This is a genomic window from Paraburkholderia sp. SSBN10T (assembly GCF_056619545.1).
Window position 1 is genome coordinate 1 of the sequence record NZ_JBWQQI010000019.1, and the last position, 115343, is coordinate 115343.

Genomic DNA, 115343 nt, shown 5'->3' on the forward strand with positions numbered 1-115343 from the left:
TCCGGCTAACCTGTCCGCAGACAGGCAACCTTCCTTTCATTACTGTGTGAGACTTGATACTTTCGCTTGTTCAGCAGACCCCAAAGGGTCCACCCTCGCGTCGCCATCAAGCGCCCACACTTATCGGCTGTTAGTTTTTAAAGAACTCTCGCTCGGAAGCTCTGCTTTCTTCGCGTCCGTCATCAAACGGGAGGCGAATTATGCGATGCCACTCCAGACACGTCAAGCGCATTCGTGAAATTATTTTTTGTGCCGCTTGATTGAATGCTTAGAGGGTGTCGCCGAGTTTTTGTCAAGGGCTTAAGCACAAAATTCATTGGAGCAAGAAATGCCTTCGTAGTCCTACTAATAAATTCTTTAAGCACGTGGAGCCTTTCCATCCCGCATAAGAAAAAACGGCCGATCTTACGATCGGCCGTTTTGTTTCAGCATAAAACCGCTAAGACCTGACCTCTGCGGTCACGCAAGGTCGTAGCGATCGAGGTTCATCACCTTGTTCCATGCCGCGACAAAGTCATGGACAAACTTCGCCTGCGCATCCGCACTCCCATAGACCTCGGAGAAGGCCCGGAGCTGCGAGTGTGAACCGAAGATCAGATCGACACGCGTGCCGGTCCACTTGAGCTCGCCGGTTGCGCGGTCGCGACCTTCGAACACGTCGTTCGCGCCCGATACCGGTTTCCACTCCGTGTCCATGTCGAGCAGGTTCACGAAGAAGTCGTTGGTCAACGCTTCCGGACGCTTGGTGAAGACACCGTGCTGCGCCTGACCGAAGTTGGTGTTCAGGACGCGCATGCCGCCCACGAGCGCCGTCATCTCGGGCGCGGTCAACTTCAGCAATTGCGCCTTATCCACCAGCAACGACTCGGCCGATACCGTGTATTTGCCCTTGAGGTAGTTACGGAAACCGTCTGCGATAGGTTCGAGCACGGCAAAGGCTTCTACGTCGGTTTGCGCTTGCGAAGCGTCCGTGCGTCCTGGTGCAAAGGGAACCGTCACATCATGGCCCGCATTCTTCGCCGCTTTTTCGACGCCTGCGCAACCTGCGAGCACGATCAGGTCCGCGAGCGAGACCTGCTTGCCGCCGGACTGCGCGCCGTTGAACTCACGCTGGATACCCTCGAGCGCCTCCAGCACCTGCGCCAGTTGAGCCGGCTGGTTGACTTCCCAATCTTTCTGCGGAGCAAGGCGAATGCGTGCGCCGTTTGCACCGCCACGCTTGTCGGAGCCGCGGAACGTGGACGCCGACGCCCAGGCGGTCGACACCAGTTTCGACACCGGCAACCCCGAAGCCAGGATCTTGGCTTTGAGGGCGGCGACGTCCTGCTCATCGATCAATTTATGATTGACTGCAGGGATCGGGTCTTGCCAGAGCAACTCTTCAGCCGGAACTTCCGCGCCCAGATAGCGGGCACGCGGGCCCATGTCGCGGTGCGTCAACTTGAACCACGCCCGGGCAAACGCGTCGGCGAGCTGATCCGGATTTTCGTAGAAACGCCGCGAAATTTTTTCGTAAGCCGGATCGAAACGCAGCGAGAGGTCCGTGGTCAGCATGGAGGGTGCGCGCGGCTTTGACGGATCCTGCGGATCGGGCACCGTGCCGGCGCCTGCGTCGCCCTTCGGCTTCCATTGATGCGCACCAGCCGGGCTCTTCGTCAGTTCCCATTCGTAGCCGAACAGGTGCGTGAAGAAATCGTTGCTCCACTTCGTCGGCGTGGTGGTCCAGGTGACTTCCAGGCCGCTCGTGATGGCGTCGCGGCCCTTGCCGGTGCCATAGCCGCTCTTCCAGCCGAGGCCTTGCTGCTCGATCGGCGCCGCTTCCGGCTCGGGGCCCACGAGGGAGGCATCGCCGGCGCCGTGGGTCTTACCGAACGTGTGGCCGCCGGCGATGAGCGCAACCGTTTCTTCGTCGTTCATCGCCATGCGCGCGAACGTCTCGCGAATATCCCGGGCTGCCTTGAGCGGATCCGGGTTGCCGTTCGGCCCTTCCGGATTGACGTAAATCAGGCCCATCTGCACGGCCCCGAGCGGGTTTTCGAGGTCACGATCGCCGGTGTAGCGCTTGTCGTCGAGCCACTTGGTTTCGGCGCCCCAGTACACGTCTTCGTCCGGCTCCCAGGAATCCTCACGCCCGCCGCCGAAGCCGAAGGTCTTGAATCCCATCGACTCGAGCGCAACGTTGCCGGTCAGGATGATGAGGTCGGCCCAGGAAATCTTGTTGCCGTATTTCTGCTTGACCGGCCAGATCAGCCTGCGCGCCTTGTCGAGACTTACGTTGTCGGGCCAGCTATTGAGGGGCGCGAAGCGCTGCTGACCGGACCCGGCGCCGCCACGGCCGTCGCCGGTGCGGTACGTGCCGGCGCTATGCCACGCCATGCGAATAAACAGAGGACCGTAGTGGCCGAAGTCCGCGGGCCACCAGTCCTTCGAATCGGTCATTACCGCCAGGAGATCCTTCTTTACGGCCGCCAGGTCGAGACTCTTGAACGCTTCAGCGTAGTTGAAGCCCTTGTCCATGGGGTCGGACAGGGACGAGTGTTGATGCAGGATTTTCAGGCTTAGCTGATTCGGCCACCAGTCTCGGTTCGACGTGCCGCCACCCGCGGTGTGGTTGAACGGACACTTCGTTTCAGTCGACATGCGCTTTCTCCTTGAGATCGTTTTCACTCAACTGCTCAGTTGAGTTTCAACTACTTAGACCAGTTTAGCGTCCAGGAAGCGCTGATGAGTATGAATTCTTCTAAACGCACCGATAGCGAAAACAGGTGGCCGTTTCATGCTGCAGGTGCAGCAAAAAATCTAAGGCCTGAGCGTTTCCAGCCCGGTCCATTCATTGCGCTGCCGGTTCGTAGCCATCGGTCAGCGTATTCAGGAACGCCACGACATCCTTGATTTCAGCCTCGTCGAGCGCCGGCTTCTCGCCGGGCTTGCGATCGAAAGGTGGATCGGTATTCAGGTTGGTCCAGTAACGCTGCGGCAGATCATCGAATTTCTGCACCTTCCCTTTCACGACCGGATAGAACTTCTCCGGATTCGTATCGCGCTCGGCATAAAAGCGCACCACCTCATCCAGCGAATGATAGATGCCGTTGTGGAAGAAACTCTTCTTCAACGCGACGTTACGCAGCGTCGGCGTGCGGAAGATGCCGCAGAACTCGTCGCGCCCCTTCAGATCGGTACGCTCCGGCCCGCAAGCGCCGAGGTCGTAAAAGTGCGGATCGCGATTCACCGGCAACGCGCGGTTGCGCGGCACGCCGATCGCGATCAGGCCGAAATCGCTGAACTGCGGCGGAGCGCCGCTCAGCGTGCGCTGGCTGATATGACAGCTCGCGCAATTGCCCTTCTTTTCGTCGTTGAAGACTTGCAGGCCATGTAGTTCGGCTGGGGTCAGTTGCGCTTTACCTGCCAGATATGCGTCGTATTTGCTCGTGTACGGATAGAAGACTTCAGGCGTCTGCTCGAAGGTCTCGAGTGCTTGCAGCACGGCCTTGAAGGTGGCGTCGTCGCTTTCGAAAACGTGCTCTCCGAAAGCCGTCCGGAAAGCATCGGCGTAAGGCGCGGCCTTCACCGCCGCCGTGATCCTGGCCGGCGTGCTGCCCATTTCAAACGACGATAGAAGCGGAATCCGCGCCTGGTCCGAGCCGCGGTCGACCCGCCCGTCCCACGTCAAACCGCCGGTCGGCCCGGCATCGACGCTTTCGTCGCCGTCGTCATCCGACTCGTGATAGTGCTCGCTGAACGCCGGCACCGATTGCAGATATTTGAGCGTCGGCGCAGCACGATGGCCGCTGCGGCGCATGTCGCTGCCGCCCAATTGCACGGAGAGCGAATTGGCGGGCGAGAAGCCGTGCTCGGGACTGTGGCACGACGCGCAGGCGAGCTTGCCCGAACCGGAGAGCGACGCGTCGAAGAACATCTGCCTGCCAAGCCCCGCCATCTGACGAACCGATTCGTAAACCTGCGCGCGGGTCTGACCGCCGTCATGTGTGACCGCTTGCGCGACAGAGCTCGCGGCAGGCGTCGCCGCGACCGGAAGCGCCGCTGCAGACGACGCGCCCGCGACGCTCGCGGTCGGCGCCCCGGCATCGCACGCAGCCAGCGCCATCGTCAGTGCGATTGCGAGTGCCACTTGAAATCCGCCCGCCAAGCCGCGACGCCGCATTGTCGAGCGGACAAAAGTTTTCCGAATCCCCGTGATGCCTGGCCGCATAGAAGTGGTGTGAGGTTGCCATGTTGAAGTCCGCGATCATATTTCGTATACGTTACTTATATATGACGTTTTCCATACTCACTGACCAATAAAGAATGTAATTTGTAATAAATTACATTTTCCTGTCAAAAACCCTCGCCAGAATCTCGCACGCGGCTGTTCGAGCAGGCACTGCACGCGGCCCGTCCCCAACGCGAGAGAGAACACACACGATGAACAAGAGATTGATCTGCGCGATGCCTATCGCGATCGCAGCTTTAGTGAGCCTGTATGCGTGCGGAGGCAGCGGCATTACCCAACCGGACATCACCTCGATCAAGACGGTCGTGGTGATTTACGCCGAAAACCGCAGCTTCGACAATCTGTATGGCAACTTCCCGGGCGCCAACGGCCTGGCGAACGTAACGGCGGCCAGCGCAAAACAGGTCGATCGCGACGGCTCCACCCTCGCGACGCTGCCGACCATATGGAACGGTCTGACGCAAACCGGCGTAACACCCGTCGTGACGCAAGCCATGACTGCCAACTTGCCGAACAGTCCGTTCGCCATTGACGATCCGAACGGCTTCAACACACCGATCAGCGCTACGACGCGCGACCTGTATCACCGATTCTATGAGAACCAGATGCAGATCAACGGCGGCAAGAACGACAAATTCGCCGCATGGGCCGACTCCGGCGGCCTCGTCATGGGCCACTACACGCTCAACGCCGACAAGCTGCCACTGTGGAAAATTGCCCAGCAATACACGCTGGCCGACAACTTCTTCATGGGCGCGTTTGGCGGCTCGTTCCTGAACCACCAATGGCTGGTCTGTGCGTGCACGCCGACTTATCCGAACGCAGACAAGAGCCCGGCATCCGGCTCGATCTCGGCAGTGGAGAGCGACGGCGTCACGCTCAAGGTCGCGACCAACTCGCCGGCCTCCGCGCTGAGCGGGCCGCCCAAATACGTGCTCTCGGGCAATCTGACGCCGGACTTCTACGCGATCAACACAATGCAGCCGCCGTATCAACCGAGCGGCAACAAGGCGGCGGCGGGCGGCGATGCGAACCTGGCCGACCCGACCGCTGCCACTACGCTGCCACCGCAGATCCAGCAACACATCGGCGATCTGCTCAACAATGCCAATGTTTCCTGGGCCTGGTACGGCGGCGCCTGGAGCGCCGCGGCCTCGGCAGCGCAAAGCGGTACGTCGGGCGTGATCTACGGGTCGAATCTGACGGCGCCGAACTTCCAGCCGCACCACCAGCCGTTCAACTACTTCGCCGACCTCGCACCGGGCACCGCAAATCGCACGCAGCACTTGCTCGATGGAGGCCTCGCCGGCTCCGAGTTCATCAAGGCGATCGATGCCGGAACGCTGCCGCAGGTATCGTTCTATAAGCCACAGGGCAACCTGAACGAACACGCGGGTTACACCGATGTCGCTTCGGGCGACCAGCATATCGCGGATGTCATCTCGCATCTGCAGAAGAGCCCGCAGTGGAACAACATGCTCGTGGTGGTGACCTACGATGAGAACGGCGGTTTCTGGGACCACGTCGCGCCGCCGAAGGGCGACCGCTGGGGCCCCGGCACGCGAATCCCGGCGCTGATCATCTCGCCGTATGCGAAGAAAGGTTACGTCGATCACACGCAATACGACACGACGTCGATCCTGCGCTTCATCACGCACCGCTTCTCTCTGCCGACGCTGCCGGGCCTTGCGGCGCGTGACGCCGCGCTGGCCGGCAACGGTGCTGCGCCGATGGGCGACCTGACGGCTGCGCTGGAGATCAGGCAGTAAGCGGTTCGCGACAGGCGCCTACGCGGGCACTGCGACGGGAACCGTCGCAGTGCCGGAGTCAAGCATACGCACAGCAAAACCGTAGCACCGCTCGATCAACTCAGGCCGCATCATTTCGTGCGGCGTGCCTTGCGCGATTATCGTACCTTGCGCAAGCAGAGCGATCGTGTCGGCATGCCGCGCCGCGAGATTCGGGTCATGCACGATTGCCAGCACACCGATGTTCCAGCGGCGCACCACGTCCCGGACCGTTGCGAGGAGACCATGCTGGTGCGCAATATCAAGGGCAGCGGTCGGCTCGTCCAGCAGGAGATAGCGAGGCATCGCCCCGCGTTGCTCTGGACAGATCCCGGCAACCGGCCAGAGCTGGGCAAGGACTCTGGCGAACTGGACGCGCGCCAGTTCGCCCCCGGACAGCGTGGTGATGTCGCGGCCGGCGAGTCCCCCGGCCTCTGCCAGCGCCAGCGCCTCACCGACAATCTCCCGATCACGCCTTGAAGGCGCGCCGCCGCGCACATGAGGGTAACGCCCAAGCAGCACGATTTCTTCGACACTGAACGGAAACACCGGGTGGGACGATTGGGGCAACACGGCGCGCAACAGAGCGAGGCGCTGAGGCGGAATCGCATGCAGCGGTTCGTCGTTGAGCGTCAGGTTCCCGCTAATGCGGCAAGCCCGCATTGCGCCTGCGCTGTCGAACTCTCCGGCCAGCGCCTTGAGCAGCGTGCTTTTACCGACGCCGTTGCGCCCGAGGAGCGCCGTCAAAGCGCCAGGCTTCACGGTTAGCGAAAGGCTCCGCAATACTGCGGTTTCGCCTCGCGTCACGCTCAGATTGTTCGCGATCAACATCCTATGTCTGCTCCGTCCTAGTCATTGAGGCGCCCGCTCACAAGCCAAGCTGACCGCGGCTGCGCCACAACAGCACGAGGAAGAACGGCGCCCCGAGCAACGCGGTGAGGATGCCGAGCGGGACTTCTGCCGGCGCCGCCACCGTACGTGCGGCCAGGTCGGCCAGCACCGTCAAGGTCGCGCCGAGGAGCATGGCGCCGGGCATCACCACGCGCTGGTTTGGGCCGCACGCGAGCCGCACGCAATGTGGCGCCACCAGCCCGATAAAACCAATCACCCCGGTGCATGAGACCAATGCCCCCACGCTCAACGCAGAAGCGGCCAATACCGTGCGCTTGACGCGTTGAGTCGGCACGCCCAGATGCTGCGCCTCCGTCTCGCCAAGTTGCAGCGCATTGAGTGCGTGGCCGTTGCGGGCGATCAAGACGATGCCTAGCAGAACGAAAGGAATCACCGCGACTAGCATCGGCCATTGTGCGCCGCCGAGGCTGCCCAGGCTCCAGAACGTCAGGGAGCGGAGCTGGGTATCGTCGGCAATGTAGGTGAGCAAACCGATCGCAGCGCCCACCAGTGCATTAATTGCGATGCCTGCCAACAGCAATAACGGCAACGCAAGCCGCCCACGAGCGGCAGCGAGTCGATACACCAGCGCCGAAACCGCCAGCGCGCCGACAAACGCCGCAACCGGCAGAACATACAGGCCAGCTACCGCAAAAGGCGCTCCCAGAAGCGGCCCGAGCACAATCAGCGTGGACGCGCCTAGGGCCGCGCCGCTCGAAATACCAATCAGTCCCGGGTCAGCCAGCGGATTGCGAAAGAGGGCCTGCAAGGCGCTACCGGCAGCACCGAAGCCGGCACCGACCAGCAGGGCGAGTACGACACGCGGCAACCGGATGCTGAACAGCACGGCCTGGGCTTGCTGAACCGCAGCGTCATTCGCCACGGCATCGGAGTGCACGGTTAGCGCGGACCAGACCACCCGCGGCGTCATACCGTAAGCGCCCATGCAGACCGCTGCCAGCGTCGCTCCGCACAACGCTACGACAAGCGCGCACAGCAGCACAGTCGCTGCCCGGCGACGTTGATCGGCGAGTGTGGGCCATTCCACATGAGAAGCACGGTTCGCCGGCATACCGGGACGCGCTGCGCTGGGTGTGTTCATCGGATCTGGTGGGAAACATTATTCGTCAAACCTGCCTCAAGCGCTGGTTGAGCGCCACCACGGCAGCGGGCAAGCGAGGGCCAAAGCCGAGCATGAACAGGGTGTTGAGCGACGCAACCCGTTTCGCCCGGCCAGCAGGCGTCGCACCAAAGCCAGGACTCGCGAGCAATTTGTCGGCACCGCCAATCGCGCTCAGCGCTTCATCAGTGGTAAGCACGATGTCGGGTGCCGCACTGACCAGCGCTTCGGCAGACAATGGCCGGTAGCCGTTGAACCCCTGCATCGCATTGCGCGCGCCGGCATAAGCGAGCATGGCATCGGCGGCAGTGTTCTGTCCCGCGACAAACGCCTGATTGCCGGTGTGGTTCAGTACGAACAGCACACGCGGAGGCTGGGCTCGCGTACCCAGCGGTGATGTGTCGACTGTCTGGCGGGCCGCCCGCCATTGCTCGTCAAAGCGAGCTTCAAGCGCCCGGCCCGCTTTGCCCGCGTCGAGCGTACGGGCAATGCCGGCGATCTTCTCGCGTACAGAGTCGACGTCATGACGCTCGGCAAACGTCACCAGCTCCACGCCCGCCTGCTTCACCTGGCTCAAAACGTTTGGCGGCCCCGCTTCCGAGGACGCCAGAACCAGGTCGGGCCGCAACGACAGCAGGCCCTCCGCCGATAGCGCTCGCTGATACCCCACCTTCGGTAAGGCCGCCGCAGCAGCGGGGAACGTGCAGGTTGTATCGGTTGCGACCAGCACGCCACGCGCATTCGCTTGCGCGTCAAGCGCATAGACGATCTCGGCCAGCGCACCACCCACCACGATTACCCTTCGCTGCCCCGGTTGTGCATTCGCGGGCAGAGACGCTCCCGCGAACAACAGTGCGCCGCCACCAACAACGAGCGCGCGACGCCGCCCATTCACGCGCCCTGTATTCATACAGGAGCCTCGTCGTGCAGGGGTTCGAGCCCTGCGATCAGTTCACGCCACCCTGCGAGCTCCGGCGCTCCGGGTTTGCGTGCTCCGAACAGCATGGCAATGTTCTCACCCTGCGAGTCGAACAGTTCCAGAGACGTGACAATGCCATCGGACGTCGGCTTGCGAACGGTCCAGGCATTTGCAATCAGATCCGTGCGCAGATGCAGGTTGAAACCCGGGTCCAGTACATTGAGCCACGGGCCCATGGTACGGATAGTCTTAACCGGGCCGCTGTGAATCTGGATCATGCCGCGATTGCCCACAAACACCATGATAGGTACAGCGACCTCAGACGCGCGGACCAACAGATCCTGCAACGCCCCGGTTGAAACGGGTTGCGCATAACGAGGTTCCGCCAGGCGCAGCGCCTGCGTGCGAGCGAGCCCGAATTTACGCAGCATTCCAAAGAACTGATGCGTGTCGTTCATGGCGTCCCACGCCGCATGAAAGGCAGGCACGTCGATTTCGCTATCGTCTTTCACGACCGGAGCGGATGCGTGTTCGCCCACCGTTAGCCCCGGGGTCTGTTCCGCCATTTTCCAGCGCTCGACAAAAGCGTCGAATGCCGCGTGATTGCTATGTTCACGCAGGAAAACCTTGTGCACCGCGTGACCTTGCGCATCGAAGAATTGCAGGCTCTTCTGCTCGCCGTGCGCAGTTTTCTCGCGCACGGCGAAGCCCGACGCCCAGTGCTCGTAGAAAACACGCAGATCGATAGCGCCGTTCAGCACAAGGCCGACACTTCCATCGTGACTCATGTTCGCATACTGCCCGTCCTTCTCATGAACGGCCGCTTCATTGCGTGTGAGCGCCATGACCGCGCCGAGTTGTGGCACTTCTTCGAACAGCTCGATAAAGCGCGGCGTCAGGCGCACGACATGCTCGCCGGTAAAGGCAGCAAGGGCTTCACCTTCGCTGACGCCAAGCGCGTGCGCAGCCTCGCGATTACGCAGCTTCTGTTCGGTCTTGAGCGTGACGAAGGCATGACGCCACTGTTGCAATGAAGTCGCGTCGAAGCGAGCGGTGTTTAGCATGGCAAACTCCTAAGGTTAAGTTCAGCGAAGGCACAATCAAAAATGACAAAGATCGAAGGGTTCGGTATTACATGTCGATCTTCATGCTGACGGAAACGTTGCGCCCAGGTGCGGTGTACGCGTCCTTGATCGACGACGTATCCGCAATGCCCCGCACGTCCGACCAGTTCCAGTACTTCCGGTCAAACAGGTTAAAGACGCCGAGATAGGCGGTCACGTGCTTGCTGAAGCGGTATCCGCCGCGCAGATCGACCACGAACGACGACGGCGGTGCGAAGCACGTCGCCGAATTGCAGCTTTTAGTCGCGATGTCGCTGGACTTCTTCGCCGCCTGAAACAGCAGGTCTGTCTGCGCGAACCAGCGCTCGCTCGGCTCGTAACGCACGCCGAACACGGCGGAGAACGGGTTGATGGTGTTGAGCGGCTGATTGGCGGCGCCCGTGTTCTCGACGCTGCCCTTGGTGAAAGCCATCGCGGTTTTCACCGACAACCCTTTCGGCAGGAACCATTCAGCCCGTCCTTCGAGGCCGTGAATACGAGCCTTCCCGAAGTTGACGTACTGGAATACGAGCGGGTCGGTCGGCCTGCCGGTGCCGCCAACCGTCTGCTGCGAGATGAAATTCCGATAGCGCCCGGCGAACGCCGCCGCGCTATAGCTCAAGGGTCCGAGACCGGTGGCGAGTTTCCCGCGCAGACCGGCTTCAATTGTGTCGCTGGTTTCCGGTTTGAGATTCGGGTTACCGATTGACGTGTAGCCGTAGATCGGATTGGCAAAGCTGTTGTTCACCTGATCCGGCGACGGCGCACGAAAACCATGCGCGTATTGCGCGTACGGAATTAGCGCCGGCGATACCTGGTAAAGCACGGCAAGCCGCGGCGACAGTGCGTTGTCGCTCGATGAAACCGGCGTACCCGTGTACTGCGGATCACCTGTCTTTGCGCTGAGCCGGTAACTGTCGAAGCGCAGACCCGGCGTTACCGTCAACGCGCCGAGACTGATCTGGTCCTGCAGGAATGCGCCGAGCAGCGTGTAGTCGGTATCCGGGAACGCCTTGTTGGGAAACGGCGCTTCGCCAGTACCCGGCACCGTGCCGTTGCGCAGGTTGGTCACCCGGTCGACACTGCCGTCGCCGCCGTATAGCAGCTTGTGCGTGAGGACTCCAGTGTGGAAGATGCTCTCCGCAAACAAGGAACCGCCTACGATGCGTTCGCTGTAATTGTTCTGACGGGTTCGCGACGGTTGCGAGCCGCGCGCCTCGTAAGAGTTCTGGTCCTGCGAGGCGTCCTGATAATAGAACTGCGCATGGGCGGTCTGGAAGAATCGCGCAGCTTCATTGCTGAAGTCGTAGTCGAGGCTGTAACGGTTGCGTTCGAGGCGATCGTTTGCCGTTAGCGCAAGCGTGGTCGGCGGATTGACCGCTGAGAGCACATTGGTGTCGATACGCTGCTTGACGGTTTCGGCGGTGAACCTGAAAGTGTCGTGCGCCGTGGGTTTGACCACCAGCTTGCCGAGCAGCGATTCGGAGTACGTATCTTGCGGATTTGCCGTGGTCCGGTTGGGTCCCGATGAATTGTTCGAGCCCTTGGTATCCAGCTCGTGGCCTCGCCGACCATCGGCTATCACCATGGCCTGGATCATGTCGTTACCGCCGGCGGCCTGAACGGTCGCGCCGAAGCTGCGGTCGGCCGACTCGTAGTTTGGCCGCAACGAAAAATAGGTTTTCTTGCCGTAGATGTTGAGCAGGTCTTCCGGGTCTTTGGTAATGAAGTTGACCGCGCCGGTCAGTCCATCACTTCCATAAAGCGCAGAGGCCGGGCCTCGCAGAATTTCGATGCGCTTCAATGTGGCGATGTCCGCATAGTCGCCGCGGCCAGCTTCCAGCGGACCGAAGGTGAAGGAATTCGGCAGGCGGATGCCGTCTTCCATCAAGAGGATGCGATTGCCTTCGAGACCGCGGATATTGATGCTGGAGTCGCCATCGCGCCCGCCGGCTGTGGCTGCCGAGGTCGGTCGATAAGGCGTGCGCCGCACCGTGACACCCGGTTCGTAGCGCAGCGCGTCCTTGATGTTCTCAGCCTGCTGTTGTTCCAGGTCTTCTGCCGTAATGACAGAGACGCTGGCTGCGGTACGACTGGATTTCGATGCGGTCCGCGTTGCCGTAACCGTTACCGGATCGAGCAGGTCGGAACTGCTGCGCGACTCGGCATACTGCGCAGCGCCTTGACCGGTAGCGGCAGCAGACGAATCAGTCGACGCCTGTGCATGGGACCAAAAGCCGATGACGCCATAGACGCCGGCAAGCATGGCGGATAGCGGACGTCGCGCCAGACGAAAATGATGCACGTGAAAATCCCCGGTGAAGAGACCCGAAACGCTGGCTCGGTGATTCACGGCACCTGGCTGGCAGCCCAATGAAAATTGGGCTGGGCGTGGTTAACAAGTAAAGCTCAATTAACGGAAATGTCAGGTTTATGAAAGCTTCACTGTATGCATAATGAGAATCATTGTCAATAGGAGTCGGTGCTCCACCGGGTGGCTGATTTCCTACGGTTCATACGATGCAGGCTCCAGTGCTCCTGATCAAGTCACATTTATTATGCATTCCTCTTCATTTTAACTGCATTGAGAACGTGATTTTCTGTCTGCGGCTCGACCATCTCTCGACTGCATGACACCAAGGTCTCTACTGCCCCGGGCTTCCTGGCGGAACCTATGCTGTCCTCAACTGCCTGGAAAAATGCAGGTTCCTCAGCCCGTAGAAGTCATCTCCATGGTTGGCAGCAGCGTTCCGCAAAGAGCAATGCGAGGGTCCTCGGACTCCTGTGCCTTTTTCGCATGCAGGATTTCGCGGGCAAATTCGACGATTTCGAGCGAGATCGCCTCGCAGATCGGCGGTGCGGCACGCCAGCGATGCCAGTAGAGTGTCACTGGAAATGGCAGGTTGCGCCGCACGTCAACCAGTTGACCGCTCTCCAGCAACGGTAGCACCATCTGCTCCGGAAGCATTCCGTAGCCCAGATCGGCGATGATCGTATCGAGTTGAAAACCGACCGAAGGCAACAGATTCTTCCGGTATCGGCCAACGGTCACGCCGAACGCCGCGTCGAAATAGCGCTCGAGAAGCATGTTGCGCCGGCCCACCGAAACCGCAGGTGCAGAAGCAATGGCATGCAGGCTAAACCCTTTCGCGAAATAGCGTTCCATGAATGCAGGGCTCGCCACGCATCGGTAGATCATATCTCCGATCGGTTCGGCAACGCAGCCGTGCACGGGGCGCGGCACGGTCGACACACTGCCGATGATCTCGCCGCGCGTAAGGGCTGGAAACGCCGGATTCGCGTCGTCGACGACAACTTCGAGTTCGATCACATTGCGCTTGATGATCTGCTGCGCCACCGAGCTAAACCATGAATCAACGGAATAAACATCCACGCCCACAGCGAGCGGCATGCTCCGGCGACTTCCTTGCGGATCGATCTGGTTAAAGGTATCGGCCTCCAGCAACCTTACGGCAGCCACATGCTTGAATAGCACTTCGCCAGCCAGGGTCAGCGTTAGCGGCTTGCCGCGCACTAGCACAGCGGCCGACAGGGCGTCCTCGAGCGACTTGATGCGTTGCGAAATAGCCGCACGCGTTACGTTGAGCCGTTCTGCCGCACGCTCGAAACTCATCGTTTCGACGACTGAGGCGAAGGCTTCCAGTTGATGTCGATCTAGCAATTAGGTTTCCTGCTCTATACAAACGTTGAGCGTCGACCCAGGCGAAGGCCCGCGGGCAACACAACACCCTCCCGCGCCTGCTCGGCCGAGGAGGGACCGTGTACAGCTTGAATACCCATCTGGACGAAGTGCGCCGCGCTCAAGCCGGTCATGAAAGCCACTCGCACGGAGCGCTTTACCTCGCCACTCTACTGAGGAATCCTTGCCTCTTACCCCGTCCCATTCCCCAACTTTATGCAGGAAATGAAGCTATTTCCTAAAACCAGATATATTCTGACATCGACCCATGAATCAATCGAGAAATTTATGTGAACGCCACCTCACTTATACACGTTTTTCGTGAACCTCAATTTATTTCTGCAACTTCCGCAGACAATCAAATTAATCAAGCGGCATAGAATTCGCCTAATCCAATAGGCATATACTCCTTATTATTCTGACCCGATCATGATTAATCGACCACCGAAAATCCCGCACAGTTTCGGGGCACATGATGGCTTGCGGTACATGCGCCAAAATCCTTACCGGATGGGTACCCAATCCTTCACCATTGACGTACCGCGACGGCAGGCGTGATATCGCCATCTGGATGTCGGCGTCAACCTATGGCTCAATTCACTCACACTTCATTTATCGTACCGTTTTCATCGAGCCAGCGCTCTACCAGGCAAATAAGAATTAGGAATATGAAAATTCAAAACACCACCAGCAAGACAAAGTGCCAGTCACTGCCAATTCACCGGCGCATCAATTAAGATTCGCGATTTATGCGCAACGGCACGTCTAGTGGAAATCGCCGTAGATCGGCCGCCTCACGAATCAGGATGAAACGGCAATGCCGGCTTGACTGCCGCGCTGAAATCCAGCATATCCAGCCACCATAAATTAACCCGACCGCCCTGCAGACGCCGAACGGATCGGTGTAAAGATATGCCACTCGCGGCAATCCATCAACGCTGACGACCTCTTGCCTGGTTCGCGCGTAGCGTAGCTTAGCTTCGGACGGCCAAGGCAAACAGTCGCGCACCGCCCTGGGGCACGCCCTCGGATGTCGCGAGCCCGGCCAGCTCGGTCGAGATTTCTTGAGAAGCCCGTTCCTTCAGATCAGCAGGCAGATGACCCAGAAAATTCCCGAATGAACTTGCTTCGATATAGTCAATTAGCGCCTGCGGCGTAGCAAACATCTGCTGGTTCGGTTTCACGTCGATCCTGTCGACAACAAAGCCGGTTTCCCGCAGTAGTTCAGCCAGTTCGTCGGCCGTTACAGGATGCGGTTGACCGCTCGTCTCGGGATAAGCACTGAATGGTTGCCGTGATAGCACCCGCTTCCTGATCTCACCCAGCTCGCCGCCCTGCCCCTTAGCCCCCGCCATGATGCCGATCCGCCCACCGGGTTTGAGCACCCGTGCGAACTCGCGCAAGGGCTGACGTTTTTCGTCAAGCCAATGCAGGACCGCGTTCAGATACACCACGTCGAAGCTCGCATTCGCAAACTCGTCGAGGTCGTATGCGTCGCCGACCGCGAAATGCAGGTTCGGTCGCGCCTTCTTTGCTGCGAACTCTATACGTAGCGGCAGCGGATCGATACCGACCACGCGTCCTCGCGGTCCGACCTGATCGGCGACATATTCAGCCAGTTGGCCAGTCCCTGTCCCGACGTCAAGCACGACCTCATCTTCGCGAATCTTCAGATAGTCGTCGACGAGCGAGAGGCCCGCTCGAAACTGTCGGTCGGCATTAACCGCTTCGTAATGCTGCGCCAAATCTTCCGTATCTTGCAGCAAAGCATGCTCGCTCATCACTGGCTGGCCCTCTTAAATATCAGGAGATTGAACAGCGGCGCAGTCCCAATGGACTGCGAATAACCGTAGGCAAACAGTCAATCGGCCTAGATGCGGAAAGAGAAGCCTCTCATCTGCGACTTCTAGGAAGACCGTTCGACCACGAATGTTGAATCTGCGACGTCTTCAGCCAGCGCGACCTGCAACCGCAATGCATCGGCGTCAAAGCGTTCCCGGAACTGGCGGATCGTGTCCCACAACAGTGCGCTGCCGGCGATGCTCAGAAGTACGGCTATAAACAGCATGACCGGTTGAATGCCGACACTCCTCCCGAGGCTAGCCGTAATGACGCCTCCTAGAGGCAACGACAGCGTGTTGACCAGATAGAACGGGCCAATCACCTTGCCTAGATGCTCCGGCTCGATTGCCTTGACCCGCTGCGTGCGGTTGAACACGTTGTAGATCGCATCCCCCGCCATGAACAGGAGGAAAGCGCAGACGTAAACCCAGACGTTGTTCGCCAATCCCATGAAAAGCAGACCTAAGCAAGCCAATCCGAATCCGGTGACGCCGACGCGATTGATCGACCACTTCGACAGCAACCAGGGCAGAAGCAGCAGGTTGACGAGACCCAAGGCTCCCGCACCGGCGTTCATCAACCCAAACACAGCGTCCGACGCGCCAAACCGGCCGGTAACCAGATATGCGTTCGCACTCAGCGAGACCGCAAATCCAATGTTGATCGAGAAATTCATCACCGCGAGACGGATGACAGGACGATTGCGCAACAGCAATTGCCAGCCGAGCAATAGATCCCGCCCGATTCGTTTCACGCTCATCGCCGTTCGCTGTGGCCCGGCTGCAAGGGGTTTCCAGCACACGGATGCCACCAGAAACGCGGCCGCGGCAATGGCGAGCAACGGCAATTTACCAACCAGATAAGCGAGCCCTGCCGCGATACCGGGACCTGAAGCCATCGCGAGGAGTTCGATATTCTGTACAAGCGCCTGTGTGCGCGAGAGCTGATCGCCCGATGCCATTGCCGGGACGGTTTTCTCGACGGCCATCCTGATCGGCGCCATCAGGATCGATAGCAGCGCTCCATTAAGCATCAGGACTGGCACCGTCAAGGACGGCAGCGTCCAGCAAACCGCAAAGGTGATCAGAAGGCAAGCGGCACGCGCCAGATTGGCATGCGTAAACAGGAAACGCCCACCCAGCAGATCTGCCATCAATCCAGCAAACGGATACATAACCAACGCGGGAACCCATTCGAGCGCAAACGCTGCGCCGGAATACGTCACGCTGCCGGAATGCTGATAAATCAGCAGTGGCACGGCGAACATCACGGTCTGCTCGGCAAGCAGACCGAAAATCAGCCCTCCACCGAAACTACGCAAGCGGCGGCGGGTCGCGCGGGCTTCTGAATCTTCGTTCGCCCGCCTTGATGAAGTCGCCTTCGTCACTTTCCCCTCCCTTTGCTCTGGCATGAAACCGGTCGAAAACGCCCGACTGAGACACGCTATTCGTGAAGATGCCGCCAGACTGAATAAGCGACCGTTCCATTACCAGACGCGCTGGCCGGCACCGAATAGGTCAAGATGCTGTCTTTGTAGGTGTAGTCGCGGACCTGTTCCGCACCTTCCCAGTTCGGATATGACGCGGTGTCGATCTTGAAGATCAGTTTGTTGCGAGCGGGGTCGATCACGACATGTCCGGTATGCGTGCTCGATCCGAGCACGGCTTCCCGGTACTCGTCGGGCGTACCACGCGTCTTGTCGCCCGACGCAAATTTCGGACGATCAGGTCGGAATATCTGTAACGAATAACGGCCTTCGTTGTCCACCATCAGCAAGCCCTCGGGATGCTCACTGAAATTCGTCGTACGCGTACCATCCGCGGTCAATTCGTAAGCGGCTGTCAGCACCCACGTCCCCTGAAGCGACAGTGGCTGCTCACCGGGCGTACCTGCAGCGCTTCCCGACACTGACGCCAAGACCGCTGTTGTCAGTACCGCAACCACGCTGCCGGCACTTCCCAACGTCCTGCCTACCCTATCGCGCCTGCCCGGATTCCTGCCCATGAGATCTCCCTTCTTCGTTCCAGTCCGCATTCCCGCCTCCAATGACCGTTTTCCGAGTGATCCTGCTGTGACGATTTCCAGCCGTTTGCGCCCCTGACCAAGCGTTCCGCGCACGTAGGTCAATAGGCCATCATCATTGAAATCTGTTCTTTCATTACTTGATATGCATAACGAATTATTTTATCGGCACCGATTCAACATTCCGACGTCACGACGAACTTTCCGGCGTCTTCGCAGAAAGGCGCACGTTTTACGTGCACGCTTTCAGTCGGTTGCCCCCTTTTACCCGTCTTCCAATTGCCGACGTCCTGCAAGTTCGACGAACAATCATGCGCAACGTACAGGTATCGACGGGCTTCCACAATACACATCGCAGCATTAAGATACCGATTGCTCTTTATGATATACGTCGATCACTCTCTTATCAAGCGATCGTTACGCGCAGTCGTTGCGCAAGAGGACAGCTAATGCGTTACACAGCCGAACACAAGCAGGAGACCCGCTCCCGTATTCTCGCCGCAGCGGCGCGAGTTTTTCGAGCTGAGGGCTACGACGGTTCCGGGATCGACAGCCTAGCCGAAGCGGCCGGCGTCACCAATGGCGCGTTTTACGGGCACTTCAAATCGAAAGGCGAAGCCTTTCAAACTGTCGTTCAACTTGGTCTGGAGCAACTCCGCCTCGGTATCGCCGCCCTGAAGATAAAGCACGGCAAGCGGTGGATAACACAGTTCATCGAGTACTACCTGGGCCCCAAACGTACCTGCGACCTCGGGCAGGCGTGCGCATTGCCCAGCCTTTCGGCGGAAATCGTCCGTGCCGACGACGACATTCGCAGCACCTATGAACAGGAGTTACGACGCGTCATCGACGAAGTGGCCAGCGGCTTGCCTGAGGGCACCCCGACCGAGCGCACCGATACAGCCATCGCAACGCTCGCGCTTCTGGCGGGTGGCGTCACACTGGCACGTGCGGTGCCCGATCCGCAATTGTCGGAAAGGATTGCGAAAGCAGTCGGCCGTGCCGCGCGCGATCTCACGTCACACCGGTCCTGACCGGCTGCGCCGCGCGCACTCAGTACACGCGCGAGAGCTTAACCCACCAGCGCCACCACCTGCTCGCGGCCTTCCTCAGCCTCGAGCTTACGGATCAACGGCAGGACGTGATGGCAGAAGCGTCGCATTTCTGCGCGAGTCGGCCAGCCGGACAGGATGAACTCGCCGACGCCTTCGCGCTTGTATTCAAGCAGGTAGCGCGCGACTTCGTCATAGCTGCCGACCACGCATAGCGCCGGGCCGCCCCGGTACGCCACCGCCCCGGTCCACAGCATCGGTGAAAGCCAGTCATTCGATGCACTTTCAGCCAGTTCGAACGACCGCCGGACCGCTTCCGAATCGCAGGTTTTGACGAACGCCTGCACGTTCTTGCGATGCACCTCATCCGAGTCGGCCATCATTGCTTCCAGTTCGGCCAGCGCCTCGTCGCGAGTCTCGCGCGCCAGCACGTGCATGCGCACGCCCACACTGCGGCCGGCACGCAACACCGCCTGACTCGCCTGCGCGATACCCGCAGGTGTATCGCCATAGCGTAACCAGCAATCCCCCCACTTGATAGCTATCCGCTGCGCGAGCTCCGACGCTCCGCTCAGATAGATCCGCGGCCGTCCACCATCCTTGAACGGCAAGCCGAGTTTCGCCCCGGTGAAGCGGTAGTAGTCGCCCTCGTGCGTGAGCGGTGTCTCTCCGCGCCAGAAACGGTTCAGCACCGATAGATACTCGGCAGTTCGCGAGTAACGTTCGTCATGCTGCAGGTAATCACCGTAATACGCCTGCTCCTCGGGCGAAATTCCTGCAACGATGTTCAGGGAGATCCGTTTGTCCGACATCCAGGAAATCGTGTTGACCGCCTGCGCGAACAACGTGGGCGGCAACAATCCAGGCCGGTATGCAAGCATGAACGACAAGCGGCGCGTCTCTCGCACCAGCGCACCGATGAGCGGCAGTGGCTCCGGCAGATGAAATCCGATACCCATCAGCAGGGTATCGATCTGCATGTCTTCCGCTTCCTGCGCGAAGTCGACCAGTCCGTCGAGGTCGAGCTCGTTCGCGAGATCCTTTTCGGATGCCTTCGTATTTCCCGCCCCGCGCGGTGCACACCAATGAATCCTGAGTGGTTGCATTGCTCGCCCCTGTTGGTTGCCAAACGCCGACTCAGCTTAGAGCGGCGCAATCGCTTTGAGCAAGAACAACCGTGCCGGGTGAAGAAACTCTAACCCATCGCCAATAAATTTATCCGACGCTCGATCTTACCCAGCGCAATTTAATCTGACTTGCGCTCCACCATGCCCGCGCATCACCTACATTGCACTCACAGTTCATCCGCGAATGGATACGTGCAAACGGGCCTCGATGCCCCCGCCGGCCAGGATGGTTCGGCGTTGAACGCGTTACTGCCTGACCGGCTGCCGACCCGCAAGGTACACCGAGAAAAAGGAGCTACGTTAATGTTGAACCTGAGAGATAGACGGATCGTGGTATTCGCCGAAGGCTGCTTCGGCCCAGTGACGAGCAAGGTTGCGACATCTTATCTGCGCTATCGCCACGGTGATTGCGTGGCGGTCGTCGACAGTCGCCTCGCAGGCCAGGATGTCGGTGACATTCTCGGCTACGGGCGAGGCATTCCGGTACTCGATTCAATCGAATCTGCACTATCGCTGAGACCCGACATGCTCCTGATCGGCGTCGGACTGTTCTCGAACGAACTGCCGGATGCCTGGCGCGCACAGATCGCCATCGCTCTTCAGCAAGGGCTCGACGTGGTAAGCGGCCTGCATTTCCGGATCGCGACCGATCCCGAGTTCCGCGCGCTCGCCGCAGCATCGGGCGCCCGCATCTGGGACACCAAGGAGCCGCCCGACGCGCTCGCAACGAGTCAGGCAGTCATTGGCGACATCGGTAACTTCGTTATCCATACAGTTGGCAGCGACTGCCGGGTCGGTAAAAAAACCACGGCCATCGAAATCACCGAAGCAGCGAAACGCCGGGGCTTCAACGCCGGCTTTATCGCGACTGGGCAAAGCGGCATCTACATCAGTGGTGCAGGCGTTGCAATCGACGCCGTGCCTGCAGATTTTGTCGCGGGAGTTACCGAGTCGCTAGTCCTCGACGCCGCGAAAAATCATGACTGGATCGTGGTCGAAGGCCAAGGGTCGATCACGCATCCGGCATACAGCGGCGTGACCCTCGGTCTGTTACACGGCGCCATGCCGCAAGCGCTGGTGCTCTGCCACGAAGCGCAGCTCGAGCGCCACAAAGGCTGGCCCAATGCGCCATTACGCCCGCTCAACGAGCTCGTCGCGCTCTATGAGCAGTTAGGGTCATTCCTGCGTCCTGCGAAAGTGGTTGGCGTGAGCGTCCATTGTGGCGCGCTGCAGCGTGACCATGCGGCACGCATCGTCGAGCAGATCGAGCAGGAAACCGGCCTGCCCACGACCGATGTCATCCAGTTCGGCGCGGACAAGCTCATCGACGCGCTCTCCACTCATTCCCTGCACCTCCAGAAGCTGGCGGCGTAACGATCGCGACGGACATGCGCGCGCCGACATCCCACTCCATCGCAGATCGCTCGAACATACATTGAGCACGTGCTTACACAGGAAGCGACTCACATGAACGACCACCCCACTTTGCTACACGTCGAACCGGTCCAATCCCTTCAGGGCCGCGCAGTCACTCCGTCGTCGAAACCTGAGACGCAGCGGGCGATCCTCGCCGCCACACTCGCGCACGGTACATCAATCGTGCGCAACGATCTGCGCTGCGTCGAGACCAGCGCCATGAAGCAGGCATGTCGCTCGCTCGGTGCGATCATCGATGAGCACAGCGGTTATCTGGAGATCAGCGGGGTGGGTCGGGCCTTGAATCTCGGACAACGTGTCGTCGATGCGCTCGGATCGGGTCTCGTGTTCCGCACATTTACGGCGCTAACCAGTTTCGCCAGTTCGCCCGCAATCATTACGGGCGACACCATTTTGCGCACGCGGGTGATGAAGCCGCTGTTCGATGCGCTCATCGAGCTGGGCGCGAAGATCGAATGCATCGGCGAGCCCGGCAAGGCACCGGTCGTGAACTGGGGTGGCGGCCTGCGAGGCGGGCGCTGCACGATTCCCGGCAACATCAGCTCGCAGTTCATCACCGCTGTGCTGTTCGCCGCGCCGCTCGCCGACCAGCCAGTCGAGATCTCGATCGAAGGTGAGTTACTGTCGATTTCGTATATCCGCCAGACCATCGCGACCTTGGAGCGTTCCGGCATTCGCGTCGAAAAGAGTGACGACTTTTCTCTGATCCGAGTTTATCCCGGTGAATATCGACCGGCCGAATACCAGATCGGCGGCGACTACACATCGTCGTCCTACCTGATCGGAGCCGCCGCCCTTTTCCCCGGCACGTTCGTTCTCGAGAACCTGAACAGCGAAAGTCTCCAGGGCGAACGCGCGATTATCGACGTCGTGCGTGCACTTGGCATCGAAGTCCATTTCGACGACACGCGCAACGAACTCACATTGATCAACCGCCAGCCTCAGCTCACCGGCGACTTTGAATTCAATGCGAGCGACTTCCCCAACATCGTGCCGACGCTCGCGGCAATCGGCGCGCATGTGAAGGGCACGTTCCGGGTTGTCGGCGGTTCGATTACGCGGTTGCACAAGTCGCCGCGCATCAAGGCGATGGTAAGCGAACTCGGCAAGATGGGAGTCGACATCAAAGGGCTGTTCAAGGACGGCGTGTATGACGGCTTCGAGATCCGCGGTCACGGCGAAGTGTATCCGGGCGGCGTCGATCTCTCCAGTTGGGGCGACCACCGTATCTTCATGTCCCTCTTCATCTCGTCGCTGCGCAGCCGACGTCCTAACCGTCTCGACGGCTATCGCGACGTGAACTGCTCCTTCCCGGACTTTTTCTCGCAGTTCGAGCACCTCGGAGCGCGCTGCCACGAAGTCGGCAAACATACCGGGCGCGATGACGAGCGCTCGCTGCTGCAAGCCGTCTGAGTCAACCAGGAGATTGCCGATGCTCACCCGCCAGCAGATTCAATCGTACGCCGATCATGGTTATCTCGTGATCGAAAAACTGTTCGACAGCGAACAGATCAACCGCTCGCTCGCAGCGATAGAAGAATTGCTTGATCCCAGCAATCCAGACAAGCCTTACGAATACGAACCTCAAGATGGCGAAACGGTACGCCGCATCTGGTCGCCGACGCAGAAACATGTGGCATTCGAGGATCTGGCGGCCGATCCCCGCTTGCTCGACTGCATCGAGGGCCTGATAGGCGAGAACGTGCTGTTTCACTACAGCAAGCTGAATATGAAGGGACCCAAGGTCGGCAGCGTGGTGGAATGGCATCAGGATTTCTCGTACTACCCGCACACCAATACCGATCTCGTCACCGCACTGATATTCCTGGACGACGCCAGCGTAATCAACGGTTGCTTGCGTGTGATCCCCGGTTCGCACCGCCGCGGACTCGTGTCGCACGAAGTGGACGGGTTCTTCCGCGGCAAGGCGCAAGGCACCGACGAGTCGCAGGCGGTCGATATCGAGGTGCCGGCCGGCAGCGTGCTGTTCCTGCACTGCCTGACGCTGCATGCTTCGGCCCGCAACACTTCGCAGTTGCCGCGACGCACCTTCCTGCCGGCGTATCGCGCTGCCGATGCGTTTCCGATCTACTTCGGTCCGCACGCCGCTCACAACGAGCCCGGAATCCAGTTGCTACGCGGACGGCGTGCCAAGGTCGCGCGAGTCGATGCGGGCGCCTACCTGCTGCCCATCGCGGAACGCGAGTTCGGCTCGCTGTACGAGGTGCAGGAAGGCTCCCATCTGCGCAAAGCCGTGACGTCGATGGAAAGGGCGGGTTACGCCGTGACCGAGCCCGCTGCCCGCTAGGGAGAAGCCCATGGACTGGACCGAGTTTCTCGCGCCACCGTTGCGCTCGCTAGCGCCTTACCGACCGGGCATCACCGAAGAAAAGCTGCGGCACGAACGGGGTTTGCGCGAGATCTACAAGTTCTCCAGCAACGAAGTGCCGTTTTCGCCGTCGCCCGCCGCACTCGCGGCCATGCAAGGCGCGCTTGCGCAATCCAATCGTTACCCGGACGCGCAGGCATTGCTCAACCAGCTCGCCGAACGGCTGCACGTGCCGGTCGAAACGCTCGTACTCGGCAACGGTTCGATCGACGTCATCGCCGCACTCGTCCGGGCGTTCGTTTCACCGGAACACAACGTGGTGCTGTCGGAGTACGGCTACTGTGCGTATCCCGCCTTCGTCAAGGAACAGAACGCTACGTTACGCATCGCGGCAAGCGGGCCGCGCTTCAGCCATGACGTCGAACGACTGCTCGCACGGGTCGATGAATCTACCCGCATGATCCTCGTCGACAGTCCCACCAACCTCGCCGGACAGTCGTTAAACGCGGTGGCGCTCGCGCGCCTCCTCGACGCCCTGCCGGCCAACGTGCTACTCGTTCTCGACGAGGCCTACGCCGAGTTCAGCGACGGCGATGCGCCGCCGGACACCGAGCAGTTGCCACTGCGCTACCCGAACGTGATCGTGACGCGCACCTTCTCGAAAGCCTACGGGCTCGCGGGTCTGCGTATAGGTTACGGCATTGCCGACCCCGGCCTGATCCAATCGCTAAACCGGATCCGGCCACCTTTTCCAGCCAGCCGGGTCGCGCTCGCTGGAGCCGCCGCCGCGCTCGACGATCTCGCGCACCTGGAGCGGATCGTTGCCGCCACGCTGCGCGGACGTCGTCGACTTGCGGATGCGCTGCGCGCAATGAACGTAGCCGTCGTCGACGGTCATGCGAATTTCGTCCTGGCCGACTTCGGTCCTGCCGCCGACGCCATCTACGAAGGTTTGCTCGCGCGCGGCTTCATCACGCGTGCGATGAACGCCTACGGCCTGCCGGCCTATCTGCGCATTTCCGTTGGCACGACAGAGGAGATCGAGAAGCTGCTTGGCGCGATCGGGCAGCTTCTCGAGGCCGCATCCGATAACAACGCAAATGGAGCTCACCGATGAACATCGTCATCGTCAACAATCTCGCCCGCTTTCCGGGCACCACACGCTGGGACTTCGACCTGGTCCGCTACGACGATTTCATAGATCACCGCACACACCGTGTCAGCTATATCGTCAATCCGCGTGGCAGGTCGGCTATTACCGCGTCGGCGGATAGCTACCGGCTCTACGAACTCGAACGCCTCGACGACGCATCTGCGTACCGCCCAGTCCTGAACGACATCGTCCAGTCGAGCGGTCCGATCGACCGGCTGATCGTCTTTTCCGAATCGCTGCAGGATCTCGCAGCGCAGTTGCGCGCCGAGTTCGAGATTCCCGGCAAGAAGCCCGCGGAAAACCGTCTCGGCCGCGACAAGCTCGTCATGAAGCAAAAAGTCGCCGCTGCCGGACTGCGCACGCCGCGCTACACCTCGGTCAATTCGAGCCGGATCGAACACGCACTGGCCTTTGCCGCCGACACCGGATACCCGCTAATCCTCAAGCCGATCGACGGGCAATCAAGCCATGGCGTGCGAAAAATCACCGACGCCGCACAATTGCGCAGCGCGATCGCCGAGCTTCCGCCCGACGGCGAATGGGATCTCGAGGAGTTCGTGACAGGCGCACTGATGCACGTCGACGGACTCGTCGACCAGAACGGCAAGGTGACGCTGGTGGTGCCTTCGCGCTACATCAATACGTGCCTGGATTTCACGGCGGGCGCGCCGCTCGGCGCGATCATGCTGGAGCCGGGCACGGCGCTGTACGCGTACGTTAGCCGCTTCGCGACCCAATGCATCGACGCCATCGGACTCAGGGCCTGCCCGTTCCATCTGGAGCTGTTTCACACCCATGACGACGATCTGGTGTTCCTCGAAGTCGGCGCGCGGGTCGGAGGCGCGGACGTGCCGTCGATGATCCATCAGGCAACCGGCATCAACCTGTTCGGCGAATGGGTGAATATGAGCCTCGGCCAGCCCGCGGTACTCCACGCGCCGGTCCGCTCGATCGGCGCATGGTTGATGTTCCCCCGCCCGAGTGGCTTGCCGCTGCGCGTGCAGTCGGTCACACGCTTTGGCGGCGCGGTAGCCAGTCTCTACCGGCAGCTCGTGCCCGAGGCCGGCCAACTCATCGAACATGAGGACGGCTACTGCTCGATGCAGTCCGGACGGTTCCTGTTCGATGCCGGCTCCAGCCAGCAGGTGACGCACGACGTCGAGTACGTGCTGCACGCCTTCCGCATCCACACAACCCGGCCCTGACCCATCATGAGCACACCCGCACTTCTTCTGTTCGCCCATCAAGCGCGCTCTTACGCATCGATGATCCGGGAGTACGTCGACAGGCTCGGCATCTCGTTCGTTATCCTCAGCTCGAAGCCGCGCGACCCACGCGATCTCGAACAGCTCGCTGCCGCCGGCGCGGCGCGGCTCTGGCATTTCGACGACGAATATCTGGACGAATCGCACGTGGAGACGGTGCTCGCGCAGACGCGCGCCGAAGGTTTCAATGTCGTCGCTGCACTGGCGACATTCGAGGGCTACCGGCTGTTGATGGCACACACCAACGCGTTGCTTGGCGCGGTCGATGCCGATCCGTCGGCGTTGCGCATCTGCATGGACAAGCTGCTGTGCCGCGACCGCTTGAGCAAGGCCGGACTGAGCCACGCCCGGGCAACCGTGCTCGACGCCGCCTCGCTACCTGCTTTGCAAGCAAGCGGCAGGCCGCAGTTCGTCAAGCCGCGACGCGGAGCGGGCTCGTTCGCGTGCTTCCGTCTCGACGAAACGGTGACGCCGGCGCGCCTGCAGGCGTTGCGGGAACAGATGCAAAGCGACAAGGCGTTTCGCGCAATCTTCGCCGGGCAGTTCGATTTCATCGCCGAAGACTACATCCGTGGGGACGAATACAGCTTCGAAGTACTCGCAGCCGGCGGTGAAAGCTATGTGATCGGCGTGCACGCCAAGTATCTGGACGATTCGAGCGGAACGACGCTCGAAATGGGCAATTCGCTGCCGGCCCCCCGCCTGACGGCCGCACAGCAGCTCGCCGGCGAAAACTATATTGACCGCTGCCTTGCCGAGCTGCAACTGCACGACGGTTGCTATCACATCGAGACGCGCTATGACCCGTCCACCAACCGCTGGGACATCATCGAGATCAACGCCCGGATGGGTGGTGCGCTGATCAACCAGAGCGTCGGTGTCTTCACCAACGGTCTGTCGATGCTGGAGCTCTGGGTAAAAACATTGTGCGTCGAGCGCGCCAGTGCGTCCGCGTGGCGCACGACGCTCGCTGCACTGCGCGAAAGCACACGACGCCGGGACGCAACGCTCGAATACGGCACGGTGTTCTTCAGCCGCTACGGCGAGCGCAACCGCGTACTGGAAGCGCTCTCGGTCGAGCATCTCACGCCTCAACCCGACATCGTCGAGCTGCCCGTGCGCGTCCAGACCCGGCTCCCCGATTCCGAGCGCGGCATCTTCATTCTGAACGCACTCTGGAAAGTTCCGATTCCTGACATTGCTGGGCAACTGCCTGCGCTGTCAGCAATGCTCGACGAGCAATTGGTGATTCGCTATTCCGATGCAGCTACAACCGCCACTGAAACCACAACCCAGGAGAAATCATGAATCGCGTCACGAATTGCGGTATCGAACGGCCGGCTCCTTTCTATTCGCTCGCCGAAGGCGAGGCTGTACAGACGAAGCTCAATCAGTATCTCGACAAAAAGATGGCCGAGTGGACGGCCACTGTCCCGTACGCAAACCACCTGGAGAGCAAAAAACTCGACAGCAAATGGTACCGCCGGCACACGATCGAACACGTATGGCGTATCCGCCTGAGCCGCTGTGCGCACGCCAGGACGCTGCACGCGATCACCCAGATCTCGCCCGAAGCCGCACAGTTGTATGCGGAATATCAGGGCGAGGAAATGAACCACGATTTGCTGTTCATGCAGGACTGCAAGGCACTCGGCGTTACCCAGGATGAATTGCTCGCTACCGAGCCGTTCCTCGCCACGCGTCTTCTGCAGGGCTTCTTCTACTTCGTGTCCGAGCACGAAAGTCCGATCGGCGTCGTCGCATCGAGCTATCTCATCGAATATACAACGTCCAAACTCACCCCGCGCCAGATCAAATCGATGAAGGAGACACTCGGCGAAGACAAGATCAAAGGGCAGCTTGCGCACATCAACACTGATATCGGCGACGATCATGCAGGAGAAATGTGGCGCATCCTACGCTACCTGATCCGCGAAGAAGCAGACGTCGAGAAGGTGCTACGTTATTTCGACGACATCCAGACCATCCTGGCAATGTACTTCCGCGAACTCTACGAAGCGACGATCGACACCCGGGTGGCAGCTTAATCCGCCACTCATGCAGGGCCTTCTGCCGGAGCGGATATGTATAAAGTCGTAATCAGCACTACGGGGGAGTCGTTTACCCTCCCGCATAACGCTTACCTGTCCGACGCGGCTGAACTTCAGCTCGGTGGCCTCACGTTCGGTTGCCGGGCGGGCATGTGCGGCATTTGCGTGATCGAGGTGCTCGTCGGCGCGGAGAACCTGTCCCGCCCCGACGAAAAGGAAAGCCAGTTCCTCGAATGGCTCGGCCACGAAGGCGACAGTAAACGTCTTGCATGCCAATGCCGGCTGCGCGGCGACGTCATCATTCGGCAAGGTTGAACGAGGAGGAAACCGTGCCCGATGTCGTCACGCTATCTGGCAGCCCCGCCGCACCGTCGCGCAGCCAGCATCTTCTCCGCGTCGCGGAGGAGATGCTGCGCAAGCGAGGGTATTCCGTGCAATGCGTCGATGTCCGCCAGTTACCGCCGCAAGCGCTCGTGCAAGGCGACTATAACGATCCTGCGGTGCGGGCGGCGCTCCACACGGTGCACGCCGCTCGTGCGATCGTCGTTGCAACGCCCCTCTACAAGGCGTCATACTCCGGCGTGCTGAAAGCGCTGCTGGACCTGCTGCCACAGACCGCGTTTGCCCATAAACCGGTGCTGGCGTTCGCAACGGGCGGCACCCTCGCCCATCTGCTCGCGCTCGATTACGCCCTCAAGCCGGTGCTCGCCGCGCTTGGCGCTCGCCTGATACTGGATAACGTATTCGCTACCGAACACGACATTCCCAAAATCGACGGCGTCTACACGCTGGCCGATCCGCTCGCGCAGAGACTGTCCAGTGCCATCGGGTCGCTTGCACAGGCGCTCGACGATTGTGAAGCGCTGGCCGGTCTACGCGCGAACATGGTTGCGGCCAGAGTACGCGCGGTTGCGCGGTAACGGGACATGCGTCGCGGCTCGAGTCGCCCCAACACTGCTGCTTTCGTCATTAGCGGAAAGCTATCAGTAGGAGTGACAGCTGGCGACGGGAAATTCCGGCGGACCGTTTTCGTACTCGCGAAGGACCATTCCATGAAGTTGTTGGGCAACTTCGCGGACGGCCTCGATTTCCCGCTGCATCTGGATCGACTCCCATCCCAAAGCACGTGCCGCTATCGCTGCGGTTTCCGCAAGTACAGCACGAGTCAATTGCCCAGAGAGCGCGATCGTCGTCCGCCGGAAAAGCAGATCGGCAAGATGCGTTACTGCCTCGTTTTCGCAGAGATACAGAATTTCTCTCACTGTGTAACCTGGCTCGCTCGCAAGCGGCTGGTCATGGAGCACATCGTTTGAAGGCGCGCAGAACGCTGCGATCACGGAGGCACGTGTCCCGTAACGCGAGAGTAAAGTCTCAGCGCGTTCCGCCGAAACACCATGACGCGCGGTGAGTTCGTCGATCCATGCTGCCCGGTCCAGGGCTTTAAGCGGAAAACCTCGGCCACCGCCAATCGGCTCGTTGCGAGTACTGACCCGACGTGGCCGTCCGAGGCGTATGAGCGTGTCGTCAGCGACGGATTCGGCGAAAGCCCGGAAGGTCGTCCATTTGCCACCCACCAGCGAAAGCACAGGAACGCCGGTTCCTGGCAGAACGTCGGCGTGGACCACGTGATCGCGGCTCACCTCCCCTGGATTTGCGGCATCGGAGTAAGGCAGCGGCCGCACGCCGCTATAGCGAAATGCAATGTTCGATGCATCCAGCTTCACGCATGGGAAAATCTCCCGCAGTACGCCGAGCATATAGTCGATCTCATCTTCCTCGCAGCGTGCCTGGTCGGGGTCGCTGATACGGATATCGGTCGAGCCAACCAGAAGCTGCCCCATAAACGGATAAACCAGGCAAATGCGACCGTCCTTCGAGCCGAAGTAGACCATGCGGCCGCGTAGTTGCGCACTGAGTTCAGGATGTCTTACGATCAGGTGGGATCCTTTCGCTCCGCCAATGTACTTTCGCTCGATGCCGAGCGAGCGATTCACGCTGTCAATCCAGGCGCCACCGGCGTTGATGACGACGGTCGGTTTGACGGGATAGTGCTCCCCCGACACGAGATCCCGTAGCCAGACCGTATCGCGTTCCACATGGTCGACCGTGACGTAGTTTGCCGCTGAGGCTCTGTCGAACGCGGCCAGGCCATCGGCAACCAGTTCGTAGTTCAGTCGTTCGGCCTGGGTTACCTGTGCGTCGAAATACGTGGCTGTCGCCTTGATCGTGGGATCGAGCAACGGCAGGTTTCGAAGCGAACGTTTTCTGAGCGCGACATGGTGAAGCGGCATCGTGCGGTCATGACGACCGAGAAAATCGTAGATCGTCAGCCCGAGTTTCGAAATGATCGCGCCGCGGTCAGCAAGCTTCGACCTGACGCCGAAAAACCGCAGCACGGACGAAACAAGACCGCCAAAGTACGAATGGATCGGCAGGACCGTCTCCAGCGGCAGCACGAAATGCGGCGCGTTTTTCAGCAGCAGGTTGCGCTCCCGTGTCGATTCGGCAACGAGACGAAATTCGCCGGTTTCCAGGTACTTAAGGCCGCCGTGAATGAGCCTCGACGGCGCAGAACTTGCGCCTGAGGCGAAGTCCGCCTTGTCGATCAGCAGGCAATCGACCTGTTGCAACGACAGATCACGGAATAGCCCTGCACCGTTGATCCCTCCCCCCACAATCAGCACACTGACACGGCTTTGCTGCTTCAGCCGTTCGAGAAAGAATTCGCGGGATCGTTGAGTCATCGTCTGGATCATCGTTAATGCGTGACGACTGCGCGGTCGAGCGCCGGCCACGATGGATTCATCCCTGCGATGAGCTGCAGGTAAAGCCCGTACGTTTCGGTGAGCCGGTCGTGACGTTCCGGGTCGGGTCGGTGTGTACGCTGGATGCGGCATGCGCGCTTACCCGCTTCCGGCAGCGATGCGAACACCCCTGCACTCACCCCGGCGCAGAGCGCCACGCCAAGAGCGCTGGCTTCCTGGCTGTCGGGAATGTCTATCTGCATCCCGAGGACATCCGCAAACAACTGGGCCAGCATGGGGCTCGCCGAGCCGCCGCCCGTCAAGCCTGCGCGCCTGGCGGGAAACGCTTGGGTCAGCGCTTCGACGTGATATCGATGATTGAAGATCATGCCCTCGAGCACAGCGCGCGCCAGATGAGCACGCCGGTGCCAACTGCGGATGCCGAAGAACGACGCGCTCGCGGGCTGCTCGAAGGGCGATCCGAACAGGAACGGATGGAACATCACGGAACTCGGTTCGGCGAACGCAGCCCGCAATTCGTCTTCGACACGCTCGAACAGGGAGCAACCGCGTTGTTCGGCTTCTTGTGCTTCGTGAGCGAAAAACTCGCGCATGAACCAATCCACGTTGCTCGACGAGGCGGGCGAAATGGACATGTTCATCCACTGGCCGGGCCGCGTGCCGTTGCGGCACGACCAGCGCGGATCCGGTTGCGGGCGATCGGACAGGATCTCGTTGATGCTGAAGGTCCCCGCTGTCAGCGATAGCACGCCAGGTTCCGTGATGCCCATGCCCACGGCGCTGGACGTGACATCGTGCAATCCACAGGCGACCGGTGTGCCCTCGATCAACCCGGTTTGTGCGGCAGCCTGCGCCGTGACACGCCCAGCGGGCGCCGTAGACGGCACGATCTCCGGCAATGCGCGGCCAATCGACGTGAGACCGTACAGATCGAGCACCTCGCCGCTGTAATGCTGCGTGCTGACATCGGTAAAAGATGAACTGGCTTCCGTTGGATCGGTGGCCGCGAGGCCCGTCAGACGCAGGCGGAGCCAATCCTTGCAAAACAGCACGTGGCCAATTTTTGCGTACCGTTCGGGTTCGTTGAGCTGGATCCACTTGAGCAGGCTCACCGCGGCATAGGGATAAGGCTGCTGGCCGGTAAGGGCCAGCGCTCGCGGCAAGACCCCTGCTTCGCGCCATTGCTCGCGAACGGCAAACGCCCTGCTATCGAGCGAGAGAATTCCGGGGCCAAGCGGATCATCATGCTGGTCCACGAGGTATAGCCCGTCGCCGTGGCCCGTTACGCCAACCGCCTCGATTGCGCTCGCCGACACCTTGCCAAGTTCGAGCGCATCACGAATGGCTCCGCTCGCCGCTGCCCATGTTTCCTCCATGTCGCGTTCGACATGACGGGCGCGCGGCTGCCGTTGTTCGACCCGCCTCGATCCTACCGCCACGGTGCGACCCTCGGCGTCGAAGACAACCGCCTTGGTTGCGGTCGAACCACTGTCGAGTCCCAGCAGATATGTCCCCATCCTGTCTCCGATCCGAATATGCGGTGCTGGTGTCGGGCTTGTCATCGGCTGAACGGCGTCGACGCTTATCGACGGTGTCTCGAATCGACCTGGTTGATCGCCGCTACATTGCCCGAGCTTCGGCCTTGCTCATCGAACGTCTGCGCCAGGAAGGCATCGGCAATGGATTTAGCCAGTTCCGGGCCGATCACGCGCGAACCCATCGTGATGATCTGCGCGTTGTTCGACAGCGCTGCCCGTTCCGCGGAATAGGTGTCGTGGCACAACGCCGCGCGGATGCCCGGCACCTTGTTGGCCGAGATGCTCACGCCGATACCCGTGCCGCAAATCAGAATCGCGCGGTCGTACTCGCCGTGGATGACGCCCGAAGCCACACGGTCGGACAGTTCGGCATAGAACTCGGTCGGATCCGTTTCGTTGGTCGAGAGTTCGAACACTTCGTATCGGTCCTTCAGGTAGTCAGCCAGCACCTGGGCCAGTCCCGCCCCAGCGCTATCTCCGGCAATTGCAAGTCTCATGTTCAGCTCCTTGATGTTTGGGTTACACGCATGCGGCCAGGTCAGAGCACCGCCCTGACGCGGTCCAGGATGTCGAGATAGCCAGTTACGTCCCAGGCAGAACGTCCAATGAACAAGCCGTCGATATGCTCGCAGGCAGCGAGTTCGGCGCAGTTGTCCGGGTTGACCGAGCCGCCATACAGGCACGGTATGCGGCGGCCCAGAATGTCGTGCGCCACCGAAATGATCTCGGCATGCCGGGCGTCGGCATAGTCCGCGCTGGCCGGTATGCCGTGCTCGCCGATCGCCCAGACCGGCTCGTACGCGAGCAGGATCGGGGCGGCGCGCTGTTGTGGGCTCAAGCGCGCTAAAGCCCCATGTACCTCGGCGGCCAGCACGTCAGGGGCTCGCCCGCCCTCTCGATCGGCGAGTGTCTCGCCAATGCAGATCAGCGGTGTCAGGCCATGACGGACCGCTGCCTCGACCTTCAGCCCTACCGTTTCATCGGTCTCGCCAAAATGTTCACGCCGCTCGGAGTGACCGAGTTCGACCAGATCCATCGCGCAATCCACCAGCATCGACGGCGAGATTTCGCCGGTCCACGCACCACGATCGGCCCAATGCATGTTTTGCGCGCCGACCTTCACCGATGTATTGGCGAGAATGGCCTTGACCTCACGGACCGCAGTAAAAGGTGGAATGACGAAGCGCTGCATCCGCGCGTCCGCTTCACCTTGAGCGTCGGCGCCAAGCAAACCCTCGGCGAACGCGCGCGCCTCCGCCAGAGTCTTGTTCATCTTCCAACTGGTACCGATCCAGAAAGTGGGATGGCTCATGATCGTTTCGTCATTCGGATACACACTCGAATTGGGGTAAGCCGCGCCGGAGTGCTTCGATTCACCCCGACGCGCAGCAAATTACATGCAAAATTCGCAATAATAATTCGCATTCCTACGCTTTAAGCACATGATTATTTCGTCAATGTGAACGCCGACGTGTACTTGTCCACGTTCGCCTTGGTAATCAAAACGCAGTCGAATAGTTGCTTTTCATTCTTGGCGCCCGTCTTGCCGGTCTTCAGGAACTCGTCGGCTTCCTGCACTGCCTTGACGGAAAACGTGGCGACAGGCTGCAGCACCGTGTACTGCAACTCACCGGCCTTGACCGCGGCCACTGCGGTCGGTGAACCGTCGAAGCCCCCTACCTTGATGTTCGGGAGCTTGCCGGACTGCTTGAGCGCAGCAATCGCACCGAGCGCCATTTCGTCGTTGCCGCTGATCACGCCGACGATGTCCGGATGCGCCTGAAGCAAACTCTGCATCGCGTTGAAGCCTTGCGTGCGATCCCAGTTGGCGACTTGCGAGCCTTCCTTCTTCAGGTCCGGATACTGGCTGAGCACCGACGTGTAGCCATTCGATCGCGTAGCGGCGTTGTTGTCGGACGGCGCGCCGAGCAGTTCGACGTAGTTACCCTTCGATCCGACGTCCTTCACCCATTGCTGCGCACCGAGCGCCGCGCCTTGCGCGTTGTTGGACACGAGCTGCGCCTTCGCGAGGCCTTCCTGGTTGATTTCGGCGTTGACGAGGAACACCGGAATGTTGGCGGCGACGGCCTTTTTCACGGCACCGATGGAGCCGCTTGCATTCGCGGGATCGAGAATGATCGCGACGGATTTATTGGTGATCGCGGTGTCGATCAACTGGCTTTCCGCATTGGTGTCGCCCTTCGACGCAGCCACGTTCGCGGTGTAACCGAGCTTCTTCGCTTCGGCAGCGGCGACGTTGCCTTCGGTGAGCCAGTAAGGATTGGACGGGTCGTTGACGATAATGGTCACCAGTCCGCCCGCTGCGTGTGCCTGTCCTGCGAACAGCGGTGCGGCCAGGGCGACGGCGGCGGCGAGTGCGAAGGTGCTTCTCTTGCTCTTCATAATAAGTCTCCTGTTTTCAGTTAGTAGTCACGCCGGGATCCGGCATCTTCTTGCTGGCCGATAGTGCGGCTCAAGCCTTGCCGCCGCCTAACGGAGAAGTCGGTTGACCGGCGGTCGGCGCGGGGCGCTTGACACGGCGGCGATACTGAATGGCGTTGAGCAACACCGCGAGCACGATGACCGCGCCGGTGAACACCGTCTGCCAATACGAAGAGATGCCGATGATCACCAGTCCGTCGGACAGGAAGCCGATCACGAAGGCGCCGAGCAGCGTGCCGCGGATATTGCCGGTGCCGCCCATGAGCGAGGCCCCGCCGATAACCACGGCGGCAATGGCCGTCAGTTCATAGGTCGTGCCCGCGGTCGGCCCCGCCGACGTAAGTTGCGAGGACAGGATCAAGCCGGCGATAGATGCACAGACACCCGACAACATGTAGACGCTGATCTGCACCCGCTTGACCGGCACGCCGGAGAGTTGCGCGGCGCGCTCGTTGCCGCCCGACGCATATAGCCAGCGGCCGAACGCCGTGCGGGTCAGCACGAGGCTGCCGAGAATAGAAATGACCGCAAGGATCAACACGCCCACGGGAACGTCGAACAGGCGATCGAAGCCGAGCGAATTGAAGCCGACGTTGCCCAGATCCGCACGCCCGCCGAGATTGTTGTAGGTCAGGCCATTGGTCATCAACAGTGCGAGGCCGCGCACTACGTACATCACGCCGAGCGTAGCGACGAAAGCGGGCACCTTGAAGCGCGCAATCAGCACGCCATTGACCAGACCAATGAACGCACCGAGCAGACAGCACAGCACCACTACAACCCACACGGCTGGATACAGCACGACGCCGAACAGGTTCAGCGTCACGCCCTGCAGAAAGAAGCCGGCCACGACGCCGGAAAGCCCGAGCGTCGAACCCACCGACAGATCGATGCCGCCGTTGATGATCACCAGCAGCATGCCGATCGCAAGAATCCCGTAGATAGCCACGTGTGAGGCCATCGTAAGAAAGTTTTCTAGTGCGAAATAATAGGGGGACAGAAACGAAAAAACAGCGACGATCACGATCAACGCAAAGAAGGCACGGCCTTCGAGCAACATCTTGCCCACGTCGAAACCGTCACCAAACAGGCCGGTGTGGTGCGATGCGGAAGTTTTGGCGGACTGATTCATATTCATGTCTCCATGCATTTCGTCGATCAGACCGCCACGGCTTCGCCCGAGGCGGCCATGATTTGGTCTTTGGTGGTATCGGTGCCGAACTCTGCGGAAATCTTGCCGCGGCGCATCACGACGATCCGGTGCGCGATGCTCAGGCACTCGCCTACTTCCGAGGTGGAAAACACCACGGCGAGGCCTTGTTTCGCGCTCTCACTCAGCAACCGAAAGACTTCAGCCTTGGCGCCGATGTCGATGCCGCGGCTAGGCTCGTCGAGCAGAATGACTTTCGGGTGAGTGGCGAGCATCTTGCCGATCACGACCTTTTGCTGATTGCCGCCCGACAGCGAACCGATCTTTGCGCCCGCGCCGGCTGTCTTCACGTGGACGTTACGAATCGACTGATCGACCAGTTCGCGTTCGCGCGGAAACGACAGCAGCAAGCCTCGAACGAAGGTGCCGATGCTGGCGAGCGACAGATTGCTGCCGACGCTCATGGTCGGCACCAGGCCGTCGCGCTGACGATCCTCGGGCACCAGCGCGAGACCTTTTGCAATGCGCCCCGCGATGCTCAGCGACGCCATGTCTTCGCCTTCAAGCAGAATCTTTCCGCCGCTGGTTGGGACGCGGCCGGCGACCGACTCGAGCAGTTCCGTGCGCCCGGCTCCCATCAAGCCATAGATGCAGACGATCTCGCCCGCGCGCACGTCGAGCGAGAGACGATCGACGACCGACATATCGGAGCCGGACTCGTCGGCGACGCTGACGTCTTTGATCGACAGCGCGACGTCGCCGAACGCGTAACCGGTCGGCGGCGAACCGAGATCGAAATTTTCTCCGACCATATGGCGCACGATCCACGCAAGGTCGATGTCTTTGGCTTCGGCCGTGGCCGTGATCCTGCCATCGCGCAATACGACTGCGTAATCGGTGATCTGCAGCGCCTCTTCGAGGTGATGCGAGATATAGACGATCGACACACCACGGCTCGTCAGGTCGCGGATCACCTTGAACAGCACTTCGACTTCGGAAGCGCTCAGCGCCGAAGTCGGTTCGTCCATGATCAGGATGCGCGATTGCACCGACAGCGCGCGTGCAATTTCGACCACCTGCTGCTGGCCGAGCCGCAAGTCCTGAACGCGCGTCAACGGGTCGATGTCTTCTTCGAGGTCGGCCATCAGCGCACGCGTCTGGCGCGCTTCTTCGGCGAAATTGACACCCGTTGCGCCGCGTAGTTCGCGGCCCATGAAGATGTTGTCGCGCACGCTCAAGTTGGGTGCGAGGCTCAATTCCTGATGGATGATCGAGATGCCGTGATCGCGTGCATCGTTCGCCGAGCCAAACGCTACGCGCTCGCCATCGAGTTCGATCGATCCCGAAGTCGGCGTTTCCACGCCGGCGAGAATCTTCATCAAGGTCGATTTGCCCGCGCCGTTTTCGCCGAACAGCGTGGTCACCTTGCCCCGGTGGATATCGAAGTTCACACCCTTCAGCGCATGCACACCGCCATATGACTTGACGACTTCACGCGCCGACAGCAGCACGTCGCTCGTAACCGATTCAGCCTGGAGCGCGCTCATCATTGCACGTCCAGACTGACCGGCGTCACGAGCCAGCCGTTCGGGTTGACCAGTTGGAACACCCCGACCACGGAGATCGTCTTGCCCGCCAGCTTGCTGGTATCGACCTTCGACAGCACTGCCTTCTTCATGGCCGTGTTGATCGCGTAGCCGGCGTTCTGATAGTCGATCTGATTGGTGAACTGCTCGAAGCTGATGGTGCCGGTGGCGTCGCGCAGATCGGTGCCGTTGATCGCGGGGCCGGTTTGCACACGGATGCTTAGCGAGTCGGGCAGGTTCGGCACCTTGATCGTGTAGATTCCTGAGTCCTCCTTATCCGCGACGCCGGTGAACTTGACCGACATTTCAGGGCCGACACCGCCGCCTGCCACGCCGTACTGCTTGCCGGCTGCGTCCTGATCCTTGGCAATCGCTGCGGCCAGCATGTCCGCGCTGACTGCGCGGCTTTCAATCGCGGCCTGCGTCTTGGGAAATTGCATCGTGCCATATGCAGCGGGATCGAAAGCCTTCACTTCCGTATCGCCGCTTGCGCCGATCTTCACGACCTTGACGCTGAAGGCCATCGCCACGATGACCACCACCGGCACGACGTAGGCGATGACTGCGCGGACAGTGTGACGGGGGCGTTTATTCACCGGAAATGCAACTGCGCTCATGAGGATACCTCCTGAACTTCGGAACTACGAAACCGCAATGTGAGTGGACGACATGTACACGCCTTGACCGGCGGACGGAATGAACCACCGCCCCAATCGGGTTGATGACCTGTGATGTCATGCCGATCCATGCTGCCTCCAGTCTTCTGCGATCACTGAAAGCACCATCGCCGCGGACGCCGCTCCCGGATCGATATGGCCGAGACTGCGCTCACCGAGGCGCGACGCTCGTCCCTTGGTGGCGATCATCGATTTGGTGGACTCGGCGCCTGCGGTCGCGGCGTCGCGTATCCGCGTCATGATTTCAGCGAGCGGCAGAGCGTTCGCCATGCCCTGCTCTGCCGCCGCTGCGGCAGGCGTCCACACGTCGACCATGGTTTTTTCGCCCAGCTCGGCCTTGCCGCGCGAGCGGATGCCTTCGGCCATCGCGACGATCAACGCCGGCGCTTCGACCAGCGGCATCTCCGCACGTGCTCCGGCGACCTTGGCCGCACGCATCAACGCGGTGGCATAGAGCGGCCCTGACGACGCGCCCACTGCGTTGAGGAATCCCTTCGCCGCCGCATTGAACTGATCAGCGAGCGTGGCTTGCGCAGACAGCGCTTCGATCGCCTCGAACGCCGCATCGAAACCGTCCGTCATTGCGATGCCGTGGTCCGCATCGCCGATTACGCCGTCGAGCCGGCACAGTTCATCGCGAGCCGCGCCGATGGTTTCAGCGAGTTGCCGGAACAGCCGGGTCACGTCACGGGTCGCCAGCGTGTTCATGATGCCGCCCCTTGCCGGTACATTGCGCACTCGCATGGATGATCGAGCAGCCGCTGCAATTCGTCATCCAGATGCATGACGGTGATCGACGCGCCCGCCATTTCGAGCGACGTACACAGCGGCCCAACCAATGTGCGATGTACGGCGAGTCCCTCGTCTGCGAGCCGCCGCGCGACGCGGCGATTCAGGATGTACAACTCCATCAGCGGCGTTGCGCCCAGCGAGTTCACCAGTACTGCGACCCGGTCGCCTTTATCCGCACCCATTTCGGCGAGAATGGCGTCCATGATTTCGTCGACGATGGCGTCGGCCGGACGCAGCGCTTCGCGTCGCATGCCAGGTTCGCCATGAATGCCCATACCTATTTCCATCTCGCCCACGCCGATCTCGAAGTTCGCACGCCGCGTCTGCGGCAACGAGCACGGCGCGAGAGCGACGCCCAGCGTATAAGTGCGTGCGTTCGCATGGCGCGCGACACGCTCCACTTCGGCGAGCGGCATCATCAGGTCCGCTGCCGCGCCGGCGGCCTTGAAAATGAACACGTTGCCCGCCACGCCACGCCGTTGCTCGCGCCGGTCGCGCGGTGCGGAAGCGATGTCGTCGGTGGTCAGCACCGTGCGCGCCTCGACGCCCTCCAGTTCGAGCAGCTCTGTCGCCATGTCGAAATTCATCACGTCGCCGGCATAGTTGCCGTACATGAACAGCACGCCCGCGCCGCCGTGCGCGGCGAGCGCCGCATCGACGGCCGGTTGCGGGGGTGGCGACGCAAACACGTTGCCGATGACCGCTGCGTCAGCGAGCCCTTTGCCGACAAAACCCAGAAACGTCGGCTCGTGCCCCGACCCACCGCCGATCACCAACGCCACCTTGCCCTCACGCGGACCGTGGCGCGCGACGATCGCACGCGGCGCGCCGTCGTGCCGCACCAGCAGATCGCCGTGCGCGGCCATCACGCCGTCCAGCATCTCGTCGACAGCGGCGTTGCCGTCGTTGATCAGTTTCTGTGTCATCGCGCCGTGCATCGCAGTCTCGTTCCCTTAGAGGTTCAGATCGGACACGCCGGTATCGAAGTGCGGCGCCCAGAACGCCACCGACTCGGCGATCTGCTCCACGACCTGGCGGTCCTTCGGTTCCCGTTCCTTGAACGACAGCTCGAGGCAAATCTCGTTGTCGTGTCCACCGCCGTCGTGAAGCGCGGCGATCAGCGGCTCGGGCTGGATGCGGCCGCGCGCGTTGAACTCGGCCGTGAAAGGATGGTGACCGCCCTTGTCCATCAGCGACTGCTTGATATGGATGATCGGCGACACGCGCGGCACGGCACGCGCCCACGCGTACGGATCGAAGTCGTCGGGGTTGGCGCTCGTCACGTCGCCGTGATCGATGTCGGCCATCATCCACATCGGCACGGCCATGTTGGCGGCGCTCAGCCGCTTTTGCAGCGCGAGACACGCGCTAATCGTTTCGCCGAACTCGCGGCCGATCGACATCGGTTCCCAGAATACGTACTTCAATCCAGCCGCTTTTGCGTGCTCGGCGACTTCGGACCAGCAGTCGATTGCGGTCTGGATCAACGCTTCGCGCCGGCTTGCATCGTCGTAGTCGCGATACGTGAAAATGGCGAACTGCGTGCCGATCGAATTGCCGCCGAGATCCGCCGTGATATCGGCGAACGTCTTGAACCAGTCGACGTAATAGCGCCGCACGTCGGCATCCGGGTGGCCGAAATGGTTGAGCCGCCCATACGGCCCCGTCATGCCCGAGGTGATGCGCACGCCGGTGCGCGCCATCGCTGCACGCATCTGGCGTGTCAAACGCCGCGTCACCGCGGCGGGCCACGATGGGTTGATGAATTCGTGCGTGAGCTGCACGTCGCGGATCTTCATCTGATAAGCAATGGCGTTGATGAGATCGTCCGGTTCCGCGAAGCGGTTCACCAGCGGATTCGTGTTGAGTGCGAGCGTAAAAGCCATGTTCGTCTCGTGTCTCGTATCTTGTGTTTACGTGGCCGGTCGTGGTGCGGCTCAAGCCGACTTTCGGTCGAGGCCTTCGAACCAGCCGCCGAACGCCGCCGTCTGCTCGGCATTCATATGCAGACCGTGCTTGGTCCGCCGCGTCAGGATGTCCTGCGCCGTTTCGGCCCACTCCTGCTCTACCAGGTAACGCACTTCGGCTTCGTAGAAATTCGGGCCGAACTGACGGCCAAGGTCGGCAAGCGATCCGGCGGAGTCGATCACCTGGGCCGTCCGCGCACCGTAGGTCCGCGCGTAGTAGCACATCAGATCGCGCGGCAGCCATAGATAGTCGCGTTGCAGACGCGCGATGAACTGTGGCACGTCGGCTTTCTCGATCTCGCCACCGGGCAGCGTGGCAGTCGCCGTCCAGTCCGGCCCCATGTCGGGGAACGTCGGCCGCAGGTGTTGCATCGCGGCCTCGGACAGCTTGCGGAACGTGGTGATCTTGCCGCCGAACACATTGAGCAGCGGCGCGCCGCCGTTGGCGTCGAGATCGAACACGTAATCACGCGTCACTGCCGAAGGATTGCCGTTCCCATCGTCGTAAAGCGGGCGTACACCGGAGAAGCTCTGCACCACGTCCTGGCGTCGCAACGGCTGTTTGAAATAGCGGTTCACCGCCGCCAGCAGGTAATCCACTTCGGCGTCGTCAATCGACACGCTTTCCGGCGCGCCATCCCATGGGACATCCGTGGTCCCGATCAGCGCCTTGTCGCCTTCGTACGGATTGACGAAGATGACACGCTTGTCGTGGTTCTGCACCAGGTACGAGTGCGGACCGTCCCAGAACTTCGGCGTGACGATGTGACTGCCCTTGACGAGGCGCACCTTGCGCGTCGACCGTCCACCCGCCACGCGTCCGATGATGTCGGCAACCCACGGCCCGGCTGCATTCACGAGCGCGCGCGCCATCACGACGCGGCTTTTACCGTTGCGCGTGTCGCGCAGCTCGACGCGCCACCCACCGTTTTCGCATTTGGCCGACACGAATGCGGTTCGCGTGAGAATCTGCGCGCCGCGCTGCGCTGCGTCCACCGCGTTGAGCACGACCAGACGCGCGTCATCGACCCAGCAGTCCGAGTATTCGAAACCTCGGCGGTATTGATCCTTGATCGGCACGCCTTCCGGACTGCGCAGCAGATCGAGCGTACGCGTCCCAGGCAACTTCTTGCGCCCGCCGAGGTGGTCGTATAAGAACAGGCCCAGACGCACGAGCCAGGCCGGACGATCATCGGGGCTGTGCGGAAGAACGAAGCGCATTGGCCAGATAATGTGCGGCGCAGCGTTGAGGAGTACCTCGCGTTCAAGCAATGCTTCGCGAACCAGCCTGAATTCGTAGTACTCAAGATAGCGCAGCCCCCCGTGCACCAGCTTTCCCGAACGCGACGAGGTGCCCTGCGCGAGATCGTCTTTCTCGCACAGCATCACGGACAATCCGCGGCCTGCCGCATCGCGTGCAATGCCCGCACCGTTGATACCGCCGCCAATCACAACGAGGTCGATCATCTGACTGTCACTCATTGCACCGCCCTCTGTTCGACCGTGGTGTTTGACGTAAAGGTTTCAGGATGACACCTGGCCCTGGTCTGCTCCGCCATGTCCTCCCACACCAGCTCCAAAACACGCCGCGCCTTCTGATAGGCGGGAAACGCGCTCGCGTAGGTCCGCACCAGCGCCGGATCGGGCGCTTCGGGTTGTCCCAGGAGTGGCGTGACCCATTCGGCGATACATGCCTGCATGTCTGGATAGGCGCCGAGCGCGACCGCCGCCATCATCGCCGCGCCCGCTGCGCCTGCCTCTTCGCGCTGCGAGATGCGAACCGGCGCACCGACCACTGCTCCGAGCACCGAGCGCAGCGCGCGCGACCGGGTCGCACCGCCCGTCAGGCGCAACTCAGCCGGCATCGCGCCACCCATGGCCGAGTAGCAGTCCCGCGCGGCCATTCCAAGCCCTTCGACGACCGAGCGCAACAGATCCGGAAAGCGGCTTTCGCTGGTGAGTCCGATGAAACTGCCGCGCGCGTTGGGATTGACGAACGGTCCGCGCTCACCCGCGTCGGAAATGTATGGGTGATACAGATGCGCACCCGGCCGGCTCGTTTGCAACCATCCGTCGATGCGTTTGACGCGCTCGCTTTGCGACAGCTTCGTACCGAAGTCCGAGAGCAGGTCGCACGCGAGATTCAGGATCCAGTCGATGTTCAGCGTGCCCGCCATGTTCGACTGCACCTGCGCGGACATGCCTGGGACCGGCAAGGCGATGACGTACCCCGTGCCCTCGTCGTTCAGATGCACGGCCGTGTTCTGCACCGCGCGCATATGCATGCCCGTCGAGCCGATGATCGAGCAAGTAGCGCCGTCGGCATCGGCGGTGTAAATGCCTGCGCCGAGCGCCGTCATCACAATGTCCACGAATCCCAGACACACCGGCGTTCCAGCCAGAAGACCCGTGGCCGCGGCCGCTTCGGAGCTCAGCGGATGCATGAGTTCGGTGCCGTCGACGATCTCCGGCAACAACCCGCGCCGCGCCGTCAGCCCGAGCGCGTCGATCACGACGTCGTCGTACTGGCGCGTGCGGAAGTTGCCATACGTGAAGCTCGCCTCGGACGGATCCGTCGCGCGCACGCCTGTGAGGTTGAGATACAGCCAGTCCTTGCAATGCAACGCGACTTCGGCGCGGTCGAGCACCTCAGGCGTCGTGGCCGCCATGTGGGCGATCTGCGCGCCCTGGCTGCATGCCGCCAGTCCGGTGCCGGTGGCTTCGAAGCGGGCGCGGTTGGCGGGGTTTCCCTGCAGCCGCCGCACGGTATCCGCGGCGCGCGCGTCGAGCCACAGCCAGGCATCGGTTGCGGGCCGGTTGTTTGCGCCGACGAGCCACGTACCGTCGCCCTGCCCCGTCACCGCGACCGCCTTCGTGCGCTGCGCAAGCCTCTCGACCTTGGCGCTGAGATTGCGCAACGTTAGCGCGCAGTCGGCCCAAGTCTGGTCGAGCGACTGAAACGCCGCGCCATCGGCGCGCGTAGTGTAGTGATTGGGCACCGACGCGTCCGCGATCTGCCGCCCGGCCAGATCGAATGCGATCGCCTTGATCACCGAAGTGCCGGCGTCGATGCCGATCAGAATGTCGCCGCCGGGGTTGGCCATCACGATGCCTCCGCTTCGACGGTTCCGTCGTTCAGCGCGAGCGCGGTGGCCTCATCGGTAATCAACCCGCTCAGCAGGCCACTGTTGAGAACAGCGCGGATCGCGTCTACTTTTTCGAGTCCACCGGCGATGGCGACGATGCGCCGCCCGGTCAGATCGGCTAGTTGCGGCGCCACGGTGCGCGCGGCCAGCGAGGTTTCGACGGATTTGCCGTGCTGATCGAAGAAGTGGCCGAGTACCTCGCCGTGGCCACCCATCTCGCGCACCTCGCGAATTTCCTCCGGCTCGATCATCTGCGACGCGACGAGTTGCGCGTCGGGCAACACCGTGCCGATGCCGACGATCATCAGATCCGCGCGCGCCGCCATATCGAATACCTCGCGCACGCCCCGCTGCGCCAGCAGGACCTCGCGGTCTTCCGCCGTATTGGCGAAAAACGGCAGCGGCATAACGTATGACGTCGCGCCGGTTCGTTCCGCCAGACGGTGGATCACGTCGTACGGATTCGCGGTGTAGTCACGCGTCACACCACCCAGCAGCGAAACGAAACGGACCTTGCCGGCATCCATGCGCGGCATTTCGGCCACCACGGCGGCCAACGTGCGGCCATGCCCCATACCAATCGTCCCGCCTTGACGCGCGGCGATCTCGCGTTGCAGAAAGTGAGCGCCGGCAATACCGAGCGCGCGTAACGGCAGGCCGGTTTCGTGCAGTTCCGGCACAACCTCGCATTGGGACAGGTTGTAGCGGTGGGAAAGAGCCGCTTCCAGCAGAATGCACTCACCCACGTCGCCATCGATCGTGACCTTCACAGCGCCGCTTTCATTGGCTCGCGTGATGAGCCGGTGCGCCTTGACGTTGCTGACGCCAAGCCGCGCAGCGACATCCGCCTGGGTCATGCCCACAGCGTAATGCAACCACGCTGCGCGAATGGCGAGACTGTCTTCGGCATCACGTTTGGCGCCGTGTTTCGTCATGTCTTCTCCGTGTCCCAGGAGCGAACTGATATTTTTTTCGCTCACTGTATTTTTTTTCAGTTTACGAACTATAGCCAGCTAGTCTCCGGTTGCCATCCGCGATAACCCTTAGCCGGGTCATCGCAATGTTCGCGATGTCCCGGGTATTGGGATTCGAGGGGAATTGTCCCGTTGCGGGACCGGACGGCCGCTTTGAGGCGGCCCACGGGGGCGGATCGAGCGTAGTGGCGCTGGTGGGCGCCCGCTGTAAAAGCTAATAACTCTCGCAACCAGGATCGACTTCAAGGAACATGCCAGTCGTTCCAGCAGCGTGCGGCTTGTGTGGTCACTCGTCGCCGGGCACCCCGTAGCTTGGCGCGGCAGTCGGATTCAGCGCACGCGTCACATAGTCCTGCATCTGCGGACGGTATGCCTGCCAAAGCGCATCGAGCTGCCCGAGCGGATCGTCGTCAGCCCAATCGACGCGCAGATCGACGATAGGCCAGACCTGCGTATCGGCGATCTTCAGCGCAGCCGAATGCACCGGCCCTGCTTCGCCGCCCGCTTTCAGTGCCGCGTGCATCGCGGCGAGCAGCCGGTCGGCAAGCGCGCCCGCCGAGGACTCGAATGCGTCGACCATCGAATCGATCACCTGCGTATTCGCGAGCATGTTGCCCGCCGCGACGCATTGGTCGCCAACGACCGCGTGATGCAGACCGAGCGCTTCGGCGCCGGTGAACATCGCCGTGCGGCCTTCACTGTCGACCACGGTCACCTGCCGGTAAGCGCGCCATTCGTGCGCGCCGAGCGCAGCGTCAAGCGCCGCGTCGGCAGGGAGCCCGCGGGTTTCGATGAGATCGAGAACCTGCGGCCCCAGTGCCGGCAGCGTCACGTTCTGCGTCGCCACCACGCCGACGCCCGCGCGCACCCACGGACAGCGCGCCCCCACTGCAATGCTCGAAGAACTGATGGCAATGCCGAGCTGGCCGGTCTGCCGGCAGCGTCCGACGATCGAGAACGTCATGGCATCGCTCCTTAAGCCTGAGGTGGCGTCCAGTTGTCCGGAATGACCGCGATCACGTCGATTTCCATCAGCCATTGCGGCTGGCCGAGCGCGCTGATGCACAGTCCAGTCGAGATGGGATACACGCCCTTGAGCCACTTGCCGATTTCCTGATACACAGGCTCGCGATAGCGCGGGTCGATGATGTAGGTCGTCGTCTTGACGATGTGCGACAGATCGCTGCCCGCTTCTTCGAGCAACTGCTTGACGTTCTTCATCGCCTGTTCGGCCTGGGCGCGCGGATCGCCGAGGCCGACGAGATTGCCTTCGAAGTCCGTGCCGATCTGGCCGCGCACATAGACCGTGTTGCCGGCGCGTACCGCCTGGCAAAGATCGTTGTCGAGCGACTGGTTCGGATATGTGTCCTTCGTGTTGAACATGCGGATGCGAGTATGGGTAGGCATCAGATCACTCCTTGTTCGTTGGTTTTCAGAGCATGCGAGAGGTCGGACACATGACGCGTATCGCGAACCTGTGCGCGCTGCGCATCGTCCTTGCGCTGCGACGCGTCGCGATAGTCCAGATATTTGTGCTGCGTGACGATGTGATCCGCGATGTGCTTCGCGTCATGCCAGACTCCCCAGATGAACGACGAGCCGCGGCGCGACAACCACGGCAAGCCGAGAAAATAGATTCCCGGCTCTTTCGACACGCCGCGCTGATGCTGCGGCTTGCCTTTCTCGTCGAACGCATCGACGTGCAGCCAGCTAAAGTCGACCGCATAGCCGGTCGCCCAGATAATGGTATTGACGTTCGCCTTCGCGAGATCGAGTTCGTGCAACGGATGGGTCACGCATTCGGGATCGGGCGGAATATCGCGCGCTGCAGGATCGGCGGGCAGGTCGATGCCGGTGCGTGCCACGTATGCATCGGCGGCATCGAGCAGCGACATCAGATTCTCGTCGCCGCGCTTCAGGTTCGCGGCAAGGTCCTGTTCGAATTTCACCACGCCGTTCTCGAACGACTTCGTCACGCCGACGAGCGTCATGCCCTCATGCGCGAAACGGCGGAAGTCGACGGTCTTGCCGCCATATGCGCCGCTCACCGCGATCGTCACGTGTTCGCGCCCAGGACCGGCGACTTCCTTGTCCCATTCGCCGAGCACACCGAGCCACCAGCAAAAGTCGCGGTTACGATAGCTGCGCGGCGGACGGTCATGCGCGCCGACCGACAGATACACGGCGCGACCCGCGCGCCGCAATTCGTCGGCGATTTGCGCGCCCGACGAACCCGCACCCACCACCAGGACGGCGCCGTCGGGCAACTGCGCGGAATTGCGGTAGTCCGCCGAATGGAGTTGCGTGACGGACGGGTCGCGCGGCGCAATGGGCGGAATCACCGGGCGCTGGAACGGTCCGGTCGCCACCACCACGCGGTTCGCCGTGAGCGTGCCTTCGGACGTCTCGACGATGAAACCCGGCCGCCCCTCGTTGCGCGTGACACTTGTCACTTCTACGCCGGTGCGGATCGGTGCGTTGAACTGCTTCGCGTAAGCGACGAAGTAATCCGCCACCTGCTCCTTGCCGGGAAATCCGTCTGGATCGCCTGCAAATTCCAGATTGGGAAAGCGGTCGTGCCATGCGGGTCCGTTGGCGACCAGCGAATCCCAGCGGCCCGTGCGCCAGCGTTCGGCAATGCGGTCGCGCTCCAGCACCAGATGCTGCACGCCCAGCTTGCTGAGGTGTTCGCTCATCGCCACGCCGGCCTGGCCCGCGCCTACGACCAGCGTGTCGATCGACATTGTTTCAGCCGTCATGGCTGTCTCCTCTTAAGGCAACGTGAGCCGGCACCGTTGCGCGGCCGCGCGAGGCATGCTCGTTGACCTGCGCGCAATCCGCGTTGTCCGGCGCGAAGCACAACATTCATTGCGGTTATATCCGGACAGAATGTACGCTCGGCACACAGCAAACAAAAATACATTCAAAAAATGCCATGCATTGCTTTTGGCTATGCAGAGATTTTTGTCGGGCGGAGAATTTGTGTAGTCCGGACACGGGGAGAATCAGATGGAAGGCCATCCAGTGCGGTATTCGTTGCGTCAGCTCCGCTACTTCGTGGTCACCGCGGAAACGCTGTCGTTCACCGCCGCGGCGAAACGGTTGCACATCTCACAGCCGTCCATTTCCACTGCCCTCGCGGATCTGGAAGAGTCGTTCGGAGTCCAGCTCTTCATTCGCCATCATGCGAGCGGACTGTCGCTGACGCAACCGGGCCGGGACCTGCTAGGGCATGCTCGCAATCTGCTTAAAAATGCGGAGGAGTTGCAACTGACCGCGAAAGAGCTCGACGGCGGCATGTCCGGTTCCATTTCGCTAGGCTGCATGGTGTCGCTCGCGCCGCCGTTGATGCCGGGAATCATCAGCCGTTTCGTTCAGGATCACGCGTCGATCACGTTCCGCACCACCGAGGCGCATCAGGACACGCTGCTAAGCGGCCTCGCCGACGGCTCGCTGGATATCGCGCTCACGTATAGCCTCGATATCACGGACGGCATCACATTCAAGCCACTGCTTTCGCTGCCTCCGTACGCTATTCTTCCCAGTACGCACCGCCTTGCCCGCGCCCGCCGGATCTCGCTGGCGGACCTGCTTCCCGAGCCTTATGTGATGCTGGATCTGCCGCATAGCCGCGAGTACTTCTCGGCGCTTTTCGATGCGGTCGGCAGCCGTCCGGTGGCGGCGTTCCGGTCGTCGCAACCGGAAGTGGTGCGCGGCATGGTCGCCAATGGTCTTGGCTACAGCATTCTCAACTTTCCGCTCAAGTCGAACCGCACGGTCGACGGCGAAGACTTCGTGATTAAACGTTTCAAGGAAAACGTCAATGCGACCACGCTCGGCATCGCCATGTCCAGTTCGATGAAACCGCGCGAAATCGTGAAGCGATTCTCGGCCTTTTGCGAGACCTATATCCGGCGCTTGCGCATAGAATAACCGTCAGAGGGTCTGCATCGGATCTGCCTATGCAATGCATCAAAAAACAGTATTTTGACTAGAAATTTGGATTGATAGATTGGTACTCGTCGCAATGCAGACGATGACCTGGAGGCCACATGGCAGCCCTTTCGCTCTCGACAGAAACCGGATCCGACCTGGTCCGGGCGCTACGCGCGAACTGCGAGCGCCCGTTCGGGGACGCCCGCGCCATGCCGCCCGGGGTCTATACGTCGGAGGCGTTTCTCGCGCTTGAACGGCGTGACGTGTTCCGCAACGAATGGCTATGCGTGGGCCGCGCGAGCACGCTCGCGCAAACGGGCGACTATCTGACCGCGCAGATCGACGACCAGCCGGTCGTGGTGCTGCGTGAAGCAAACGGCGAATTGCGCGCGTTCTCCAACGTTTGCCTGCACCGCATGTCGGTGCTGCTCGAGGGGCGCGGCAACGTGCGCCGCATCGTTTGCCCGTACCACGCGTGGAATTACACGCTCGACGGCGCGCTTGCCGGTGCGCCGCTGATGGACCGTCAAGCCGGCTTCTGCAAGGACCAGTACGCATTGCCCGCGGTGCGCTGCGAGACGTGGCAAGGCTGGATCTACGTGACGCTCAACGACCATGCGCCGTCGGTCTCGACACAGCTTGCCGAACTCACGTCGCTGATCGGGCAATACGGCATGACCGACTACGTCGAGACGTTCCATGAAGAGCACCTGTGGGACACCAACTGGAAGATCCTCGCGGAGAACTTCATGGAAAGCTACCACCTGCCGATGCTGCATCGCGCCACGGTAGGGCCGCATTCGAAGCTCGAGGAAATGGAGTGTCCGCCGGGGCTGCCCGCGTTCAACTATCACTGGATCACCAAGGAAGCAACGCTGCCGATCGGCAACGCGCACCCAGCCAATACACGGCTCGAGGGACACTGGCGCCGTACCACCGCGCTGCTGGCCATCTATCCGACGCACCTCGTCACGCTCACGCCTGGCTACTTCTGGTATCTGATCCTGCAGCCGCGAGGCGTCGGCCACGTGCATATCCGCTTCGGCGGCGGCCTCGCGCCGGAGTTCATCGACGACCCCAAGGCCGCCGAGTACATGGCGACGCTCAAGACGCTGCTCGACGAAGTGAATGCCGAAGACCGGCGCGGCGTCGAGTCGGTGTTTCGGGGCGTGCATGCACCGCTCGCGAAGCCCGGCCACCTGAGCCCCCTCGAGCGGCCCAATTACGATTTCGCGCGCTATCTCGCGCAACGCATCTGCGCGGCATGACGCCGATCCCGCGCGCGAATAGCCGACCCATCGCCGACACTACCATGCCTGATCAATCGTTCATCTCTTTCTCGGGCGTCAGCAAGTCGTACGACGGCACGCACAGCGTGGTCGAAGGACTCGACCTCGACGTCGCCCGCGGCGAATTCGTTTCGCTGCTCGGGCCGTCGGGCTCCGGCAAGACCACGACGCTGATGATGCTCGCCGGCTTCGAATCGCCCACCCGCGGCGAAATCCGGCTCGCGGGCAAACGCCTCGACCACAAGCCGCCGCATCAGCGCGACATCGGCATGGTGTTTCAGAACTACGCGCTTTTCCCGCACATGACGATCGCGGAGAACGTTGCGTTTCCGCTCTCGGTACGCAAGGTGAGCAGCAGCGAGCAGAAGGCGCGCACGCTGCGCGCACTCGAAATGGTGGAACTCGCTCATCTCGCGGGTCGCCGGCCGGCGCAACTATCGGGCGGCCAGCAGCAGCGCGTTGCGCTGGCCCGCGCGCTGGTGTTCGAGCCGAGCGTGGTGCTGATGGACGAACCGCTCGGCGCGCTCGACAAGCGTCTGCGCGAGACGATGCAATACGAAATCATGCGTCTTCACCGCGATCTGTCGCTGACGATCGTCTACGTCACACACGACCAGAACGAAGCCCTGACAATGTCGGACCGCGTCGCGGTGTTTTCCGATGGCCGCATCCAGCAGGCCGCCACGCCGACCGAACTCTACGAAAACGCGGCGAATGCTTTCGTCGCGAACTTCGTCGGCGAGAACAATGGCCTGATGGGCAGCGTCATGTCGAACGAGGCCGACTGGGCTGCGCTGCAGCTTGCCGACGGCAGCATCGTCCACGGCCGCGCGGGCAGTGGTCTCGGCAACGGCGACACCGCGATGCTCGCGCTACGCCCCGAACGCGCGCACATCGCCGCGACGCCGGAAAGCGTCGCACAGGCCGCACAACAGAACCTGAATGTCGTCCATGGGCTCGTGCAGGAACTCGTCTACTGCGGCGACCATCATCGAGTCCATCTGAAGCTCGGTCATGGCGAAACCGTCGTGGTCAAGGTACCGAATACGCAGCATCAGGACCTGCCCGCGCTAGGCCGTCAGTCCGCTGTCGTGTGGCGGCGCGACGACTGCAAGGTTTTGCCGGCCACCGCCGCCGCACGCGCCGCGGTGTCGCCCGATGACGCCGGCCATCCCGCTTCCTCGTCTTCTTCGTCCGCTTCGCCACTCATCGCAGGAGTCAACTAGACATGAAAAGCAACCGTTCTGTGTTCCGGATCGCCGTCGCTGCTTGCACGCTCGGCGTGCTCGCCGCAGCCACGGCTCACGCGGCCGATACGATTTCAGTCGTCACGTTCGGCGGCGCCTATGAAAACGCCGCAAAACAGGCGTGGTTCGAGCCGTTCACCGCCAAGACGGGCAACCAGTTCGCCACCGAGTCGTACGACGGCGGCCTGGCCAAGCTCCAGGCGATGGAACAGGCGAAGAATCCCACGTGGGATCTGATCGACCTCGAAACCAACGACGCAATCACCGCTTGCGACGAAGGACTGCTCATGAAGTTCGACAAGAAGTCGCTCGGCAATACGAGCGACTTCCTGCCCGGTTCGATCAGCGATTGCGCGGTCGCCGCGATGGTGTGGTCCACCGTCTATGCGTACGACACGACGAAGCTCAAGGAGGCGCCGACCTCGATCAACGACTTCTTCGACCTGAAGAAATATCCCGGTAAGCGCGGCATGCGCAAGTCGCCGAAGGTGGCCATGGAGTGGGCGCTGATCGCCGACGGCGTCGCGCCGAAGGATGTCTACAAGGAGCTCGCCACGCAGGCCGGCGTCGATCGCGCGTTCAAAAAGCTCGATACGATCAAGTCGAGCATCGTCTGGTGGGAAGCGGGCGCGCAGGCGCCGCAATTGCTCGCCGACGGCGCCGTCGTGATGACGCAGGCCTATAACGGCCGTATCGACGACGCGGTGCACAAGGACAAGAAACCGTTCAAGGTGGTCTGGGACGCGCAGGTGTACGACTACGAATGGTGGGGTGTCGTGAACGGCGCGAAGCACGCTGACGCGGCGGCGAAGTTCATCGTGTCCGCATCGACGCCGCAGGCCTATGCCGATCTGTCGAAATATATTGCGTATGCGCCACCGCGCAAGAACGCTATTGCGCTGATCGACAAGGCCCGGCTGAACGACCTGCCGACCGCGCCGGCCAACTTCAAGCGTCCGGTGCAGATCGATGCGCAATTCTGGGCCGACAATTCGGATGCGATCAACAAGCGCTTCCAGAACTGGCTCGCTCAATAAGGCCAGGCTCGATCCGGAACTCACGAGGAGCCCCGCGCGCCGATGAACACGCCGCTTCCATCCACTGCCCCACTCGGCCGCGGCACGCCCACTGCGGATCGCGCCGCGTTCCAGGCCGTGCGCCGCAAGGCGGCGCTGCGTGCGCTGCTGCTCGCGCTGCCGCTCCTCGTGTTCCTGCTTGCTACGTTCGTTGGACCGATCGCCAGCCTGCTCTCCCGCAGCGTACAGAATCCTGAAGTGCGCCACGGCATGCCACAGTTCACTACGGCGCTTGCTGCATGGAGCGGTGCGGGCGTGCCGGACGAACCCGTCTTTGCCGCGCTCGCGCACGATCTGAAGGACGCTGCCGCGTCTGGCGATCTCGGCAATATCGCGCGACGCATGAACTTTTATCAGCCGGAGTTTCGCAGCCTGCTGTTCAAGACCGCGCGCGCGAGCCGCTCGCAAACGCCTGCGCAATGGAAGCCCGCGCTGATCGATCTCGACGCGCGCTGGGCCGATCCGCAGACGTGGCGGCTGTTGAAACGTGCGTCCATTTCGCCGACGCCCGATTACCTGCTGAACGCCGTCGACGCAACTGTCGCGCCGGACGGCTCGGTCGCACGCGTGCCGGCCGATAGTGCGGTCTATCGCGCGGCGTTTCTGCGCACTGTGGTGATCGGCGCAACGGTGACGGTGCTGTGCCTGCTGTTCGGCTATCCGGTGGCCTATCTGCTTGCGACGTTGCCGGACAAGCAAAGCAGCCGCCTGATGCTGTTCGTGATCGTGCCGTTCTGGACTTCGCTGCTCGTGCGCACTACCGCGTGGTACGTGCTGCTACAGCCGGGCGGCGTGATCAACAGCCTGCTGATGAGTGTTGGCCTCGTCAGCCATCCGCTGCCGCTCATCTTCAATCGCACCGGCGTGCTGATCGGCATGACGCACATCCTGCTGCCTTATATGATCCTCGCGATCTACTCGGTGATGAAAAACGTGTCGCCGTCGTACATGCGCGCGGCGCAGTCGCTCGGCGCCCATCCGGCAGTCGCATTCATACGCGTTTATATTCCGCAGACGCTGCCTGGTGTCGGCGCGGGGTGTTTTCTGGTGTTCGTGCTCGCGCTCGGCTACTACATCACGCCTGCGCTGCTCGGCGGCGCCGGCGACGAGATGATCAGCCAGTTAATCGCCTCGCAGACCAACGAACAATTGAACTGGGGACTCGCGGGCGCGCTGTCGCTGTATCTCGTGGTGTTTACCGCGGTGTTCTATTTCATCTTCAACCGGCTGGTCGGCATCGACCGCCTGCGCTTCGGTTGATACACGGGGCGGCTTGCCGCTCATCCGTGTGAACCGTCGCACATCCGTCATCAGGAGGCGCACTGACATGAAAGACGGGCGCACCCGGCTTCTTTCCGAACGCATCGCAGGCGCGGGATTGCGCGTGCATTGCGCGATCGTTTTCTTCTTCCTCGTCGCGCCGATTTTGGCCATAGTGCCACTGTCGTTCAATTCCGGTTCGTTCTTTTCATACCCGATGCAGGGGTTCTCGCTGCGCTGGTACATGCAGGCACTCGGCTCTGCAGACTGGCAACGCGCATTCGCGAACAGTATCGGCATCGGTGCGGCGGCCACGCTGATCGCGACCGTCCTCGGCACGCTCGCGGCACTCGGTTTGAGCCGGGCGCAGTTTCCGTTTCGCTCGATCGTGATGCCGATCATCGTGTCGCCGATGATCGTGCCGATCGTGGTCGTCGCGGCGGGCTTCTATCTGGTGTTCGCGCCGCTCGGACTCGTCAATTCGTATCTCGGCGTCGTGCTCGCGCACGCGGCACTCGGCACGCCTTTCGTGGTCATCACCGTCACCGCGTCGCTGCTGTCGTTCGATCAATCGCTGTTACGCGCGGCGTCGGGACTTGGCGCGCCGCCGTGGATCGCGTTCCGGCGCGTGACGCTACCGCTGATCACGCCCGCCGTCGCAACGGGCAGCGTCTTCGCGTTCGCCACGTCGTTCGATGAAGTGATCGTTATTCTTTTCATTGGCGGCCCGGATCAACGCACGGTGCCGCGCCAGATGTGGAGCGGCATTCGCGATTCGATCGATCCTTCGATTCTCGCGGTTGCGACGCTGCTGATGGTTTTCGCCATCGCGCTGTTCGCGTGCCTGACCTGGCTGCGCAAGCGCGCTGCGGCGGCTAGCCGGGCTTTCGCCTGAGCGATGGTTTGCTCGTAGCTATTGCGCAGTTTCTTCGGCTCACGCCGGTTCACGGCCTTGTGCGGCTCGCCTGTCACGACCACGACGCCTGTCGGCGATCTCACTCCCACCGTTTGCATTGTCAGGACACACGACGAGACGCTCAGGCTCACGGCATGATGTTGAGCTTGAACCATTTCTCGGACAGCCGCTTCACTGTACCGTCGGCAAGTGCGGAGGCAAGCGCAGCGTCAAACTTCGCTTTCAGATCGGAGTCGCTTTGACGGAACGCAAGTGCCTCGCCAGGGCCCCAGATCGTGCCGCCAATCTTGGGCCCGACAAAAGCAAGAGACTTGTTTTCCGGTTGCTGAAGTACAGCGGTGAAATAACTCACATCGTCGAATGCGACGTCAATTCGGCCCGCCGCGAGATCCAGATCGCGCTCGGGGGATTTCTTGTACTCGCGGATAGTGGCGATGTCTTTGAAATTCTTATCAATGAAATCCGTGTATGCAGTGCCGGTCTGAATTCCGATGGACTTCCCCTTCAACGCCACGCGCAGTTCGTCGACAGCAGGTTTGTCTGTTTTCGGATCACCAGTTAGCTTGAGTATCCTCCCTGGAGCGCCGGAAGCAGGGAAAATTTTCGGATCGGCTGATACGAACGCCCCCGGGGTCAATGCATAAGGTCGCGAGAAGGCGATTACTTTCTCGCGCTCCGGCGTAATCATGATTGCGTCCATCAATACATCGAATTTACCCGCCCGCAGCCCCGGAATCATGCCATCCCAATCTTGCGCGGTCAGCTTGCACTCAATTTTTATGCGCTCGCACAGATTCTGCATCAGTTCCGGTTCGAAGCCGCCAAGCTTCCCGCCTGGCAGGGTAAGATTCCAAGGCTCGTACGCCCCTTCAGTGGCGATAGTTACTGAAACCCAGTCTTTCGCATCTGCCGATGTGGCCAAGGTAGCGGCCGCACCAAACGCCATTAAGACAATCAGCCGACTCAGCATTCCGCTCTTGAGCATCATTTCAAACCTCTTTTATATAAAGGTGCTGCACATTGTTTCGCAATGCATACTAAATATGCTGGTGTCTCGCATCCCATTTCCGCGACGTCCGGTGGCAAGCGACGATGGCTAACTATCTTTAAGCCACTCGCCCATAAAAGCCAAACCTCTCTTCATCGCTAAACATAACCCCTGATTTTTCGTAGTACGAGAAAACTGCGATCATTCGCTCGCGGTTTCCGCGCACTGTTGTTACGCGATGTGCCGTATTTTTGCCTCTGAACACGTTCAGGTTCCCAGCCTTTAATTGAAGACTCTTGACCTGCGGGTCACGTCCTTCGAGGAGTCTGGCGACGCCGTCATAGTTCGGATCGTCGTCCGCCCGAAGATCAGACCGGTATTCGAAATCGCCTCCGGCTTCCGGTGCCTGCAACAACAGCGTGGTCGTGAATTCGGACCGATCGAAGTGCCAGTTCAAAGTCTCGCCGGCGCGGTAGGACATGACATTGGCACGCGCAAGCGGATCCTGCATCACGTGAAGGGACGTCTTGCCCATTGTCTTGGCCAGAAAGCGGACAAGAGGTTGATACTCGTAGATCGCCAATACGATGCTTCCTGGAATCTGATCGGCGCAAACTGTGCGGCTAACCGTCTCTACTTTACGAAGTGCTGGGTGGCCCGAGTAGAGTTCCGGAATTTCGGGCTTGAAGTAGATGTTATGCACCCTCTTATGAGTATGCGACTCCGTATCCATAACGGGCTGAATCTCAGAAGCGGCTTTTTCTGCCACGCCCGGCAAAAGAAGGCCGTCGAGATTGAACATGCCATTTGCCCTCAACCCGGCAATCGAACTGTCGACCAGATCCTGCCATTCAGCGCTTCCCTCTCGATCCAGTGGGTACCGATCGAGGTCCAAAATATCCCGCATGTTTGTCCCCTCATCTAGTGGTGAAGTGAAGGTATCCAGAAAAAATCTTTCTTTCAACGGCATAAATTGTTAGTCTCCCCATAGAAAAACTTTCGGTAGAGATACGAAGTGTCGAGACTTCCTCCGTTGAACGCGGTTAAGGCGTTTGAGGTTGCGGCAAGATTGGGTGGGTTTGCGTTAGCCGCGACTGAACTAGGCGTTTCGGCGGCAGCCGTTAGCCAGCAAGTTCGCAACCTTGAAGATTATTTGGGCAAGCAGCTTTTCGTTCGGACCGGCAATCGTATAACGCTGACGGATGCCGGGCTCGCTATCTACCCGCAGACCTCGCGCGCCCTGAACGATCTTGCGGCCATGACAGAACGCATTCTTGAAGGTGAGATGCGCATGCGGCTTGTCGTGAGCGCGCCGTTTTCACTGGCCGATGCCTGGCTGGCACCGAAACTGTCGCAACTACTGCATATCTTTCCGCAAATGGCGATCGACATCCGTGTTGACGAAGATCCCGTCGATATGCGTAGGCACGACATAGACCTCCGGATAAGCTATGGCATGTACCACTATCCGACACTGGAAGCCACTCCGCTTGTTCACGATGATGTCTTGCCCGTGTGCGCTCCCGAATTCTGGTACAAACAGGGAAACGATGATTTCGACTTGAGCCGAATTCACGAGAGTATGTTCATCCACACCAACTGGGGATCGAACTACGCGTCTCATCCAACGTGGAGCGACTGGTTTTCAGGAATAGGAAGTGCCTTTCAGCCAGACCCCTCCAACGGTCGTCGTGTTGGCCTGTCGAGTCTGGCGATCTCAACGGCGCGCCTGGGTTGGGGAATAGCCCTCGGTCAGAGGGTCATGGCGCGTGCGGATCTGGAAGCGGGTCGTCTCATCGCTTTGTCGACGGCGTCTCTTCAGCTCGGTCACCCTTACTGTGCTTTCGTATCCGGCGCCAAATCGGAGCGTGCGGATATCAAGCGCTTGCTGGCACTCCTTCGCGACAACAATCCGCCATCCTAAGTTGCGCGAAACGAATGGATCCGCGCTTCAAGTCAGAAGGATGAGTTTGCCGTGAGCCTTTTGGCTTTGGCTCACGTCGAGCGCGTCGCGCCAATTTGTCAGCGGGTACGTGCAGGCAATCGGCACCGTAAATTTCCCGTCGGCGGCAAGCTGTGCAAAGTCATCCAGAACGTGGTAAGGCATGGTGGTGCCTTCTTCGATGTTGATGCGTGCACCCAATTCCTTTGCCGCAGCGAAATCACTGATGGTGACCACGCGCTTAGGATCGCCTGCGATCTTGACGAGAGCAGGCAACGCGCCGCTAACTGGTGCCGTGTCGAGGATCAGATCCGGTGATTTGCCGGCCACTTCAAGAACTCTCTCCATCATTCCTTCGCCATATGGGGTGACGATAGCGCCTAGCTTGCGCAGTCGATCCGCAAAAGTCTCACCAGCGGTGGCAATGACGCGGGAACCACGCATCAGCGCGATCTGAACAGCAACGAACCCTACCGTCGTGCCCGCGCCATTGATCAAGACTGTCTGCTTGGCCCGTACTCCCAAACAATCGAGGCTGCCAAAGGCTGTCGCAACGGCCATCGGCAGCACGGCCGCCTCAATCGGATCGAGATTTTCAGGAATACGTTTCCAGTGCTCCAGGATTGCAAAATCCGATGCTCCCGCGCTGGCAGTGGTGACGAAGTCTACAGGTCCAAAAACCGGGTCACCCACTGCAATATCCTGGACACCTTCACCAACTGCATCCACCGTTCCGGAGACTTCCAGCCCGATGCCTCGCGGAAGACTTTCAGCGAACAGCCCCCGACAGAGAGCCCAATCGGCCGGGTTGAGTCCGCAGGCGATCACGCGCACCCGAATGCGATTTGGGCCTGGGCCGGGAAGCATGGTTTCTTCCATGCGCAACACGTCCGCCGGTTCGCCATAGCTGTGAAAACGGACTGTTCGCGTTTTGATCGAAAGGGTTTCATGAGCGTTCACTACGTACCTCCTGATAGCGCCGAAAAGCAAAATGCTTCGGCTTAAGCGGAATTGATTCTGCCTATCGAGATGCGTATGATCAATGTGAAATAGTCCACATTTTCGTCGCAATCGTTCAAATAACCATGGATCCGCTGTCTGACGTCTTGTCGCTCTTGAAACCTCGCACGTATGTGACAGGCGGCCTGTCTGCGGGAGGTTCGTGGTCACTTCGCTTGCCTGCGTATGAGGGAATCAAGTGCTACGCCGTCGTCGCCGGGGAGTGCTGGCTGTCGGTCGAGGGTGTCGAACAGCCCGTGCGCTTACGCACAGGAAACTGCCTGCTTCTACCGCATGGTCGCAGCTTTGTAATCACAAGCGACCTCGCAATCCAGCCCGTGGACGCACGTACCGTTATTTCCACGGTGGAGAGGTACAACGGCGTCCTCGCTGTCACTCCAGGAGACGATTTCTTTCTCCTTGGGAGCCATTTTGCCCTTGAGGGAAATGCCCGTTTTCTGCTTGATGTGCTACCGCCCATCGTCATGTTGAAGGAGGACTCACAACGAGAGTCCATGCGGTGGGCAGTCGAACGCATGTTGCGTGAGATGCGTGATTTTCAGCCAGGGGGCACTTTGGTTGCTCAGCAGGTAGCCTATACGCTGCTGGTGGAGGCTCTTCGCCTATACCTTGCCGATGGCGCGCAACGAGGCACCGGTTGGCTTTTCGCCCTTGCCGACAAACGCATGAGCATGGCGCTCTCGTGCATGCATCAGACTCCCGCTCATGACTGGACAGTGCAGGAGCTTGCTCGTTCCGCAGGAATGTCTCGAACGGCTTTCGCCCAGACCTTCAAGAAGATTGTGGGAGAAGCGCCAATGGCTTATCTCACGCGTTGGCGAATGACTTTGGCTGCAAATCGGCTCCTGGAAGGTCGCGAATCCATATCTTTGATTGCGCCATCGGTCGGATATCAATCAGAAAGCGCATTCAGCGCAGCCTTCAAGCGGCAATGGGGTAGCTCTCCTAGACAATATCTTCGTAGCCAGCGCCCTCAACTCGGCATTTCGGTTAGTGATCGGTAACGATAAACGGGACGAGCAGGTGTTTCGAATCGGAGAGGGACTCTTCCTGTGGCATTTCCGGTTCCACCTCAGCCTGCGCGACATCGAGGATGTTGCTGTTCGAACGTACGAACAATGCTGTTGAGGCGGGTATCGCTCATGGTCTTTATCTCCCAATGCATGGGTCCGTTAATCGGCGGCTTTCCAGTACATGAAGCCCATGCCTTCGCCAGTGCCGGCGGGCGTGCGCCAGCACGGCACGTAGTCGACCAACGTCATTTCGGCGCCTGTTTGCTGAACGGCCTTCATCACGCTCACATACAACTTGATCTCCGACGTGCCAGACTGATAAGAACGGTTATCGACCGCTGCCAAACCGTCGTAGTCATACCCAGCCAGCATGTTCATGATGCGATGATCGAACTCTTCATCGTTCACAAAATGCGACAGCCCTCCCGATGCAAAAATGCCCACGCGCACATCCTCAGGCCATGCGGCGATGGCATCGCGCAGCACGCGCCCGAACTCGATGCAGCGCGACATCGACGGCTGCGTCGGCGGATAGAAGCAGTTCATGATGACCGGCACATGCGGCGGCGGATCGTCGCCCATGATCTTGTGATAGACGAAGCTGTACGCATGCGGCGCCACGGGGTAGTCCGGCAGCGGCTTCATCCAGACGTTGTCGGGCCACGCGAACAAATCGGTTAGATCGAAGTGCTCGCGCTGGAAATACTCGATCAGATACGCCGCCAGCTTCGGATGACACTGATGCACCACATGATGATCCGGCGCATACACCGATCGCTGCGGCGGACCGTTGTGCACTTCCGCGCCGCTGTAGATGGCGATGGACGGCGAGACATCTGTGAAGATCTCCTTCTGGTCCTTGCCGAGAATGATCGCCACGTCGATCTTCGCTTCGCGATACGCGGCGGCCATCTTGTCCAGCGCCGCACGGCAACGCGCGGCGCGCGCGGTGCGCTCTTCGATGGTCAGGAACGCCTCGAACGCCGCTTCGCGATGCGCTTCCAGTTCGGGATACGTCCACGTCCGGTTGCGGAACCACAACTCCGGATTGTTGCGATCGCGCTCGCCATTTTTAAGCCAGTCTTCTGGTGCCTGACCCAGCATGCCACTGTGCGGCACGGCCATCCCGAATACGATTTTCGCCATGAATACACTTCCTGTGAATTGAAGATCTTTTGCGTTTAAGCCTCGTGCAGCTCGCCTTGCGGTTCGCTGATCTTGGGTGCCCATTCGGGGCGATAGAGGAAAGCCGTGGCCAAGGCGCCGACGACGAGAAAGAGCAGAATGATGAGCATCGGAAGGCGGTAGCTTCCGCTCACTTGCAGAAGCCATCCCGACAGACTTGCTGTCATGCCGCCGGCAAGACTCGTTGCAACGCCCTGAATGCCGGTCACCAGTCCGATCGCCTGCGTGGGAATCAACGTGAGCCGCGACAGCACGAGATTGTTCGCGGTGACCAAACCGAGCAGCGAAAGCGAGAGAACGTTCCAGAACAACGCCATCTCCACTGAATTCGCATAGGCGCCGAGCAGCACGGTGCATCCGCCGAGAAAGCCCGTCACGGTGAAGATTTTGCGTACGAGAATCGGATTGCGACCGTTGGCAATCACGCGATCTGCCACCCAACCGGCCACCGCCGCGACGATGGCGATACCCGCAAAACTGAAGAAAGTGAAGATCCCGGAGCGGGAGATCGACAGATGGCGTTGCTCGACCAGATACGCCGGCATCCACGTCATGCAATAGAAAGTGAAATAGCCGTAGCAGAAGTTGGTGATGATGCCACCCCAGACGACAGGGCTGCTCAGGATGTTTCCCAGGGTTACCGAACGTATGCGGCTGTTCGAGCGAATGACGTCAGACTTCGAAGGAAAGTCGCTCCGAACCATCGTGAGCCAAGGTATCAGCCACATGAGTCCGACGAGGCCTGTTCCGATGAACATCGCCTGCCACGAGTATTTGACGATAATCCATGCGCCCAGCGGTGCGCCGAACGCAGGACCGAACTTATTTCCCATCGCAAGCAGGCCGACTGCAAGACCGTTCTGGCTCTCGTCGAAGTTGTTGCGTATCCATCGATAGCTAGCCGGAATGACGATTGCCTCGGCCGCGCCGATGATCAGGCGCATCACGACAAGGCTGGTAAGCGAGATCACTGCTCCCATCAGTGCAGTTGCGACGCACCACAGCGCGAAGCTGATCGCGTATGGCCACTTCACGCCATAGCGATCAGCAATCCACCCCATCGGGACCTGAAACACGCCGTACGACCAGAAGAACGCCGCGTTTATCCAGCCTCGATCCACATCGTCGAGGGCGAAATGGCGAATGAAGCCGGGATGTGCCAACGTGGCTGAGATGCTGGTGCGATCAATGTACGCAATCAGCACGCCAACCGCGAGAAGCGCGAGCACGCCCCAGCGGGGGGCCATTTCTGATCGTCTGTTGTTGCTTGTCTCCATATGCTTTGTCTCTTATGTTTGATTGAGTCTGCGCGCGCCGGATGCTTGAACCGTGCGCTGCGTTTCGTGTTCAGGCCAATGCTGGACAAAGCTTCAGCGCTGTCTTGCCAAAGATCCAGGTACGATCTTCCTCGCCAAGCGATGCAAGTTCAGCTTGAGCGCTCATCAGGATTTCCGCAAGCGTACCGGGCAAGTTTTGAGCGGGATTTTCCTAGCCAACTTCTTCTCCTTGGGATCGATCGTTCCTGGCCGCTGCCTGATGCCTTGGCGGCACGGAACGAACCGTCTGGACGAAAACAATAATATGAAAAGACACTCCAATTGTCTCTACACAAAAGTGAGTTTCGATGGCACTTTTCCGCAAGTTTCGGGCTGAACAAGTCGGTGTCGATTCGATCGATAGTTTTCCCATCCGTGATGGTCGGATTCAGATGCAGCTTAAAGCGCGCACATAAACACTATTCGATGCCCTAAATTTCTACGCATAGCCGTTCGATTCGAACGATTTCCGCAAGCTAAGTGTGCGCGTGACGTGCTTTTTCCGTACTCGGTCAAAGAATAAAATTCTTTAGTTCTCTTGCAAAAGCGTTGCTCTCCGGCAGCCCGACTCAAGACGATCTGCAGACCAATATGGGAGACATTGAATGACCGCTGCACCTTATAAACATCGCCATCGTGCGCACACCATACGGCTCCGCCAGCACACGTCCGTGAGTTCACTATGAAAGCGTTGCGTCGTTGGTCACTGAGGCATGCGCACGGTATGCGCACGTTATATAGCTGGTTCGAGCGTCTCGCGCCGCGTCTCACACCGATCACCAAGGTGGTCGGCACTAGCAGGCTCGAAGCTGTTCTACTGCCAATCGAACGCGCAGCCAAGGGTGCCTTCTTCGATTGCCAGATGTGCGGGCAATGCGGCCTCTCGGTGACAGGCATGGCCTGTCCGACAGGATGTGCAAAGGGCATGCGCAACGGACCCTGCGGCGGCGTGCGCCTCAACAGTCAATGCGAGGTTCGACCAGAGCGCCGATGCACCTGGGTTGATGCGACTGAAGGCGATGCGCGCATCCGTCCCGGACACACGGACACGTGGGCTCAGCGCGCGGCTCCCCGCGACCATCGCCTGACGGGAAAGTCGACCTGGATGCCGATGATTGCACCGACCAAGGCCGCACCGGTACGCGCTCCCTCAGTTCCCGCAACCGCAGCAGCGACACCCGCACCGAGTTTTCTGGACGACCCGGTCGCCAACGATTTCGCGAGACTGTGCCGTGAGCGGAGCCGATTCATCGTCACGGTCGAGATCTCCCCGCCGGACTCGGCAGACCCACAAGCGCTGCTGAAGCGGGCGGCCGTGTTCCGCGGCCTAACGGACGCGATCAACGTCACGGACGGCGCGGGCGCAAACTGTCACATGTCGAGTGCGGCGGCCAGCGCACTGCTTCTCTCCGCCGGCTACACGCCCGTCAGCCAGGCCAGTTGTCGCGACCGCAATCGCATTGCGCTGCAGGGTGATGTGCTCGGCGCCGCCGCGCTGGGTATCCGCAATGTCCTGTGCCTGACCGGTGACGATGTTTCCAAGGGCGATCATGCGGGCGCCAAGCCCGTCTTCGATCTGGATTCCGTGAATCTCCTGCACACGTTACGAGGAATGAGCGAACGCGGGGAATACGCATCGGGCCGCAAGCTGGAACGCGCACCCCGCCTGTTCCTGGGCGCCACCACCAACCCCTTCGTGCCGCCATTTGCCGAACGCATCAGCAACCTCGAGCGCAAGGTGGATGGAGGCGCGCAATTCATTCAGACTCAGTTCTGCTTCGATCTGAATCTTCTTGAGCAGTTCATGCATGAGGTGTGCGCGCGAGAACTTCACAAGCGCGCCGCGATCATCGTCGGCGTTGGCATCCTCTCGACAGCCAAGGCGTTGCGATGGATGGCAGATCACGTGCCCGGTGTGAACGTACCGGCGTCGGTCACCGAGCGCATCGCTGCCGCAGCCGATCAGCGTCTCGAAGGAAAACGCTTCTGCATCGAAACGATTCGAAGCATTCGAAACATCGAGGGCGTAGCGGGTGTTCATCTTATGGGCTACAAAAACGAAGAGATGCTGGCCCAGATCATCGTGGAAGCAGGACTGCGCGCTCCGGCCCGCGGAGTCGAGCCGGTCTTGTGAAGCGATCACGCCCTTTCCCAACGATCATATCGGGTGCGCGGCAAACCAGTCGACGAGGAAATTCATCAAAAGCGTTACCTTTGCCGGAACGCCGCTGCCGGGAGCAATGGCGACATAGAGCGTTTGACCCAATGGCGTCCATTCCGGCAAGACTTCGCAGAGCCTTCCATCTGCAAGGTCGTCGCGAACCAGAGGCACGGGCAGCAGCGACAGTCCGAGGCCATCGAGCGCGGCATCCCGTAACGCGGAAAAGGTGTTGGTAGAGAAGGCCGGAGTCGGCTGAGAGTGTTCTTCGCGGCCTCCCTGCTCAAACTGCCACGTATGGTAGGCAAAGTGAACGAGCGCGTTGTGCTTCGCGATATCGTTAGGATGATTTAATGCCGGCGCCAACTTCAGATACTCAGGCGAAGCACACAGGCAGTAAGGAATGTCCGCGATCCTGCGTGCGATGATCCGACTATCCGGTACCGGGCGCGTATGGAGCGCAATGTCACAGCCCTGCTCAAGAAATCCGTAGGCCGTCTGCACTACCCCTCCGAGCACAAGGCGCGGCCGGATCTCGGGATGGCGTTTGGCGAAGGCAGTCAATAGATGAGTTGCGGTGGTTTGTAGCCATTTTGGGGCGAGCACTGAAATTTCGCCTCGCGCCTCGGCTGCCTCTGATGATATCTGCCGGTCCATATCGTAGACCCGGGTCAGTATCTCGTCGCAGAAGTGGTAATAGCCCTTCCCCGCTTCCGTCAGTGACAGGGACCGCGTCGTCCGGTTCATCAGGCGTACGCCAAGCTCGTCCTCGAGCGCCTGAATGTGACGACTGACAAGCGTTCGAGAGATGCCTAGATGCTGTGCCGCACCGCCAAGGCTGCGCTGTTTGACCGCTTCAACAAAAGCTTGCATTGCACTCATTCGATCCAATCTATCCTCCTGAAGTCACCTCGGCTGCGGAGCGCTCCGGAAACGATAATCCATCAAATCGAAAGACGGTGGCAGCGGCCTTCCTTCCAGGCAAACGCCTTTTATGATACTAAAAGTTTCCAGGCATGGATCTCTTCACGCTTAAAGTATTGAACGAATTTTCGACGCGCTCCGCTTGCCGTCACATTTGGCCTTTGCTTAATGTTACGCAGGTACTGGCAAGGCAGGCGGGAACAGCGCGCGGTTTGCCGATTCGAACTTCCACTTTGAGCACCGCGTCGTGAGCCAGGCACATCTGCGCAAGCCTGAACGCAAAGGTCTCGATGAGCATGATGCGCTGCGCCGCGAGCTCCAGCGCACACGCCCGCACACGCGTGTAGTCGAAGGTTTTCGAGAGTTCGTCCTTCGATGGCAACGGCACGCTGACTGCAACGTCGATCAACAGCGGCTGCGGAACCCCCATCTCGCTTTCGTACGCGCCAATATCGGCCATCACCTCGATACCGCTCAAACGAACCTGACACGAAGCCGAAACGAACGCAGCGAAATCTTGCGCGCGCGGCACGAATACCAGTTCATCCATGAGCCAATCTCCTCGCGGCCTTTAACGTATTGGTAAGCAGACAAGCAATGGTCATGGGGCCGACACCTCCGGGAACGGGCGTCACCGCAGCCGCATGCTCCATTTCGTCCGCGGCGCAGTCACCTACGATCAGCGCTTTTCCATTCGGACCTTCTTTTCGTGTGATTCCCACGTCGATCACCACGGCGCCTGGTTTGATCCAGTCACCCCGAACCAGACGAGGTGCGCCCGCAGCGACCACGACGATATCGGCGCTGCGGACAATGTCAGGCAATCCTTGGGTGGCGATGTGGGTTACGGTGACCGTGCATTCACGTTCGAGAAGCAACAGTGCGACCGGCTTGCCGACAATATTCGACTTGCCGATAACGACGGCGTGCTTGCCGCGCATTTTGTCAATGACCGTGTCGAGTAGCATCATGCAGCCCAGCGGCGTGCATGGAATCAGCCCGTCGCTACCCGTCGAGAGGCGCCCCACGTTCACGGGGTGGAAGCCATCAACGTCCTTGTCCGGGGCGATCGCATCGAGTACTTTGCTGGCGTCGATATGCTCAGGAAGCGGCAATTGAACGAGAACGCCGTGCACGGTCGCGTCCTCGTTGAGGCGCTCGATGAGCTCGAACAAGTCCGCTTCCGGCGTCTCCCTGGATAGTCGGTACTCTTCAGAACGAATCCCGGCCTTGTTGCATTCGATGACTTTTTGCCGGACGTACACTTCACTCGCTGGATTGTCACCCACAAGCACGACAGCGAGAGCAGGTGGAAGACCATGCTCGTGGCTGAAGGCTTTCGCCTCGATCGCTACCTTCTCGCACAGTTCTCTGGCAATCTGCTTCCCTTCAATAATCTTTGCCACTTCCACCTCAGTCCCGAAAGACGATGGTCTTGCTACCACACAGCAATACCCTGTCTTCAACGTGCAATCGAACCGCTTCGGAGAGCACGCGTCGCTCGATATCACGGCCTTTGCGCACAAGGTCGTCGGGCATATCGGCGTGATTGATCGGCTCGACATCTTGATGAATGATCGGCCCCTCGTCGAGATCGGCGGTGACGTAGTGTGCCGTCGCCCCGATCATTTTCACACCACGAGCGTGAGCCTGGTGATAAGGCTTGGCGCCCTTGAAGCCCGGCAGGAACGAATGATGGATGTTGATGCAGCGGCCCGCGAGGAAGTCCGCCATCCGGTCAGAGAGCACCTGCATATAGCGCGCGAGCACGACCAGCTCAGCACCAGTCTCTTCGACGATCCCCCGGATCTGGGCTTCCTGTTGCGGCTTCGTTTCCCGTGTAACCGGGAAATGATGATAAGGAATGCCGCTACTCAGCGAGATCGTGACCGCCTCTCTCGGATGGTTCCCGACGATACCGACGACGTTCATCGCGAGCTCGCCGATGCGGCGGCGATACAGCAGGTCGCCAAGACAATGGTCCAGCTTGCTCACGAGGAAGAGAACCTTGACCGGTGTGTTCTTGCGGCGAATCTTCCACTGAATTCCCGCTGATCGCGCAATCTCGCCGAAGTCTCTTTCGATGAGATTGATCGCCTCCGTGCCCGAAACATCGATTTCCGTGCGCATGAAAAACCGATTGGACTCGCGATCGTTGAACTGCGCAGCAGCGACAATATTGCCGCCGTGCGATGCCAGACACGTGGTGACTGCCGCGACAAGCCCTGGACGGTCTTTGCATTGAAGGGTTAGGATGCAGGTTTCAGTCACATCAGACTCACTCATTCCAGATGGGATCGTGCAGTCGCCGGAACCGGCAACTGACTCCAGCCCGGACGTACCGGGCCGACACGTGCTCACTTGCGATACACACTGCGCGCGTGTGCGCCGTAGGGCGCGGGCGCCACGATCGCTTTGATCGAGGTCTGCTCGTGCGGCTCGACCTGCGGCTTGGTGGAAATCGGATTCTCGCCCCAGAGGACCGTTACCTCCGTCCCGGTTTCAGCGAACTCCTCATCGATCACCGCCAGCGAAACGACGGCACGCTCGTTCGCGATGTAGCCGCAATCCATCGAAATCCCGACGCGATTGCCGCCGACCCGCACCTCATCCATCTGGTAAAGGCCATACCGAGCCTTTGGCATATTGAAGTGCTTGAACCTGGGACCTTCGGTCCAGGCTGACGACACGACGCGCGCCATGTCCTGCGCATCCCAGACCAGCGTGACCTTTTTGCGACGCTTGCCTTTAGCGTGCTCTTTCAGCGCGTCGGAGCCAACGAAATCGTGATCGAACGCCACCATGCGTTCATATCCAAGATCAAACGGCGTAACGTAGTAGTCGGAAATGTCCTTCGAGTAGAGACTGCCCGCAAGGCTTCCGGCGGCTTTAGCAGGCAGCCATTCACGATACCCTTTCAGTTCGTCCTGGCTAAAGATCGCGGGCATCGGACCAGGAATCCAGCCCGATTCCAGGTTGGCCGTGGAATAAGCAATCGAGCCTACGCGAAGCAGACCGAACTCCTGACCGGCTAAGAGAATCGCGTCTCGAATCGCACCGCCCTCTGCCCAGGGTCCGAAGATCTCGAAGCCGACAGCGCCCGCCATTCCGTGACGCAGTGCGCGGACGCGGTGTCCTGCGATCTGAAAGTCAGTCATGCCAAAGAACTTGACATCTGGAAGCAGCTGGCCGGTCAGCTTTTCCACGAGCGGGCCAGCGAGCGGACCCTGAAGCTCGTATCGGTACACGACGGGCGGGCGTCCGCCGCGATCCATCGACTGCGGGTCACGCTCTGTCGTGACGTCCCACTTCCCCGTTTCGACGTGGTACTGAACCCAGTCGAGTGCCGTCGGACGGCCAACCAGATTGAACAGTTCTTCTTCAAGGTAAAACAGCACACAGTCACCGAGATAGTGGCCGTCCGGAGTGGTGGCGATGAATTGCTTCGCCATGCCTGGCTTGAAATTCTTGAAGCTGTTGACCGCGAGGCTGGAGAGAAGAGCGAACGCGCCCGGGCCTTTGACATAGTGATCCACCATGTGATGCGACTGATCCATGAACCCGACACCGTCACGCCAAGCATTGACTTCACTCTGCCAGTTCGTGAATTGGCCAGACACAGTGCCGTGCGAGAAGGCACGACGCTGACTGTTGCGCAACAGATCAACAGCGTTTCCAGCGCGCTGGATTGCGGATTCCAAGCTCTCAGTCGGTGAAGCGGTCATTTGATGATTTCCTATGTCGTAGTTTGATTTCGTCTCGATTGCCATGGGTCTGCGGAGAGACGACGCAGTAGCACAGCGCTAGACGTGATCTTACGAGCAAGGGGATGGCGGAAAAAGCACGTGAGACGCACACTTAGCTTGCGGAAATCGCTCAAATCAAACTGACGATCTGCTGCGCCTCTTGCAACGAATCGGGATAGGTGTCCGCATCGGAACTGGAGTATTCCCCAGGTCGACCGAAAAGTACCAGCGAATGCACGCTTTGTGCAGGGATCCGAAATATCACATCGAATACTCTGCTCCCGTGTTCACTGTCATCGCAGTCGCGTCGCACGGAAACATACGAACTAGAAAGTACGACTCACTTGATTTACGATAAGAAAATCCGGAGACAAATGAAAAAGACTCTTCTCGCAGCGTCAGCAGCCGTTTCCTTAAGCGCGTTACATGGCGCTTATGCGCAAACGTCGGTGGTCCTCTACGGCGTTGTCGACAACGGCATCGAGTATCAGGACGGTGGCGCAAATAGTGTAGTTCGCGCATCGTCTGGCGGCTTGTTCGCGACTGTGTACGGCCTCATCGGTCACGAGGATATCGGTGGGGGCGTTCATGTCAACTTTCAACTGGAACAAGGATTTTCTGCCTTCAACGGGACGGGGCAGGCGCCGGGCGCCGCGTTCAATCGGTTGGCATGGGTCGGCATGTCGGGCAGCTTCGGTGAATTCCGTATCGGACGTCAGAAGAAGCCTCAGTACCTGTTCCTCGATGGGGAACTCGATCCGATTGCAGGAAAATCGATTGCCTCATCCTTTAGCGATCTGTCGAGCGTTTCTGTGCGCGCCAACAACGCGATTACGTACTTCACTCCGAGGTATCACGGCTTCGAAGCACAGCTCATGACTGCAATGAGAGATTCGACCACGAAGCCTTCCAACGGCATTCAACTCTACAACGCAGTGTTCAAATATATAAACGGCCCGTGGCACCTTGCTGCCGGCTACGAGCAGCAAGACAATGCAGCGGGAACCTCAGTCCAGCGGAATTTTATGGTGGCTACGTCACTGAGGTTCGATGCCGCCCGGTTTCACCTCGTCTACACAACAGAGACTCAATCTGATCACAGTTTGGACGTGGCCCTTTACACTGCTTCGGCATCTGTGCTGTTGAATCCCGCGAACGAGATTGCCCTAATGTATGGTTATCTTCATGACCGCAGCGGCAAGGGTAACAACGCGCAACAGGTAGGTCTCGGTTATATGTATTTCCTCTCGAAGAGATCAACGCTGTACGCGCTGGCAGGCCTCGTCGATAACCGCAATCGGGCGACATATGGGCTTCAAGGCACAGAATATTCGGGTATTCCGGTGACGCCCGGCGCGACCGCGCGCGGGATCATAATTGGAATGGCGCACAAGTTCTGACTCCGAGCAATAGGCGCATTCAACCGGTCGTCGCAACCGGGGGGTATCAATCAATGTCCGAGCCCGGATGGCCGCCTCTGTGCTGGGCATGATCGTGCATGACGACGGGCACGTTACCCGAATTTCTCTGGTAGAAGCCAGGGCGGCATTTGATTATCTTCTTGAATGCGGCGCTGAAGGCGCTTTCGGATTCATATCCGACTGTGCTTGCTATTTCTGCGATGGAAGCCCTTTTTTCCTGCAGAAGATCGCACGCAATCTGCATACGCCAATGTGTGAGATAGTCGATTGGCGCAAGTCCAACCAGTTTCTTGAAATTGGACGCAAAGCCCGCGCGAGACATTCCCGACGTCATCGCCAATGTATCCAGAGACCAGGCCTTCCCGTAGTGGGTGTGGATAGCCTCCATCGCCTTAGATAGCTTCGGATGGGACAAGGCAACGAGCCAATTCCTGTCGCTCTTTGCCGAAGCAAGATAGATGCGCAAGGTCTGCAAAAGGATGATGGGCGCCAGATAACCCATCATCAGCGAGCGGCCTGCGCTGCGCCCCTGAAACTCTGCACCGAACCTGTCCAGGCTCCATCGCAGGACCGTCGCGTGATCCAGGTACGCGGGTATATGTATAACCGGCGGAAGAGCGCAAAGAATGATATTCGAAAAGTGACTATCGAATCTGAACATGGTTCCGATTGAAATCACGTCTCCACCGCCATTACAAACCGCGAGGCCGTTCTCGTTCCGAGTATGAGCCAGGACTTTAGAAGATATTCTCCTTCTGACCTTCAGGTTCTTGGCCAGAACGAAGCTTCGACCTCCGGAGACGAGGAAACAATCCCCCGTCTTAAGGTGATATCGCGCCTCCTCGCCCTCGACGGTGAGCCAACACTCGCCCTTCGTAATAACCTTGAAGCTGAGGGCCTCAGTGGGAGGGAACTCGATCGCCCATGCACCTCCGGCATCAAACGCGCCTGTGGCGAACGCATCTAATTTCATTCGCGACAGAACGACGGACAAAACGTCCTCTGAAGAGGCTGCGTTAATCCACATGATTTAGACTTTCTAGCATAAAGTTCCGACGATCTCGCATTTCCAAGAGGATTGCTAACGACTATTCTGGACTCTGCAAAAGTTCAAGACAAGAGGGCAATCATGCGTGTGTTTATCACCGGAGCGACCGGTTGGGTGGGTTCTGTCGTCACCAGGGAACTCGTCGAGGCTGGCCACAAGGTCGTGGGACTTGTCCGCTCCGAAGAGAAGTCGCGAGTTCTGTCGGCTTTAGGGGGCGAGCCGCTACTCGGTTCGATCAGTGATGTTGATATCCTCAAGGCAGGCGCTGATGCTGCGGACGCAGTCATCCATACCGCCTTTGGCCGGGGTCTAGGCCAGCCCGCGGCTTTCGCCGAGGCTGCGAGAGAAGATCGTCAAGCCATTGAGACTTTCGGCAACGTTTTCGAAGGATCTGATCGGCCGATCATCATCACGGGCGGGATCGGCGTTCTGCCGCGCGGGCAAGTATTTACTGAGGAAACCCCGCCCGCTCCGATCAATCCTGCATTTCCACGCGCTTCGGAGCAAGCAGCTTCGGCCCTGGCCGATCGCGGCCTGCGTGCAATAACCGTGCGATTGCCGCGCTCGGTTCATGGTGCAGGAGAGACCCATGGCTTTGTCCCGCAACTGATGGCGCTGGCGCGTCAAAAGGGCGTTTGTGGTTACGTTGGCGACGGCCAAAATCTCTGGCCGTCCGTTCATAGGCTCGACGCGGCGCGACTCTATCGTCTTGCTCTCGAAGGCGGTGGCATGGGTGGTCCCTTTCATGCGGTCGCTGAGGATGGGATTCCATTCAAACTGATTGCCGAGGCCATCGGCCGCCGCCTCGATCTCCCAACCAAGTCGATTGCGCTTGATGAGGCGGCGGAACACTTCGGCGCTCTGGTGATGCCCGTCAGTGGCAACGGGCCCGTCTCCAATCTGCGAACCAAGGAGCGCCTCGAGTGGAAGCCGCAGGAGTTGGGTCTCCTCGCGGACATCGACCAAAACTACTCAGCGTAGAACTCGGCAGCGCGGATCTAGCGCACTACTAAATTTCCCGAGAAGTATTAGTCGGATCTCGGAACCGTACCAGGGGTCACCGAAAGCCGTTTAGCCTGGGAAGCTCGGGTACTTCCAATCGTTGTCCGCCATGGGCGTCGTCACCAACATGAAGGCGCCCATATTGACGGGGCGAGCAATTCATAACCCGCTTGAACGCCGTGCTAAAGGCCTTCTCCGATTCATAGCTGAGTGCGGAACTGATCTCCGATATCGAATCTTGGGAATTGATCAACCTGTCGGCAGCCAGCATCATTCGCCAGCGCGTCAGATAATTCATGGGCGATAGTCCAACCGTCTCCTTGAATTTCAGCGTGAAGGCGGTACGTGACATCGCCGCTTGTTCGGCCATGGTCTTGAGGGTCCACCTGCGGCTGGGATGTGCGTGCATGGCATTGATCGCCGCGCGCATGCGCTTGTCGGCAAGCGCGAAAAGCCAACCTGTTTTGCCGTGCCCTTCATTCAACATATGCAACCGCAACACCTGCACCAGCATCATCGTGGCGAGCTGCTGGGCGACGATGAATTCTCCGGGCTGCGGATCGCTCAACTCCTGTCTCATGCGTTCGACGCACCAGCGCAGTATTTCGCCATCTCGCTCTTCCCTTAGGTGAACGAAAGGCGGTAGCAGGTTCAACAGCAGATCGGCTTGAGGTGCAGCCAAGCTGAAATACGCGCCGACGCTTAGAAACTCACCGCCTTGGTTATATGTCACAACGCGCCCGTCAAAAACGAACGGAGGAAGTGCATCGGCGTCGACCGGCTCGACTAAAAGATTGCTGGCTATCAGAAATGACTTTCCCCTCGCCAACAGGAAACATTCCCCTGCGCCGACCTTAACCGGGTCGAGGTTACCCTCGACCGATACCCAACACTCGCCCTTGATAACGGCCTGGAACTTGATCCCTTCGTGAGGACCGAATTGCAGTGCCCAATCACCGGATGCATCGAAGCCACCCGACCCGTAGCCGCGGACCTTGAGCAGAGACAACACATCCGATAGCGGATACATTTCAATTTCCGAACGATCTAAAACTAAATATGAACTATACGACATAGATTATTCAGTCTCAACCGCACAAACTCTTCCGGGAACAATCAGGGAGAATCGAATGCGCGTTTTCGTTACAGGGGCGACGGGATTTTTAGGATCGGCGATCGTTCGTGAACTCGTCGATGTCGGCCATGAGGTAACAGGGCTGGTGCGCTCTGCCAAAGCCGCCGCGAAGCTCGAAGCCATGGGAGCAAAGGCGCACCGGGGCACCATGGAGAATCTGGAAAGCTTGCGACGAGGGGCCACTCAGGTGGATGGCGTGGTTCACACCGCCTTCTTCCACAGCTTCGGACAGGCGAGCCTCGGGATTCGCATGCGCACAATGTTCGGAGGAAGCCCGGCGAACATAGTCGCACGGTTCATGACAGCCGCCATCGACGTGGACCGGCGTGCGATCGAGACGCTCGGCAATGCGCTCCGTGGTGGCGGCCCATTGGTTATGGCCTTTGCGACGATGGCTGTCGCTGCTGGGCATACCGCAGTGGAAACTGATCCGGCAGATCCGAATGCCGCAGGTGGCCAAAGGGGGCGTACTGAATCTGTGGCCTCGGCGCTGGCGGCGCGCGGTGTCAGAACTTCAGTCATTCGGTTACCGCCGGCCATGCATGACCAAAATAAGCAGGGGTTCGCCACTCTCTTGATGCAGATCGCGCACAAGAAAGGGGTCTCCGCCTATATCGGTGATGGGAGCAACCGGTGGGGCGCGGTGCATCGGCTTGATGCAGCCCATTTGTTCCGGCTCGCTCTTGAAAATGGTAAGGCCGGTGCCTGCTATCACGGGGTCGGGGAGGGATATATCACGCTTCGCGAACTCGCAGAGTTCATTGGTCGGCAACTCCGCTTGCCGGTCAAAAGTTTGACCCCGGAAGAGGCCTCCAGGCATTTTGGCTGGTTTGCATCATTCGTCGGCGCGGATAATCCAGCGTCCAGCGAAGCCACCCAAACACAATTGAGCTGGCAGCCGACGCACGCAAAGCTGACGGCGGATATCGAAGCCACCGTTCAAGCCGGGGACACATGGCTTCGCGCACGTTGAACCAGGAAAGCATCCCCTTAGTCCAACCGCCCGATGCTGATGGCACAACCCATCTCTTTGTTCTGCTTTTTCTAAGATGCGCCAGTATCAAATCCAGTGATCCAACTGGGCGGCGAAGTGCGACGCGCAATTGAGGAAAACGACCTTGATTGCGGAAATTTTTTGAGGCTCGGAAAATCACCGAAAGCCTTGGTGGGCCGGGTGGGAGTCGAACCCGCGGTGTCCTTTCGGAGGCGGATTATGAGTTCGTGTTGTTGCACCACTACGAGACACAATGTGTTCTAAAACAGTACTTTATGCACCGTCCTACCACGTCAGTCCAGCGTTAAATGACATCCCCGTTGAACCTTGTTTCTTGCGCTGTGTGACGGATTCTCGCATCGGCAACATTAGCCTCGCGAAGGCGACAGGGCGTCGCGCACCAACGCGATTGATCAATTAGCGGAGGGCCAAACTCTTGCGCTCAAATCGCATTCAGAAAGGCCGCGACCGCAAGCGTCACACTCACCGTATCAGGTGATATTCCTTCTGCTTACTCGCCACCCAGTTCTTCATATGCGACACATCCTGCAGGAATGTGTCGTCAAAGCTCTCCAGCAACAGTACCTTCGATGACGTGCGGTCGAGGACCTGCACCCCCTTATGCTCGAGGATGCGCTCAATATCCTTCTGGGGCGCATCTCCTGGCCCTCTGAAGTACAAGACGTATCTGCTCATAAGGCACCTCCATTCATTGAGGCAATCCACTTCCTACGTCCGATAGATTGAAGCCGAGTGAGTTACATTTAGCGTAGAGCAACTTTTGCAATTGCGCCAGGCGCGAAGGCGTGCGAGCCTTCCCTTTCACCGACAGTTCGTCAGACAACAGGCAAGCAGCAACACCCGTTACCACCGGGGCGGCCATAGATGTGCCGTTTAGGGCCGCATAGCCATCGGTCCCAATCGTAGAAATGATGCCCACGCCAGGTGCCGCCAAATTCACTTTCCCGAAATTGGAAAAGTCCGGAACAAAATCATCTGGGTCGGCCCCTTGCGCCCTTCGGCTCAATGCCGCATGAACCGTGCCCGCTGGAAATGTCCCTGTCCGGCCAATCGCACCAACCGACACTACTTTCGGATGCGCGGCTGGATGGCAAGCAGACGGTTTTCCGAAATTGCCCGACGCCGCGACGACGAGTACGCCGGCTGCGACGGCATCGTCAACCGCCGAATCAAGCCCGTCGTCACCATCTTCGTCGCCAATGCTCAGATTGATGATGTCAGCACCATCATCTATTGCCTTGAGAATCGCTTTGATGACCCGGTAGTTGTCCGTCGTACCGCTGCCCTCTTCGAAAATGCGATAGCTCAACAGATCGACGTTTGGTGCTAAACCCCGAGTAGCTCCCCTCGCACCAATAATCCCAGCAACATGGGTACCGTGGCCTATGCCATTGTCATAGATAAGATTGTGCGGAGGGCTTGCTACCAGTGTCGTACGCTGGCGAACACAGGCGAGATCCTTATGGTCATCCACTCCAGTGTCAACCACGGCAACCTTCACACCTTTGCCGCCGCCAGCTTTCACTGAAGGATAGTGATGCTTCTTGCAATCAGCGAACGCAGCGTCGAGCCGCTGCATTGCAATGACGGCTTGACCTTTTGCGGCGTACAACCCTGGTTGAAACGCACTCCAAAAACCCGAAAACGTGGATACGGAGCAGTCAGCAAAACCCGACGGCAGGGCGATTGCAACTTCTCCCGCGACTGAAGTGATGCCTTGATACGTTGCGCCCGAAGGGTCAGAGAGTCGTACCGTCGCGTTAGGAACAGGATTACCGGTTTCGTCGACAACCTTAATATCGAAGGTTCCGGCGACTGGAAGCGGTGACGGAGCAGGACTTGGGATGATGCTCGCAAGTATCGAGTTGTCCATGCTAGCGATGAGCGAGTATGTCTTGAGCGGATACAATCTCACTCGCGGATTCGCCCGCTCGATCGCAATGCGTTGTGTATCGGTAATTTCGACGAGCGCGATTTCCGACTCGAGCATTCCTCGCTCGACCGGAATGTTGTCTGCTCCCGACCCCGTTACTGCACGAAGAACATCGGCGATGGGGTCGACTGGCTTCGCAGAAGACTGTACAAATCCCGCCCCGGACGCACCTTGCGTCGGACGAGGAATGCGTAAAATGTATTTTTTCCCAGCGACCTCTTTCACACTGCCCTCTCTCTGAATTTCTTCTTAACGTGGACGAATGCGCACCGCGGTACGGATGTCCCCCAAGGTCAAAGCGGAGCCCACAATCAATTCTTGACGCAGTTGATCGTACACATTGGCCTGTTTCAGCGGGTCAGCAATCGTCAGGATCGCGGCAAACGGTATTCCTTCCGTGGGAAACTCGACCTGCTCGCGAGCAACATAGTTGATCGTGAGACGCCAGTCGGACGAAGCTCCAACGCCCTTCAGTTGCCCCTCAAGGACTTTTACAGGACTCCATTTCAAGCCATCGACGAGCAACGCCGCCTCTCTCGACGTCCGCTTCAGTCCATAGGAGTGAACCGGCTTCACACGCGAGATGTATCTGATTTTTCCCTCTTCAATCTGTTCTTCTTCGTCGTCCTGCTCGACCTCCTCAAGCGTAGCCTGACGCAATGATGGTTCCAACATGATGCGTGCGGCTTCAGCACCATAGCGAAAATCAAGCGGCGGAGAGTACACGAGAGTTAGTCTAGCGTCACCCCTGCACGCTCCCCCCGGCCCGACCAAAGCCTGCGGCCATTTGAAATCGATGATCGTGTTCTCCTTGATATGCAAATCATCAGCGATAACGACGCCAAATGTATGCTGATCAAGGTTAAGAATTTCGGCACTCGTCGTGGGGAAACCGAAACCCACCAGGTTACGCGCAAAACGTTTCACCGTACGCCCCGAAAGGGGATTTCTTAGGCGAGCGCTATGAAGCAGCATCGCTTGCAGAACCTCCCTCGGGGCGGTACCTTCCAGTTCGGCATCTAGCATCGCGAGCGTCTTTGCGACCAGCGGCGCGGAGTAACTTGTGCCCCGCACTGCCACTTTGTTACCCACATTGTTCGTGGTATGCAGGCCGGTGGCTCCGTCGTCGCCAACAGCACCGCCGATCTGGCAAACGTCAGGTTTGATGGAGCCACGAACCCCTGGCCCACGACGGCTATATCGTGCCGGGGCATCAGGAAGACAACCTTTAACACCGTGCCCATTTGTGGCGCCCACCGAGACATTCGTCAGTGAATCAGCTGGCACATATAGAGTGTCCGTCTTCGTTTCTATAAGCTGTTGCGCGGCGTATGATGGCCGCCCATCCCACTCGGGACGAGCGTCCCCATCAGTTGCATTGCCAGCCGAAATGACGAAGAACACATCATGTTTGCGAGCAATTTCATCTAAGCGAGTCGCCTCTTCGCTGAACTCGCGTGCCGAAACCATGCACTCGTTGTTCAGACTGAAATTGAACACGCGAATACCATGCTCTTCACGAACTTGCGCGACTATCCTTTCTAGCCGGTCAAGAAACTGTCTGGTCCCATTGGTGTAGTAGTCACCGGCGTAGACTGACTCACAGTCGGGCTGCATGACTACATCGACAAGCCAGCAACCGTCTTTCTCTAGTCGCCCTGAGTACTGGTCATTAAATGAACCAGCACCCACCAGCAAACCCGCGATATTGGATCCGTGGGTGAGGTCCCTGTCACCTTCCCGAATTTCGGCATAGCGTCCGATCACCCATTCGTCGAACTGCGCCGAAATCCCTCCGTCCACTACCGCGATTGACGGATACAACTCGGAATTCTGTGGCGATGGAAGCTTGAGAGGTTGAACGGAGATCGCATCCGACTGTCCCCGCCTCATACGCTGCCCTACCGCTGACGGCGTGAACGCTGCCTGTTTATCAACAGTGAAAACGGCAGGAATGCTTATCCTACGCACGTTCGGATGCGCACCAAGGAGCTTCAATAATTCGAGATGCTCGTTCGGATCGAAACTCCCGTCTTCTCTTAGCTGGTCGCCAACGCGCTGAAGTGTCGTGCTGCCACGGATCGTAGCAAACCCTGCGTTGCCCGTCAGACCAACATACACAGTAGGAATAGGCCCTTCTTCATCACCGAAAACGATGTACACCCCAAGTCTCTGCCCCAAGCGCTGTAAAGATCGCAAGAACGAGGCTGCCGGAGTATCACCTCGCATCTGACGTATGTTATCTAGATCAATCAGCGCAGTCGATTCGAACAATTGAACCGAGTACATTGGGGCAAGCTGATGCTCCTTGAATACGCCTATCGCTCGCAATGGATCAGGTACATGTCGATCAACGGACGACCACAAGCTAACCTGCTCAATGGCGCCGATCTCCGAGCGTTCGCGGCTAGGATTCAGGACGACGTTGCCGCGCCCGTCACGCCGTCTGCGTGTATCTGGTTCCACACCATCGACACTTGAACGCACGTCGTTCAAGGACTCCACGCTCACCTTGACGATTAGCTCGCCAATGTCGCTATTTCCGACGACCGGGTTCAGATCCGGTGTGAACAGTCGTTTGGTGGGGCGATGGCTTTTTGCCCACGCCTTTTCCTGAAGAGTGACCTTGAGAAATCCGGAGGAGCCAAAACCGGCCGAGCTTTGAGTCAGAGCACCTTGAACCTGCCGTATTTCAGACGCAATTCGCGCCTTGTGAAGCGCAAATTCCCGATCCCGGTCGGCAAAAAAATCCTTCTTCGTGTTTCCCGCGTGCGTGACGCGCTCTCGTCGAAGATCTGTCGCGTTTGTCACGTAGAGAAGCGGATATTCTGCTGCCATGACACCCCCGGATCGCCAAGTCAGCCCACCCAGCGACTTATCGTTGTTCGATTTACCGCAAATGCCTGGGCCAACTCAGGCGTCGAGAAATTATAGCTCTTTGATAACAACTTCGCGATTTCCTTATCGGAATGCGAGATCATCTCGTGTGTCGCCTTGGGAATGCGTGCAGAATGCGCATGCGAGATCGTCTTAAGTCGCTCGACGAGTGGTATCTCCTTGCCCTGCAATATCCAGCTTTTCCTGATTGACTGGACGAAGTCTTCCACTTCCGCACCCGAGGTATCACGCAAAAGCCATGCAATGAATTTCAGTTCGCCTGGCAAAAACTTGAGCGGCAAAGAATATTTACGGATTATCTCAAGCCGCTCCGCGTCGCCCGGCTTTGGAAGCTCCATCTGAACTTGAAAGCGTCGCCAGACCGCGGGATCAAGTAGTTGCGGATGATTCGTAATGCCGAGCGTCAGCCCGTGTTTGGCGCGCTCATCTATGTTCTGCAAGAGCGTGTTGACAACCCGTTTGATTTCCCCAATTTCGTTCGGGTCATCCCGAAGCTTAGCAATTGCATCAATTTCGTCCAGTAATAGTATTGCTCGATGCCGGTTCGCGAACGAAAAGAGACTGCCGATGTTGCGCGAAGTGGTTCCCAGAAACGACGACATCAGTCCGTCAAGCCTCGCCAGAATCACCGGCAGTCCGAGCCGGGACGCAAGCCACAGCGCAACCTGTGTCTTGCCAGTGCCCGGTTCACCGAAAAAGAGGCAGCTCGTCGCAGGCTGAATTCCCACTACAAGCAATTCAGCCGATCGCTTCCACTCAACAACAAAGGATTCGAGCGCAGTCTGGAGCGCGGGCGGCAGAATTGGAGATGCTGCAGGAAGGCGATCCTGGAACAGGACTGTCGCAAGAGGTGACGCCGTCTCACGGTCTACCGGAACCCGTGAAGCACGAGTCAGGGGCTCGCCTGGCAGATCGATGGAAAGCTCAGCTTTCGAAGGCGTCCCAGACATATCCGGCGACGCACCGCGCACACTCTCGCCCTCGCCCAGAAGCCCCTTGATAACGGCCCCCCCCTCCTGATTGCCGCTAGAGATCAGGGCTTCCGATACTCGCGACACAAGTACGCGCGGGTCTTCCTCACCAGTTAGCACCGCGCGACAGGTGTCTGCGAGAAGCGAGATTTGAATCGATTTTTGACGTTTCACGTGCAGTTTTGCGTACAAAATGTGCGCATAACACTACAAACCGTGCACTGCCGTCAAGCTTTTTTTCCGCCGTGCGACCGTTGATAGCGCCTTCCCCCTAAGGCCCGGCGCTCCGCGATTCGGAAAAGACACGACCGGAGTGAGCAACCACCTAGTGCATCGCTGTCGACAATGCCACTTGCAGGGTTGTCCAGGCGTCGTAGGCGCGACCGGAAGACAGCCCCCATGAAAGCGCAAGGAAGATCGCGCCGAACGTCGCGCCGAACATTGGCGTATATCGCGACGTCATTCGTGAAAGGGAGTTGAATGGCGACAGCGTGTGTTCAATCAAGATCCGCAAGGCCGCGAGCCAGTTTACAAGCAGTGCCATCCCTGCCGCAATCACAGCCCCTTCGCCTTCGAGAACAACCCGGTGTTCGAAATCGGAAAGGCTCTTCCACATCGCCATGGGGCTTGTTGTCTGTGTCGCCGACGCAAGTACATCCGACGAGATCCTGTTGTTTAGAAACCCGAGAAACACAAGCCCGATAACCCCAACCAAGACCACCGGCAGCCCGCTGGCAACCAGCTTCGATGTTGATCCGCCGGTCCGCGCTACTGAGATGGCGGTCGCAAACAGCGCCGGTGCCATGCTGAAGAAAAAGCCTAGACGCAACGCGGCATGCACGGCATCGAAGTGTCTCAGATACACCCACGCCAGAAGGACTGCCCCGGCAAACGCCGCAAATAGAACGGCGACGTTGTCTACAGGCTCCGGACCGGCGCCTCCGCCTGAGCGAATATTGTTGGTCACGCGGACGTTCGAGACCGTCGTATTACCATTGTTATCCCCGAACGTGACGCGGTCGCCGCTCACGTGAAATGCGCTGTTTTTGAATTCACTCATTTCTTACTTTCCTTCTCGAATTAAACTGCGAAATGCCGCCTGGCTGCGCGCGGCGCAAGAAATCAAATCACTCGACTGCAGATAGGAAGCCTGTATTCACGCCAGTAAGGTCGGTCGGGTTCAAAACGACACTTCGGTAGTCGAGGTCGAAAAGATCGACGTCGATGACGTCATGTGCCACCCCACCGTGCAACAACCGTAGCAACTCCGAAATCACGAGGGTGGCCGCGAATGCTCCAACAAATGCAGCCCCTACGGCCTTACCAGCAAGTAGCGTCACACCGCACTGGTCGAGGAGTCCGTTGTTAAGCAGGGCGTTGTACGCCGGACTGGGTGGTTTTTTTACGAAATTCACCTGCGGTTGCCAGATCTCAACGGCACTACGCGAGCCGGGCAGTGAGTGAATCCGCGCGCACTGGAAGTCATCAAACCGGCTTCCGAGCCCCGCTTCAACGATGAGCGAGAATCCGACCGTATCGAGTACCCGGCGCGCAGCGGGGTTGTCGACGCCGCATAGCAGGACACCCGGGTCACCTTCACGGCGACGCATGGCACCGTCGAACAGCCGTTCGACTATGTTCGTACGAAAGCCGCGAGCCTCAAGCCATTCAGAAACGACCCGCGTCTTCATGCGCTTCAAGTCCGCCTGCGTACTCAGTAGCGACGTGCTTTCCGTTGACTTCGTAATGATGTCCGTATCCTGGATTACGACTCGCGCCTTCGGCGTTTGCGTGCTGCCATACGGCAACATGCCCAGACACCAGGCGTAAGCCTGCCCGAGGTGTCCTACCCCAAGTATCCAGACGTCGGAAGGGAGATATCTGAGCGGCGGCCCGTCTGCTTCCGAAGTTTCCCAGGTCGATGAACTGGGCTCCCAAAGAGAAATTCCGAATCTCCGTTTTCCCGCAAGTGGCGAGTCAGTGCTTACGAAGAAGAATGCCTCGCAAACAGCCATCGCAGCAGCGGCTACGGCCGCGAGAGGCATCACATAGCCAGCAGCCTCATCGATTGAATCGTCTGCCGGAGCAATGCCGGCTCTCCATCCCTCCATGACCAGTCGCACATGAAAATCGGCATCCCGCGCTCTTGACCCGCCAATCGAAACCAACGGAAGTTGACCAGGTGAGCCGACCCGGGCGCCAGCCTTCATCAAGGCTTCAACCAGCGTACCGCCAGATGCAATGCACGAATGCGCGGGGGCGTCGGCGTCTACGGACACGTAGACGCCACCAAGAAACACACGACGCGCCAGCTCGACGGTGGTCAGCGCGGCAATCTGGCCGTGCAACGTCCGTCCTTGCGCTGTGCCGATGTGCAGCTGAAATCGATAGCTGCCAAGCAACTCCCGAGCTTCTTCGAAAGTCGATGCGCGTCCACTATCGACGAGTTGCTTCAGCGTCCGGCTTACCGTATCGCCATTGATGTCCGTTGTCATTTGCTGCGCTCCCTAGATACCAACGTAGAAGAAGTCCGACTTCTCCACATCCCTGACGGTTTGCCACTGGCGTCCACCCAGATAACGATAGATTCCCAGTGCGCCACGCCGCTGCCGTCCAAAGGCAAAATTCGGCACAATTAGCGAAATATGACCAGTAACGGAAATCATCGGATTGAGCTGATCAGACTCGCTCTGCTCGGAGCCACCAGGATGGGTGTGCACGTCGGCCACAACCTGCAGGTTTCGTTCGCGGCACACCGCCCACAGTTTTCCCATGCTGGCGCCGTTTAGATGCACGTATCCCTTATCCAATGCGTGCGGGTCGATGTCGTCGTAAAGAACGAAATCCTCAATGACGCGCGTGGCGTCATCAATAGAGCCCAAGAGGAATGCACCGCTTTCCCGGCGCCCGCCCCCACGTTCGCGAAGGCTGCTCAGCAGCCGACGCCATACGAGAAAGTCGCACGCAAGCTCATGCCGCGGCGACCACAGGCGGCGTAAAGTCCGCTGAATTGAGAAGTTCATAAACCGCTTCGAGATATTGAACAATTGAGCCGTCTGGCCGCCAAAGTTTGGCCGGCATCTGGGTGGCCCAACCGGGGTGAGTTGCGATGGTGATGCGGTCACACGGTAGGTAAAGCGCGGTCCCATGGTGCCAATCTCTGCGGAACACCTCGCCCACGCGACCGCCCTTGCTGCCGGGCCACAGTGCTTCGCCCAGCCGCACCTTTTGCTCTACGTCCCACAGTTGCGCGGTGGGCGGCTGCGCCGGGTATCCAGACAACTCGAACCGCAGAACGTAGGTTCCGACGGACGCTGCGACCTCAATCAGCGCGATGGGCCACTCGACGCCTATGAGATTCCAGCGACCGTCGGCGACGCCCATGCGGAATTCCGGTTGATCAACGGAGGCACTGAACGCGCGGCAGTCCGGAGAACGGGTGTCGATCAGCGCGCTCATGCCTCACCCCTGGATCCGCTCGTTCGGCACAAGGTCGAACGTCACCGCACACACACCACCGTGAGTCAGTGTGCCGAGATGACTCGATGCCGACGGACGGTCGACTGAGCCCTGAAGTTGGAGAACGTGCTCGGCCGCATGCGACGCGTCAATACCGAACTTGTCGTCGGCCCATGCCTTCACAACTGCCACTGTCGTCGCTGGCGAGAAATGATGAGTCACCTCCCGTGCATTGAAGTACACCCGCGTTTCCACCTTGCGGCAGCGATGCACGTGAACCTTCGGATGCCGTTTTTCCTTCAGCAGGACAGCGAAAATTTCTTCTGTCACCGGCTCGTCGCTGCCCTCTTCGAACACGAGAATTTCCTCGAGCGGGACATCCTTGCCGAGCACAAGCTCCTTCAGAATCACGAGGTTAAGCCCCTCAAGCTGATCGACAGCGTTGACCTGGGTAGAACCTTCTTTCTGGATGAAGATAGTCATTTTCAAATCCCTCAAAAGTTGGGTCTTGGAGATGAATTACTCGCTGACCCTGTACTCTATAAATCGCTACGGGATTCAAAAACCGGAAAGCAGGATGACAAACTCTCCTGCTTGTAGAAGCGCAATGACGGGGTCCAAGCCTTCCATCTAGATGGGCGTCCCTTCGACCAGCGAGCGCTCATACTGCCGTCAACCTCATTGCCTACGACGATAGAAATTCAGCACCGTGGCAACGAGCGAACCTGCAGGTCGTCCCCAGGTTATGGCGATTTGAGTCGGCGAGCAGAGATGTACCACGCTGCGCAGCGCAGCTTCGCAATAAGGATCTTGTGCCTTGCGTTAGGTATGATCGATTCACGATGTCTTAGGATGACTGACTGTTTTACAACGAACTCGACATGAGGGTGCTAGCGCAATGAGCAATAAGTGTTATTACCCGGAAACAAAAGGGGAGGCGTGATCCACGCGGGCGCTGTGGATGCCTCGGGCAGTCAATTGGCCTACGCACAGCCACCTGAAATTAGTGGCTAGTGCGCTGCAGACAACGAGAACTACCCGAAGCTCCCGCCGTCGATAGCTGAAAGCTCAGAACTGGACGGGATGTTGTCGTCTATTCCTAGTGTCAGCATTATTCATCACGCGACAGAGTGACCAACAGCCGGTCCGCTTCCTCCCGGTCAAGGCCGCATGAATGTAACGCTTGCGAGAATGATTCTCGTTCCTCTTTATTGGCGGAACTTTGAACAAACGCGAGACGAACAAACTGCTGCGGCGCCCAGAAATGGGCTTTGATATCCGTTATCGAGACATTCAGAAGTCCTGCGAGTTTTTTTACGAATGCATCCGGAATGGTGGAAGGAATCACCAGTCGATCACGCAGTTTCCTGACAAATGAGGATGGTACGCCAAGTTGATCCATCAGCGCACTGTATCCCTTCGAATCAAGTCTCGCGATCGGATTCTCCGCCAGCACCACGTTCGAATAAGGCTTGTCGTCAGCCTGGTTTTCGAAGTTAAGGTTATGGAAGCGGCTGATGGCTCGCTCGGCGACCGGGTCATACGTCATCTCAGATTCTACGCCCGTTCGCTGCGACAGACGGTTTTGGACCAGTGCAGCCGCGCATTCCACCAGTTCACGCTCGAACTCCGGATATTGGATGACGTACGCTTTCAGCAGCCGCTCATCCGGCAACTCCTGTTCGGTCGAAAACTGCATCAGGACGTCCTGCAGCTTTTCGTGCTTGGCTTGGGCATTCATTTTCACTCCTTGAGGTTTGCGAGCTTCTCACGGGCCCGTTTCTGGCGATTTCTTACAGTTTTGCTGTCAACCCCGCATAGGGACGATATGGTCGGTTCGGACTCGTCACGCGCTTCGCTCTTGAGGCCAAGAATTGAATAGATCATGACCTCCTGTTCGCCTGCTGGCAGATTAGCCAGCGCGTCGAGCACCTGTCGTGTGAAAACACCTCGTTCAGGTTGGCTGAGCCCAAGCGGAAGGTCAGTTATCGACCCGTCCGCTAGCGAATCCTCCAGATCGTTGCCTTCATCATCCTCACGCTCGGGCATAGGCACGATTCGCGATTGATGAATACGCATACGCTTCGCCTCGGTGGATGCGAGTGCACAAACTGCGTTGTCGAAGAGCACTTCGTAAAAATCAAGCGATTCACAGCCGGGACTCGTGGCGTCGATGCTCAACATCTCCACGAACCGGTACATCACATTCTCTGTCGCCTCATCCTCGAGACTGACATTTCTTGCGCGAAAGCGCGCACGAACAAGGGCAGTCATACGCCTGACGAGCACATCGACAAGCTGGTTCACAACGGTGTGGCGTTGGGTACGTTGCGCATCTCGCAGCAACGCCAAGAGACACTCGTTTCTGATGTACCCCGCGCCTCTTCGAGACCCGATTTTGGCGCGGCTAATCAGCTCGGCGTCAGACAGTCGCTCAAGTGCAGCCAGCTCCTGCTCAACGTCCGGCAGACGCTGCATCGGGGTCCCACCTACGGTCTTCTTGGTCAGCTTTTTAGGCATGTGTCCTCCGATTCGACTGCCTCTCTATTATTAAATAGGAAGGGCACCAAAAAACCGGAAAGGTAACCACAAATATTTTTTTCGGGTCATCCGCACGCGGCGGCCTTCACGAGGGGAGGCCACCGGATAATATTTCAACCGGTCCCGGCGGTACGGCGCAGACGGAGATTGAGGAGGGTGACCACCCGACAATCGGTATCGTCCGGCGCATAGGGAGGATAGCAATGAGATCAAGAGCCCTCAGCGCAGAACCTGTTCTCGAACGACGCCCGACACCCTCCTGTGACAGATCACGACATAGCGGCGCCGTTTTCCGACCTGGCAGGATCCATCAGGTAGCACTCCAGGTTCGATCCTCGCGGGACGTGCAGTCGTCAGCACGCCTTCTGTTGCGGACGCACCCGAAACGCTCTGAACGCAGTCACCGAAATACGTTTGGTGACCCGCGCCTGATCTCGCGTCGCCAGGCCCACCCCGACCGTCCCCGTGGCATGTCCACCACGCTTGCGCAAGCCTAGTAGTCCGGGCGTCCGGCGCTGACGCGCCGCCGTGTCCCCGGTCTCCCTCAGCCGTGCAAGCGGATTCAGGTGACGCGTTTCGGCGAGGTGTTCGGGCGAAAGGTGCGCATAACGCATCGTCATGGCCAGGCTGTGGTGGCCAAGAGCGCGCTGCAGCGACAGGATACTGCCGCCGTTCATCATGAAGTGACTGGGAAAGGTATGCCGCAGAACATGCGTTAGCTGGCCTTTAGGTAGGGTCACTCCGGCTCGATCTACGCCTTCACGGAAGGCTACTTCAAATCGGTCACATTGCGTGAGGCGGTCTTCGATCGTACGCACGCAGTAACCGCATCGGGTTGATCACATCGTGCCGATCGGTCTTTCCCCGCTGCCGGGATTCTTAGGGATCAGTGACACGGCGCATATCAGGCATTCGAAACCTTGCCTGATGAGTCGTCGACGCAAACCGTAACCACAGGGGCCTGCTTCATAGACCACGCGCACGCGCCGTCCTTTGGACTACGGCAGCTCGCAAAGGCGATTCGTCTTCGTCAGCGTGTAAGCGCGTCGCCATCCCGGTCGGTCAACATAATCCTTTGTGAGTCGTTTGGATCGCACACGAAGTCTTAGCAAAAAACTCGGTTGACCCTTTGTTGAACCCTTGAGAAAAACAAGGGCCGAGCATCTACCTAACTCTTTGATTTCTTTGGTGGGCCGGGTGGGAGTCGAACCCACGGTGTCCTTTCGGAGGCGGATTATGAGTCCGCTGCCTGCAACCAGCACGGCGTCCGGCCCTAGAGAAGTGAAACCAAGAAAAAGACCCGGTCTGAAGGCCGGGCCTATTCGCTGATTGGCCGACATACTACACGAAAAAGGGGCCTCCGTGACCGCTTCGCGTCAGCAAAACGATCAGGAAGCCCCTATATCCGCAGCAGCAGCCTGATACCCTTCGATCAATTCCCTTCGAGGAACGACTTCAGCTTGTCAGAACGGCTCGGGTGACGCAGCTTGCGCAGCGCCTTAGCCTCGATCTGACGGATCCGCTCACGCGTCACGTCGAACTGCTTGCCCACTTCTTCAAGCGTGTGATCCGTGCTCATCTCGATACCGAAGCGCATGCGCAGCACCTTCGCTTCGCGCGGCGTGAGCGAATCGAGCACGTCCTTCACGACATCGCGCATGCTGGCATGCAGCGCGGCGTCAGCGGGCGCAACCGTGTTCGTGTCTTCGATGAAGTCGCCCAGATGCGAATCGTCGTCGTCACCGATCGGCGTTTCCATCGAGATCGGCTCCTTCGCGATCTTCATGATCTTGCGGATCTTGTCTTCCGGCATCTCCATCTTTTCAGCCAGCGTAGCCGGATCCGGCTCGAGACCGGTTTCCTGCAGAATCTGACGCGAGATGCGGTTCATCTTGTTGATCGTTTCGATCATGTGAACCGGAATCCGGATCGTCCGCGCCTGGTCCGCAATCGAACGCGTGATGGCCTGACGAATCCACCACGTGGCGTACGTGGAGAACTTGTAGCCGCGACGATATTCGAACTTGTCCACCGCCTTCATCAGGCCGATGTTGCCTTCCTGAATCAGATCCAGGAATTGCAGGCCACGGTTCGTGTACTTCTTCGCAATCGAGATCACGAGACGCAGGTTGGCCTCGGTCATTTCACGCTTGGCCTGACGCGCCTTCAGTTCGCCGGCCGCCATCTGACGGTTGGTTTCCTTCAGGTCCTTCAGCGGCAGCACGACACGCGCTTGCAGGTCCAGCAGACGCTGCTGCTGTTCGCGGATCGCCGGGATGTTACGCGTGAGAATCGCGCTGTACGCATGACCTTCGCCAACGATCTTGTCGGCCCATTCGAGGTCCGTTTCGCTGCCCGGGAAACGCGCGATGAACTCGGCACGCGGCATGCCGCACTTGTCGACCACCGTATGCAGGATCTGACGCTCGACCTGACGCACTTCGTCCACCTGAGCACGCAGCGTGTCGCACAGACGCTCAACGGTACGCGCGGTAAAGCGGATCGTCATCAGCTCGTTCTGAATCGTTTCCTGAGCCTTCAGGTAAGACTTCGACTTGTAGCCTTCCTTCTCGAACGCGCGACGCATCTTGTCGAACCATTCGCTGATAAGGGCGAACTTCTCGAGCGAGGCACGCTTCAGCGCTTCCATCTGCGCGGCGTTGGCGGTGGCTTGCGCCGCGCCATCGTCGTCTTCCTCGTCTTCTTCTTCGTCCTCGTCGACTTCCTCGTCTTCGCTCTCGATCGCTTCCGCTTCCTGCGCGGAGAAGCCGTCGGCATCTTCCGCGTTGGCGTCGATCAGGCCGTCGACCAGTTCGTCGATGCGGATTTCCTCGTTCGCGACGCGCTCAGCCATCGCGAGGATGTCCGCGATCGTGGTCGGGCATGCGGAGATGGCCATCACCATGTGCTTCAGGCCATCTTCGATCCGCTTCGCGATTTCGATTTCGCCTTCGCGCGTAAGCAGCTCGACCGTGCCCATTTCACGCATGTACATGCGGACCGGGTCGGTGGTGCGGCCAAATTCGGAATCGACGGTGGACAGCGCTACTTCGGCTTCCTCTTCAACTTCGTCGTCAGACGAAGCCGCCGGCGCGTTGTCGTTCAGCAGCAGCGTTTCGGCGTCGGGCGCCTGCTCGTAGACGGCCACGCCCATGTCGTTGAACGTGCTGATGATGCCTTCGATCGCCTCGGTCTCGGCAAAGTTGTCCGGGAGGTGGTCGTTGATTTCGGCGTACGTCAGGAAGCCGCGCTCCTTGCCGAGCTTGATCAGCGCCCGCAGTTTCGCGCGCCGTTCTTCCAGTTCTTCAGCGGTGCCGGGTTGGGTAGACGCGAAAGCATCCTTCAGCAGCGCTTTCTCCTTCGCGCGGCGGTCGCGTGCCTTGGCCTTTTCGCCTTTTCCCGGAGCTGCTGCAGTTTCCTCGCTCGGGGTTGCGTCGTCATCGACGGATACTTCATTCAGCTTTTTCGTCATGGAGTTCGCCGTACCGGCTGTAGTCTCGACTCTCGGCTGTTGGACAACAGCCGGCAGAACCGTGGATACTGGAGTCTCGCGCGTTACCGCATCGTCCTGGGCGGCAACGGCTTCCCTTGCGCTTCTGGTACTCGGCCGCTTCGTGACCGGCGTGGCGGCTTTCGCCGTACTCACCGACGCCGCTCGCGCGGCGGAAGTAGTCGAGGATTTCTTCCTTACAGAAGGCGTCACGCTTGCGGCAGGCGCTGTTTTCGCGGAAGAAGCGGACCTGGCCCGGGTGACCTTGGTGGTCGGCTCCTCAGAGCCTGCGCCTGTCCCTTTCTTTCCGCCTGTAGTCTTTGCCATTGCAATCGCCTTTCGCCTTTTGCCTGGAAAACAAACCGCTGAAAACCTTTTATTATAGCACCTTAGGTTCAGCCCACCCCTGCTACAGCCCGAGCTGACGCTTCATGTCAGCCCGTTTCTGATTCAGATCCGTCAGCTCGGCAAACTCCTCGGCGGTATGCCTCGATTGCCGTGAAAGTTGCTCGAGTCGCTCACAATAGGCGTCATAGCGCATCTTCAGGATTGCCGCCTTTAACTCTTCGCCGACAATCCTTTCCTGCTCGCGCCGTTCCTCGATGACGGCAGCGTCCGTAGGATCCTTCAGCAACAAATCCCGAACGTTTTCATCATAGTCCAGAATTTTGCGAAAGATTTCCTCGAAAGTCGGGGCGTTGGCGCCATTTCGCAAGAGATCGGACAGCAACTGGAACTCCGCCGCGTCGCCGAGCGCGCGTGCATGCGTCGTGACTTCCTCGAAAAGCTCGCCGTGACGGGTCACCGCCAGCAGCGCCTGCTCGGCCTCTTCGTCCAGCACCGCGACGGTCCGCGGATGCATCACGAGGTTGCGCAGCGTCTTTTCCTCGATCCCCGTCACGCTGCGACGGTCCTTGCGGGCCGGCGCCTGGCGGGCGGCAGCGGCGATCCGGGCGTCGACTTCACACAACCCGGCCACCTCGTCGAACGGCACGTCGAGCCGGTCGGCGAACATATGCATGATCTGCGCACGCAGCGCATTGGCCGGCAGCGCCTGCAGAAGCGGCTTCGCATCGAACAGCGCGCGCGCCCGGCCTTCCGGCTGGTCCAGCTCCTTGCCGGCCAGCACCTCATTCAGCATGAACTGTGACAGAGGCATGGCCCGCTCAACCTGTTCGGCAAACGCTTCGGTGCCGAACTCGCGCACATAGCTATCCGGGTCGTGCTCCGTGGGCAGGAACAGGAAGCGGATGGTCCGGTTGTCCGCCGCATGCGGCAGGCAGGCGTCGAGCGCCCGGCGCGCCGCGCGGCGGCCCGCCGAGTCGCCGTCGAAGCTAAAAATTACCGTATCGGTCTGCCGCAGCAGTTTCTGTACATGAATTGGCGTGCAGGCCGTACCCAAGGTGGCGACGGCGTTCTGGAACCCTAATTGGGCCAGTGCGACCACATCCATGTACCCTTCGACCACCAGCGCGTACTGCTGTTCACGAATCGCAAGACGCGCCTCAAACAGCCCATAAAGCTCGCTGCCCTTGTTAAATAGAGGCGTTTCCGGCGAATTCAAATACTTGGGCTCGCCGCCGTCCAGCACCCGGCCGCCAAAGCCGATCACCTGGCCTTTGACATTGCGGATCGGGAACATGATCCGCTCGCGGAAACGATCGTACCGGCGGTTCTGACCCTGAGCATCGGACTTTTCGCTGACAATCACGAGTCCCGACTCGACCAGCGCCTCATCCCGATAATTAGGAAATGCCGCCTCGAGGTTCTGCCAGCCGTCCGGCGCATAGCCGAGCCCGAAACGGGCTGCGATCTCGCCGGTCAAGCCGCGTTTTTTCAGGTACTGGATCGCGCTGGGCGCGCCGCGCAACTGCTTGCGGTAAAAGTCGCATGCCGCCTGCATCACATCGGAAAGCGCGGTGGTCACGGCCTTGGAGACCGCCGGCGCATAACCGCCGCCGCCCCCGCCGCCCTGATGCGGCGACGGTTCTTGCGGCACCGTCAGGCCGACTGACTGCGCCAGGTCGTTGACGGCTTCGGGAAAGGACAGCCCGGCGTGCTCCATCAAAAAGCCGATTGCCGTGCCATGCGCACCACAACCGAAGCAATGATAGAACTGCTTAGTCGGACTAACGGTAAACGAGGGGCTCTTTTCGTTGTGAAACGGGCAGAGCCCCATGAAGTTCGCACCGCCCTTTTTCAGTTGCACATACTTGCCGACCACGTCGACGATATCGACGCGGTTCAGCAGATCCTGCAGGAACGAATGCGGAATCACAGTGGAGGGCGCTACCTTGAAAACCTGAAGGCTGGGCGGCCTGCGCGAAGGCAGGCCGTACAGTCCGTTGAACCGGCGTTACTTCGCGAGCGCGGCCTTGACCAGGCCGGAAACGGCGGTCATATCGGCACGGCCCGCGAGCTTCGGCTTGAGCACGCCCATCACCTTGCCCATGTCCTGCGGGCCGGCTGCCCCGGTTTGCGCGACCGCGGCCTGCACTTCGGCGGCGATTTCCGCATCGGACATCTGCTCCGGCATGTAGGCCGAGAGAATGGTGAGTTCGGCGCTTTCCTTTTCGACCAGATCGGCGCGGCTTGCCGCTTCGAACTGGCTGATGGAGTCTTTGCGCTGCTTGATCATCTTGTCGATGACCGCGGTAATGGCGGCGTCGTCGAGCGTGACGCGCTCGTCGACTTCGCGCTGCTTGATCGCGGCGAGCAGCAGGCGGATGGTGCCGAGACGCTCGGTTTCGCGGGCGCGCATGGCGGCCTTCATGTCGTCGTTGATCCGATCCTTGAGACTCATTACTCACCTAAATGCGTTGGAATGTAAAAAGGTCTGGCCACGCCCGGTGCATCAACACAAAAACCCGCTTGGGACTGCTTCCTCAAGCGGGTTGGCGCGAATTCACGGAGTAGATGCGGCGTGACCAAGGTGGCCTTGACGGCCAGGTTGTCCGCACGGGACGGCGTTTATTGCCGCCACCGGTTGCGTGCCGACGCTCCGTAGGAACCGCAGCGACGTCAGAATCAGTAAAACTTCTTGGGCAGCATCTGGCTGCGCAGCCGCTTGAAGTGGCGCTTCACCGCCGATGCCTTCTTGCGTTTGCGCTCAGCCGTGGGCTTTTCGTAAAACTCGCGCGCTCGAAGCTCGGTCAACAGCCCGTTCTTCTCGATCGTGCGTTTGAAGCGGCGCATCGCGACTTCAAAAGGCTCATTTTCTTTTACGCGGATGATCGTCATTTTGCAATAACGGAACTTTGTAAAGGTTGGGGAGTATAGCAGACCTTTCTCACAAACACACGTCCGCGTCAAGCCCCTCCTAGGACCTGTTCACGCTTATTTATAACAGGCTTGCGCCGACCCTGGCATACTCCGCGGCCGCCTGGCCCGCCGCCACGCCCGAAGCCCACGCCCACTGGAAGTTGTAGCCGCCGAGCCAGCCTGTCACGTCGACCGCCTCGCCGATGAAATAGAGACCCGGCACCCGGGCGCTCATCATGGTGGCCGAAGAAAGATCGCGTGTATCGACCCCGCCGCGCGTCACCTCGGCCTTGCGGTACCCCTCGGTGCCGTTCGGGGTGAGTGTCCAGCGCGACAAGGCCTCACCGACGCGGCGCAGTGTCTTGTCGGGCAGGTCGGCAAGACGCGCTTCCGCCGGAATCTGGTGGGTTTCCAGCCAGACGTGGGCGAGCCGGGTGGGCACCCATTCGGCCAGCAGGTTGGCGATCTGGCGCCTGGTGCTCGTTTTGGCCTCGAGCAGCGCGTCGATGGCGTCCCGCTCCGGCAGCAGATTGACGTGGATCGGCTCGCCGGGCTGCCAGTAGCTCGAAATCTGCAGAACGCCCGGCCCGGACAGCCCACGATGCGTCAGCAGCAGGTCTTCGACGAACTCCATGCCGGTTTTCTTGCTGCCGGTGGCGAGCTGCACCTCCAGCGAAACGCCGGACAACGCCGAGAACGGCTCCCAGTCGGCTGCGGCAAAGGTCAGCGGCACGAGCGCCGGGCGCGTGTCGATCAGCTTGTGGCCGAACTGCTTGGCGAGCCGATAGGCGAAGTCGGTTGCGCCGATCTTCGGGATCGACAGACCGCCGGTCGCCACCACCAGTGCGCGGACACGGATCGGACCGGCGTGCGTATCGAGGATGTAGCCGTCAGCCGCATCGTGCCGCACTTGCTCGACCGCGAGCGGCCGGCGCCAGGCGATGCCGCCGGCGTCGCACTCGCTTTTCAGCACGTCGATGACCGCGTCGCTCGACTGGTCGCAAAACAGTTGCCCTTTGTGCTTCTCGTGCCACGTGACGCGATAACGCTTGAGCAGGGCCATGAAGTCACGCGGTGTGTAGCGTGCAAGCGCCGAGCGGCAGAAATGGGGGTTCGCGGACAGATAGTTGGCCGGTCCCGCGTACAGATTCGTGAAGTTGCAGCGGCCACCGCCGGAAATGCGGATTTTCTCCGCGAGGCGCGGTGCGTGGTCGATCAGCACGACGCGCCGGCCGAGCTGGCCGGCGACCGCCGCGCACATCATGCCGGCTGCGCCCGCGCCGATGACCGCGATATCGAAGGATTCCATGGCGCGCATTGTACCTGCGGCCCCTGCCCCGCACTGCTATACTTTCAAGCTTGCCTTTTTACTTTTCGGGCGCCTGAATATACCGGCGAAGCACGCTGGGAGGCAGTGGGCGAGCGGGCCAGCGGTCAGGCTGCGCTCCCAAGCTGCAGACCCAGGCTATCAACCCGGCCGCATGTTCGCCGCGCCCGTGCAGCCCACACATCATGCTCGTTCTCGGCATCGAAAGCTCCTGCGACGAAACCGGACTCGCGCTCTACGACACGGAGCGCGGCCTGCTGGCGCACGCGCTGCATTCGCAGATTGCGATGCACCGGGAGTACGGCGGCGTGGTGCCGGAACTCGCCTCGCGCGACCATATCCGGCGCGCGCTGCCGCTGCTCGAAGAAGTATTGGAGCGTGCCGGCACGGCGTGCAGCGAAATCGATGCGATTGCCTACACGCAGGGTCCGGGTCTGGCTGGAGCGCTGCTGGTCGGCGCGAGTATCGCCAATGCACTCGCCATGGCGTGGGACAAGCCCACCATCGGCATCCATCACCTTGAAGGACATTTGCTCTCGCCGTTGCTGGTCGACGAACCGCCGCCGTTTCCGTTCGTCGCCCTGCTGGTCTCCGGCGGTCACACACAGTTGATGCGCGTGACCGACGTGGGCGTCTATGAGACGCTCGGCGAAACGCTCGACGACGCGGCCGGCGAAGCCTTCGACAAGACCGCCAAGCTGCTGGGCCTCGGCTATCCCGGCGGTCCGGAAGTCTCGCGGCTGGCGGAATTCGGCACGCCCGGGGCAGTAGTTCTGCCGCGCCCCATGCTGCATTCCGGCGATCTGGACTTCAGCTTCAGCGGCCTGAAAACCGCCGTGCTGACGCATGTGAAGAAGCTCGGCGGCGCAAATATCTGCGAGCAGGCGAAGGCGGATCTCGCCCGGGGTTTTGTCGACGCGGCCGTCGATGTCCTGGCCGCCAAGTCGCTGGCCGCATTGAAGAAGACGAGGCTCAAGCGCCTGGTAGTGGCGGGCGGAGTGGGAGCAAACCGGCAGTTGCGCGAAGCGCTTTCGGCCGCCGCGAAGAAGCGCGGCTTCGACGTCCATTATCCGGACCTGTCGCTGTGCACTGACAACGGCGCGATGATCGCACTGGCCGGCGCGCTGCGTCTTGCGCGCTGGCCCGACCAAAGCGGTAGGGACTACGCGTTCACGGTCAAGCCGCGCTGGGATCTGACGTCCCTGGCACGCTAAGCGAGCCGCTCGCGGCGGCAGTCAAAGCCACGCCGCCCGGTACACGCAGCCCTCAACCGAAAGCACACTGCTGCAATTGAAAACAGCCGCTTTCGCGGCCGTTTTCACGTCAAAACAGACTTCACCGAAAGCCGAACACAGGCTTACCGTGACGCAACCCGCTTGTCGTGCTCGATCACAGCATAAGCGCTGTGATTGTGGATCGACTCGAAGTTTTCAGCCTCGAGCACGTACGCCACAATCCGCGCATCCGCATTCAGACGCTGCGCCACATCGCGCACCAGGTCTTCAACGAACTTCGGATTTTCATAGGCCCGCTCGGTGACGAACTTCTCGTCCGGTCGCTTCAGCAAGCCCCACAGCTCGCACGATGCCTCTTCTTCGGCAATCCGAATCAGGTCTTCCACCGGCACGTCATCGGCCAGCTCCGCGTTGATCGTCACATGCGAGCGCTGGTTGTGCGCGCCGTATTGCGAAATCTTCTTCGAGCACGGGCACAGGCTCGTGACCGGCACCAGCACCTTCAGGAACACACGCGTCACGCCATGGCGGGTGTCACCCGTCAGCGTCACTTCGTAGTCCAGCAGACTTTGCACGCCTGACACCGGCGCCGTCTTGTTGACGAAGTAAGGGAACGACACTTCGATGCGGCCGGCTTCGGCTTCGAGCTTTTCGAGCATCGCGGCCAGCATGGCGCGGAACGTCGCCGGCTCCAGCGGAGCCTTGTTCTCTTCGAGCAGCGCCACGAAGCGCGACATGTGCGTGCCCTTCTGATCGGCGGGCAGGTGGACGTCGAGATTCCATGTACCGACCGTCGGCTGCACGTCGCCGCCCTGTGCACGCACCGTGAGCGGATGGCGCACGGCCTTCACGCCAACCCGTTGAATCGGGATCTGGCGAGTGTCGACCGTACTCTGCACGTCGGGCATCACAAAGGCGGGATTCATCTGATTCATGTTCTTGTTCCTTACAGGAAAACGCCGGGCCGCCCCAAATATTCCGCTCTGCAGGGAATCCCCCAGGAGGGGATTGGAGACCGCCAGCTCCAGGCTCGTCGCAAAGCGACAGGTTGGAGGTACTCAGCAGCCGAGCGGATCGGCCTACACAACGGCGAACGCCGGCTTCAGCCGGCGTTGCATGATGGGCCCGAAGGCCCATCGACTCAAGTTGGAGATTGCTATAGCCACGATAGCGCCGGCAAACCTCGGCGCCCGGCCGGTCCCACGACTCGCTCGCCGGCTTGCTTAGGCGACGCGCTTGACCGACTTGCCCGCGGCGCCGGTGGCGTGATCGAGGAAGCGTTCGCGAATCGATTTGGCAATGCCCGCGCCGTCCAGACCACACTCTGCGAGCAGCTTGGCCGGATCCCCATGATCGATGAAGCGATCAGGGAGGCCCAATTGTAGTACGGGACGCATAACCCCACTGGCAAGCAGGGCTTCGACGCAGGCCGAACCCGCACCGCCCATCACGCAGCCTTCTTCGACCGTGACGAGGTAATCGTGAGTTTCTGCCAGTTCGCGTACCAGCTCGGCATCAAGCGGCTTGACGAAGCGCATGTTCGCCACGGTGGCGTCCAGTTGCTCCGCAGCGGCCAGCGAGGGCGCCACCATCGTGCCGAATGCCAGAATCGCGATGCGCTTGCCGGCCGGCTGCGCGGTTTCGCGACGCACTTCACCCTTGCCGAGCGGAAGCGCGACCATCTGCTTGACCGTTGCCACGCCCGTGCCCGCGCCGCGCGGATAGCGCACCGCCGTCGGGTTCGGCTGCTGCAGCGCCGTGTACAACATCTGACGGCACTCGTTTTCGTCCGAAGCGGCCATCACCGTCATGTTCGGGATGCAACGCAGGAACGCCAGATCGTACGCGCCCGCGTGGGTCGCGCCGTCCGCGCCGACCAGGCCCGCGCGGTCGATTGCGAAGACCACCGGCAGGTTCTGCAGGGCGACGTCGTGGATCAACTGGTCATACGCGCGCTGCAGGAAAGTGGAGTAGATCGCCACGACCGGCTTCATGCCATCCGCGGCGAGACCGCCCGCGAATGTCACCGCGTGCTGCTCGGCAATGCCGACGTCGAAATAACGATCCGGGAAGCGCTTCTCGAACTCCACCATGCCCGAGCCTTCCCGCATGGCCGGCGTAATGCCGACGACACGCGAATCAAGTTCAGCCGCGTCGCACAACCATTCGCCGAACACTTGCGTGTACGTTTTCTTCGACGGCGTGGTGGAAGGTTTGATGCCTTCAGCCGGATTGAACTTGCCCGGGCCGTGGTAGAGCACCGGATCGGCCTCAGCCAGCTTGTAGCCCTGCCCCTTCTTGGTCACGACGTGCAGGAATTGCGGGCCACGCAGCTCCTTGATGTTCTGCAGCGTCGGGATCAGCGAATCGAGATCGTGACCGTCGATCGGGCCAATGTAGTTAAAGCCAAACTCTTCGAACAGCGTAGCCGGCACGATCATGCCCTTCGCGTGCTCTTCGAGCTTGCGGGCGAGATCGAGCATCGGCGGCGCGACGCGCAGCACGCGCTCCACGCCGGCACGCGCCGCAGCGTAGAAGCGGCCCGACATCAGACGCGCCAGATGGCGATTCAACGCGCCCACCGGCGGCGAAATCGACATGTCGTTGTCGTTGAGGATGACCAGCAACGGGACGTCGTCTTCGACACCGGCGTTGTTCATCGCCTCGAAGGCCATGCCGGCCGTCATCGCACCATCGCCGATCACGGCGATGCCCATGCGGTTTTCGCCCTGCAGCTTGCTGGCGATCGCCATGCCGAGCGCAGCGGAAATCGAGGTGCTGGAGTGGGCCGTGCCGAAAGTGTCGTACTCCGACTCGTCGCGGCGCGGAAAACCGGAGATGCCGCCGTACTGGCGCAGCGTGTGCATCTGGTCGCGGCGGCCGGTCAGGATCTTGTGCGGGTAGGTCTGATGGCCGACATCCCAGACGATCCGGTCGCGCGGCGTGTCGAACACGTAATGCAGCGCAATCGTCAGTTCGACCGTGCCAAGGTTGGACGAGAGGTGTCCACCCGTCTGCGAGACGCTGTCGAGCACGAAGGCACGCAACTCGTCTGCAAGCGGTTGCAACTGGCGGCGATCGAGGCGGCGCAAGGCTGCCGGGTCGTCGATGGTTTTCAGCAAGTCGTACATCGTCGTTCCATTGTAGGAAAACTTACGCGCCCGCACTTCATTCACGCATTCATCGTGGCGAATGCGCGGCGGCGGGCTTTCGCGTTCAGCTAACCCGGTTCACCACCAGGTCGGCCAGTTCGGCAAGACGCTGCGCACGCGCGCCAAACGGCGCGAGCGCAGCGTGGGCATCGGCGCGCAGTTGCGCTGCGAGTTCGCGCGACGCTTCGAGCCCGATGATCGACACGTAGGTCGGCTTGCCGTCCTTCGCGTCTTTGCCTGCCGTTTTGCCGAGCGTCGCGGAATCGGTCGTGACGTCGAGAATATCGTCTACGACCTGAAACGCGAGGCCCACAGCGGCTGCGTAGGCGTCGAGCGAACGCATTGCGTCCGCGCCCGGCGCTTCGCCCGCCAGTGCCCCCATGCGGACCGAAGCGCGCAGCAGCGCGCCGGTCTTCATGCGGTGCATCGTTTCGAGTTGCGGCCGCGTCAGCGTGTGACCAACGCTCGCCAGATCGATGGCCTGGCCCCCAGCCATGCCGATCGAACCGCTCGCCAGCGCCAGTTCCCGCACCAGCGCCGCTTGTTGCGCAGGCGCCAGTACGTCGGCTGTCAGCGCGACGAAAGCTTGAGATTGCAGCGCGTCGCCGACCAGTAGCGCGGTCGGTTCATCATACTTAACATGCACCGTGGGCTTGCCGCGACGCAGCGCATCGTCGTCCATGCACGGCATGTCGTCATGCACCAGCGAGTAGACGTGGATCATCTCCAGCGCCGCTGCCGCCGCATCAAGGCATTCGACGCGTGCGCCCGTCAGTTCCCCTGCCGCATGGCACAGCAACGGGCGGACCCGCTTGCCGCCGCCCAGCACCGCGTAGCGCATGGCCTCGTGCAGTTGCGCCGGTTCAACGGAAGGCGCCGGCAAATAGTGTTCGAGTGCCGTCTCGACGCGCTCGAGTACCGAGTGCATCCATTGTTCGAAAGTCATAGGTCGTCCCCGCTCTCTGTCGCGGCTGTGCCTGCGCCACTCATGGGCAGCGGCTTGAGGGTCTCGCCATCGAGGACCCGCACCTGCTGCTCGACCTTTTCCAGTTGTTGCTGGCAAAACGTCACGAGGGTCGCGCCGCGCCGGTACGCAGACAGCGATTCCTCCAGGCTCAGACTGCCGCCTTCCATCCGCGCAACGAGCCCTTCCAGTTCCGCCAGCGCCGCTTCATAGTTCTCGGGCAGCGGGGCGCTGTCGGCGCCCTCGGGCGTTGCAGCGGGTTCTTTCGATGCGGTCTTCGCCATGAATGGTCGCAAAATTAAAACAAGTCGGACATTCTACGGCAAAAGCGACAAATCCGATCCGCTCGCCGTCCCCTGCCCCACCTGCTTGCCTTACGGCCCACCCAGAGACTGACAGAAAAAAATCCTTTTTGCTCGCACGAGAAGAGTGAACCATCTTCACAATTTTGACCCAAATCAGACACTTAGTCGCCCCAAGGAGGGGGAAACGGGTATAATCGCGGGCTCCCTAAATCGAATCTTCGATGGTTGGGTTGTTCACTGCTTTCACGTCTTCATCGGGAGTGGGAATGTCCAATCTGAGCAATGCATTGCAGTTGCGGTCTGTTCACAGCCAGCTGCCAGTCACGGCTTACTTTGACGAAGCGCTTTTAACGCGCGAAATCGAAACCCTTTTCAAGAAAGGTCCTCGCTACATCGGGCACGAACTCATGGTGCCGGATGCGGGGGATTATTTTGCCTTGCCCAGCGAGAGCGAGGGGCGTGTACTCGTCCGTAACAAACAGTCACAAGTTGAGCTGTTGTCGAACGTGTGCCGCCACCGGCAAGCCATCATGCTTAACGGCCGCGGCCAGGCGGAGAATATCGTCTGCCCGCTGCACCGCTGGACGTACGATCTGAACGGCCAGCTTCTCGGTGCACCGCATTTTGCTGACAACCCCTGCCTGAATCTCGGCGCCACGCCGCTGCAAAACTGGCAAGGGCTGCTGTTCGAAGCCCAGGGACGCAACGTTGCGCACGACCTTGCACGTCTGGGCACCAAGCAGCACTTCGACTTCTCGAATTTCATGTTCGATCACGTCGAGGTCCACGAGTGCAACTACAACTGGAAGTCGTTTATCGAGGTCTATCTCGAGGACTACCACGTTGCGCCGTTCCACCCGGGGCTCGGCAGTTTCGTGTCGTGCGACAACCTGACGTGGGAATTCGGCGAGTGGTACAGCGTGCAGACGGTCGGGGTCCATAAGGGCCTAGAGCAGCCGGGCAGCCCGACGTACCGCAAGTGGCACGAGCAGGTGCTGCGCTTCCGCGAGGGCAAGGCCCCCGAGTTCGGCGCAATCTGGATGGTGTACTACCCGGGCCTCATGATCGAGTGGTACCCGCACGTGCTGGTCGTGTCATGGCTGATTCCGCGCGGTCCGCAGAAAACCACCAATGTGGTGGAGTTCTATTACCCCGAGGAAATCGCGCTGTTCGAGCGTGAGTTCATCGAGGCCGAGCGCGCCGCCTATATGGAAACGGCTCGTGAAGACGACGAAATCGCCGAGCGCATGGACGCTGGCCGCCGTGCGCTGATGGAGCGCGGCGAGTCGCAGGTCGGTCCGTATCAGAGCCCGATGGAAGACGGCATGCAACACTTCCACGAGTTCCTGCGGCGTGAACTCGGCACGATCTGAGCGGCAGCGCCACCAGCCAGCACGCGTGCTGGCAGCAATCATGGAAAGACGGGCTTCGGCCCGTCTTTTTTTGTTTAGACTTAGAACATGATTCGGTTGAACGGCTTGGGCTTGCGAAAAGTTGGCTTCAAGCCGCGCCGAAGCCACCCGTTTCGCAACTATCTTGCATGGAACCGGAGCCGTCATGCCACACACTCACTACACCACGCTGATCTCCGCGACGAATCTCGCGGAACGGCTCACCGCTGCACCGGGCAGCGTCTTTGTGATTGATTGCCGCTTCGATCTGGCCGATCCCGAAGCCGGCGAAAAAGCCTACGCGGCTGGCCATGTGCCGGGTGCGCAATATCTGCATCTGGACCGCGACCTGTCCGGCCCGAAGACCGGCACCAATGGCCGTCATCCCTTGCCGGAGCGCGCCACGCTGGTCGCCGCATTGGCCGCGCGCGGCCTCAAGCAGGGCCAGCAGGTCGTTGCCTATGATGCGCAAGGCGGCATGTATGCCGCACGTGCATGGTGGCTGTTGCGGTGGCTCGGCCACGACGCAGTGGCCGTGCTCGACGGCGGGCTGCAGGCCTGGCAAGCCGCGGGGCATCCGCTGACGCAGGATGTTGCGCCGCACAGCGCCGGTGACTTCAAGGCGGGTGCGCCGCTCGCGGTAACGTTCGACGTCCAGGCGGTGGTGCGCAACCTCAGCACGCACGAGCGGGTGGTAGTCGATGCACGGGCCGCGGATCGCTATCGCGGCGAGAACGAAACTCTCGACGCGGTGGGCGGGCACATCCCGGGTGCCTTGAATCGCTTCTTCAAGGACAACCTCACGGCCGACGGCCGCTTCAAGCCGGCCCATTCGTTGCGCGAAGAATTCCAGGCGCTGCTGCCGGGCATCGCACCGGATCACGTCGTGCTGCAATGCGGCTCGGGCGTGACAGCCTGCGTAAACGCCTTGGCGATGGAAGTTGCCGGCCTGCACGGCGCAGCGCTTTACGCGGGATCGTGGAGCGAATGGAGTTCAGATCCGGCGCGGCCGGTTGCGACCGGGCCGAATCCGTAAGGATGCCCAGGCGGCGGGCGCACCCGCCGCAGCGGATAGCAGCCCCTCCTAAGCCACGCCGTGCTGCTTGAACCAGACCAGCGCACGGCGCCAGCCGTTTTCGGCATCGGCCTTCTTATAGCTCGGCCGGTAGTCTGCAAAGAACGCGTGGCCCGCATCGTCATAGACAACGAACTGCGAGCCACGCCCAGCCTGCGGGCCCTGCGCAATCGCCTGCTTCATCTGCGCGAGCGTGTCCTGCGGGATGCTTTGGTCCTGTAGTCCGTAAAGGCCCAGCACCGGCGCATGCAGATCGGCCACGCGGTCAATCGGGTTAGCCGGCGTCATCGCCGTATGATCGCCTGCCACCCGCCCATACCACGCCACCGCCGCTTTCAAGCGCGGATTGTGCTCGGCGTAAAGCCATGTAATCCGCCCACCCCAGCAAAAGCCGTTGACGCCCAGGCGGTTCAGGTCGCCGCCATTCGCACCTGCCCAGGCGACGGTGGCATCGAGATCCGCCATCACCTGCTCGTCGGGCACCTTGCTGACCAGGTGCTCGTCCAACTGCTGGATCGTCGGATACACCGACGCATCGCCTTCCCGGACATAGAGATCCGGCGCAATCGCCAGATAGCCGAGCTTGGCAAAGCGCCGGCAGACGTCGGCAATATGCTCGTGCACGCCAAAAACCTCGTGCACGACGATGATCACCGGCAGGTGCGTCTTGCCTGCCGGTTGTGCGCGGTAAGCCGGCACGAGCGTGTCGCCGGAATGCACGGCGACTTCGCCGGCTTCGAGGCCTTCGCTGTCGGTATGGATGGTCTGGGCGGACACCGGCAACACGGCGGCGGCGAATCCGCTGCCGAGCGCGGCCTTGATGAACTTACGTCGATTGAACGGCACGTGCGGGACCAGGCTGTCGACTTCGGGTTTCAGCATGCGGCACTCCTTGAGTGAAGGGCAGTGATCGGCGGTGAACGACGAAACAGAAGGCAACAGGATACGCTTGCGCGCATCCTGCTGCAGAAGCTCACCGCTACGGCCAACCCTCAGTGCAGCTTGACGCGCGGTAGCGTCGTGCGGCGCAGCCAATGCGCGAAGGTATCGAGCACCATCCGGGCGTAGCCGTGCAGCGCGGCAATATGCAGCCGGTACAACGACATATACATAAAGCGCGCAAAGAGACCTTCGATCAGCATGTTGCCGCCGATCACCCCGCCCATCAGATTGCCCACCGCACTGAAATGCCCGAGCGACACCAGCGAGCCGAAGTCGCGATAGGTGAACTCCGGCAGCGGCTGATTGTCGAGCCGTGCGGCCAGCGCCTTCAGCAGGAAGCTCGCCTGCTGGTGCGCTGCCTGGGCACGCGGCGGCACGTTGCGCTCGTTGCCCGGCCACGGGCAGGCGGCGCAATCGCCTAGCGCGAACACGTTGTCGTCGATCTCGGTCTGCAGCGTACGGCGCACCGTCAATTGACCGAGCCGGTTAACCGGCAGGCCGTCGAGCTGCGAGAGGATCGCCGGCGCCTTGATGCCCGCCGCCCATACCGTCAGGTCAGCGCGGATCGCCTTGCCGCTGGCGGTCCGCACCACGCCCGGCGCGACTTCGGCAACCGTTTCGCCGGTCATCAGCTTGACACCCAGCTTCGTCAGCAATTCCGCGGTCGCGGTCGACACGCGCTCCTGCAATGCCGGCAAGATCCGTGGCCCCGCTTCGATCAGGACAATGCCCACGTCATGGCGCGGGTCGAGCTTGTGCAGCCCATACGCGGACAACACCTGGGCGGTATTGCGCAATTCCGCAGACAATTCGACGCCCGTCGCGCCGCCGCCAACAATCGCCACCTGGATGCGCGGTTCCGTCGACGGAATCGACGCATCGGGCGTCGACTCCACCGGCTCATGCACCTGATGCTCGGCGCGCATGCAGGCCGCGATCAGGCGTTTGCGAAAGCGCTCTGCCTGGCTGACCGTATCGAGCGCCAGCGAGTATTCCGGCGCGCCTTTGACGCCGAAGAAATGCGTCGTACTGCCGATGGCTATCACCAGCGTGTCGTAATCCAACTCGCGTTGCGGCAGCAGTTCCGCACCGTCGTCGTCGATCACCGGAGCGAGCGTAATGCGCTTGGCCGCCCGGTCCAGACCCGTCAGCTCGCCCTGCTGAAACTCGAAGCCATGCCAGCGCGCCTGCGCGGCATATTCGAGTTCCTGCGTGAACGGGTCCATGCTGCCGGCGGCCACTTCGTGCAGCAACGGCTTCCAGATATGGGTCGGATAGCGATCGACGAGCGTGACCTGCGCACTCACCGCCCCTTTATTCTTGTGTGGGGCATAGCGATCGCCGAGACGCGTCGCCAGTTCCAGCCCGCCCGCACCCCCACCAACGACGATAAAACGATGCATCGTAGTTCTCCGTGTTTGCCGATCGGTTATGCGTCGAGACGGCCCACGTCACCCCGTCGGGCCGTCTGTCAGTGATTGTCCGCGAGCAGCACGGCTTGCCACAAGTCATCAGAGCGCATGTGTGACATGCGCACGACGATATCGCGGGAGTTCAGGCGTCCCGCAGTGTGGCCTAATGCGCCTCCTCCCAGTTGGCGCCGGCGCCGACTTCGGCGACCAGTGGCACCTTCAGCGCAGCCACGCCGCACATCAGTTCAGGCAGGCGCTTGCGCACCTCGGACAGTTCGCCATCCGGCACTTCGAGGATCAGTTCGTCGTGCACCTGCATGATCATGCGCGTACCGATCTTCGAGACTTCGAGCCAGTTCTGCACGGCGATCATCGACAGCTTGATCAGATCGGCGGCGGTGCCCTGCATCGGCGCATTAATTGCAGCGCGCTCGGCAGCCTGACGGCGCGGCCCGTTGCCGCCGTTGATTTCCGGCAGCCACAGGCGGCGGCCGAACACGGTTTCGACGTAGCCCTTGGCTTTCGCGCTCGCGCGGGTTTCGTCCATGTAGCTGGCGACGCCGGGATAGCGCGCGAAGTAGCGGTCGATATAAAGCTTCGCCGCATCGCGCGTAATGCCGAGGTTGGCGGCGAGACCGAATGCGCTCATGCCGTAGATCAGACCGAAGTTGATCACCTTGGCGACGCGCCGCTGGTCGCTCGAGACTTCAAGCGGCGTGACGCCGAAGATCTCGGCGGCGGTGGCGCGGTGAATGTCCTCGCCCTGCGCGAAAGAACGCAGCAGCGAAGCATCACCGGAGATGTGAGCCATGATGCGCAGTTCGATCTGCGAGTAATCCGCGGAAACGAGCTTGTGACCCGGCGGCGCAATGAACGCCTCGCGGATGCGGCGGCCTTCCGGCGTGCGCACGGGGATGTTCTGCAGGTTCGGATCGTTCGAAGCGAGCCGCCCGGTGACCGCCACAGCCTGCGCATAATTGGTATGCACGCGGCCTGTCTGCGCGTTCACCATGCGCGGCAGCTTGTCGGTGTACGTGGACTTCAGCTTCGAGAGGCCACGGTGTTCGAGCAGCAACTTCGGCAGCGGATAATCTTCGGCGAGCTTCTGCAGCACTTCTTCATCGGTCGAGGGCGCACCGCTCGGCGTCTTCTTGACCACCGGCAATTGCAGCTTCTCGAAGAAGATCTGCCCGATCTGTTTCGGCGAGCCGAGATTGAATTCGCCCTCGGCCAGCACGTAGGCCTCGGTTTCCAGCTCGATCAAGCGCGCCGCGATTTCATTGCTCTGCTGGCGCAGCTTCTCAGCGTCGATCAGCACGCCGTTACGCTCCATCTTGCGCAACACGCGCGAGGTGGGAATCTCGATCTCGCTATAGACGCGCTTCAGGCCCGCCTCCGCCGCGACCTGCGGATACATGGCCTGATGCAGACGCAAGGTGATATCCGCGTCTTCGGCTGCGTATTCGGCGGCCTGTTCGAGCGCGACTTCGTCGAAGCCGATCTGCCCCGCTCCCTTGCCCGCCACCTCTTCGTACTTGATCGTCTTGATGCCGAGATGGCGCAGCGCGAGGCTGTCCATGTCATGCGTGCGATGCGATTCGAGCACATACGACTGCAGCAGCGTGTCGTGCTCGATGCCGTTCATTTCGATGCCATAGTTCGCCAGCACCTGCTCGTCGTACTTCATGTGCTGGCCGACCTTCTTGTGGCCGGCGCTTTCGAGCCACGGCTTCAACTTCGCGAGCACTTCGTCGCGCGGCAATTGCACCGGGTGATCCGGCCCGCGGTGCCCGACCGGAATATAGGCTGCGGAGTTAGCCTCGACGGCCAGCGAAATGCCCACCAGTTGCGCCGTCATCGGATCGAGCGAGGTGGTCTCGGTATCGAAGGCGGTCAGTTCAGCCGCGGTGATCTTTGCGAGCCACGTGTCGAACTGCTCCCAGGTCTGCACGGTGTCGTAACGACGCTCGCCGTCGATCACGGGTGCGACGTCCTCGGCGGCGCCAGGACCTTCCATGACCTCGGCCGCTTCGACCTCACGCAGCCAGGTCTTGAAGCCGTGCTGCGTGAAGATATCCCGCAGTTCTTCGCGCGCTTCGGGACGCGTGACGAGGCTCTCTTCAATAGACGTGAGATGCGGCGTCAAATCGCAGGCCGTCTCCACGGTCACGAGCTTGCGCGCCATGGGCAGGAAATCCAGCGCGCGGCGCAGGTTGTCGCCTACAGCGCCTTTGATCTCATCGGCATGAGCGACGATGCCGTCGAGCGTCTCATACTGCGTCAGCCACTTGATCGCCGTCTTGGGACCACACTTTTCGACGCCGGGCACGTTGTCGACGGTATCGCCGATCAACGACAGATAATCGACGATCCGCTCCGGCGGCACGCCGAACTTGGCCAGCACGCCGGCGCGGTCGAGCGTCTCGTTGGTCATGGTGTTGATCAGCGTGACGCGGTCCGTCACGAGCTGCGCCAGGTCCTTGTCGCCGGTCGAGACGATCACGTTCATGCCGCGCTTTTCAGCCGCCGTGCTCAACGTGCCGATCACGTCGTCAGCTTCGACGCCGTCGATCATCAGCAACGGCCAGCCAAGCGCGCGCACCGCAACGTGGATCGGTTCGATCTGCCGCGCCAGGTCTTCGGGCATGGACGGGCGGTTGGCCTTATAGTCCGGGTACCAGTCGTCGCGAAACGTTTTGCCCTTGGCGTCGAACACGCACGCGCTATACTCTGCTGTGACTTCCTTGCGCATGCGCCGCAGCATGTTGATGATCCCGTACAGCGCACCCGTAGGTCCGCCATCGGGTCCGCGCAGATCAGGCATCGCATGGTAGGCCCGGTACAGATAGCTCGAACCGTCGACCAATAGCAGGGTCTTTCCTTCCAGCTCAGTTCCCAGCTTAGTTTCCAGGACTCGTTCTTCAGGCATTATGACAAAGAGAAAAGTGATTCCGAGTCTGCGATCGCTCGCAGATCAAGAACGCGCGACAGCCAAGAAGGCCCGCGCATCGTGGCAGATGTTCACGATTATGGCAGAGTTTATTGAGGCGACCGAGTACCTCTCGGAGATTCGCCCGGCTGTCAGCATCTACGGTTCGGCGCGCCTGAAACCGGCCTCGCCTTACTACAAACTTGCCACGCAGATTGCGCGCAAGCTGTCCGACGCGGGCTTTGCGGTGATCTCCGGCGGCGGCCCCGGCATCATGGAAGCGGCCAATAAGGGCGCGCATGCCGGCAAGGCGCCGTCGGTGGGCCTGAACATCGAGCTGCCGCACGAGCAATCGGGCAACCAGTGGCAGGACATCTCGCTGCGCTTCCGCCACTTCTTCACGCGCAAGGTCACGTTCGTGAAGAACTCGGATGCGGTGATCGTGATGCCCGGCGGCTTCGGCACGCTGGACGAACTGGCCGAAGTGCTCACGCTGATCCAGACCAAGAAGTCGCGCCATGTTCCGATCATTCTGGTAGGCGGCGAGTTCTGGAAAGGCCTGCTCGGCTGGTTCAAGGAGTCGCTCCTGCCGATGGGCCTCATCAATCCGGACGACATGAACCTGATGCAGGTGATCGACGATCCGGACCAGGTGCTCGAAGCGGTCCTGAAGTTCTACGAGGACCGTGAGGAAGCAGAGCCGCATCCGGTGAAGTCCGACGAAGACCGGATGTTCTATCTGTAACATGGGGTGACAAGCGTCGGGCGGCATGCTGCTGCCCGGCGGCTATACCTCTGTAAGGACGGCGAAGGCCCCGCGGCCGCTCATGCGTGCCCGGCCTCGTCCTCCTGGTCGCCTTGCTCCTGCAGCCAACGGCAAAACTGCTCGACCAGCGGCGCCTGCGCGACTTCGCGCCGCGCAACCCACCAATAGCCGCGCGCATCGAGGCGCGGACCTTCGAGCGGCGTCACGAGCCGGCCCGAAGCCAGTTCATCGGCGAGCATCGGCAGTGGTCCGAGCGCGACGCCCAGTCCATCCACGGCCGCTTGCAACGCCAGATAGAAGTGATCGAAAGACTGCTTCTTGCGGCATTTCGCCTTCACGCCCGCCGCCATCAGCCAGTTGCGCCACGCGTCCGGCCGGGTATCCGAATGCAGCAGCACGTGCCGCGCGAGATCGTCGGCCACCTTGATTGGCGAACGCTGCAATAGCGCGGGACTGCACACCGGCAGTTCGCTTTCGTCAAGAAAATGTCCGCTTACGCAATTCGGCCAATGCGCCGGCCCACGCCTGACCGCCACGTCATAGCCTTCCAGCATCTCGACGGGCGCGTTCGAGGTGGACAGCCGCAGTTCCACATTGGGCATCTTGCGCTGAAACTGGTTGAGCCGCGGCAGCAGCCACTTCATCGCGAACGTAGGCAGCGCGTTGACGCGCAGCACATGCACCACGCCGGTGTCGCGTAGCTGGTTAGTCGCGAGGGCAATACTGTCGAACGCGGCCTGAACGGTTGCCAGATAGCGGCGGCCGTCGTCGGTCAGCCGCACGCGCTTGCCGATGCGGTGAAACACCTGCACGCCGACCCACGCCTCGAAGGCGGCAACCTGGCGGCTAATTGCACCGTGCGTCACATGCAATTCGTTCGCGGCAGCAGTGAAGCTGTCATGCCGCGCCGCGACTTCGAAGGCGCGTAGCGCCGGAAAGGGTGGAAGATTTCTAGCCATGCTTGTGATTCTAGATCACAAGGAGGCGCCCGAAAAATCGTTTTGCCCGCAGGCGAAACGGCGTTAACCTCCGCAGGATGGACAAAATAGCCAACCACATGGATCAAAACCTCTCCTCCGCCGAAGCCGGCCTCGCGGCCCCGCCCACCGTCAGCGAGATTTTCAGCGGCTTTCTGGGCCTCGGCCTGATCTCGTTTGGCGGGGCCTTGCCGCTGGCGCGGCGCGCGATCGTCGAACAGCGCCGCTGGCTCAGCGCCTCGGACTTTACCGATCTGCTGGGCCTGTGCCAGTTCCTGCCGGGCGGCAATGTAATCAACCTTTCGGTGGCGATCGGCATGCGCTTTCGCGGGTTGCCCGGCGCACTGGCGGGCTTGCTCGGGTTGATTGCGGGGCCGTCGCTGGTAGTGATCGGCTTGGGCGTGTTGTACGAGCACACGCAGAACGATCCGCACATCCGTCATCTGTTTGCGGGACTCGCGGCCGCTGCCGCAGGGCTGCTGATCTCGATGGCCGTAAAGATCGTGCTGCCGCTGTGGCGCAAGCCGGTCGCGGCGATCATCGCCGCGCTAGGCTTCGTGGCGATCGCGCTACTGCGCTTTCCGCTGCTGCCCACCATGCTCGTCCTCACGCCGCTCAGCATCTACCTCGCTTCGAGAACCGCACGATGAACGACACCCTCATTTCACTCGCCATCATTTTCAGCCAGTTGTCGCTGCTCGCTTTCGGCGGTGGCAACACGATCTTGCCGGAGATGCAGCGCCAGGTGGTCGAGGTGCATCACTGGATGCCGGCCAGCGAGTTCAGCGCGCTCTTCGCGCTGGCGCAGGCCGCACCCGGCCCGAACCTGATGGTCGTGACACTGGTCGGCTGGCACGTGGCCGGATGGGCGGGGATGCTGGTGAGTTCGGTGGCCAAGTTCGGCCCGTCATCGATTGTGACGATCCTCGCGCTCAAGGCATGGGAGCGCTTCAAGGACCGCCCGTGGCGGCGCTGGGCGCAAGCGGGATTGGTGCCGGTAACGGCGGGGCTGGTCGCAGCGAGTGCGGCGTTGATCGCGCATGCGTCGGATACGACGTTGATTGCGTGGGTGATTACTGCCGTATGTGCGGTGCTGGCGTTCAAGACGCGCATTCATCCGTTATGGCTGCTCGCTGCGGGGAGCCTGATTGGGTTGACGGGCTTTGGGCAGTTCTAGAGTGTTTTCGCTAGCGGCAGCCCGTCGATGTCTCCAATAGGTCAGACCTTTCGAACGAACTCGGATTTCAGGCTCATCGCGCCGAAACCGTCGATCTTGCAATCGATGTCGTGGTCGCCATCGACCAGTCGAATGTTCTTGACCTTGGTTCCCATTTTGATCACGCCGCTAGAACCTTTCAGTTTCAGGTCCTTGATGACTGTGACAGTATCGCCGTCCTGGAGAACATTGCCGGCCGAATCCCGATAGACCTTTGCAGCCGCTTCGGCGTGCACGCCTGTTTCGGACGACCACTCGTGAGCACACTCCGGACAGACAAACAATCCGCCTTCCTCGTAGGTGAACTCGGACTGGCATTGCGGACAGGCGGGCAAAGTGCTCATGGGCTTTCCTTTGGAAACGTAGAAGATCCTAAGCCCATAAGTATACCGTCGCCGCCTACGCGACCTGACGAATGGCTGTTAGCGTTAAGCGGCAGTCGTTGGAATTTCATTGCGTTCGAAGACCATGGCCGCGCCGAGTCCACCCGTATTGCTCAGCACGATCCCCATATATTGAAATAAGCCGCACTATCTCATAAACAAGGATTCCTGAATATCTGATACGTTTACGGCCGCGTTAATAGTGCACGCCACGAAAACGAGACCAACAACAACGAGTCAGGTTCATGCCGAAATGCGATAACTCAAGGTGTTCGATTTGTTACCCAAACTGGAAAGAGGAGGAAGCCGCGGCAAAGAAGCGCGCGGAAGACGACAAACAGGATTGCATCACCTGTTGGCGCTTCTATCAGAAGAAGGCCGAGGAGATCGCATCCTCTGACAACCCGGTTGTCCGTAACCGGCACATCAATGCGGCCTACGCGCAATTGTGGCTAGATGACAGGCGCTTTCAGTGGGCAGGGTTGGCCGCGTTCGCATCCAAACAGGTCGGTTGCGGCTTGCTTAACGCAGCGGAGCTCATCAGCAAGTCAAACCGGGAGCGTGACGCCTATCGGCAATGGGAAAGACAAAGCTCCCCGCTCGAACGAATGGCACCTTATGGATCACCCCGAATGCCGATCCCGGATCAGGCAAACGGCCTCGGCGCGGAGAAGGTGTATCAGATGCTGGCCAAGGGCAATACGTCATTGTTTCTCGATATATGGCCGCTGCACATGTTCTACAAGAAGTTCGGCTTGCAGCGGCTTAAGAGGTGTCATCGAGAGCGTCAACTTTTAGAGGGATCTGTTACGTGGCCAATCTCCAAGAGTGTTCCGTTCGGCGTTACCAGGCCCCATGTTGCGCAGGCATTCGAAGCGATCGACGCCGGAAATATTAGTAAAAGCGTCGAATTGATGGCTTGGCATGAACAGATAAACATCCTGCAACCGGCCATGTACGACGATCCGACCTTCGCTCTGCTCATGCGAGCCAACCAGTTCGCGTGGGCATTGAATATTCCAACCGGTTCGGCGCGGGAGATCCAGCTAACTCTTGCCAATCAGTGCACAGTCACGGGCGCCAACGCGAAATACGAAATATTCAGCAAGCAGCCCTTGGCCAATCTCGCGGATGGCGACCAACGAATGGCGTTCGTTCAACGCGCTGCTCAGCGGTTCGATGAACTCCTGCATGATCCGATACAGCGGCATTTTGTGGAAAATTCCCTGTTCCTCATAGCGCATGGAGGCCGCTGATGGCAATCAGGAGATTCCGTTGGCACCGGCACCTTGCTTGCGTGGGGTTTGGACTTACCGTCATATTAGTTATCGCCGCGACGGCGCGGCCAGGCGACGAAGTTGTGCTTGCACTAGGTGAACCATACGAGCAGGTACAACAGCAGTCCCGCTCGATCTTGCCAACTATCGAGCCCAACGCAAACTGGGGTGGCCACGTGAGCCGCCCCGCTCGATTGCGCTTCGTCGACCCCCAATATGGTTTTGTCACTCCTGCGGCGAAATTCCTCGCGGTACATTACGACAGCAACGGCAAGGTCGATTCCGTGACACTATCCCCGCAAATCGCGGCTTTGTCCCTCGATAACGCGATGGCAATCCTCATCAACTTACAGGATCAGCTTCGACGGGGAGGGTGGAGGCCATTTCGGGCAGCGCGAAGCCAGCCTATCGGAGACACGCCGGCCAGTCGAGCCGAGATTCGAAAGTGCTCTGCTCCAACGAGCTATTGGCAGGCCGGCAACAAGTATCAAGTCTCGCTCAATATCCGCTGCTTTCGGTCCGAAGACCATCCAGCCGACGAGCGCTACCTGATAACACTGGATCTTGGTCCTCCTGTCTTTGATGACTACCCTGAAGACTGAGGCGCACTCCGGCGGAGCCCGCAAAGGCCCACCGGATAATCCTTTGCTACTGGAACGCCACTTCCGTAAGGCTCCGTAACCTTCTCGCGCACAAGCCTTAAAAATCAGCAACTTAAGACAGTTTTCCTAACAAAAATGCTCATTTTTCCGGCCACGTCTGGCGCGGTTTTGCCGCCGATGATTTAGTTAAGCTAGACAGCTTTCCGACCCTTCGGAACATTGCGCGAACACTGCCTCTGGAGTTTTACGCGCGCACCACAACACTTTATCAATCAATTCTTTGTTCAACTCGCAGAGCACAACCAAGACTAATCCCAGTCAATCGGTGCCACTCTAATGCGCCCGAGGTGTACTTTAGGATCTCCACACCCTGTACCACACCGTCTGATGCCTGCACTAGACTTCTCCTCAAACCACAAAACGCGGGGTTACACATGGTTCAGTTCGCATCAACAGATTACGTCGTGGCCGGTGCAACCGTGCTAGGGCCTGTACTCGCAGTTCAGGCGCAAAAATGGGTAGAACGCGCGCGCGAGGCGTCCAATCGACGGCAATTGGTCTTCACGGTACTGATGGCCACCCGACAATCCCGCGTATCCGTCGATCACGTTCGAGCACTAAATTCCATTGATCTCGCGTTTTATGGTCGACGCGTGCTGGGAATCCCACTCCGTGGCCGTAGGGCTCAAGCAGTGCTCGACGCCTGGCACGACTACCATGCTCACTTGTCTGTTCCACTCGACCAGCGTCCGAAAACTGACGCCGAGACTCGCGAATGGAACGGTCGTGGCGATGAACTGTTCACTAACTTACTTGAGCGCCTAGCTGTCGCGACCAACTACAAATTTGACCGGCAACAACTGAAGTCCGGTAGCTACTCTCCAGAAGCACACGGTACGGTTGAGACCGAGCAAAACCTGTTGCGGCGTCTTACGCTTGAATTGCTGGCTGGCGACCGCTCGCTTCCGCTTGATGTCAGAACGATACAGGTCAACGCCGATGCCGCAACCCAGCAACGAGACTTCCAAGAACGATTAATCACCAACCAAACCAACGTTGCAACTCGGTTGGCCGACATTCTCGACCGCCTGACACCGGCACGGGCCGATGGCGACGGTCAAGGTGGATAGAAACGCTTCAGCGTGCAACAAGTTGCCTGTACACGCTGCGATTGTCGTTCTCTTGGCCGAGCAACGGAGAGTATGCTTGGATGTTGCACATACTTGGGCTATTGGTGGTATGTGGATGGAAAATGGCACGGAATGAAGTGCGTTCCGAATATGCCACCGTTCGCTGAGTACGCCGCCTTCATCACAGGCTTTATGAACACCCTTAGCTCGGAGGAATGTGCCATCAGGCCATTCAATCCGGGGCCATCCATTAATGCGGCTGGAGCGGTTATGGATGCTATGGGCCTCAAGCCCAACGAAGTACCGCCTGATTTTTTTTCTCAACGTCACGCAGTAGTGCGTTGTACTTTGCCGTGTTGTCCACATGCGAGCCGTAATTCGTTCCAAGTGGTGCGCCGGAGGACCGGCGTAGCTACGGACACTACAACGAACAAATTTTGCTCATCACTTGTTGGCGTCGGTGGGGCGCAGCCGTAAAAATAACGGACTAGCATTCCTGTCCAACAAAGGAGGTTCAGTGGATCCGGGTTTGAAGCAAGCCGCAAAGGTTTTTAAAACCGTCGATTGGGTCGTCCCAGCGTACTTCAGCGTTGGTGTGATTGGCAGGATAGCGAGTGCCGTCGAGAATGCTGCATCTCATGAAGATCAGCAGACCATCCTGCGCACTGTTCTTCCGACTTTCTATGACGACGACTATTTGGCCGCGACGCTGACTGCGCGGTATAGCTCGACGATCTATGTGCGCGACTTCCGTAAACCAATCGCCGAATCCATCGAAGCGGCTGTAATCGGGTTACCGCACGCGGCCGTATCCACACTCACACCAGTGCTGGAGGGCGTTCTGCGTAAGATTGCGGCCGAGCGCAAGGGGCCAGAGGAAGATGGAAAGAGGTTTTTCATCATCCCCGAACTAGACGAATTGATCGCTAGAGAGGAGCGGTCATCCTACCGATACGAAGAGCGCATTACGATGCTTCAGTCACTCCGTGATTTTTTTGCTGAGC

Annotated in this window: 100 protein-coding genes, 1 tRNA gene and 2 pseudogenes (1 of these 103 running past the window's edge); 34 read left to right on the plus strand and 69 right to left on the minus strand. The window is 60.1% G+C overall.

Going from position 1 to position 115343, the window contains the following annotated elements; all coding sequences use genetic code 11:
- Positions 1–459 precede the first annotated feature (459 nt).
- Together katG and AC1ECK_RS25765 are read right to left on the minus strand one after the other, a co-directional pair.
- A complete protein-coding gene (gene katG / locus AC1ECK_RS25760) occupies positions 460–2640 on the minus strand; it encodes a catalase/peroxidase HPI (RefSeq protein WP_480324153.1) in 2181 nt (726 codons plus the stop codon).
- 190 nt (positions 2641–2830) lie between these two features.
- On the minus strand, positions 2831–4210 hold the full coding sequence (locus tag AC1ECK_RS25765) for a cytochrome-c peroxidase (protein ID WP_480324155.1): 1380 nt from the start codon (positions 4208–4210) through the stop codon (positions 2831–2833).
- Between the two features lie 212 nt (positions 4211–4422).
- On the opposite strand from AC1ECK_RS25765, the gene AC1ECK_RS25770 reads away from it, so the two are divergent.
- On the plus strand, positions 4423–6000 hold the full coding sequence (locus tag AC1ECK_RS25770; protein ID WP_480324157.1) for an acid phosphatase: 1578 nt from the start codon (positions 4423–4425) through the stop codon (positions 5998–6000).
- Positions 6001–6018: 18 nt separating this feature from the next.
- Here AC1ECK_RS25770 and AC1ECK_RS25775 read toward each other — a convergent pair whose 3' ends face one another.
- From AC1ECK_RS25775 to AC1ECK_RS25815, 9 genes are all read right to left on the minus strand, one after another.
- Positions 6019–6849, minus strand: coding sequence for a heme ABC transporter ATP-binding protein (locus AC1ECK_RS25775; RefSeq protein ID WP_480324159.1), 831 nt, complete (start codon positions 6847–6849; stop codon positions 6019–6021).
- A 37-nt stretch (positions 6850–6886) separates the two neighbouring features.
- A complete protein-coding gene (locus AC1ECK_RS25780; protein ID WP_480324444.1) occupies positions 6887–7981 on the minus strand; it encodes a FecCD family ABC transporter permease in 1095 nt (364 codons plus the stop codon).
- Positions 7982–8036: 55 nt separating this feature from the next.
- Positions 8037–8939, minus strand: coding sequence for a heme/hemin ABC transporter substrate-binding protein (locus tag AC1ECK_RS25785; RefSeq protein WP_480324161.1), 903 nt, complete (start codon positions 8937–8939; stop codon positions 8037–8039).
- Positions 8936–10012: a hemin-degrading factor gene (locus AC1ECK_RS25790; RefSeq protein ID WP_480324163.1), complete on the minus strand. Its 1077-nt coding sequence runs from the start codon at positions 10010–10012 to the stop codon at positions 8936–8938. The genes AC1ECK_RS25785 and AC1ECK_RS25790 overlap by 4 nt, the downstream gene beginning before the upstream one ends.
- 67 nt (positions 10013–10079) lie before the next feature.
- Entirely contained in the window at positions 10080–12341 is a 2262-nt protein-coding gene (locus AC1ECK_RS25795; protein ID WP_480324446.1) for a TonB-dependent hemoglobin/transferrin/lactoferrin family receptor, read from the minus strand.
- 420 nt (positions 12342–12761) lie between these two features.
- Complete coding sequence (gene argP / locus AC1ECK_RS25800; protein ID WP_480324165.1) at positions 12762–13733, minus strand: HTH-type transcriptional regulator ArgP; 972 nt, start codon at positions 13731–13733, stop codon at positions 12762–12764.
- Between the two features lie 992 nt (positions 13734–14725).
- A complete protein-coding gene (locus AC1ECK_RS25805) occupies positions 14726–15532 on the minus strand; it encodes a class I SAM-dependent methyltransferase (protein WP_480324167.1) in 807 nt (268 codons plus the stop codon).
- A gap of 125 nt (positions 15533–15657) precedes the next feature.
- A complete protein-coding gene (locus AC1ECK_RS25810; RefSeq protein ID WP_480324169.1) occupies positions 15658–16980 on the minus strand; it encodes an MFS transporter in 1323 nt (440 codons plus the stop codon).
- Between the two features lie 56 nt (positions 16981–17036).
- On the minus strand, positions 17037–17441 hold the full coding sequence (locus AC1ECK_RS25815) for a lipocalin-like domain-containing protein (protein ID WP_480324171.1): 405 nt from the start codon (positions 17439–17441) through the stop codon (positions 17037–17039).
- 623 nt (positions 17442–18064) lie between these two features.
- Between AC1ECK_RS25815 and AC1ECK_RS25820 the strand changes: the two genes are divergently transcribed.
- Positions 18065–18649: a TetR/AcrR family transcriptional regulator gene (locus AC1ECK_RS25820; RefSeq protein ID WP_480324173.1), complete on the plus strand. Its 585-nt coding sequence runs from the start codon at positions 18065–18067 to the stop codon at positions 18647–18649.
- Between the two features lie 38 nt (positions 18650–18687).
- Here AC1ECK_RS25820 and AC1ECK_RS25825 read toward each other — a convergent pair whose 3' ends face one another.
- Complete coding sequence (locus AC1ECK_RS25825; RefSeq protein ID WP_480324175.1) at positions 18688–19773, minus strand: LLM class flavin-dependent oxidoreductase; 1086 nt, start codon at positions 19771–19773, stop codon at positions 18688–18690.
- Positions 19774–19986: 213 nt separating this feature from the next.
- Here AC1ECK_RS25825 and AC1ECK_RS25830 point away from each other — a divergent pair, with 213 nt between their 5' ends.
- The 9 genes from AC1ECK_RS25830 to ssuE all read left to right on the plus strand — a co-directional run bounded on the left by AC1ECK_RS25830 (position 19987) and on the right by ssuE (position 28949).
- Entirely contained in the window at positions 19987–21168 is a 1182-nt protein-coding gene (locus AC1ECK_RS25830; RefSeq protein WP_480324177.1) for an N-acetyltransferase DgcN family protein, read from the plus strand.
- 93 nt (positions 21169–21261) lie between these two features.
- Positions 21262–22644 (plus strand): 3-phosphoshikimate 1-carboxyvinyltransferase, encoded by a 1383-nt coding sequence (gene aroA, locus AC1ECK_RS25835; RefSeq protein ID WP_480324179.1) that lies wholly within the window; start codon positions 21262–21264, stop codon positions 22642–22644.
- 19 nt (positions 22645–22663) lie between these two features.
- Positions 22664–23539: a phytanoyl-CoA dioxygenase family protein gene (locus tag AC1ECK_RS25840; RefSeq protein ID WP_480324181.1), complete on the plus strand. Its 876-nt coding sequence runs from the start codon at positions 22664–22666 to the stop codon at positions 23537–23539.
- Positions 23540–23549: 10 nt separating this feature from the next.
- Positions 23550–24677, plus strand: coding sequence for a histidinol-phosphate transaminase (hisC, locus tag AC1ECK_RS25845; RefSeq protein WP_480324183.1), 1128 nt, complete (start codon positions 23550–23552; stop codon positions 24675–24677).
- The gene (locus AC1ECK_RS25850; RefSeq protein ID WP_480324184.1) at positions 24674–25918 is read left to right on the plus strand and encodes an ATP-grasp domain-containing protein; all 1245 of its coding nucleotides are present in this window, start codon (positions 24674–24676) and stop codon (positions 25916–25918) included. Before hisC ends, AC1ECK_RS25850 begins: the two co-directional genes overlap by 4 nt.
- Positions 25919–25924: 6 nt before the next feature.
- Entirely contained in the window at positions 25925–27286 is a 1362-nt protein-coding gene (locus AC1ECK_RS25855) for an ATP-grasp domain-containing protein (RefSeq protein WP_480324186.1), read from the plus strand.
- Positions 27283–28026, plus strand: coding sequence for an iron-containing redox enzyme family protein (locus AC1ECK_RS25860; protein WP_480324188.1), 744 nt, complete (start codon positions 27283–27285; stop codon positions 28024–28026). The genes AC1ECK_RS25855 and AC1ECK_RS25860 overlap by 4 nt, the downstream gene beginning before the upstream one ends.
- A gap of 36 nt (positions 28027–28062) precedes the next feature.
- Complete coding sequence (locus AC1ECK_RS25865; protein ID WP_480324190.1) at positions 28063–28344, plus strand: 2Fe-2S iron-sulfur cluster-binding protein; 282 nt, start codon at positions 28063–28065, stop codon at positions 28342–28344.
- Positions 28345–28358: 14 nt separating this feature from the next.
- Positions 28359–28949, plus strand: coding sequence for an NADPH-dependent FMN reductase (ssuE, locus tag AC1ECK_RS25870; protein ID WP_480324192.1), 591 nt, complete (start codon positions 28359–28361; stop codon positions 28947–28949).
- A 63-nt stretch (positions 28950–29012) separates the two neighbouring features.
- Here the strand turns inward: ssuE and AC1ECK_RS25875 are convergent, their stop codons facing one another.
- The 17 genes from AC1ECK_RS25875 to AC1ECK_RS25955 all read right to left on the minus strand — a co-directional run bounded on the left by AC1ECK_RS25875 (position 29013) and on the right by AC1ECK_RS25955 (position 47825).
- Entirely contained in the window at positions 29013–30785 is a 1773-nt protein-coding gene (locus AC1ECK_RS25875) for a glycerol-3-phosphate dehydrogenase/oxidase (RefSeq protein ID WP_480324194.1), read from the minus strand.
- Between the two features lie 2 nt (positions 30786–30787).
- Positions 30788–32311 (minus strand): FGGY-family carbohydrate kinase, encoded by a 1524-nt coding sequence (locus tag AC1ECK_RS25880; protein WP_480324196.1) that lies wholly within the window; start codon positions 32309–32311, stop codon positions 30788–30790.
- A gap of 65 nt (positions 32312–32376) precedes the next feature.
- On the minus strand, positions 32377–32829 hold the full coding sequence (gene derI / locus AC1ECK_RS25885; RefSeq protein WP_480324198.1) for a D-erythrulose-4-phosphate isomerase: 453 nt from the start codon (positions 32827–32829) through the stop codon (positions 32377–32379).
- A gap of 41 nt (positions 32830–32870) precedes the next feature.
- Positions 32871–33644: a triose-phosphate isomerase gene (locus tag AC1ECK_RS25890; RefSeq protein ID WP_480324200.1), complete on the minus strand. Its 774-nt coding sequence runs from the start codon at positions 33642–33644 to the stop codon at positions 32871–32873.
- 134 nt (positions 33645–33778) lie between these two features.
- Positions 33779–34735, minus strand: a complete 957-nt coding sequence (locus tag AC1ECK_RS25895) for a substrate-binding domain-containing protein (protein WP_480324202.1) — start codon at positions 34733–34735, stop codon at positions 33779–33781.
- Between the two features lie 70 nt (positions 34736–34805).
- Entirely contained in the window at positions 34806–35906 is a 1101-nt protein-coding gene (locus AC1ECK_RS25900; protein WP_480324204.1) for an ABC transporter permease, read from the minus strand.
- Between the two features lie 26 nt (positions 35907–35932).
- The gene (locus tag AC1ECK_RS25905) at positions 35933–37474 is read right to left on the minus strand and encodes a sugar ABC transporter ATP-binding protein (RefSeq protein WP_480324206.1); all 1542 of its coding nucleotides are present in this window, start codon (positions 37472–37474) and stop codon (positions 35933–35935) included.
- Positions 37471–38127: a DUF2291 family protein gene (locus AC1ECK_RS25910; protein ID WP_480324208.1), complete on the minus strand. Its 657-nt coding sequence runs from the start codon at positions 38125–38127 to the stop codon at positions 37471–37473. Before AC1ECK_RS25910 ends, AC1ECK_RS25905 begins: the two co-directional genes overlap by 4 nt.
- Positions 38128–38244: 117 nt before the next feature.
- Positions 38245–38895, minus strand: coding sequence for a dihydroxyacetone kinase subunit DhaL (dhaL, locus tag AC1ECK_RS25915; protein WP_480324210.1), 651 nt, complete (start codon positions 38893–38895; stop codon positions 38245–38247).
- Positions 38892–39905: a dihydroxyacetone kinase subunit DhaK gene (locus AC1ECK_RS25920; protein ID WP_480324212.1), complete on the minus strand. Its 1014-nt coding sequence runs from the start codon at positions 39903–39905 to the stop codon at positions 38892–38894. The genes dhaL and AC1ECK_RS25920 overlap by 4 nt, the downstream gene beginning before the upstream one ends.
- Positions 39906–39932: 27 nt before the next feature.
- Positions 39933–40865, minus strand: a complete 933-nt coding sequence (locus AC1ECK_RS25925) for a sugar phosphate isomerase/epimerase family protein (RefSeq protein WP_480324214.1) — start codon at positions 40863–40865, stop codon at positions 39933–39935.
- A gap of 51 nt (positions 40866–40916) precedes the next feature.
- A complete protein-coding gene (locus AC1ECK_RS25930) occupies positions 40917–42428 on the minus strand; it encodes a glycerol-3-phosphate dehydrogenase (RefSeq protein WP_480324216.1) in 1512 nt (503 codons plus the stop codon).
- A complete protein-coding gene (locus AC1ECK_RS25935; protein ID WP_480324448.1) occupies positions 42425–44050 on the minus strand; it encodes an FGGY family carbohydrate kinase in 1626 nt (541 codons plus the stop codon). Before AC1ECK_RS25935 ends, AC1ECK_RS25930 begins: the two co-directional genes overlap by 4 nt.
- A complete protein-coding gene (locus tag AC1ECK_RS25940) occupies positions 44050–45027 on the minus strand; it encodes a sugar-binding transcriptional regulator (protein WP_480324218.1) in 978 nt (325 codons plus the stop codon). Before AC1ECK_RS25940 ends, AC1ECK_RS25935 begins: the two co-directional genes overlap by 1 nt.
- Before the next feature lie 325 nt (positions 45028–45352).
- Entirely contained in the window at positions 45353–46030 is a 678-nt protein-coding gene (locus tag AC1ECK_RS25945; protein ID WP_480324221.1) for a DUF1028 domain-containing protein, read from the minus strand.
- Between the two features lie 11 nt (positions 46031–46041).
- Positions 46042–46473, minus strand: a complete 432-nt coding sequence (locus AC1ECK_RS25950; protein ID WP_480324223.1) for a RidA family protein — start codon at positions 46471–46473, stop codon at positions 46042–46044.
- Positions 46473–47825, minus strand: a complete 1353-nt coding sequence (locus tag AC1ECK_RS25955) for a flavin-containing monooxygenase (RefSeq protein WP_480324225.1) — start codon at positions 47823–47825, stop codon at positions 46473–46475. The genes AC1ECK_RS25950 and AC1ECK_RS25955 overlap by 1 nt, the downstream gene beginning before the upstream one ends.
- Before the next feature lie 250 nt (positions 47826–48075).
- Here AC1ECK_RS25955 and AC1ECK_RS25960 point away from each other — a divergent pair, with 250 nt between their 5' ends.
- The 6 genes from AC1ECK_RS25960 to AC1ECK_RS25985 all read left to right on the plus strand — a co-directional run bounded on the left by AC1ECK_RS25960 (position 48076) and on the right by AC1ECK_RS25985 (position 54769).
- A complete protein-coding gene (locus AC1ECK_RS25960) occupies positions 48076–48999 on the plus strand; it encodes a LysR family transcriptional regulator (RefSeq protein ID WP_480324227.1) in 924 nt (307 codons plus the stop codon).
- 119 nt (positions 49000–49118) lie between these two features.
- Positions 49119–50270: an SRPBCC family protein gene (locus tag AC1ECK_RS25965; RefSeq protein ID WP_480324229.1), complete on the plus strand. Its 1152-nt coding sequence runs from the start codon at positions 49119–49121 to the stop codon at positions 50268–50270.
- A gap of 44 nt (positions 50271–50314) precedes the next feature.
- A complete protein-coding gene (locus AC1ECK_RS25970; protein ID WP_480324231.1) occupies positions 50315–51517 on the plus strand; it encodes an ABC transporter ATP-binding protein in 1203 nt (400 codons plus the stop codon).
- 2 nt (positions 51518–51519) lie between these two features.
- Positions 51520–52575 carry an ABC transporter substrate-binding protein gene (locus tag AC1ECK_RS25975; RefSeq protein ID WP_480324233.1) on the plus strand — a complete coding sequence of 352 codons (1056 nt, stop codon included), beginning with the start codon at positions 51520–51522 and terminating at the stop codon, positions 52573–52575.
- Between the two features lie 42 nt (positions 52576–52617).
- Entirely contained in the window at positions 52618–53874 is a 1257-nt protein-coding gene (locus AC1ECK_RS25980) for an ABC transporter permease (protein WP_480324235.1), read from the plus strand.
- 67 nt (positions 53875–53941) lie between these two features.
- Positions 53942–54769, plus strand: a complete 828-nt coding sequence (locus tag AC1ECK_RS25985; RefSeq protein ID WP_480324237.1) for an ABC transporter permease — start codon at positions 53942–53944, stop codon at positions 54767–54769.
- A gap of 148 nt (positions 54770–54917) precedes the next feature.
- Here the strand turns inward: AC1ECK_RS25985 and AC1ECK_RS25990 are convergent, their stop codons facing one another.
- Together AC1ECK_RS25990 and AC1ECK_RS25995 are read right to left on the minus strand one after the other, a co-directional pair.
- A complete protein-coding gene (locus AC1ECK_RS25990; RefSeq protein ID WP_480324239.1) occupies positions 54918–55778 on the minus strand; it encodes a transporter substrate-binding domain-containing protein in 861 nt (286 codons plus the stop codon).
- A 118-nt stretch (positions 55779–55896) separates the two neighbouring features.
- On the minus strand, positions 55897–56748 hold the full coding sequence (locus AC1ECK_RS25995) for a HalD/BesD family halogenase (RefSeq protein ID WP_480324241.1): 852 nt from the start codon (positions 56746–56748) through the stop codon (positions 55897–55899).
- 63 nt (positions 56749–56811) lie between these two features.
- Between AC1ECK_RS25995 and AC1ECK_RS26000 the strand changes: the two genes are divergently transcribed.
- On the plus strand, positions 56812–57702 hold the full coding sequence (locus AC1ECK_RS26000) for a LysR substrate-binding domain-containing protein (RefSeq protein WP_480324245.1): 891 nt from the start codon (positions 56812–56814) through the stop codon (positions 57700–57702).
- Between the two features lie 27 nt (positions 57703–57729).
- Here AC1ECK_RS26000 and AC1ECK_RS26005 read toward each other — a convergent pair whose 3' ends face one another.
- The gene (locus AC1ECK_RS26005) at positions 57730–58680 is read right to left on the minus strand and encodes an NADP-dependent oxidoreductase (protein WP_480324247.1); all 951 of its coding nucleotides are present in this window, start codon (positions 58678–58680) and stop codon (positions 57730–57732) included.
- A 125-nt stretch (positions 58681–58805) separates the two neighbouring features.
- On the opposite strand from AC1ECK_RS26005, the gene AC1ECK_RS26010 reads away from it, so the two are divergent.
- On the plus strand, positions 58806–59744 hold the full coding sequence (locus AC1ECK_RS26010; protein ID WP_480324249.1) for an AraC family transcriptional regulator: 939 nt from the start codon (positions 58806–58808) through the stop codon (positions 59742–59744).
- A 168-nt stretch (positions 59745–59912) separates the two neighbouring features.
- Here the strand turns inward: AC1ECK_RS26010 and AC1ECK_RS26015 are convergent, their stop codons facing one another.
- Complete coding sequence (locus tag AC1ECK_RS26015; protein WP_480324251.1) at positions 59913–60899, minus strand: DODA-type extradiol aromatic ring-opening family dioxygenase; 987 nt, start codon at positions 60897–60899, stop codon at positions 59913–59915.
- A gap of 35 nt (positions 60900–60934) precedes the next feature.
- On the minus strand, positions 60935–62185 hold the full coding sequence (locus AC1ECK_RS26020) for an MFS transporter (protein ID WP_480324253.1): 1251 nt from the start codon (positions 62183–62185) through the stop codon (positions 60935–60937).
- A gap of 793 nt (positions 62186–62978) precedes the next feature.
- Here AC1ECK_RS26020 and AC1ECK_RS26025 point away from each other — a divergent pair.
- Positions 62979–63272: pseudogene (locus tag AC1ECK_RS26025) on the plus strand (methylenetetrahydrofolate reductase C-terminal domain-containing protein); the annotation flags it as partial.
- Positions 63273–63365: 93 nt separating this feature from the next.
- Positions 63366–64388 carry a methylenetetrahydrofolate reductase gene (locus AC1ECK_RS26030; RefSeq protein WP_480324450.1) on the plus strand — a complete coding sequence of 341 codons (1023 nt, stop codon included), beginning with the start codon at positions 63366–63368 and terminating at the stop codon, positions 64386–64388.
- Between the two features lie 24 nt (positions 64389–64412).
- Here the strand turns inward: AC1ECK_RS26030 and AC1ECK_RS26035 are convergent, their stop codons facing one another.
- From AC1ECK_RS26035 to AC1ECK_RS26055, 5 genes are all read right to left on the minus strand, one after another.
- Positions 64413–65294, minus strand: a complete 882-nt coding sequence (locus AC1ECK_RS26035; protein ID WP_480324255.1) for a LysR family transcriptional regulator — start codon at positions 65292–65294, stop codon at positions 64413–64415.
- A 190-nt stretch (positions 65295–65484) separates the two neighbouring features.
- Positions 65485–65886 carry a dihydroneopterin aldolase gene (locus tag AC1ECK_RS26040; protein WP_480324257.1) on the minus strand — a complete coding sequence of 134 codons (402 nt, stop codon included), beginning with the start codon at positions 65884–65886 and terminating at the stop codon, positions 65485–65487.
- A complete protein-coding gene (locus tag AC1ECK_RS26045; RefSeq protein ID WP_480324259.1) occupies positions 65879–66742 on the minus strand; it encodes a bifunctional 5,10-methylenetetrahydrofolate dehydrogenase/5,10-methenyltetrahydrofolate cyclohydrolase in 864 nt (287 codons plus the stop codon). The genes AC1ECK_RS26040 and AC1ECK_RS26045 overlap by 8 nt, the downstream gene beginning before the upstream one ends.
- 7 nt (positions 66743–66749) lie before the next feature.
- Positions 66750–67622 (minus strand): formyltetrahydrofolate deformylase, encoded by an 873-nt coding sequence (purU, locus tag AC1ECK_RS26050; RefSeq protein WP_480324261.1) that lies wholly within the window; start codon positions 67620–67622, stop codon positions 66750–66752.
- Between the two features lie 71 nt (positions 67623–67693).
- On the minus strand, positions 67694–69106 hold the full coding sequence (locus tag AC1ECK_RS26055) for a hypothetical protein (RefSeq protein ID WP_480324263.1): 1413 nt from the start codon (positions 69104–69106) through the stop codon (positions 67694–67696).
- A 350-nt stretch (positions 69107–69456) separates the two neighbouring features.
- On the opposite strand from AC1ECK_RS26055, the gene AC1ECK_RS26060 reads away from it, so the two are divergent.
- Positions 69457–70482: a porin gene (locus tag AC1ECK_RS26060; RefSeq protein WP_480324265.1), complete on the plus strand. Its 1026-nt coding sequence runs from the start codon at positions 69457–69459 to the stop codon at positions 70480–70482.
- 46 nt (positions 70483–70528) lie between these two features.
- On the opposite strand, the gene AC1ECK_RS26065 is transcribed toward AC1ECK_RS26060, so the two are convergent.
- Entirely contained in the window at positions 70529–71530 is a 1002-nt protein-coding gene (locus AC1ECK_RS26065) for an AraC family transcriptional regulator (RefSeq protein ID WP_480324267.1), read from the minus strand.
- Between the two features lie 102 nt (positions 71531–71632).
- On the opposite strand from AC1ECK_RS26065, the gene AC1ECK_RS26070 reads away from it, so the two are divergent.
- Positions 71633–72532, plus strand: a complete 900-nt coding sequence (locus AC1ECK_RS26070) for an SDR family oxidoreductase (RefSeq protein WP_480324269.1) — start codon at positions 71633–71635, stop codon at positions 72530–72532.
- Positions 72533–72608: 76 nt separating this feature from the next.
- Here the strand turns inward: AC1ECK_RS26070 and AC1ECK_RS26075 are convergent, their stop codons facing one another.
- Positions 72609–73583: an AraC family transcriptional regulator gene (locus tag AC1ECK_RS26075; RefSeq protein WP_480324271.1), complete on the minus strand. Its 975-nt coding sequence runs from the start codon at positions 73581–73583 to the stop codon at positions 72609–72611.
- A 100-nt stretch (positions 73584–73683) separates the two neighbouring features.
- On the opposite strand from AC1ECK_RS26075, the gene AC1ECK_RS26080 reads away from it, so the two are divergent.
- Entirely contained in the window at positions 73684–74661 is a 978-nt protein-coding gene (locus AC1ECK_RS26080; RefSeq protein ID WP_480324273.1) for an SDR family oxidoreductase, read from the plus strand.
- Between the two features lie 504 nt (positions 74662–75165).
- Here the strand turns inward: AC1ECK_RS26080 and AC1ECK_RS26085 are convergent.
- From AC1ECK_RS26085 to AC1ECK_RS26175, 19 genes and pseudogenes are all read right to left on the minus strand, one after another.
- Positions 75166–75378, minus strand: coding sequence for a hypothetical protein (locus AC1ECK_RS26085; RefSeq protein WP_480324275.1), 213 nt, complete (start codon positions 75376–75378; stop codon positions 75166–75168).
- 13 nt (positions 75379–75391) lie between these two features.
- Entirely contained in the window at positions 75392–76861 is a 1470-nt protein-coding gene (locus tag AC1ECK_RS26090) for a S8 family serine peptidase (RefSeq protein WP_480324277.1), read from the minus strand.
- A 24-nt stretch (positions 76862–76885) separates the two neighbouring features.
- Positions 76886–79474 (minus strand): S8 family peptidase, encoded by a 2589-nt coding sequence (locus AC1ECK_RS26095; protein WP_480324279.1) that lies wholly within the window; start codon positions 79472–79474, stop codon positions 76886–76888.
- Positions 79475–79494: 20 nt separating this feature from the next.
- Positions 79495–80679, minus strand: a complete 1185-nt coding sequence (locus AC1ECK_RS26100) for an AAA family ATPase (RefSeq protein ID WP_480324281.1) — start codon at positions 80677–80679, stop codon at positions 79495–79497.
- Positions 80680–80830: 151 nt separating this feature from the next.
- Positions 80831–81565: a hypothetical protein gene (locus AC1ECK_RS26105; RefSeq protein WP_480324283.1), complete on the minus strand. Its 735-nt coding sequence runs from the start codon at positions 81563–81565 to the stop codon at positions 80831–80833.
- 67 nt (positions 81566–81632) lie between these two features.
- On the minus strand, positions 81633–83000 hold the full coding sequence (locus AC1ECK_RS26110; protein WP_480324285.1) for a hypothetical protein: 1368 nt from the start codon (positions 82998–83000) through the stop codon (positions 81633–81635).
- 12 nt (positions 83001–83012) lie between these two features.
- Complete coding sequence (locus tag AC1ECK_RS26115) at positions 83013–83528, minus strand: hypothetical protein (RefSeq protein ID WP_480324287.1); 516 nt, start codon at positions 83526–83528, stop codon at positions 83013–83015.
- Positions 83476–83964: a DUF7665 family protein gene (locus AC1ECK_RS26120; RefSeq protein ID WP_480324289.1), complete on the minus strand. Its 489-nt coding sequence runs from the start codon at positions 83962–83964 to the stop codon at positions 83476–83478. The genes AC1ECK_RS26115 and AC1ECK_RS26120 overlap by 53 nt, the downstream gene beginning before the upstream one ends.
- A 3-nt stretch (positions 83965–83967) precedes the next feature.
- Positions 83968–84447, minus strand: coding sequence for a hypothetical protein (locus tag AC1ECK_RS26125; protein WP_480324290.1), 480 nt, complete (start codon positions 84445–84447; stop codon positions 83968–83970).
- Between the two features lie 628 nt (positions 84448–85075).
- A complete protein-coding gene (locus AC1ECK_RS26130) occupies positions 85076–85705 on the minus strand; it encodes a hypothetical protein (RefSeq protein ID WP_480324292.1) in 630 nt (209 codons plus the stop codon).
- 2 nt (positions 85706–85707) lie between these two features.
- A complete protein-coding gene (locus AC1ECK_RS26135; RefSeq protein ID WP_480324294.1) occupies positions 85708–86484 on the minus strand; it encodes an RNA polymerase sigma factor sigma-70 region 4 domain-containing protein in 777 nt (258 codons plus the stop codon).
- Positions 86485–86858: 374 nt separating this feature from the next.
- Complete coding sequence (locus tag AC1ECK_RS26140; protein WP_480324296.1) at positions 86859–87323, minus strand: tyrosine-type recombinase/integrase; 465 nt, start codon at positions 87321–87323, stop codon at positions 86859–86861.
- Positions 87313–87503: pseudogene (locus tag AC1ECK_RS26145) on the minus strand (IS110 family transposase); the annotation flags it as partial. The pseudogene AC1ECK_RS26145 and the gene AC1ECK_RS26140, both read right to left, overlap by 11 nt.
- 188 nt (positions 87504–87691) lie before the next feature.
- Positions 87692–87779: transfer RNA gene (locus tag AC1ECK_RS26150), tRNA-Ile, on the minus strand.
- Between the two features lie 158 nt (positions 87780–87937).
- Positions 87938–90322 (minus strand): RNA polymerase sigma factor RpoD, encoded by a 2385-nt coding sequence (gene rpoD, locus AC1ECK_RS26155; RefSeq protein ID WP_480324298.1) that lies wholly within the window; start codon positions 90320–90322, stop codon positions 87938–87940.
- 82 nt (positions 90323–90404) lie between these two features.
- Positions 90405–92273, minus strand: a complete 1869-nt coding sequence (gene dnaG / locus AC1ECK_RS26160) for a DNA primase (protein WP_480324300.1) — start codon at positions 92271–92273, stop codon at positions 90405–90407.
- Between the two features lie 78 nt (positions 92274–92351).
- Positions 92352–92798, minus strand: a complete 447-nt coding sequence (locus AC1ECK_RS26165; protein ID WP_480324302.1) for a GatB/YqeY domain-containing protein — start codon at positions 92796–92798, stop codon at positions 92352–92354.
- 224 nt (positions 92799–93022) lie between these two features.
- Positions 93023–93235 carry a 30S ribosomal protein S21 gene (gene rpsU, locus AC1ECK_RS26170; RefSeq protein ID WP_074266548.1) on the minus strand — a complete coding sequence of 71 codons (213 nt, stop codon included), beginning with the start codon at positions 93233–93235 and terminating at the stop codon, positions 93023–93025.
- Between the two features lie 100 nt (positions 93236–93335).
- Positions 93336–94565 (minus strand): BaiN/RdsA family NAD(P)/FAD-dependent oxidoreductase, encoded by a 1230-nt coding sequence (locus AC1ECK_RS26175; RefSeq protein ID WP_480324304.1) that lies wholly within the window; start codon positions 94563–94565, stop codon positions 93336–93338.
- A 203-nt stretch (positions 94566–94768) separates the two neighbouring features.
- On the opposite strand from AC1ECK_RS26175, the gene tsaD reads away from it, so the two are divergent.
- Positions 94769–95797, plus strand: a complete 1029-nt coding sequence (gene tsaD, locus AC1ECK_RS26180) for a tRNA (adenosine(37)-N6)-threonylcarbamoyltransferase complex transferase subunit TsaD (protein WP_480324306.1) — start codon at positions 94769–94771, stop codon at positions 95795–95797.
- A gap of 143 nt (positions 95798–95940) precedes the next feature.
- Here tsaD and folE2 read toward each other — a convergent pair whose 3' ends face one another.
- The 4 genes from folE2 to AC1ECK_RS26200 form a co-directional block, all read right to left on the minus strand.
- Complete coding sequence (gene folE2 / locus AC1ECK_RS26185) at positions 95941–96753, minus strand: GTP cyclohydrolase FolE2 (protein WP_480324308.1); 813 nt, start codon at positions 96751–96753, stop codon at positions 95941–95943.
- A gap of 288 nt (positions 96754–97041) precedes the next feature.
- Entirely contained in the window at positions 97042–98949 is a 1908-nt protein-coding gene (gene dxs, locus AC1ECK_RS26190; RefSeq protein ID WP_480324310.1) for a 1-deoxy-D-xylulose-5-phosphate synthase, read from the minus strand.
- An 85-nt stretch (positions 98950–99034) separates the two neighbouring features.
- A complete protein-coding gene (locus AC1ECK_RS26195; RefSeq protein ID WP_480324312.1) occupies positions 99035–99916 on the minus strand; it encodes a polyprenyl synthetase family protein in 882 nt (293 codons plus the stop codon).
- Positions 99913–100218, minus strand: a complete 306-nt coding sequence (locus AC1ECK_RS26200) for an exodeoxyribonuclease VII small subunit (RefSeq protein WP_480324314.1) — start codon at positions 100216–100218, stop codon at positions 99913–99915. The genes AC1ECK_RS26195 and AC1ECK_RS26200 overlap by 4 nt, the downstream gene beginning before the upstream one ends.
- Before the next feature lie 287 nt (positions 100219–100505).
- Between AC1ECK_RS26200 and AC1ECK_RS26205 the strand changes: the two genes are divergently transcribed.
- Together AC1ECK_RS26205 and AC1ECK_RS26210 are read left to right on the plus strand one after the other, a co-directional pair.
- The gene (locus AC1ECK_RS26205) at positions 100506–101612 is read left to right on the plus strand and encodes an aromatic ring-hydroxylating oxygenase subunit alpha (RefSeq protein WP_480324316.1); all 1107 of its coding nucleotides are present in this window, start codon (positions 100506–100508) and stop codon (positions 101610–101612) included.
- A 184-nt stretch (positions 101613–101796) separates the two neighbouring features.
- A complete protein-coding gene (locus tag AC1ECK_RS26210; RefSeq protein WP_480324318.1) occupies positions 101797–102666 on the plus strand; it encodes a sulfurtransferase in 870 nt (289 codons plus the stop codon).
- Positions 102667–102714: 48 nt separating this feature from the next.
- Here AC1ECK_RS26210 and AC1ECK_RS26215 read toward each other — a convergent pair whose 3' ends face one another.
- The 3 genes from AC1ECK_RS26215 to polA form a co-directional block, all read right to left on the minus strand.
- On the minus strand, positions 102715–103587 hold the full coding sequence (locus AC1ECK_RS26215; RefSeq protein WP_480324320.1) for a dienelactone hydrolase family protein: 873 nt from the start codon (positions 103585–103587) through the stop codon (positions 102715–102717).
- A 110-nt stretch (positions 103588–103697) separates the two neighbouring features.
- Positions 103698–105050: an NAD(P)/FAD-dependent oxidoreductase gene (locus AC1ECK_RS26220; protein WP_480324322.1), complete on the minus strand. Its 1353-nt coding sequence runs from the start codon at positions 105048–105050 to the stop codon at positions 103698–103700.
- A 172-nt stretch (positions 105051–105222) separates the two neighbouring features.
- Positions 105223–107988: a DNA polymerase I gene (gene polA / locus AC1ECK_RS26225; protein ID WP_480324324.1), complete on the minus strand. Its 2766-nt coding sequence runs from the start codon at positions 107986–107988 to the stop codon at positions 105223–105225.
- 1 nt (position 107989) lies between these two features.
- Between polA and AC1ECK_RS26230 the strand changes: the two genes are divergently transcribed.
- Complete coding sequence (locus AC1ECK_RS26230; protein ID WP_480324326.1) at positions 107990–108733, plus strand: LOG family protein; 744 nt, start codon at positions 107990–107992, stop codon at positions 108731–108733.
- A gap of 80 nt (positions 108734–108813) precedes the next feature.
- On the opposite strand, the gene AC1ECK_RS26235 is transcribed toward AC1ECK_RS26230, so the two are convergent.
- On the minus strand, positions 108814–109713 hold the full coding sequence (locus AC1ECK_RS26235; protein WP_480324328.1) for a transcriptional regulator GcvA: 900 nt from the start codon (positions 109711–109713) through the stop codon (positions 108814–108816).
- Between the two features lie 98 nt (positions 109714–109811).
- On the opposite strand from AC1ECK_RS26235, the gene AC1ECK_RS26240 reads away from it, so the two are divergent.
- Together AC1ECK_RS26240 and AC1ECK_RS26245 are read left to right on the plus strand one after the other, a co-directional pair.
- Positions 109812–110381 (plus strand): chromate transporter, encoded by a 570-nt coding sequence (locus AC1ECK_RS26240; RefSeq protein ID WP_480324330.1) that lies wholly within the window; start codon positions 109812–109814, stop codon positions 110379–110381.
- Positions 110378–110908 (plus strand): chromate transporter, encoded by a 531-nt coding sequence (locus tag AC1ECK_RS26245; protein ID WP_480324332.1) that lies wholly within the window; start codon positions 110378–110380, stop codon positions 110906–110908. The genes AC1ECK_RS26240 and AC1ECK_RS26245 overlap by 4 nt, the downstream gene beginning before the upstream one ends.
- Positions 110909–110949: 41 nt before the next feature.
- Here the strand turns inward: AC1ECK_RS26245 and AC1ECK_RS26250 are convergent, their stop codons facing one another.
- Entirely contained in the window at positions 110950–111291 is a 342-nt protein-coding gene (locus AC1ECK_RS26250) for a zinc ribbon domain-containing protein YjdM (protein WP_480324333.1), read from the minus strand.
- A gap of 284 nt (positions 111292–111575) precedes the next feature.
- Here AC1ECK_RS26250 and AC1ECK_RS26255 point away from each other — a divergent pair, with 284 nt between their 5' ends.
- From AC1ECK_RS26255 to AC1ECK_RS26270, 4 genes are all read left to right on the plus strand, one after another.
- Positions 111576–112586: a DUF2515 family protein gene (locus AC1ECK_RS26255; RefSeq protein WP_480324334.1), complete on the plus strand. Its 1011-nt coding sequence runs from the start codon at positions 111576–111578 to the stop codon at positions 112584–112586.
- Entirely contained in the window at positions 112586–113209 is a 624-nt protein-coding gene (locus AC1ECK_RS26260; RefSeq protein WP_480324335.1) for a flagellar biosynthesis sigma factor, read from the plus strand. Before AC1ECK_RS26255 ends, AC1ECK_RS26260 begins: the two co-directional genes overlap by 1 nt.
- Before the next feature lie 434 nt (positions 113210–113643).
- Positions 113644–114339 carry a DUF6680 family protein gene (locus tag AC1ECK_RS26265; RefSeq protein ID WP_480324336.1) on the plus strand — a complete coding sequence of 232 codons (696 nt, stop codon included), beginning with the start codon at positions 113644–113646 and terminating at the stop codon, positions 114337–114339.
- Positions 114340–114856: 517 nt separating this feature from the next.
- On the plus strand, positions 114857–115343 hold the 5' portion of the coding sequence (locus tag AC1ECK_RS26270) for a hypothetical protein (protein WP_480324337.1). The gene runs 257 nt beyond the window's last position; 487 of the gene's 744 nt are visible here — the first part of the coding sequence; its start codon is at positions 114857–114859; its stop codon lies beyond the right edge, outside the window.

Coding starts and splice junctions, on each gene's coding strand:
- katG (WP_480324153.1), bottom strand. CDS start 2,640: ATGTCGACTGAAACGAAGTGTCCGTTCAACCACACCGCGGGTGGCGGC.
- AC1ECK_RS25765 (WP_480324155.1), bottom strand. CDS start 4,210: ATGCGGCCAGGCATCACGGGGATTCGGAAAACTTTTGTCCGCTCGACA.
- AC1ECK_RS25770 (WP_480324157.1), top strand. CDS start 4,423: ATGAACAAGAGATTGATCTGCGCGATGCCTATCGCGATCGCAGCTTTA.
- AC1ECK_RS25775 (WP_480324159.1), bottom strand. CDS start 6,849: ATGTTGATCGCGAACAATCTGAGCGTGACGCGAGGCGAAACCGCAGTA.
- AC1ECK_RS25780 (WP_480324444.1), bottom strand. CDS start 7,981: ATGCCGGCGAACCGTGCTTCTCATGTGGAATGGCCCACACTCGCCGAT.
- AC1ECK_RS25785 (WP_480324161.1), bottom strand. CDS start 8,939: ATGAATACAGGGCGCGTGAATGGGCGGCGTCGCGCGCTCGTTGTTGGT.
- AC1ECK_RS25790 (WP_480324163.1), bottom strand. CDS start 10,012: ATGCTAAACACCGCTCGCTTCGACGCGACTTCATTGCAACAGTGGCGT.
- AC1ECK_RS25805 (WP_480324167.1), bottom strand. CDS start 15,532: ATGAGCGAGCATGCTTTGCTGCAAGATACGGAAGATTTGGCGCAGCAT.
- AC1ECK_RS25820 (WP_480324173.1), top strand. CDS start 18,065: ATGCGTTACACAGCCGAACACAAGCAGGAGACCCGCTCCCGTATTCTC.
- AC1ECK_RS25825 (WP_480324175.1), bottom strand. CDS start 19,773: ATGCAACCACTCAGGATTCATTGGTGTGCACCGCGCGGGGCGGGAAAT.
- aroA (WP_480324179.1), top strand. CDS start 21,262: ATGAACGACCACCCCACTTTGCTACACGTCGAACCGGTCCAATCCCTT.
- AC1ECK_RS25840 (WP_480324181.1), top strand. CDS start 22,664: ATGCTCACCCGCCAGCAGATTCAATCGTACGCCGATCATGGTTATCTC.
- hisC (WP_480324183.1), top strand. CDS start 23,550: ATGGACTGGACCGAGTTTCTCGCGCCACCGTTGCGCTCGCTAGCGCCT.
- AC1ECK_RS25850 (WP_480324184.1), top strand. CDS start 24,674: ATGAACATCGTCATCGTCAACAATCTCGCCCGCTTTCCGGGCACCACA.
- AC1ECK_RS25855 (WP_480324186.1), top strand. CDS start 25,925: ATGAGCACACCCGCACTTCTTCTGTTCGCCCATCAAGCGCGCTCTTAC.
- AC1ECK_RS25860 (WP_480324188.1), top strand. CDS start 27,283: ATGAATCGCGTCACGAATTGCGGTATCGAACGGCCGGCTCCTTTCTAT.
- AC1ECK_RS25865 (WP_480324190.1), top strand. CDS start 28,063: ATGTATAAAGTCGTAATCAGCACTACGGGGGAGTCGTTTACCCTCCCG.
- AC1ECK_RS25875 (WP_480324194.1), bottom strand. CDS start 30,785: ATGATCCAGACGATGACTCAACGATCCCGCGAATTCTTTCTCGAACGG.
- AC1ECK_RS25880 (WP_480324196.1), bottom strand. CDS start 32,311: ATGGGGACATATCTGCTGGGACTCGACAGTGGTTCGACCGCAACCAAG.
- derI (WP_480324198.1), bottom strand. CDS start 32,829: ATGAGACTTGCAATTGCCGGAGATAGCGCTGGGGCGGGACTGGCCCAG.
- AC1ECK_RS25890 (WP_480324200.1), bottom strand. CDS start 33,644: ATGAGCCATCCCACTTTCTGGATCGGTACCAGTTGGAAGATGAACAAG.
- AC1ECK_RS25895 (WP_480324202.1), bottom strand. CDS start 34,735: ATGAAGAGCAAGAGAAGCACCTTCGCACTCGCCGCCGCCGTCGCCCTG.
- AC1ECK_RS25900 (WP_480324204.1), bottom strand. CDS start 35,906: ATGAATCAGTCCGCCAAAACTTCCGCATCGCACCACACCGGCCTGTTT.
- AC1ECK_RS25905 (WP_480324206.1), bottom strand. CDS start 37,474: ATGATGAGCGCGCTCCAGGCTGAATCGGTTACGAGCGACGTGCTGCTG.
- AC1ECK_RS25910 (WP_480324208.1), bottom strand. CDS start 38,127: ATGAGCGCAGTTGCATTTCCGGTGAATAAACGCCCCCGTCACACTGTC.
- dhaL (WP_480324210.1), bottom strand. CDS start 38,895: ATGAACACGCTGGCGACCCGTGACGTGACCCGGCTGTTCCGGCAACTC.
- AC1ECK_RS25920 (WP_480324212.1), bottom strand. CDS start 39,905: ATGACACAGAAACTGATCAACGACGGCAACGCCGCTGTCGACGAGATG.
- AC1ECK_RS25925 (WP_480324214.1), bottom strand. CDS start 40,865: ATGGCTTTTACGCTCGCACTCAACACGAATCCGCTGGTGAACCGCTTC.
- AC1ECK_RS25930 (WP_480324216.1), bottom strand. CDS start 42,428: ATGAGTGACAGTCAGATGATCGACCTCGTTGTGATTGGCGGCGGTATC.
- AC1ECK_RS25935 (WP_480324448.1), bottom strand. CDS start 44,050: ATGGCCAACCCCGGCGGCGACATTCTGATCGGCATCGACGCCGGCACT.
- AC1ECK_RS25940 (WP_480324218.1), bottom strand. CDS start 45,027: ATGACGAAACACGGCGCCAAACGTGATGCCGAAGACAGTCTCGCCATT.
- AC1ECK_RS25945 (WP_480324221.1), bottom strand. CDS start 46,030: ATGACGTTCTCGATCGTCGGACGCTGCCGGCAGACCGGCCAGCTCGGC.
- AC1ECK_RS25950 (WP_480324223.1), bottom strand. CDS start 46,473: ATGCCTACCCATACTCGCATCCGCATGTTCAACACGAAGGACACATAT.
- AC1ECK_RS25955 (WP_480324225.1), bottom strand. CDS start 47,825: ATGACGGCTGAAACAATGTCGATCGACACGCTGGTCGTAGGCGCGGGC.
- AC1ECK_RS25960 (WP_480324227.1), top strand. CDS start 48,076: ATGGAAGGCCATCCAGTGCGGTATTCGTTGCGTCAGCTCCGCTACTTC.
- AC1ECK_RS25965 (WP_480324229.1), top strand. CDS start 49,119: ATGGCAGCCCTTTCGCTCTCGACAGAAACCGGATCCGACCTGGTCCGG.
- AC1ECK_RS25970 (WP_480324231.1), top strand. CDS start 50,315: ATGCCTGATCAATCGTTCATCTCTTTCTCGGGCGTCAGCAAGTCGTAC.
- AC1ECK_RS25975 (WP_480324233.1), top strand. CDS start 51,520: ATGAAAAGCAACCGTTCTGTGTTCCGGATCGCCGTCGCTGCTTGCACG.
- AC1ECK_RS25980 (WP_480324235.1), top strand. CDS start 52,618: ATGAACACGCCGCTTCCATCCACTGCCCCACTCGGCCGCGGCACGCCC.
- AC1ECK_RS25985 (WP_480324237.1), top strand. CDS start 53,942: ATGAAAGACGGGCGCACCCGGCTTCTTTCCGAACGCATCGCAGGCGCG.
- AC1ECK_RS25990 (WP_480324239.1), bottom strand. CDS start 55,778: ATGATGCTCAAGAGCGGAATGCTGAGTCGGCTGATTGTCTTAATGGCG.
- AC1ECK_RS25995 (WP_480324241.1), bottom strand. CDS start 56,748: ATGCCGTTGAAAGAAAGATTTTTTCTGGATACCTTCACTTCACCACTA.
- AC1ECK_RS26010 (WP_480324249.1), top strand. CDS start 58,806: ATGGATCCGCTGTCTGACGTCTTGTCGCTCTTGAAACCTCGCACGTAT.
- AC1ECK_RS26015 (WP_480324251.1), bottom strand. CDS start 60,899: ATGGCGAAAATCGTATTCGGGATGGCCGTGCCGCACAGTGGCATGCTG.
- AC1ECK_RS26020 (WP_480324253.1), bottom strand. CDS start 62,185: ATGGCCCCCCGCTGGGGCGTGCTCGCGCTTCTCGCGGTTGGCGTGCTG.
- AC1ECK_RS26030 (WP_480324450.1), top strand. CDS start 63,366: ATGATTGCACCGACCAAGGCCGCACCGGTACGCGCTCCCTCAGTTCCC.
- AC1ECK_RS26035 (WP_480324255.1), bottom strand. CDS start 65,294: ATGAGTGCAATGCAAGCTTTTGTTGAAGCGGTCAAACAGCGCAGCCTT.
- AC1ECK_RS26040 (WP_480324257.1), bottom strand. CDS start 65,886: ATGGATGAACTGGTATTCGTGCCGCGCGCGCAAGATTTCGCTGCGTTC.
- purU (WP_480324261.1), bottom strand. CDS start 67,622: ATGAGTGAGTCTGATGTGACTGAAACCTGCATCCTAACCCTTCAATGC.
- AC1ECK_RS26055 (WP_480324263.1), bottom strand. CDS start 69,106: ATGGCAATCGAGACGAAATCAAACTACGACATAGGAAATCATCAAATG.
- AC1ECK_RS26060 (WP_480324265.1), top strand. CDS start 69,457: ATGAAAAAGACTCTTCTCGCAGCGTCAGCAGCCGTTTCCTTAAGCGCG.
- AC1ECK_RS26065 (WP_480324267.1), bottom strand. CDS start 71,530: ATGTGGATTAACGCAGCCTCTTCAGAGGACGTTTTGTCCGTCGTTCTG.
- AC1ECK_RS26070 (WP_480324269.1), top strand. CDS start 71,633: ATGCGTGTGTTTATCACCGGAGCGACCGGTTGGGTGGGTTCTGTCGTC.
- AC1ECK_RS26075 (WP_480324271.1), bottom strand. CDS start 73,583: ATGTATCCGCTATCGGATGTGTTGTCTCTGCTCAAGGTCCGCGGCTAC.
- AC1ECK_RS26080 (WP_480324273.1), top strand. CDS start 73,684: ATGCGCGTTTTCGTTACAGGGGCGACGGGATTTTTAGGATCGGCGATC.
- AC1ECK_RS26085 (WP_480324275.1), bottom strand. CDS start 75,378: ATGAGCAGATACGTCTTGTACTTCAGAGGGCCAGGAGATGCGCCCCAG.
- AC1ECK_RS26095 (WP_480324279.1), bottom strand. CDS start 79,474: ATGGCAGCAGAATATCCGCTTCTCTACGTGACAAACGCGACAGATCTT.
- AC1ECK_RS26105 (WP_480324283.1), bottom strand. CDS start 81,565: ATGAGTGAATTCAAAAACAGCGCATTTCACGTGAGCGGCGACCGCGTC.
- AC1ECK_RS26110 (WP_480324285.1), bottom strand. CDS start 83,000: ATGACAACGGACATCAATGGCGATACGGTAAGCCGGACGCTGAAGCAA.
- AC1ECK_RS26115 (WP_480324287.1), bottom strand. CDS start 83,528: ATGAACTTCTCAATTCAGCGGACTTTACGCCGCCTGTGGTCGCCGCGG.
- AC1ECK_RS26120 (WP_480324289.1), bottom strand. CDS start 83,964: ATGAGCGCGCTGATCGACACCCGTTCTCCGGACTGCCGCGCGTTCAGT.
- AC1ECK_RS26125 (WP_480324290.1), bottom strand. CDS start 84,447: ATGACTATCTTCATCCAGAAAGAAGGTTCTACCCAGGTCAACGCTGTC.
- AC1ECK_RS26130 (WP_480324292.1), bottom strand. CDS start 85,705: ATGAATGCCCAAGCCAAGCACGAAAAGCTGCAGGACGTCCTGATGCAG.
- AC1ECK_RS26135 (WP_480324294.1), bottom strand. CDS start 86,484: ATGCCTAAAAAGCTGACCAAGAAGACCGTAGGTGGGACCCCGATGCAG.
- rpoD (WP_480324298.1), bottom strand. CDS start 90,322: ATGGCAAAGACTACAGGCGGAAAGAAAGGGACAGGCGCAGGCTCTGAG.
- AC1ECK_RS26165 (WP_480324302.1), bottom strand. CDS start 92,798: ATGAGTCTCAAGGATCGGATCAACGACGACATGAAGGCCGCCATGCGC.
- rpsU (WP_074266548.1), bottom strand. CDS start 93,235: ATGACGATCATCCGCGTAAAAGAAAATGAGCCTTTTGAAGTCGCGATG.
- AC1ECK_RS26175 (WP_480324304.1), bottom strand. CDS start 94,565: ATGGAATCCTTCGATATCGCGGTCATCGGCGCGGGCGCAGCCGGCATG.
- tsaD (WP_480324306.1), top strand. CDS start 94,769: ATGCTCGTTCTCGGCATCGAAAGCTCCTGCGACGAAACCGGACTCGCG.
- folE2 (WP_480324308.1), bottom strand. CDS start 96,753: ATGAATCAGATGAATCCCGCCTTTGTGATGCCCGACGTGCAGAGTACG.
- dxs (WP_480324310.1), bottom strand. CDS start 98,949: ATGTACGACTTGCTGAAAACCATCGACGACCCGGCAGCCTTGCGCCGC.
- AC1ECK_RS26195 (WP_480324312.1), bottom strand. CDS start 99,916: ATGACTTTCGAACAATGGATGCACTCGGTACTCGAGCGCGTCGAGACG.
- AC1ECK_RS26200 (WP_480324314.1), bottom strand. CDS start 100,218: ATGGCGAAGACCGCATCGAAAGAACCCGCTGCAACGCCCGAGGGCGCC.
- AC1ECK_RS26205 (WP_480324316.1), top strand. CDS start 100,506: ATGTCCAATCTGAGCAATGCATTGCAGTTGCGGTCTGTTCACAGCCAG.
- AC1ECK_RS26210 (WP_480324318.1), top strand. CDS start 101,797: ATGCCACACACTCACTACACCACGCTGATCTCCGCGACGAATCTCGCG.
- AC1ECK_RS26215 (WP_480324320.1), bottom strand. CDS start 103,587: ATGCTGAAACCCGAAGTCGACAGCCTGGTCCCGCACGTGCCGTTCAAT.
- AC1ECK_RS26220 (WP_480324322.1), bottom strand. CDS start 105,050: ATGCATCGTTTTATCGTCGTTGGTGGGGGTGCGGGCGGGCTGGAACTG.
- polA (WP_480324324.1), bottom strand. CDS start 107,988: ATGCCTGAAGAACGAGTCCTGGAAACTAAGCTGGGAACTGAGCTGGAA.
- AC1ECK_RS26230 (WP_480324326.1), top strand. CDS start 107,990: ATGACAAAGAGAAAAGTGATTCCGAGTCTGCGATCGCTCGCAGATCAA.
- AC1ECK_RS26235 (WP_480324328.1), bottom strand. CDS start 109,713: ATGGCTAGAAATCTTCCACCCTTTCCGGCGCTACGCGCCTTCGAAGTC.
- AC1ECK_RS26240 (WP_480324330.1), top strand. CDS start 109,812: ATGGATCAAAACCTCTCCTCCGCCGAAGCCGGCCTCGCGGCCCCGCCC.
- AC1ECK_RS26245 (WP_480324332.1), top strand. CDS start 110,378: ATGAACGACACCCTCATTTCACTCGCCATCATTTTCAGCCAGTTGTCG.
- AC1ECK_RS26250 (WP_480324333.1), bottom strand. CDS start 111,291: ATGAGCACTTTGCCCGCCTGTCCGCAATGCCAGTCCGAGTTCACCTAC.
- AC1ECK_RS26255 (WP_480324334.1), top strand. CDS start 111,576: ATGCCGAAATGCGATAACTCAAGGTGTTCGATTTGTTACCCAAACTGG.
- AC1ECK_RS26260 (WP_480324335.1), top strand. CDS start 112,586: ATGGCAATCAGGAGATTCCGTTGGCACCGGCACCTTGCTTGCGTGGGG.
- AC1ECK_RS26265 (WP_480324336.1), top strand. CDS start 113,644: ATGGTTCAGTTCGCATCAACAGATTACGTCGTGGCCGGTGCAACCGTG.